At 68.5% G+C, this 111001-nt stretch carries 123 protein-coding genes (2 of these 123 cut by a window edge); 41 read left to right on the top strand and 82 right to left on the bottom strand.

Features of this window, described 5'->3' with window-relative positions; translation table 11 throughout:
- Positions 1-1177 carry the 5' portion of a purple acid phosphatase family protein gene (locus ACU6WY_RS02715; protein WP_483820933.1) on the bottom strand. The gene continues 896 nt to the left of window position 1, outside the view, so the window shows 1177 of its 2073 coding nt (coding positions 1-1177); it begins with the start codon at positions 1175-1177; its stop codon lies off the left edge, out of view.
- Between the two features lie 386 nt (positions 1178-1563).
- Here ACU6WY_RS02715 and ACU6WY_RS02710 point away from each other — a divergent pair, with 386 nt between their 5' ends.
- Positions 1564-2511 carry an IS481 family transposase gene (locus ACU6WY_RS02710; RefSeq protein ID WP_483820932.1) on the top strand — a complete coding sequence of 316 codons (948 nt, stop codon included), beginning with the start codon at positions 1564-1566 and terminating at the stop codon, positions 2509-2511.
- A 10-nt stretch (positions 2512-2521) separates the two neighbouring features.
- Here the strand turns inward: ACU6WY_RS02710 and ACU6WY_RS02705 are convergent, their stop codons facing one another.
- From ACU6WY_RS02705 to guaB, 4 genes are all read right to left on the bottom strand, one after another.
- Complete coding sequence (locus tag ACU6WY_RS02705; RefSeq protein WP_483820931.1) at positions 2522-3388, bottom strand: SURF1 family protein; 867 nt, start codon at positions 3386-3388, stop codon at positions 2522-2524.
- 13 nt (positions 3389-3401) lie between these two features.
- Positions 3402-4517, bottom strand: coding sequence for a GuaB3 family IMP dehydrogenase-related protein (locus ACU6WY_RS02700; RefSeq protein WP_483821943.1), 1116 nt, complete (start codon positions 4515-4517; stop codon positions 3402-3404).
- Between the two features lie 15 nt (positions 4518-4532).
- Positions 4533-5216, bottom strand: coding sequence for a TMEM175 family protein (locus ACU6WY_RS02695; RefSeq protein WP_483820930.1), 684 nt, complete (start codon positions 5214-5216; stop codon positions 4533-4535).
- Between the two features lie 65 nt (positions 5217-5281).
- Positions 5282-6784: an IMP dehydrogenase gene (gene guaB, locus ACU6WY_RS02690; RefSeq protein ID WP_483820929.1), complete on the bottom strand. Its 1503-nt coding sequence runs from the start codon at positions 6782-6784 to the stop codon at positions 5282-5284.
- Positions 6785-7035: 251 nt separating this feature from the next.
- Between guaB and ACU6WY_RS02685 the strand changes: the two genes are divergently transcribed.
- The 4 genes from ACU6WY_RS02685 to ACU6WY_RS02670 are packed head-to-tail and all read left to right on the top strand — an operon-like array spanning position 7036 to position 11075.
- Positions 7036-8376 (top strand): branched-chain amino acid ABC transporter permease, encoded by a 1341-nt coding sequence (locus tag ACU6WY_RS02685; RefSeq protein WP_483820928.1) that lies wholly within the window; start codon positions 7036-7038, stop codon positions 8374-8376.
- Positions 8377-8387: 11 nt separating this feature from the next.
- Positions 8388-9368, top strand: coding sequence for a branched-chain amino acid ABC transporter permease (locus ACU6WY_RS02680; RefSeq protein ID WP_483820927.1), 981 nt, complete (start codon positions 8388-8390; stop codon positions 9366-9368).
- On the top strand, positions 9361-10296 hold the full coding sequence (locus ACU6WY_RS02675) for an ABC transporter ATP-binding protein (RefSeq protein ID WP_483820926.1): 936 nt from the start codon (positions 9361-9363) through the stop codon (positions 10294-10296). Before ACU6WY_RS02680 ends, ACU6WY_RS02675 begins: the two co-directional genes overlap by 8 nt.
- Positions 10293-11075 carry an ABC transporter ATP-binding protein gene (locus ACU6WY_RS02670; RefSeq protein WP_483820925.1) on the top strand — a complete coding sequence of 261 codons (783 nt, stop codon included), beginning with the start codon at positions 10293-10295 and terminating at the stop codon, positions 11073-11075. Before ACU6WY_RS02675 ends, ACU6WY_RS02670 begins: the two co-directional genes overlap by 4 nt.
- 186 nt (positions 11076-11261) lie before the next feature.
- Here ACU6WY_RS02670 and ACU6WY_RS02665 read toward each other — a convergent pair whose 3' ends face one another.
- The 3 genes from ACU6WY_RS02665 to groES all read right to left on the bottom strand — a co-directional run bounded on the left by ACU6WY_RS02665 (position 11262) and on the right by groES (position 14032).
- The gene (locus ACU6WY_RS02665; protein ID WP_483820924.1) at positions 11262-12542 is read right to left on the bottom strand and encodes an ABC transporter substrate-binding protein; all 1281 of its coding nucleotides are present in this window, start codon (positions 12540-12542) and stop codon (positions 11262-11264) included.
- A gap of 138 nt (positions 12543-12680) precedes the next feature.
- Positions 12681-13622 (bottom strand): EamA family transporter RarD, encoded by a 942-nt coding sequence (gene rarD / locus ACU6WY_RS02660; protein WP_483820923.1) that lies wholly within the window; start codon positions 13620-13622, stop codon positions 12681-12683.
- A 113-nt stretch (positions 13623-13735) separates the two neighbouring features.
- Complete coding sequence (groES, locus tag ACU6WY_RS02655) at positions 13736-14032, bottom strand: co-chaperone GroES (RefSeq protein WP_076491199.1); 297 nt, start codon at positions 14030-14032, stop codon at positions 13736-13738.
- A gap of 131 nt (positions 14033-14163) precedes the next feature.
- Here groES and ACU6WY_RS02650 point away from each other — a divergent pair, with 131 nt between their 5' ends.
- Positions 14164-15354, top strand: coding sequence for a class I SAM-dependent methyltransferase (locus ACU6WY_RS02650; protein WP_483820922.1), 1191 nt, complete (start codon positions 14164-14166; stop codon positions 15352-15354).
- A 6-nt stretch (positions 15355-15360) separates the two neighbouring features.
- Here ACU6WY_RS02650 and ACU6WY_RS02645 read toward each other — a convergent pair whose 3' ends face one another.
- The 4 genes from ACU6WY_RS02645 to tsaB are packed head-to-tail and all read right to left on the bottom strand — an operon-like array spanning position 15361 to position 18069.
- Positions 15361-15828 (bottom strand): hypothetical protein, encoded by a 468-nt coding sequence (locus ACU6WY_RS02645; RefSeq protein WP_483820921.1) that lies wholly within the window; start codon positions 15826-15828, stop codon positions 15361-15363.
- The gene (tsaD, locus tag ACU6WY_RS02640) at positions 15825-16940 is read right to left on the bottom strand and encodes a tRNA (adenosine(37)-N6)-threonylcarbamoyltransferase complex transferase subunit TsaD (protein WP_483820920.1); all 1116 of its coding nucleotides are present in this window, start codon (positions 16938-16940) and stop codon (positions 15825-15827) included. Before tsaD ends, ACU6WY_RS02645 begins: the two co-directional genes overlap by 4 nt.
- Positions 16940-17443 carry a ribosomal protein S18-alanine N-acetyltransferase gene (gene rimI, locus ACU6WY_RS02635; protein WP_483820919.1) on the bottom strand — a complete coding sequence of 168 codons (504 nt, stop codon included), beginning with the start codon at positions 17441-17443 and terminating at the stop codon, positions 16940-16942. The genes tsaD and rimI overlap by 1 nt, the downstream gene beginning before the upstream one ends.
- Positions 17443-18069: a tRNA (adenosine(37)-N6)-threonylcarbamoyltransferase complex dimerization subunit type 1 TsaB gene (tsaB, locus tag ACU6WY_RS02630; RefSeq protein ID WP_483820918.1), complete on the bottom strand. Its 627-nt coding sequence runs from the start codon at positions 18067-18069 to the stop codon at positions 17443-17445. The genes rimI and tsaB overlap by 1 nt, the downstream gene beginning before the upstream one ends.
- Positions 18070-18268: 199 nt before the next feature.
- Between tsaB and ACU6WY_RS02625 the strand changes: the two genes are divergently transcribed.
- Entirely contained in the window at positions 18269-19186 is a 918-nt protein-coding gene (locus ACU6WY_RS02625) for an alpha/beta fold hydrolase (RefSeq protein WP_483820917.1), read from the top strand.
- 9 nt (positions 19187-19195) lie between these two features.
- On the opposite strand, the gene tsaE is transcribed toward ACU6WY_RS02625, so the two are convergent.
- The 5 genes from tsaE to coaA all read right to left on the bottom strand — a co-directional run bounded on the left by tsaE (position 19196) and on the right by coaA (position 24478).
- Positions 19196-19699 (bottom strand): tRNA (adenosine(37)-N6)-threonylcarbamoyltransferase complex ATPase subunit type 1 TsaE, encoded by a 504-nt coding sequence (gene tsaE / locus ACU6WY_RS02620; RefSeq protein WP_483820916.1) that lies wholly within the window; start codon positions 19697-19699, stop codon positions 19196-19198.
- The gene (gene alr, locus ACU6WY_RS02615) at positions 19696-20817 is read right to left on the bottom strand and encodes an alanine racemase (protein ID WP_483820915.1); all 1122 of its coding nucleotides are present in this window, start codon (positions 20815-20817) and stop codon (positions 19696-19698) included. Before alr ends, tsaE begins: the two co-directional genes overlap by 4 nt.
- The gene (locus ACU6WY_RS02610) at positions 20814-21203 is read right to left on the bottom strand and encodes a holo-ACP synthase (protein ID WP_483820914.1); all 390 of its coding nucleotides are present in this window, start codon (positions 21201-21203) and stop codon (positions 20814-20816) included. The genes alr and ACU6WY_RS02610 overlap by 4 nt, the downstream gene beginning before the upstream one ends.
- Positions 21204-21618: 415 nt before the next feature.
- Positions 21619-23469, bottom strand: coding sequence for a glutamine--fructose-6-phosphate transaminase (isomerizing) (glmS, locus tag ACU6WY_RS02605; protein ID WP_483820913.1), 1851 nt, complete (start codon positions 23467-23469; stop codon positions 21619-21621).
- Between the two features lie 55 nt (positions 23470-23524).
- The gene (gene coaA / locus ACU6WY_RS02600; RefSeq protein ID WP_483820912.1) at positions 23525-24478 is read right to left on the bottom strand and encodes a type I pantothenate kinase; all 954 of its coding nucleotides are present in this window, start codon (positions 24476-24478) and stop codon (positions 23525-23527) included.
- A 39-nt stretch (positions 24479-24517) separates the two neighbouring features.
- On the opposite strand from coaA, the gene ACU6WY_RS02595 reads away from it, so the two are divergent.
- Positions 24518-25447 carry a Ppx/GppA phosphatase family protein gene (locus ACU6WY_RS02595; RefSeq protein WP_483820911.1) on the top strand — a complete coding sequence of 310 codons (930 nt, stop codon included), beginning with the start codon at positions 24518-24520 and terminating at the stop codon, positions 25445-25447.
- Positions 25448-25541: 94 nt separating this feature from the next.
- Here ACU6WY_RS02595 and glmM read toward each other — a convergent pair whose 3' ends face one another.
- Genes glmM through rplM form a run of 3 tightly spaced genes read right to left on the bottom strand, consistent with a single transcriptional unit; the run spans position 25542 to position 27853 of the window.
- Positions 25542-26897, bottom strand: coding sequence for a phosphoglucosamine mutase (gene glmM, locus ACU6WY_RS02590; RefSeq protein ID WP_483820910.1), 1356 nt, complete (start codon positions 26895-26897; stop codon positions 25542-25544).
- Positions 26898-26911: 14 nt separating this feature from the next.
- Positions 26912-27382 carry a 30S ribosomal protein S9 gene (gene rpsI / locus ACU6WY_RS02585; protein WP_483820909.1) on the bottom strand — a complete coding sequence of 157 codons (471 nt, stop codon included), beginning with the start codon at positions 27380-27382 and terminating at the stop codon, positions 26912-26914.
- A 24-nt stretch (positions 27383-27406) separates the two neighbouring features.
- The gene (rplM, locus tag ACU6WY_RS02580) at positions 27407-27853 is read right to left on the bottom strand and encodes a 50S ribosomal protein L13 (protein ID WP_412923613.1); all 447 of its coding nucleotides are present in this window, start codon (positions 27851-27853) and stop codon (positions 27407-27409) included.
- 272 nt (positions 27854-28125) lie between these two features.
- Here rplM and ACU6WY_RS02575 point away from each other — a divergent pair, with 272 nt between their 5' ends.
- The 5 genes from ACU6WY_RS02575 to ACU6WY_RS02555 are packed head-to-tail and all read left to right on the top strand — an operon-like array spanning position 28126 to position 32148.
- Entirely contained in the window at positions 28126-28635 is a 510-nt protein-coding gene (locus ACU6WY_RS02575) for a PepSY domain-containing protein (RefSeq protein ID WP_483820908.1), read from the top strand.
- An 11-nt stretch (positions 28636-28646) separates the two neighbouring features.
- The gene (locus ACU6WY_RS02570) at positions 28647-29954 is read left to right on the top strand and encodes a hemolysin family protein (protein WP_483820907.1); all 1308 of its coding nucleotides are present in this window, start codon (positions 28647-28649) and stop codon (positions 29952-29954) included.
- Between the two features lie 38 nt (positions 29955-29992).
- Positions 29993-30319, top strand: a complete 327-nt coding sequence (locus tag ACU6WY_RS02565; protein ID WP_483820906.1) for an OsmC family protein — start codon at positions 29993-29995, stop codon at positions 30317-30319.
- Between the two features lie 54 nt (positions 30320-30373).
- A complete protein-coding gene (locus ACU6WY_RS02560; RefSeq protein ID WP_483820905.1) occupies positions 30374-31021 on the top strand; it encodes a response regulator in 648 nt (215 codons plus the stop codon).
- Positions 31018-32148: a sensor histidine kinase gene (locus tag ACU6WY_RS02555; protein WP_483820904.1), complete on the top strand. Its 1131-nt coding sequence runs from the start codon at positions 31018-31020 to the stop codon at positions 32146-32148. Before ACU6WY_RS02560 ends, ACU6WY_RS02555 begins: the two co-directional genes overlap by 4 nt.
- Positions 32149-32157: 9 nt before the next feature.
- On the opposite strand, the gene ACU6WY_RS02550 is transcribed toward ACU6WY_RS02555, so the two are convergent.
- A complete protein-coding gene (locus tag ACU6WY_RS02550; RefSeq protein WP_483820903.1) occupies positions 32158-33141 on the bottom strand; it encodes a PIG-L family deacetylase in 984 nt (327 codons plus the stop codon).
- Between the two features lie 339 nt (positions 33142-33480).
- On the opposite strand from ACU6WY_RS02550, the gene ACU6WY_RS02545 reads away from it, so the two are divergent.
- Positions 33481-34005, top strand: a complete 525-nt coding sequence (locus ACU6WY_RS02545; protein WP_483820902.1) for a YbhB/YbcL family Raf kinase inhibitor-like protein — start codon at positions 33481-33483, stop codon at positions 34003-34005.
- 16 nt (positions 34006-34021) lie between these two features.
- On the opposite strand, the gene ACU6WY_RS02540 is transcribed toward ACU6WY_RS02545, so the two are convergent.
- Positions 34022-35110, bottom strand: a complete 1089-nt coding sequence (locus ACU6WY_RS02540; RefSeq protein WP_483820901.1) for a PIG-L family deacetylase — start codon at positions 35108-35110, stop codon at positions 34022-34024.
- Between the two features lie 318 nt (positions 35111-35428).
- On the opposite strand from ACU6WY_RS02540, the gene ACU6WY_RS02535 reads away from it, so the two are divergent.
- The 9 genes from ACU6WY_RS02535 (at position 35429) to ACU6WY_RS02495 (ending at position 43373) form a co-directional block, all read left to right on the top strand.
- A complete protein-coding gene (locus tag ACU6WY_RS02535) occupies positions 35429-37003 on the top strand; it encodes a sugar transferase (protein ID WP_483820900.1) in 1575 nt (524 codons plus the stop codon).
- Positions 37004-37076: 73 nt separating this feature from the next.
- Complete coding sequence (locus ACU6WY_RS02530) at positions 37077-38402, top strand: UDP-glucose dehydrogenase family protein (protein ID WP_483820899.1); 1326 nt, start codon at positions 37077-37079, stop codon at positions 38400-38402.
- 186 nt (positions 38403-38588) lie between these two features.
- The gene (locus tag ACU6WY_RS02525) at positions 38589-39056 is read left to right on the top strand and encodes an Asp23/Gls24 family envelope stress response protein (RefSeq protein WP_483820898.1); all 468 of its coding nucleotides are present in this window, start codon (positions 38589-38591) and stop codon (positions 39054-39056) included.
- Positions 39053-39241: a DUF2273 domain-containing protein gene (locus ACU6WY_RS02520; protein WP_483820897.1), complete on the top strand. Its 189-nt coding sequence runs from the start codon at positions 39053-39055 to the stop codon at positions 39239-39241. The genes ACU6WY_RS02525 and ACU6WY_RS02520 overlap by 4 nt, the downstream gene beginning before the upstream one ends.
- Complete coding sequence (locus ACU6WY_RS02515; protein ID WP_483820896.1) at positions 39238-39627, top strand: hypothetical protein; 390 nt, start codon at positions 39238-39240, stop codon at positions 39625-39627. Before ACU6WY_RS02520 ends, ACU6WY_RS02515 begins: the two co-directional genes overlap by 4 nt.
- Positions 39624-40211 carry a DUF6286 domain-containing protein gene (locus ACU6WY_RS02510; RefSeq protein ID WP_483820895.1) on the top strand — a complete coding sequence of 196 codons (588 nt, stop codon included), beginning with the start codon at positions 39624-39626 and terminating at the stop codon, positions 40209-40211. The genes ACU6WY_RS02515 and ACU6WY_RS02510 overlap by 4 nt, the downstream gene beginning before the upstream one ends.
- On the top strand, positions 40208-40795 hold the full coding sequence (locus ACU6WY_RS02505; protein ID WP_483820894.1) for a hypothetical protein: 588 nt from the start codon (positions 40208-40210) through the stop codon (positions 40793-40795). Before ACU6WY_RS02510 ends, ACU6WY_RS02505 begins: the two co-directional genes overlap by 4 nt.
- Before the next feature lie 297 nt (positions 40796-41092).
- On the top strand, positions 41093-43099 hold the full coding sequence (locus ACU6WY_RS02500; protein ID WP_483820893.1) for an ABC1 kinase family protein: 2007 nt from the start codon (positions 41093-41095) through the stop codon (positions 43097-43099).
- A gap of 109 nt (positions 43100-43208) precedes the next feature.
- Entirely contained in the window at positions 43209-43373 is a 165-nt protein-coding gene (locus ACU6WY_RS02495) for a hypothetical protein (protein ID WP_483820892.1), read from the top strand.
- A gap of 42 nt (positions 43374-43415) precedes the next feature.
- Here ACU6WY_RS02495 and ACU6WY_RS02490 read toward each other — a convergent pair whose 3' ends face one another.
- The 3 genes from ACU6WY_RS02490 to ACU6WY_RS02480 form a co-directional block, all read right to left on the bottom strand.
- The gene (locus ACU6WY_RS02490) at positions 43416-44072 is read right to left on the bottom strand and encodes an arsenate reductase/protein-tyrosine-phosphatase family protein (protein WP_483820891.1); all 657 of its coding nucleotides are present in this window, start codon (positions 44070-44072) and stop codon (positions 43416-43418) included.
- Between the two features lie 158 nt (positions 44073-44230).
- Positions 44231-44380, bottom strand: a complete 150-nt coding sequence (locus tag ACU6WY_RS02485; protein ID WP_483820890.1) for a hypothetical protein — start codon at positions 44378-44380, stop codon at positions 44231-44233.
- Positions 44381-44648: 268 nt separating this feature from the next.
- Positions 44649-44924, bottom strand: a complete 276-nt coding sequence (locus ACU6WY_RS02480; protein ID WP_483820889.1) for a helix-turn-helix domain-containing protein — start codon at positions 44922-44924, stop codon at positions 44649-44651.
- Positions 44925-45252: 328 nt separating this feature from the next.
- Between ACU6WY_RS02480 and ACU6WY_RS02475 the strand changes: the two genes are divergently transcribed.
- Complete coding sequence (locus tag ACU6WY_RS02475; protein WP_483820888.1) at positions 45253-46722, top strand: sugar transferase; 1470 nt, start codon at positions 45253-45255, stop codon at positions 46720-46722.
- Positions 46723-46784: 62 nt separating this feature from the next.
- Here ACU6WY_RS02475 and ACU6WY_RS02470 read toward each other — a convergent pair whose 3' ends face one another.
- Positions 46785-48434 carry a tyrosine-protein kinase domain-containing protein gene (locus tag ACU6WY_RS02470; RefSeq protein WP_483820887.1) on the bottom strand — a complete coding sequence of 550 codons (1650 nt, stop codon included), beginning with the start codon at positions 48432-48434 and terminating at the stop codon, positions 46785-46787.
- Between the two features lie 348 nt (positions 48435-48782).
- Between ACU6WY_RS02470 and ACU6WY_RS02465 the strand changes: the two genes are divergently transcribed.
- Entirely contained in the window at positions 48783-51254 is a 2472-nt protein-coding gene (locus ACU6WY_RS02465) for a helix-turn-helix transcriptional regulator (RefSeq protein ID WP_483820886.1), read from the top strand.
- Positions 51255-51292: 38 nt separating this feature from the next.
- On the opposite strand, the gene ACU6WY_RS02460 is transcribed toward ACU6WY_RS02465, so the two are convergent.
- The gene (locus ACU6WY_RS02460; protein ID WP_483820885.1) at positions 51293-51484 is read right to left on the bottom strand and encodes a hypothetical protein; all 192 of its coding nucleotides are present in this window, start codon (positions 51482-51484) and stop codon (positions 51293-51295) included.
- Positions 51481-52206, bottom strand: coding sequence for a DUF998 domain-containing protein (locus ACU6WY_RS02455; RefSeq protein ID WP_483820884.1), 726 nt, complete (start codon positions 52204-52206; stop codon positions 51481-51483). Before ACU6WY_RS02455 ends, ACU6WY_RS02460 begins: the two co-directional genes overlap by 4 nt.
- Positions 52207-52600: 394 nt before the next feature.
- Between ACU6WY_RS02455 and ACU6WY_RS02450 the strand changes: the two genes are divergently transcribed.
- From ACU6WY_RS02450 to ACU6WY_RS02430, 5 genes are all read left to right on the top strand, one after another.
- A complete protein-coding gene (locus tag ACU6WY_RS02450; RefSeq protein ID WP_483820883.1) occupies positions 52601-53977 on the top strand; it encodes a cell division initiation protein in 1377 nt (458 codons plus the stop codon).
- Between the two features lie 37 nt (positions 53978-54014).
- Complete coding sequence (locus tag ACU6WY_RS02445; RefSeq protein ID WP_483820882.1) at positions 54015-54950, top strand: aldo/keto reductase; 936 nt, start codon at positions 54015-54017, stop codon at positions 54948-54950.
- A gap of 48 nt (positions 54951-54998) precedes the next feature.
- Positions 54999-55211 carry a hypothetical protein gene (locus ACU6WY_RS02440; RefSeq protein WP_483820881.1) on the top strand — a complete coding sequence of 71 codons (213 nt, stop codon included), beginning with the start codon at positions 54999-55001 and terminating at the stop codon, positions 55209-55211.
- Positions 55212-55382: 171 nt separating this feature from the next.
- Positions 55383-56177 carry a transglutaminase-like domain-containing protein gene (locus ACU6WY_RS02435; protein ID WP_483820880.1) on the top strand — a complete coding sequence of 265 codons (795 nt, stop codon included), beginning with the start codon at positions 55383-55385 and terminating at the stop codon, positions 56175-56177.
- Positions 56178-56228: 51 nt separating this feature from the next.
- A complete protein-coding gene (locus ACU6WY_RS02430) occupies positions 56229-58082 on the top strand; it encodes a DUF2207 family protein (protein WP_483820879.1) in 1854 nt (617 codons plus the stop codon).
- 15 nt (positions 58083-58097) lie between these two features.
- Here ACU6WY_RS02430 and ACU6WY_RS02425 read toward each other — a convergent pair whose 3' ends face one another.
- Positions 58098-58826, bottom strand: a complete 729-nt coding sequence (locus tag ACU6WY_RS02425; protein ID WP_483820878.1) for an esterase/lipase family protein — start codon at positions 58824-58826, stop codon at positions 58098-58100.
- An 81-nt stretch (positions 58827-58907) separates the two neighbouring features.
- Here ACU6WY_RS02425 and ACU6WY_RS02420 point away from each other — a divergent pair, with 81 nt between their 5' ends.
- Positions 58908-60368, top strand: a complete 1461-nt coding sequence (locus ACU6WY_RS02420; protein WP_483820877.1) for a glycosyltransferase — start codon at positions 58908-58910, stop codon at positions 60366-60368.
- A gap of 9 nt (positions 60369-60377) precedes the next feature.
- Here the strand turns inward: ACU6WY_RS02420 and ACU6WY_RS02415 are convergent, their stop codons facing one another.
- Positions 60378-60563 carry a hypothetical protein gene (locus ACU6WY_RS02415; protein ID WP_483820876.1) on the bottom strand — a complete coding sequence of 62 codons (186 nt, stop codon included), beginning with the start codon at positions 60561-60563 and terminating at the stop codon, positions 60378-60380.
- Positions 60564-60835: 272 nt separating this feature from the next.
- Between ACU6WY_RS02415 and ACU6WY_RS02410 the strand changes: the two genes are divergently transcribed.
- Positions 60836-61858 (top strand): TerC family protein, encoded by a 1023-nt coding sequence (locus ACU6WY_RS02410; protein ID WP_483820875.1) that lies wholly within the window; start codon positions 60836-60838, stop codon positions 61856-61858.
- A 105-nt stretch (positions 61859-61963) separates the two neighbouring features.
- Entirely contained in the window at positions 61964-62929 is a 966-nt protein-coding gene (locus tag ACU6WY_RS02405) for an LLM class F420-dependent oxidoreductase (protein ID WP_483820874.1), read from the top strand.
- Between the two features lie 25 nt (positions 62930-62954).
- Here the strand turns inward: ACU6WY_RS02405 and ACU6WY_RS02400 are convergent, their stop codons facing one another.
- From ACU6WY_RS02400 to ACU6WY_RS02370, 7 genes are all read right to left on the bottom strand, one after another.
- Positions 62955-63815, bottom strand: coding sequence for a helix-turn-helix domain-containing protein (locus tag ACU6WY_RS02400; RefSeq protein WP_483820873.1), 861 nt, complete (start codon positions 63813-63815; stop codon positions 62955-62957).
- A complete protein-coding gene (locus ACU6WY_RS02395; protein WP_483820872.1) occupies positions 63812-65959 on the bottom strand; it encodes a right-handed parallel beta-helix repeat-containing protein in 2148 nt (715 codons plus the stop codon). The genes ACU6WY_RS02400 and ACU6WY_RS02395 overlap by 4 nt, the downstream gene beginning before the upstream one ends.
- Positions 65952-67208 (bottom strand): glycosyltransferase, encoded by a 1257-nt coding sequence (locus tag ACU6WY_RS02390; protein ID WP_483820871.1) that lies wholly within the window; start codon positions 67206-67208, stop codon positions 65952-65954. Before ACU6WY_RS02390 ends, ACU6WY_RS02395 begins: the two co-directional genes overlap by 8 nt.
- A 74-nt stretch (positions 67209-67282) precedes the next feature.
- Complete coding sequence (locus ACU6WY_RS02385; protein WP_483820870.1) at positions 67283-68299, bottom strand: hypothetical protein; 1017 nt, start codon at positions 68297-68299, stop codon at positions 67283-67285.
- 80 nt (positions 68300-68379) lie between these two features.
- Positions 68380-68757, bottom strand: coding sequence for a PPOX class F420-dependent oxidoreductase (locus ACU6WY_RS02380; RefSeq protein ID WP_483820869.1), 378 nt, complete (start codon positions 68755-68757; stop codon positions 68380-68382).
- Positions 68751-69293, bottom strand: a complete 543-nt coding sequence (locus ACU6WY_RS02375; RefSeq protein ID WP_483820868.1) for a 2'-5' RNA ligase family protein — start codon at positions 69291-69293, stop codon at positions 68751-68753. The genes ACU6WY_RS02380 and ACU6WY_RS02375 overlap by 7 nt, the downstream gene beginning before the upstream one ends.
- A 7-nt stretch (positions 69294-69300) precedes the next feature.
- Positions 69301-69678: a DoxX family protein gene (locus tag ACU6WY_RS02370; protein WP_483820867.1), complete on the bottom strand. Its 378-nt coding sequence runs from the start codon at positions 69676-69678 to the stop codon at positions 69301-69303.
- 162 nt (positions 69679-69840) lie between these two features.
- Here ACU6WY_RS02370 and ACU6WY_RS02365 point away from each other — a divergent pair, with 162 nt between their 5' ends.
- Positions 69841-70134, top strand: coding sequence for a sigma-70 family RNA polymerase sigma factor (locus tag ACU6WY_RS02365; RefSeq protein ID WP_483820866.1), 294 nt, complete (start codon positions 69841-69843; stop codon positions 70132-70134).
- A gap of 56 nt (positions 70135-70190) precedes the next feature.
- On the opposite strand, the gene ACU6WY_RS02360 is transcribed toward ACU6WY_RS02365, so the two are convergent.
- The gene (locus tag ACU6WY_RS02360; RefSeq protein WP_483820865.1) at positions 70191-70535 is read right to left on the bottom strand and encodes a DUF7882 family protein; all 345 of its coding nucleotides are present in this window, start codon (positions 70533-70535) and stop codon (positions 70191-70193) included.
- Positions 70536-70738: 203 nt separating this feature from the next.
- Between ACU6WY_RS02360 and ACU6WY_RS02355 the strand changes: the two genes are divergently transcribed.
- Entirely contained in the window at positions 70739-71194 is a 456-nt protein-coding gene (locus ACU6WY_RS02355; RefSeq protein WP_483820864.1) for a MarR family transcriptional regulator, read from the top strand.
- Between the two features lie 7 nt (positions 71195-71201).
- Here the strand turns inward: ACU6WY_RS02355 and ACU6WY_RS02350 are convergent, their stop codons facing one another.
- Complete coding sequence (locus tag ACU6WY_RS02350; RefSeq protein WP_483820863.1) at positions 71202-71522, bottom strand: DUF7882 family protein; 321 nt, start codon at positions 71520-71522, stop codon at positions 71202-71204.
- A gap of 131 nt (positions 71523-71653) precedes the next feature.
- On the opposite strand from ACU6WY_RS02350, the gene ACU6WY_RS02345 reads away from it, so the two are divergent.
- Complete coding sequence (locus ACU6WY_RS02345; RefSeq protein WP_483820862.1) at positions 71654-72676, top strand: glycoside hydrolase family 6 protein; 1023 nt, start codon at positions 71654-71656, stop codon at positions 72674-72676.
- 132 nt (positions 72677-72808) lie between these two features.
- Positions 72809-73798 (top strand): response regulator transcription factor, encoded by a 990-nt coding sequence (locus ACU6WY_RS02340; protein ID WP_483820861.1) that lies wholly within the window; start codon positions 72809-72811, stop codon positions 73796-73798.
- Between the two features lie 76 nt (positions 73799-73874).
- Here ACU6WY_RS02340 and ACU6WY_RS02335 read toward each other — a convergent pair whose 3' ends face one another.
- Positions 73875-75353: a glycosyltransferase family 2 protein gene (locus ACU6WY_RS02335; RefSeq protein ID WP_483820860.1), complete on the bottom strand. Its 1479-nt coding sequence runs from the start codon at positions 75351-75353 to the stop codon at positions 73875-73877.
- Between the two features lie 145 nt (positions 75354-75498).
- On the opposite strand from ACU6WY_RS02335, the gene ACU6WY_RS02330 reads away from it, so the two are divergent.
- Positions 75499-76578, top strand: a complete 1080-nt coding sequence (locus tag ACU6WY_RS02330) for a hypothetical protein (protein WP_483820859.1) — start codon at positions 75499-75501, stop codon at positions 76576-76578.
- A gap of 13 nt (positions 76579-76591) precedes the next feature.
- Here the strand turns inward: ACU6WY_RS02330 and ACU6WY_RS02325 are convergent, their stop codons facing one another.
- Positions 76592-77395 carry a fructose 1,6-bisphosphatase gene (locus ACU6WY_RS02325; protein ID WP_483820858.1) on the bottom strand — a complete coding sequence of 268 codons (804 nt, stop codon included), beginning with the start codon at positions 77393-77395 and terminating at the stop codon, positions 76592-76594.
- A 178-nt stretch (positions 77396-77573) separates the two neighbouring features.
- Here ACU6WY_RS02325 and ACU6WY_RS02320 point away from each other — a divergent pair, with 178 nt between their 5' ends.
- Positions 77574-79241, top strand: coding sequence for a sensor histidine kinase (locus ACU6WY_RS02320; protein ID WP_483820857.1), 1668 nt, complete (start codon positions 77574-77576; stop codon positions 79239-79241).
- A gap of 87 nt (positions 79242-79328) precedes the next feature.
- Here the strand turns inward: ACU6WY_RS02320 and ACU6WY_RS02315 are convergent, their stop codons facing one another.
- The 35 genes from ACU6WY_RS02315 to rfbA form a co-directional block, all read right to left on the bottom strand.
- Positions 79329-79964, bottom strand: a complete 636-nt coding sequence (locus ACU6WY_RS02315; RefSeq protein WP_483820856.1) for a hypothetical protein — start codon at positions 79962-79964, stop codon at positions 79329-79331.
- A 201-nt stretch (positions 79965-80165) separates the two neighbouring features.
- Entirely contained in the window at positions 80166-80858 is a 693-nt protein-coding gene (locus ACU6WY_RS02310) for an endonuclease/exonuclease/phosphatase family protein (RefSeq protein WP_483820855.1), read from the bottom strand.
- A 55-nt stretch (positions 80859-80913) separates the two neighbouring features.
- Positions 80914-81771: a tRNA pseudouridine(38-40) synthase TruA gene (truA, locus tag ACU6WY_RS02305; RefSeq protein ID WP_483820854.1), complete on the bottom strand. Its 858-nt coding sequence runs from the start codon at positions 81769-81771 to the stop codon at positions 80914-80916.
- An 82-nt stretch (positions 81772-81853) separates the two neighbouring features.
- The gene (gene rplQ, locus ACU6WY_RS02300; RefSeq protein ID WP_483820853.1) at positions 81854-82420 is read right to left on the bottom strand and encodes a 50S ribosomal protein L17; all 567 of its coding nucleotides are present in this window, start codon (positions 82418-82420) and stop codon (positions 81854-81856) included.
- A gap of 42 nt (positions 82421-82462) precedes the next feature.
- Complete coding sequence (locus ACU6WY_RS02295; protein ID WP_022879045.1) at positions 82463-83452, bottom strand: DNA-directed RNA polymerase subunit alpha; 990 nt, start codon at positions 83450-83452, stop codon at positions 82463-82465.
- Positions 83453-83620: 168 nt separating this feature from the next.
- Positions 83621-84019, bottom strand: a complete 399-nt coding sequence (gene rpsK, locus ACU6WY_RS02290) for a 30S ribosomal protein S11 (protein ID WP_013583990.1) — start codon at positions 84017-84019, stop codon at positions 83621-83623.
- A gap of 34 nt (positions 84020-84053) precedes the next feature.
- Positions 84054-84428, bottom strand: a complete 375-nt coding sequence (gene rpsM, locus ACU6WY_RS02285; RefSeq protein ID WP_063256596.1) for a 30S ribosomal protein S13 — start codon at positions 84426-84428, stop codon at positions 84054-84056.
- Between the two features lie 138 nt (positions 84429-84566).
- Complete coding sequence (rpmJ, locus tag ACU6WY_RS02280; RefSeq protein WP_005050492.1) at positions 84567-84683, bottom strand: 50S ribosomal protein L36; 117 nt, start codon at positions 84681-84683, stop codon at positions 84567-84569.
- Positions 84684-84741: 58 nt separating this feature from the next.
- Positions 84742-84963 carry a translation initiation factor IF-1 gene (gene infA / locus ACU6WY_RS02275; RefSeq protein WP_039395876.1) on the bottom strand — a complete coding sequence of 74 codons (222 nt, stop codon included), beginning with the start codon at positions 84961-84963 and terminating at the stop codon, positions 84742-84744.
- Positions 84964-85104: 141 nt separating this feature from the next.
- Complete coding sequence (locus ACU6WY_RS02270) at positions 85105-85806, bottom strand: DsbA family protein (protein ID WP_483820852.1); 702 nt, start codon at positions 85804-85806, stop codon at positions 85105-85107.
- Entirely contained in the window at positions 85806-86645 is an 840-nt protein-coding gene (gene map / locus ACU6WY_RS02265) for a type I methionyl aminopeptidase (RefSeq protein ID WP_483820851.1), read from the bottom strand. The genes ACU6WY_RS02270 and map overlap by 1 nt, the downstream gene beginning before the upstream one ends.
- A gap of 1 nt (position 86646) precedes the next feature.
- Positions 86647-87237: an adenylate kinase gene (locus ACU6WY_RS02260; protein ID WP_483820850.1), complete on the bottom strand. Its 591-nt coding sequence runs from the start codon at positions 87235-87237 to the stop codon at positions 86647-86649.
- The gene (secY, locus tag ACU6WY_RS02255) at positions 87234-88556 is read right to left on the bottom strand and encodes a preprotein translocase subunit SecY (RefSeq protein ID WP_483820849.1); all 1323 of its coding nucleotides are present in this window, start codon (positions 88554-88556) and stop codon (positions 87234-87236) included. The genes ACU6WY_RS02260 and secY overlap by 4 nt, the downstream gene beginning before the upstream one ends.
- 109 nt (positions 88557-88665) lie before the next feature.
- Positions 88666-89202: a 50S ribosomal protein L15 gene (gene rplO / locus ACU6WY_RS02250; protein ID WP_483820848.1), complete on the bottom strand. Its 537-nt coding sequence runs from the start codon at positions 89200-89202 to the stop codon at positions 88666-88668.
- Positions 89202-89387, bottom strand: coding sequence for a 50S ribosomal protein L30 (gene rpmD / locus ACU6WY_RS02245; RefSeq protein ID WP_013583998.1), 186 nt, complete (start codon positions 89385-89387; stop codon positions 89202-89204). Before rpmD ends, rplO begins: the two co-directional genes overlap by 1 nt.
- Positions 89387-90067: a 30S ribosomal protein S5 gene (gene rpsE, locus ACU6WY_RS02240; protein WP_483820847.1), complete on the bottom strand. Its 681-nt coding sequence runs from the start codon at positions 90065-90067 to the stop codon at positions 89387-89389. Before rpsE ends, rpmD begins: the two co-directional genes overlap by 1 nt.
- A complete protein-coding gene (gene rplR / locus ACU6WY_RS02235; protein ID WP_138174667.1) occupies positions 90064-90423 on the bottom strand; it encodes a 50S ribosomal protein L18 in 360 nt (119 codons plus the stop codon). Before rplR ends, rpsE begins: the two co-directional genes overlap by 4 nt.
- A 2-nt stretch (positions 90424-90425) precedes the next feature.
- Positions 90426-90962: a 50S ribosomal protein L6 gene (gene rplF, locus ACU6WY_RS02230; protein ID WP_483820846.1), complete on the bottom strand. Its 537-nt coding sequence runs from the start codon at positions 90960-90962 to the stop codon at positions 90426-90428.
- A gap of 6 nt (positions 90963-90968) precedes the next feature.
- Complete coding sequence (gene rpsH / locus ACU6WY_RS02225; protein WP_128218198.1) at positions 90969-91367, bottom strand: 30S ribosomal protein S8; 399 nt, start codon at positions 91365-91367, stop codon at positions 90969-90971.
- A gap of 92 nt (positions 91368-91459) precedes the next feature.
- Positions 91460-92050 carry a 50S ribosomal protein L5 gene (gene rplE, locus ACU6WY_RS02220; RefSeq protein ID WP_483820845.1) on the bottom strand — a complete coding sequence of 197 codons (591 nt, stop codon included), beginning with the start codon at positions 92048-92050 and terminating at the stop codon, positions 91460-91462.
- A gap of 2 nt (positions 92051-92052) precedes the next feature.
- Positions 92053-92412 carry a 50S ribosomal protein L24 gene (gene rplX, locus ACU6WY_RS02215; RefSeq protein ID WP_094736303.1) on the bottom strand — a complete coding sequence of 120 codons (360 nt, stop codon included), beginning with the start codon at positions 92410-92412 and terminating at the stop codon, positions 92053-92055.
- A 2-nt stretch (positions 92413-92414) separates the two neighbouring features.
- The gene (rplN, locus tag ACU6WY_RS02210; protein WP_013584005.1) at positions 92415-92783 is read right to left on the bottom strand and encodes a 50S ribosomal protein L14; all 369 of its coding nucleotides are present in this window, start codon (positions 92781-92783) and stop codon (positions 92415-92417) included.
- A 34-nt stretch (positions 92784-92817) separates the two neighbouring features.
- Positions 92818-93150 carry a 30S ribosomal protein S17 gene (rpsQ, locus tag ACU6WY_RS02205; RefSeq protein WP_483820844.1) on the bottom strand — a complete coding sequence of 111 codons (333 nt, stop codon included), beginning with the start codon at positions 93148-93150 and terminating at the stop codon, positions 92818-92820.
- Complete coding sequence (gene rpmC, locus ACU6WY_RS02200) at positions 93150-93461, bottom strand: 50S ribosomal protein L29 (RefSeq protein WP_128218197.1); 312 nt, start codon at positions 93459-93461, stop codon at positions 93150-93152. The genes rpsQ and rpmC overlap by 1 nt, the downstream gene beginning before the upstream one ends.
- Positions 93461-93880: a 50S ribosomal protein L16 gene (gene rplP, locus ACU6WY_RS02195; protein WP_077049577.1), complete on the bottom strand. Its 420-nt coding sequence runs from the start codon at positions 93878-93880 to the stop codon at positions 93461-93463. Before rplP ends, rpmC begins: the two co-directional genes overlap by 1 nt.
- Positions 93880-94638: a 30S ribosomal protein S3 gene (gene rpsC, locus ACU6WY_RS02190; RefSeq protein WP_058230882.1), complete on the bottom strand. Its 759-nt coding sequence runs from the start codon at positions 94636-94638 to the stop codon at positions 93880-93882. The genes rplP and rpsC overlap by 1 nt, the downstream gene beginning before the upstream one ends.
- Positions 94638-95036, bottom strand: a complete 399-nt coding sequence (gene rplV, locus ACU6WY_RS02185; protein WP_058623970.1) for a 50S ribosomal protein L22 — start codon at positions 95034-95036, stop codon at positions 94638-94640. The genes rpsC and rplV overlap by 1 nt, the downstream gene beginning before the upstream one ends.
- Before the next feature lie 25 nt (positions 95037-95061).
- On the bottom strand, positions 95062-95343 hold the full coding sequence (gene rpsS, locus ACU6WY_RS02180; RefSeq protein WP_022878257.1) for a 30S ribosomal protein S19: 282 nt from the start codon (positions 95341-95343) through the stop codon (positions 95062-95064).
- Positions 95344-95355: 12 nt separating this feature from the next.
- Positions 95356-96195, bottom strand: coding sequence for a 50S ribosomal protein L2 (rplB, locus tag ACU6WY_RS02175; protein WP_412923545.1), 840 nt, complete (start codon positions 96193-96195; stop codon positions 95356-95358).
- Between the two features lie 24 nt (positions 96196-96219).
- The gene (rplW, locus tag ACU6WY_RS02170) at positions 96220-96519 is read right to left on the bottom strand and encodes a 50S ribosomal protein L23 (protein WP_134125041.1); all 300 of its coding nucleotides are present in this window, start codon (positions 96517-96519) and stop codon (positions 96220-96222) included.
- Positions 96516-97178 carry a 50S ribosomal protein L4 gene (gene rplD, locus ACU6WY_RS02165; protein WP_483820843.1) on the bottom strand — a complete coding sequence of 221 codons (663 nt, stop codon included), beginning with the start codon at positions 97176-97178 and terminating at the stop codon, positions 96516-96518. Before rplD ends, rplW begins: the two co-directional genes overlap by 4 nt.
- Positions 97179-97182: 4 nt before the next feature.
- Positions 97183-97842 (bottom strand): 50S ribosomal protein L3, encoded by a 660-nt coding sequence (gene rplC / locus ACU6WY_RS02160; RefSeq protein WP_483820842.1) that lies wholly within the window; start codon positions 97840-97842, stop codon positions 97183-97185.
- A gap of 8 nt (positions 97843-97850) precedes the next feature.
- On the bottom strand, positions 97851-98159 hold the full coding sequence (gene rpsJ, locus ACU6WY_RS02155; RefSeq protein ID WP_013584016.1) for a 30S ribosomal protein S10: 309 nt from the start codon (positions 98157-98159) through the stop codon (positions 97851-97853).
- Between the two features lie 439 nt (positions 98160-98598).
- Complete coding sequence (locus ACU6WY_RS02150; RefSeq protein ID WP_483820841.1) at positions 98599-98814, bottom strand: hypothetical protein; 216 nt, start codon at positions 98812-98814, stop codon at positions 98599-98601.
- 95 nt (positions 98815-98909) lie between these two features.
- Complete coding sequence (rfbA, locus tag ACU6WY_RS02145; protein WP_483820840.1) at positions 98910-99770, bottom strand: glucose-1-phosphate thymidylyltransferase RfbA; 861 nt, start codon at positions 99768-99770, stop codon at positions 98910-98912.
- 129 nt (positions 99771-99899) lie between these two features.
- On the opposite strand from rfbA, the gene rfbB reads away from it, so the two are divergent.
- Entirely contained in the window at positions 99900-100895 is a 996-nt protein-coding gene (gene rfbB, locus ACU6WY_RS02140) for a dTDP-glucose 4,6-dehydratase (protein ID WP_483820839.1), read from the top strand.
- A 5-nt stretch (positions 100896-100900) separates the two neighbouring features.
- Entirely contained in the window at positions 100901-102319 is a 1419-nt protein-coding gene (locus ACU6WY_RS02135; RefSeq protein WP_483820838.1) for a sugar nucleotide-binding protein, read from the top strand.
- Positions 102320-102430: 111 nt separating this feature from the next.
- Here ACU6WY_RS02135 and ACU6WY_RS02130 read toward each other — a convergent pair whose 3' ends face one another.
- The 6 genes from ACU6WY_RS02130 to ACU6WY_RS02105 all read right to left on the bottom strand — a co-directional run.
- Positions 102431-103798: an O-antigen ligase family protein gene (locus ACU6WY_RS02130; RefSeq protein WP_483820837.1), complete on the bottom strand. Its 1368-nt coding sequence runs from the start codon at positions 103796-103798 to the stop codon at positions 102431-102433.
- Positions 103799-103819: 21 nt separating this feature from the next.
- On the bottom strand, positions 103820-105010 hold the full coding sequence (locus ACU6WY_RS02125; protein ID WP_483820836.1) for a hypothetical protein: 1191 nt from the start codon (positions 105008-105010) through the stop codon (positions 103820-103822).
- 41 nt (positions 105011-105051) lie between these two features.
- Positions 105052-105957, bottom strand: coding sequence for a glycosyltransferase family 2 protein (locus ACU6WY_RS02120; RefSeq protein WP_483820835.1), 906 nt, complete (start codon positions 105955-105957; stop codon positions 105052-105054).
- Positions 105932-106654, bottom strand: a complete 723-nt coding sequence (locus ACU6WY_RS02115; protein ID WP_483820834.1) for a WecB/TagA/CpsF family glycosyltransferase — start codon at positions 106652-106654, stop codon at positions 105932-105934. The genes ACU6WY_RS02120 and ACU6WY_RS02115 overlap by 26 nt, the downstream gene beginning before the upstream one ends.
- A 62-nt stretch (positions 106655-106716) precedes the next feature.
- On the bottom strand, positions 106717-107826 hold the full coding sequence (locus ACU6WY_RS02110; RefSeq protein WP_483820833.1) for a glycosyltransferase family protein: 1110 nt from the start codon (positions 107824-107826) through the stop codon (positions 106717-106719).
- Between the two features lie 156 nt (positions 107827-107982).
- On the bottom strand, positions 107983-111001 hold the end of the coding sequence (locus ACU6WY_RS02105; protein WP_483820832.1) for a CBM96 family carbohydrate-binding protein. It continues 3953 nt past the right edge of the window; only the last 3019 of its 6972 coding nucleotides appear in the window; its start codon lies off the right edge, out of view; its stop codon occupies positions 107983-107985.

The raw sequence follows: 111001 nt of genomic DNA, 5'->3' as shown, positions 1-111001 counted from the left end.
CCTCGGCGGGGTCGGGCACGTACATCTTCGGACCGGCGACGCTCACGAGGTAGGCGGGGCCGGTGTGGCTCTTCGCCGGGTCCGCACCCTCGGGCAGGTTCTGCTCGTTGGCGCGAAGGTTGCCGCGACCGTAGGCGTGGTCGTGACCCTGCACGACGAGGTCGACGTCGTACTTCTCGAACAGCGGCAGCCAGGCCTCGCGCAGCACGGCGTTGTCGCGCCCGCTCGTGACCGAGAAGATCGGGTGGTGGAACGTCACGACGGTCCACTGGTTCGGGTTCTCCGCCAGGCGCGACTCGAGCCAGGCGGTCTGAGCCGCACGTGACTGGGCGCCCATGGCCTGGGTGGAGTCGAGGCTGATGAAGCGCACGCCCTGGTAGTCGACGGAGTAGACCGTCTCCTTCAGCGTCTCTGCCCCCGCGGGGCCGTTGAGCGGGTACTCGAACTGCGCGCCCCAGTGCGCGGCCAGGTCGGGTCCCGGGTAGTACTCGTGGTTACCCGTGGATGCCACGACGTTGAGGTACTGGTTGGAGAAGGCGGCGGCCTCGTGCCACTCGCCCCACTCCGCGTCGCTGGTCTCGGTGTCGATCAGGTCGCCGGCGTGCACCACGAGGCGCGCGTACGGGCGCGATTCGAATGCGGCACGGAAGGTGCGCGAGGTGTACGCCTTGTTGTCGTTCTGGGCGTCTCCCTGCACGAGGAAGCTGAAGTCGCCGGGCTGCTCGCTCGCGGTCGAGAACTCGAGCCATTCGCTCCAGGTCTCGCCGTCGCCCACGCGATAGACGTACGTGGTGTCGGGCTGCAGGTTCGTGATCGTGGCCGAGTGGTGCGCGATCTCGTAGCCGAGCGTGGTGTCCAGCCGGTGGGTGGAGGTGGCCTCGAGCGACTGTGCGCCGCTGACCACGCTGGGTCCGCTGAGCGCCCACTCGACGCGGGGCGTCGTGACGTCCTTCGAGGTACGCCAGGTGACCGACTGGCTCGTCGTCGGCGTCTCGGTGGGGGTCAGGATCACCCGGTCGGGAACCGCGGTCGGGGTGTGCACGAGCACGGGATCGATGGCGGGCGGCGCGAGGCCTCCGCCGGCGGCGACGGCGACGCCGCCTCCGAAGCTGGACAGACCGATCGCGAGGGCAACAGCCCCCGCGGTCATGGCCGTCGGACGAGCGAATTTGAGCACGCGGAAGCCCTTTCGACATGGCCGGTCTCGGGTGACCGGCGGCTGCAGGCGAGATGACCCGCTGTCAGCGGATCCCTAGCGATTGTGTCGGTGCCTCTTCACCCGATCGGATGAAGTGAGGGCTTCTCGCACGACGTTCGACCAACGTTTACCTCGGCCGAAAGATGTCATCTCCGGCTGGGTTCGATGCCCCGGCGGGATCGGGTCTCGTTGGGGCCCGCGTTACCTGTCGGACATCTCGCTCTGCACCCTCGACGTGGGCTAGGTGTACTCGGTCGGCACGTTGGTGACACTCGGATAGGGAGAAGGCCTCCACGATTGGTGGTGTCTAACGTCACCGAAGTGGAGGCCTTCTCTTGGTCCACCGTAATGCGCGGCTCACTGTCATGGGCCGTCTGATTCTCGTGCGCCGGGTCCTCGCCGGCCGACCTGTTTCACATGTCGCGAAGGAGATGGGCGTCTCGCGACAGTGTGCCCATCGCTGGCTTGTCCGGTACCGTGCGGCGGGCGAGGCGGGACTGTCGGATCGGTCCTCGCGTCCCGTCTCGTCGCCGACGGCGACTCCCGTGGCGACAGCGGCCGCCGTTGTCGAGCTGCGCTCGCGGGAGCGGCTCGGGCGCGACGATATCGCCCGCCGTTGCGGTGTCAGCCCGCGCACAGCCTCCCGGTTGATCGCGAGGGCGGGCCTTCCGGCGTTGCATGAGCTGGACCCGGTCACGGGGATCGCGTTGCGCGCATCGCGGCGCACCCAGATCCGTTACGAGCGCGCCACCCCGGGGGATCTGATCCACATCGATGTCAAGAAGCTCGGCCGCATCCCCGCCGGTGGCGGCTGGCGCTCCCAGGGTCCTGACTTCATCGATCACAACCACGGCAGGGACCGCCGGGTGAAGCTCGGGTTCGACTACGTCCACGTCGCCGTCGATGACCACTCCCGACTCGCGTTCGCGCAGATCCTCCCCGATGAGAAGGGCACCACCTGCGCGGCGTTCCTCGCCGCCGCGGCGGAGTTCTACGCCCGCCACGGCATCCGGATCCGCGAGGTCATGACCGACAACGCCAAGAACTACACGGTTTCGGCCGCGTTCCAGGGGCAATTGGCCGCACTCGGCGCGAAACACATCACGACCAGGCCGCACTGTCCCTGGCAGAACGGCAAGGCTGAACGCTTCAACCGCACCATGCAGGACTACTGGGCCTACCGCGCCCCCTACGTCTCTAACCAGCATCGCGCTGAAGCGCTCGCACCCTGGCTCGAGCACTACAACTACGATCGACCACACACCGCCTGCGGCGGCCGACCTCCGATCAGCCGACTGTCACCAACCTCATGACCGAGTACAGCTAGGCCGGTGTCGGCGGGGTCGAACCGGCCGCCTCCGCCGCGGCATCTTCGAGGTCTTCCACTTCTTTCTCCCACGCGTCGCGCGCGAGCCGGTACCAGAGGTACAGAGCGAAACCGGCGAAGATCGCCCACTCGGCGGCGTAGAAGATGTTGAGCCAATTGACGCGCGAGCGCTCATCGGGCGCCGGCGACACGATCGCGTCGAGCGGCCCGATAGCGGCCTGCGAGGCGAGATACGGCCGGTACACGGCGACGCCGTCGACATCGCTCCACCGCCCGAGCAGGGCTGCCGGCGACATGCGCGTCAGCGTCTGCGGATCGGCCCCCGACGGCGGACGCGCGGGGCCCTCGTCGGAGATGAGGCGCCCGGTCACCGAGACCAGCGCATCGGGATCGGCATCGACCTGCCGCTGCAGCTCCGCAGCCGCACGCTCGGCCGCGGAGAGATCGGGCGCCCATCCGAGCGCGACGGCGATCGAGGTCGGGGCAGTCGTACCGTCGAGGCGGAGCTGGCCGGTGACCCAGTACCCCTCGACGTCGTCGTTGAAGCGGGATGCCACGACGATGAAGTCGGACGCGACCCACCTCCCGGTGGCCTCGACGCGCTGGCCCACGAGCGGCTCCGGGAGGTAGCGTCCGGGCTCGGCGATATCGCCAAGCGGCTGCACGATCTCGGTCTGGCCGGGCTCCGGTGGAGCGGTGTCAACGGCGCGTCCGAGCTGCCACTGCCCGAGCCAGGCGAGAGCCCCCGCCACGACCAGCGAGAAGGCGAGCAAGGCCAGCCAGCGCGGGCGCAGCATCACCTCACGCAGGGTCGGGGGGAACACCTGGCGCGGTTCCTGCTCGATCGCGGCGGGAGAGGTCACGCGGTCTCCGGCATCAGTGCCCGTAGGGCGCGACGACGACCTCGACGCGCTGGAATTCCTTGAGGTCGGAGTACCCGGTCGTGGCCATCGACTTCCGCAGCGCGCCGATGAGGTTCGCGGTGCCGTCGGCCACCGGAGCGGGGCCATAGAGCACCTGCTCGAGGGGACCGATGCGGTCCACGGCCACGCGGTGTCCGCGCGGAAGCTTGGAGTGGTGAGCCTCGGGACCCCAGTGGAACCCGCGACCGGGTGCGTCGGTGGCGCGCGCGAGCGCGACTCCGAGCATGACCGCGTCGGCGCCCATCGCCAGCGCCTTGACGATGTCACCCGACGTACCCACACCGCCGTCGGCGATGACGTGGACGTAGCGCCCGCCCGACTCGTCGAGGTAGTCGCGGCGTGCGCCGGCGACGTCGGCCACCGCGGTGGCCATGGGAGCGTGCAGCCCCAGAGTGACGCGGGTCGTCGACGCCGCGCCGCCGCCGAAGCCCACGAGAACACCCGCGGCTCCCGTGCGCATGAGGTGGAGGGCCGCGGTGTAGGTGGCCGCTCCGCCCACGATGACCGGAACGTCGAGGTCGTAGATGAACTTCTTGAGGTTCAGCGGCTCAGCAACGCTGGAGACGTGCTCGGCCGACACCGTGGTGCCACGGATGACGAAGAGGTCGACGCCCGCGGCGACGACCGTCTCGTAGAGGTCGTGCGTGCGCTGCGGCGTGAGGGCACCGGCCACGGTGACACCCGCAGCCCGGATCTCGGCGAGACGATCGCGCACCAGCTCGGGCTTGATCGGCTCGGAGTACAACTGCTGCATGCGCCGCGTCGCCTCGGAATCCGGGAGGCCCGCGATCTCGGCGAGCAGGGGCTCGGGGTCGTCGTAGCGCGTCCACAGACCCTCGAGGTCGAGAACCCCCAAGCCGCCGAGGCGGCCGAGCTCAATCGCGGTGCGGGGGCTGACGACTGAGTCCATCGGAGCACCGAGCACCGGGATCTCGAACGGGAAGGCGTCGATGGTCCAGGCCGTCGACACGTCTTCCGGGTTGCGCGTGCGCCGCGAGGGAACGACGGCGATGTCGTCGAAGGTGTAGGCGCGGCGGGCACGCTTGGCGCGGCCGAGATCGATCTCCATGGTCACTCCCCCAGCCTACCCGCGCCCTCCGCCGCCCCCGGCGCCGTCCCCATCCTGCCCCGTCGCGCCGACCGCGTCCACGGGCGCATCGGTCCCGCGCAACAGGCGAGTGAGTGGACCGTCGAGGAGGAACAGCAGGAAGGCCGTGGATCCGACGAGCGGACTGAACAGCACGGCCACACCGCTGATCAGCACCGCGCTGAGCCCCGCCCGACCGAGGCGCCGAGCGTCGTCCCGCGTCAGATCGGGGATCGCCCCCGATCGCACCGCCCATGCCCACTGCATCCACCCCGCGACGATGGCGAGGAAGAAGTTCACGGGAAGCACCACCCGACCGATCAGGTAGTCGGAGTAGTCCGTGGCGAGCGACGACGTGAACGGCACCAGCACGATCAGAAGCAGACGCAGGTTGTTGATCCACATCCCCGTGTCGTCGATCCGGGCGATCCACTCGAACTGCCGGACGTGCGTCATCCACATCACGCACAGGATGAGGAAGCTGATGACGAAGGTGAACACGGGGTGGAGCAGGCCCGCCAACGCCGCCACGAGGTCGGCCTCCGACGCGATCGAGCCGAGCGACTGCGAGGTGAGGCCGAGCACGAGCAGCGTCGCAGCGATGGCGAAGACGCCGTCGGTGTACGCCTCGGCCCGCCGCGCCGACACGGTGGCTTCAGGATGCCTCGTGCGCCGGATCATGCGCACAGCGTAGCCCCGGCCACGACATCGAGGAGCCGGACGGTCTCCCGCCCGGCCCGCAGGCGCTATTTCTTGTAGTTCGGCGCCTCGACGACGATCTGCACGTCGTGCGGGTGCGACTCCTTCAGCCCCGCCGACGTGATCCGCACGAAGCGGCCCTTCGTCTTGAGTTCGTCGACGGTGCGCGCACCGACGTAGAACATCGACTGCCGCAGACCGCCGATGAGCTGGTATGCCACCGCCGAGACGGGGCCGCGATACGGTACCTGGCCTTCAATGCCCTCGGGGATGAGCTTGTCGTCGCTGGGGACGTCGGCCTGGAAGTAGCGGTCCTTCGAGTACGAGGTCTTCTTCCCGCGGGTCTGCAGCGCGCCGAGCGAGCCCATGCCGCGGTACTGCTTGAACTGCTTCCCCCCCTGGAAAACGATCTCGCCCGGCGACTCGTCGGTGCCGGCGAGGAGCGAACCGAGCATGACGGTGTCGGCCCCGGCGACGAGCGCCTTGGCGATGTCGCCCGAGTACTGCAGCCCGCCGTCGGCGATCACGGGAACGCCGGCGGGGATGGCCGCCTGCGCGGCCTCGTAGATCGCGGTGACCTGGGGGACGCCGACACCCGCCACGACGCGCGTGGTGCAGATCGACCCCGGTCCGACGCCGACCTTCACGGCATCCACGCCCGCATCGATGAGCGCCTGGGCGCCCTCGCGGGTCGCGACGTTGCCGCCGATCACATCGACGTGCGCGAACGACTCGTCGGCCTTGAGGCGGCGGACGATGTCGATGACTCCGGCGGACTGACCGTTGGCGGTATCGACGACGAGCACGTCGACGCCCGCGTCGCGCAGCGCCTCAGCGCGCTGCCAGGCGTCGCCGAAGAATCCGATGGCAGCGCCCACGCGCAGGCGCCCCTGCTCGTCTTTCGTGGCGAGCGGGTACTTCTCGCTCTTGTCGAAGTCCTTGATGGTGATGAGGCCGGCCAGCTTGCCCTCGTCATCGACCAGCGGCAGCTTCTCGACGCGGTGCTTCGCGAAGGTGGCGATGACGTCATTGGCATGGATGCCGACGGGCCCGGTGATGAGGCCCTCCTTCGTCATCACGTCCTTGACCTTCGTGGTCTGGCGCTCGAAGCCCGACACGAAGCGCATGTCGCGGTTGGTGATGATGCCCACCAGGACGCCGTCGGGATCGACCACTGGCAGGCCCGAGATGCGGTACTGCGCGCACATCGCGTCGACCTCGGCGACGGTGGCGTCGGGAGTCGTCGTGATCGGGTTGGAGACCATGCCCGACTCGCTGCGCTTGACCTGGTCGACGATGGCGGCCTGATCCTCGATGGAGAGGTTTCGGTGCACGATGCCGATGCCCCCCTGGCGCGCGATGGCGATCGCCATGCGCCCCTCGGTGACCGTATCCATCGCGGATGACAGCAGCGGCGTCGCCACGGTGATGCGCCGGGTGAGGCGCGATGAGGTGTCGGCCTCACTGGGAATGACGTCGGTGTGTCCCGGAAGGAGGAGCACATCGTCGTAGGTCAGTCCAACGAAACCGAAGGGGTCGTGCTGCTCCATGGATCCTCCTGCGCACGCGGCGCCTGCTCGAAAAGGACGACGTCGACCGGCGCGCACACGGCGCTCCTCTGTGAATTCTAAGCGCCGCGCGGCCCGGATTCATTCCCGGCGAGTCTGGCCGCAACACGCAACCACAACGACACGGTTAGCTAACGGCGACGGCTCGAAACACGATCGACACATTACGCTCGTAGCGTCGATCGTCGAAGCTGACGAGACGACATCGTCAGCGTTGCCGAACTGGAGACTCCGTGGGTCATTCCTCCCCCACCGCGACACGATCGCGCACCCTTCCCCGTCTAGCCTTCGTCGTTTCACTCCTGGCCAGCGCCGTCGCTGTCCTGAGCCTGCTCCTCGCGGCCCCCGCCAGCGCGCAGACGACACCGACCCCCGCCGCCACCACGGGCACGGGCGACATTTCAACGCAATACACGATCGGCGGCATCATCCAGGCGGAGGATGAGCCGCTCGCGGGCGTCGAAGTCACGGTCGAAGGCTCCGGCTTCTCGGAGGTCGGCACGACCGCGTCTGACGGGCGCTGGGCGGTTTCGGTGCCCGGGCCCGGCGAGTACACCGCGACCCTGAACGTCGAGTCGCTCCCCGACGGCGTCACCCCGCGCGACCCCGACAACATCACGCGCGACGTGACGATCGGCACGACCAACACGGTCAACGTGCTCTTCCCGACCGGCGAAGGCACCACCGCCACGGGATCCTTCTGGGACACCCTGTTCACGCGCTTCATCTACGGCCTGAACTTCGGCCTGCTGCTGGCGCTGGCCGCCATCGGCATCTCGCTCATCTTCGGCACGACCGGCGTCAACAACTTCGCGCACGGCGAGATGCTCACGTTCGGCGCGATCATCTTCTACGTCTTCACCGCGATGGGCTGGAACATCATCCTCGCGGTCCTGCTGACCCTCGCCCTGTCGGTCGCGCTCGGCTGGACACAGGATGCCGTGCTGTTCAAACCTCTCCGCAGACGCGGGGTGGGGTTGGTCCAAGTGCTGATTGTCACGATCGGACTCTCGATCGTGCTGCGCTACCTCTACCTCTTCTTCTTCGGCGGAGGCACGCAGAACATCAACACGGGCATCACCGAGAACGTCACGATCGGGCCCGTGACCATCACGCTGGCCTCGCTCATCAGCATGGGCGTGAGTGTCGTCATGCTCGGTGCCGTCGCGTACTTCCTGACCCGCACCCGCATCGGTAAGGCCACGCGCGCCGTGAGCGACAACGCCTCGCTGGCCGCGGCATCCGGAATCAACGTCGACCGTGTCATCCGCATCGTCTGGATGATGGCGGGAGGCCTCACCGGCCTCTCCGGCGTGCTCTACGGCCTCTACCGCGGTGTCACCTGGGACATGGGCTTCGCCATCCTGCTGCTGCTGTTCGCCGCCGTCACCCTCGGTGGTCTCGGCAGCGCGTTCGGCGCGCTCGTCGGCTCGCTCATCATTGGCATCATCACGGAACTGTCCACCATCGTCATCCCCCCGGACCTTCGGTACGCGGTGGCATTGATCGTGCTCATCGGCGTGCTGCTGTTCCGGCCGCAGGGTGTGCTCGGTCGTAAAGAGCGGATCGGCTGAGGAAGAACGACATGGACTGGCTTTCGATTCTCAACAACGCCGCGGGCGAGCTCATCAGCCCGACCACCGCGGCCTACGCCCTCGCCGCCATCGGCCTGAGCGTCCACTTCGGCTACGCAGGCCTGCTGAACTTCGGTCAGGCCGGCTTCATGGCGGTCGGCGCCTACGCCTTCGCTATCGCCACCCTGTCGCTGTCCGCCCCCGTGTGGCTGGCGATCCTCATCGCCATCGTCGCGTCGGTGCTGTTCGCGTTCATCCTCGGCATCCCGACCCTGCGTCTACGCGCCGACTACCTCGCGATCGTCACGATCGCCGCGGCGGAGATCATCCGCTACGTCGTCTCCACCGTCGGGTTGACCGACGTCACGGGCGGCTCACAGGGCCTCAACGGGTACAACCGCGACTTCCAGGAGCTGAACCCGCTCCCGGAGGGCACGTACGGCATCGGCCCGTGGACCTACTCGGAGAACGACTGGTGGGTGCGCCTGTTCGGCTGGGGCCTCGTGGCCCTCGCCACCCTGCTCGTCTGGATCCTCATGCGCAGCCCGTGGGGCCGCGTGGTCAAGGGCATCCGTGAAGACGAGGATGCCGTGCGCAGTCTCGGCAAGAACGTCTACTCGTACAAGATGCAGGCGCTCGTGCTCGGTGGTGTCATGGGCGGTCTGGCCGGCGTCGTGTTCATCCTCCCCCGCGCCGTCCAGCCCGGAAACTACGGCACGGCCCTGACGTTCTTCATCTGGACCGCGCTGCTGCTCGGTGGCGCGGCGACGTTGCTCGGACCGATCGTCGGCGCCGCCCTGTTCTGGGTGCTCCTGTCGCTCTCGAACGGCATCATCGTGGGTCTTCGAGACGTCGGCATCCTGGGCTTCATGAGCACCACCCAGGCCGGGCAGGTGCGCTTCATCCTCGTGGGACTCGGGCTCATGCTCCTCGTGATCTTCCGGCCACAGGGAATCTTCGGCAATAAGAAGGAGCTGTCGTTCAATGTCTGACACGACCGTCACCCACCCCCTGGTGAAGGGCGAGGTCGGCCCCGGCTGCGCGAAGGTCGATCCGATCGTCGTCGCCGACGGTGTCACGCGGCAGTTCGGCGGGCTCAAGGCCGTCGACGTCGAACACCTCGAAATCCCGCGCGGGCACATCACCGCGCTCATCGGCCCCAACGGCGCCGGCAAGACCACCCTGTTCAATCTGCTCACCGGCTTCGACAAGCCGAACACCGGGAGCTGGAGTTTCGAGGGGTCCAACCTCGCGGGCGTCCCGGCATTCAAGGTGTCGCGCAAGGGCATGGTGCGCACGTTCCAGCTCACGAAGTCGCTGGGCCGTCTCTCGGTGCTCGAGAACATGCTGCTGGGCGCCCGCGGGCAAAAGGGAGAGAACATCTTCCGCGCCATGATCCCCGCGATCTGGCGTTCGCAGGAGAAGTCGAACACGGAGCGAGCCGACGACCTGCTACGGCGGTTCAAGCTGGATGCCAAGCGGGAGGACTTCGCTGCCTCGCTCTCGGGCGGCCAGCGCAAGCTCCTCGAGATGGCGCGCGCACTGATGAGCAAGCCCACGCTCGTGATGCTCGATGAGCCGATGGCCGGGGTGAACCCGGCCCTCACCCAGAGCCTGCTGGGCCACATCCTCGACCTCAAACGCGAGGGCATGACGGTGCTGTTCGTCGAGCACGACATGCACATGGTCCGACACATCTCGGACTGGGTCGTCGTGATGGCCGAAGGACGCGTGGTGGCCGAGGGGCCGCCCGAGACCGTCATGAGCGACCAGGCCGTCATCGACGCCTACCTCGGTGCTCACCACGACACCGACCTCGGCGACATGACCACCTCGCAGATCGCGACGATCGAGGCGGAGGCGACGGCCGAGACCGATGCCGAGCTCGCCGCCGACGAAAAGGACGGAAAGCTCCGATGACCGCCACCGCCACCCGCACCGCGGTGCTGCGCACCGACGACCTCGTCGCCGGATATTTGCCCGGGGTGAACATCCTCAACGGCTGCTCGGTCGACGCCTACCAGGGCGATCTCATCGGCATCATCGGCCCGAACGGCGCCGGCAAGTCGACACTGCTCAAGGCGATCTTCGGTCAGGTGAAGATCCGCGGCGGGGCCGTGCTGCTCAACGGTGAGGACATCACCTCGCTCAAGGCCGACAAGCTCGTCGGCAAGGGCGTCGGCATGGTGCCGCAGAACAACAACGTGTTCCCGAGCCTGTCGATCGAAGAGAACCTGCAGATGGGCCTCTTCCAGCGCCCCAAGGTCTTCACCGAACGGTTCGAGTTCGTCGCGGGCCTGTTCCCCGAGCTTGCCAAACGACGCCGCCAGCGCGCGGGCTCCCTCTCGGGCGGTGAGCGTCAGATGGTCGCCATGGGCCGCGCGCTGATGATGGACCCGTCGGTACTGCTGCTCGACGAGCCGTCAGCGGGCCTCTCCCCCGTGCGTCAGGACGAGACGTTCCTGCGCGTGGCGGAGATCAACCGCGCGGGCGTGACGATCATCATGGTCGAGCAGAACGCCCGCCGCTGCCTGCAGATCTGCCACCGGGCCTATGTGCTCGACCAGGGCAAGGACGCGTACACCGGCACCGGCCGGGAGCTGCTCACGGACCCCCGCGTCATCGAGCTGTACCTCGGCACGCTGGCCGCTGATGAAGATGCCAAGCGCGACAGCGCCAAGCAGCCCCCGATCGACTGACGACAGCTCCTCACAGCGCCCCGTGGCCTCGGCCGCGGGGCGCTGTCGTATGTGCCCGGGATCAGGTGACCCCGTCGGGCGTCGCGCCGTGTATGCCGTCGGTGGCATGTTCCGGATGCCACGTTCTCGGCGCACGCGAACGGGCCCGGATCCTGAAGGATCCGGGCCCGTCGTTGCGGTGTCAGGTCACTCGGTGAGCGAGCCGAACTCCGTGTTGAGGAGGGTGTACTTGTTGTCGGCACCGTACTGGTAGATACCGATGTACGCCTCGGTCGGGTCACCGTTCTCGTCGAACGTGATCGGGCCGGAGACACCGTCGTAGTCGATGTCGGTGCCCTCGTTGATCAGCGCGAGGCAGTCGGCGAAGGTCGTGCACTTCTCGCCACCCTCGGTGACCGACTGCAGGTTGTCGCGGATCGCGGTGCCCGAGTCATCCTTGGCCTGCGCGGCGGCGAGGGCCGCCACGATGACCGCGTCGTACGACTCCGGCGCGTAGCTGAAGTCGGTCAGAGCGGGGTCGACCTCCAGGAGGCGGGCCTGGAACTCGGTGTCGGCGGGGTTACCGGGCAGGGTGCCCTTGGCGCCCTCGAGCGTGCCCGCGGCGAACTCGTACGAGTTGGACAGGTTGCCGTCGACGAAGTAGACCTTCGACCCCGGGAAGCCCTGGGTGTTGACCAGCTGCGGGATGATCGAGGAGGTCTCCTCGAACGCGATCACGGCGATCGCGTCGGGCTGAGCGGCCAGGAGCTCGTCGACCTGCGACGTGAACACCGTGTCACCCGGGTTGTACGGGACGGAGACCGAGACCTCGCCACCGGCGGCCTCGATGGCGGTGGTCGCGTTGTCCTTCAGGCCGATGCCGTACGGGTCGTTGATGTAGATGATGCCGACGTTGGCGGCACCATCACCGGTCATGAGGTTTCCGAGCACGCGACCCTGCAGGACGTCGGACGGAGCCGTGCGCCAGTAGTAGCCGTCGTCGTCGTAGGTGGTGAAGTCGGGCGAGGTGTTCGCGGGCGAGATCTGCACGACGCCCGCATCGACCAGCTGGTCGATGAACGTGAACGACACACCCGACGACGCGGCACCGATGACGACGTCGGCGCTGGCGTCGACGAGCTCGCTCGCCGACTGCGTGGCGATGTCGGTCGTGGTGTCACCCGAGTCACGCTCGGTGAGCTGGACGGAGAACGGGAACGCGTCGCCCGTGGCCTCGATGTCCTGGATCGCGAGCTTCACACCCGCGACCTCGGGCGGGCCGAGGAAGGCGAGGTTTCCGGTGGCGGGCAGGATGGTACCGACGTGGAAGGTTCCGTCGGCTTCCGACACGGCGCCTCCGCCGGACGAAGCGCTGGGCGCGGCGGCGTCGCCGCCTCCGGCGCAACCGGCGAGGACGAGCGCGCTGGCACCGACCAGGGCGATACCGCCCAGGGCCTTGCCAGCGCGCGTACGCGTGAAGACGCTCATAGTGCTCCTTGCTGTGGATGAACGTTGGGCGGCGCAACGGCGCCGCCTGGTGTCCTAAACCTAATCGTCTGCACGTTTTCGCCGTGTTGCCGTTCGTTAACGATGTGCGTCGCCGAGGTCACGGCGTCATAACGCCCTCTAGACGGGTTCGGTGACGTCGGGTATGGCGGGCCGCCGCCGCCGCGCCGCCACCACGGAGTCGATGCTGAGCAGCGCCAGCGCCAGCCATACCAGCCCGAATCCGATCCACCGCTCGACGGTCATCGGTTCGCCCAGAACCCACACGCCGATGGCGAACTGCAGGATCGGGGCGACGAACTGAATGAGCCCCAGGACGCTGAGGGGCGCACGGCGCGCCCCTGCGGCGAAGAGCAGCAGCGGAATCGCGGTGATAGCCCCCGCAGACGCGAGGAGCGCGGTGTGCACGGGCCCCTGCGTCCCCATGGTCAGGCCGGTGGTCGCGGCCACGATCACCAGCTGGGCGACCGCGATCGGCAGGAGCCAGAACGATTCGAGGGTGAGTCCGCTGACGGCATCCACCGACGGCCCGATCTGCTTCTTGACCAGCCCGTAGACGCCGAACGACAGCGCGAGGGTGAGCGCGATCCACGGGAATCTGCCGTAACCCACGACGATGACAGCGATGGCCACGACGGCCAGCCCGATCGCGATCCACGGCACCAGGCGGAGACGCTCGCGCAGCACGGTCACCGCCAGCAGGACCGTGACGATCGGGTTGATGAAGTACCCGAGGCTCGTCTCGATGACGTGACCCGTCAGGGTACCGATGAGGTAGGTCTGCCAGTTCACATAGATGAGCACGCCCGCCAGGGCCGTGAGACCCAGCAACCGGGGCCGGCGAATGATCGCCAGGAACGGACGCCACCCCCGCAGCACCGTCAGCAGAAGCAGGCAGAACACGAACGCCAGCACGATGCGCCACGCGACGATCTCCCAGGCCTCGGTCGGCCGCAGGAGCAGAAAGTACAGCGGCAGGAAACCCCACAGCAGGTAGGCGGCGAGAGCGAACAGGCCTCCGCGGAGAGCTCCCGCAGCGGGGGGCGAGGAGGGGAGGGTCACGTCCTCAGCCTAGGCGCGCGTGCCCGGGCGGATCCGCCCCGAGGGCCCGCGCCTGACAAAGACGAAACCCCGGATGCCGAGGCATCCGGGGTTTCGAGACAGTTGCAGTGCGATCAGCGCACGACCACCGCGAGAACATCGCGGGCCGAGAGCACGAGGTACTCGTCGGCGCCGAACTTGACCTCGGTGCCGCCGTACTTGCTGTAGAGCACGCGGTCGCCGACGGTGACGTCGAGGGGGACACGGTTGCCGTTGTCGTCGATGCGACCGGGGCCGACGGCGACGACCTCGCCCTCCTGCGGCTTCTCCTTGGCGGTGTCGGGGATGACGAGACCACTCGCCGTGGTCTGCTCAGCCTCGACCTGCTTGATGACGATGCGGTCCTCGAGCGGCTTGATGGAAACCGACACGGTCTACCTCTTCTTTCTCGTTACAGAAGACTTGTCAGCACTCACGCGGGGAGAGTGCTAATTCGAGTGTAGAGAAGCCCTGGCACTCACGCAACGCGAGTGCCAACACATTCCGCGCCTAGGCTGGCTCGGTGGACACCAGCGAGCTGACGGCCCTGCTCACGCCCGACGGACTCCGCCTCCTCGACGAGATCGGGCCCCTCTCCTCCACCGACGAGGCCGCGCGCGCCGTGTCACGACTCCGGGCGGCCGGTCACTCCCCCGACCTCGTCTCCGCGGTGGTGGGGCAGGCCCGGCTGCGCGACCGCGCCGCCGCGAAGTTCGGACCCTTTGCCGATCGCATGCTCTTCACCCGCGCCGGGCTCGAGCAGGCGACCCGGCTGTCCATCGCCGCCCGCCACGCGGGCCGCTTCCGGGCCGCGGGCATCGCGAGCACGGCCGACCTCGGCTGCGGGATCGGCGGCGACGCCCTCGGAATGGCGGGTCTCGGCATCCGGGTGCACGCCGTCGACGCCGACGAGGTCACGGCCGCGATCGCGGCCTACAACCTGGCCCCGTTCGGTGAGAGTGCAACCGTCGCACACGGCCGCGCCGAAGATGCCGACCTTCGCGACATCGACGCGGTGTGGCTCGACCCCGCCCGCCGTACTCCCGGGCACGGCCAGACCCGCCGCGTCTCGTCCGAGCAATGGTCGCCGTCGCTGGACTGGGTGTTCCGCCTGCTGCAGGGGATGCCCGGTGGCGTGAAGCTCGGCCCGGCTTTCGACCGCGAGCTGATCCCGGCCGACGTCGAAGCTCAGTGGATCAGCGCCGACGGATCGACGATCGAGCTCGTTCTGTGGGCGGGGAGACTCGCTCGGCCCGGAGTGCGGCGTGCCGCGCTGGTGGTTCGAGGAGACGACGCGTGGGAGCTCACCGCGCCCGCCGATACACCTGACGTGCAGCAGCGCGAGCTCGGCGCCTTCGTGCACGAGCCCGACGGAGCGGTGATCCGCGCACGGTTGATCGGCGAGGTCGCCCGATCACTGGAGGCCGGGATGCTGGCACCCGGGATCGCGTACCTCACCTCGGACGCGCCCGTGACGAGCCCGTTCGTGTCGTCGTTCCGGGTGCGGGAAGAGGTGCCGGCGGAGCCGAAGAAGCTCGCGCGGGTGCTGCGGGAGCGCGGCATCGGGACGCTCGAGATCAAGAAGCGCGGCGTCGACGTGGACCCCGCGACGCTGCGGACGCGTCTCTCGTTGCGCGGCGAGGAATCCGCCACGCTGATTCTCACGCGGGTCGGGAACCGCCGTCTGGCCCTGCTGGCCGACCGGGTGCGGTGACGCGGACTACGCCGCCGGCAACTGCGGCAGCGCCCACAGCAGCCACCCGGTGCTGAAGACGACCGATACCGCGGCCAGCACGAGCGCCCACACCGCCACCCGGCGACTGTCGTGCGCGCGACGCAACGACATGATCGCTGTGAGGATGCCCACGACCCCCAGCGGGAGCAGCACCCCCACGAACAGTGACGCCACCAGCGCCGTGATCGCCAGCGCCAGCGCCCACGGCGCGAGCGAGGGCGGGGCGGTCGGCTGGGGCGGGTTCCACGGCAGCACGTGCTCACCGAAAGCGGCTCTCTCGAGCTGCGCGGTCGGGAGGCGGTGGTCGTCGAGCGCCTCCCCCGCCGCGATCTGCTCGAGCGCGCTCGGCACCGCGGCACCGGTCGGGGACACTCCGGACGGCGCGGACCCCGCCGGGACTGCCTCCGCCGCGGCCTTCCGTGCCCGCCGACTCGGCGGGGTCGGCTCGCTCATGACACGATCCCGGCCGTCGACGGCGCCTCCGCGGCACCGGGGGCGGTGGCATCCGGATCTTCGGCGACCTGGATCTCGGTCACCGGCAGCGTCGAGTCGGCCCCGAACGCGAGGGTCGACGGGCGCCGGCCCGAGGCGATGAGCTCGGCGGCGAGCGCGGCGATCATCGCGCCGTTGTCGGTGCAGAGCCGCAGGGGCGGGATGCGCACGGCGACACCGGCAGCCGCGGCCCGTTCGAGGGCGACGTCGCGCAGGCGCTTGTTGGCGATCACCCCGCCCCCGAGGAGCAACCGGGGAACGCCGTACCGCTCGCACGCGTCGAGGGCCTTGGTGACGAGCACGTCGACCACGGCCTCGCGGAACGACGCGGCCACATCGGCCACCGGCACCGGCTCTCCCGCTGCCTCGTGCTGCTCGACCCAGCGCGCCACGGCGGTCTTGAGCCCCGAGAACGAGAAGTCGTAACGGTGGGATGCCATGTCGGACGCGCGTGAGAGCCCGCGGGGGAAGCGGATCGCGGTGGGATCCCCCGCGGCGGCGACGCGATCGATCTCGGGGCCGCCGGGATAGGGCAGCTTCAGCAGGCGAGCGACCTTGTCGAATGCCTCGCCCGCGGCGTCATCCATCGTCTCGCCGAGGAGCTCGACGTCGCTGGTGAGATCGCGCACGAGCAGCAGAGAGGTGTGCCCGCCGCTCACGAGCAGGGCGACGGTGGGGTACTCGAGCTCGCCCGCGTCGGCGTCGAGGATGTCGGCGGCGATGTGCCCGACGAGGTGGTTCACGGCGTAGAGCGGCTTGTCGAGGGCGACGGCGAGACCCTTCGCCGCCCCGACCCCCACCATCAGCGCTCCGGCGAGCCCGGGGCCGCTGGTGACGGCGACCGCGTCGAGGTCGGCGAGGGTCACCCCGGCGTCGGCGAGCGCGGCGTCGATCGAGGGCTGCAGCGCCTCGAGGTGCGCCCGGGCAGCAACCTCGGGCACGACCCCGCCGTAGCGGGCGTGTTCGTCCATGCTCGAGGCGATCGTGTTGCTCAGCAGCTGCCGACCGCGGACGATCCCGATCCCGGTCTCGTCGCAGCTGGTCTCAATACCCAGGACGAGCGGCGCGTCCATCAGCACCATCCTTTTCCGGTCGTCGCCGCGTCGTCGGGCGTGCGTCGCGCGGCCCACCCCCGCAGGTCGAGTTGCATCACGATCGCGTCGACGTCGTCGGGCTGGTAGTACCGCGGGCGGCGTCCGACCTCCGCGAATCCCTCGGAGGCGTACAGCGCCTGCGCGACGGGGTTGTCGGCGCGCACCTCGAGGAACACGTCGTGCACGCCGCGGCGCTCGGCCTCGGCGAGGAGGTCGATCAGGAGCGCCCGCCCGCGCCCCCGACCACGCGCGGTCTCGGCGATCGTGATCGTCTGGATGTCGGCATCCCGCGACCCGCGCACGGCGCGCAGTCCCGCATACCCGACGAGGCGCCCGGCCTCTTCGACCACGACGTACCAGCCGTGCGGCGACGCCAGCTCCTCGCGCATCATCGCGGGACTCCACGCGTCGGTGGGGAACGAGGCGTGCTCGAGGGCCATGATCGCGTCGAGGTCGGCGGCGGTGGCGGCGCGGGTGGGCATCAGCTCACCCGCTTCGGAGCGTGGGCGGCGACGACGTCGGGGCTGCGCAGGTAGAGCGGCTCGGTATCCGCGAGGGTGCGACCGGCATCGAGCGCGCGCGCCGCGGCGAGCGCGATCATCGCGGCAGAGACGCTCGTCGCGTCGTACCGGACGGCGCCGGCCTCGGCGAGCCGGGCATCGAGGTCGTCGCGGGGGCTGAGCGTGGCATCCGTGATCCGAACCGGCAGTCCGTCGTCGTCGAGGCCGTCGTAGACGCTGAAGGCGAACTCTTTGCGGCGGGCGTCGGTGACGACCGCGAAGCGGGGGGTCTCGGTGCCCGTGAGGGCGTCGGAGAGCAGGATGCCGAGAGCGACGCCGTCGTGGCTCGGCACCGGCACCGCCGGGATGCCGCGGCCCTGCGCGTAGGCGCGAGCGGTCGCGATGCCCACGCGCAGCCCCGTGAACGGCCCCGGCCCCATGCCGATCGCGACGTGCGAGGGCGCCGAGGTGGCGGCTCGACGCAGGAGCTCGCCGATCACCTCGGCGTGGCCGAGGGGGTTCGCGCTCTGCTCGTCGGCGAGGACCTCGCCGTCGCGCGCGATCGCCGCCACGGCGGTGCCGAGGGAGGTGTCGATGCCGAGGATCACCGTTCCAGGGTATCCGGGGCGTCCGACAGGGGTGTCGCCCGCTGCTCGGACGGCTGCCCCGTGCCCACGTCCGACCATCGCCCGGCGGGGCGCACAACTCCGGCAGAAGGCGCAGCACCGGGGATCAGCGGCCTCAGCTCCGCGGAAGTGCCGGAGGTGCGCAGGCATCCGGGAGAGGTATCGGCTCCGAATGAGGGGTATGGAACAAGGACTGCACCGACTGGTGGTGCCCACGGCCGTCGGACCGGTCGTCGTGCGCGCCGGTCGGCGCACCGAGGGGGCCGTCGCCACCGTGCTGCTGCACGGTGCCGCGGGGTCGTGGACGACGTGGACGCCCCTGCTGGCCGCGGCCGACCGGCTCGGCATCCCCGTCGACGACGTCATCGCGCTCGACCTGCCCGGCTGGGGAGAGTCCCCCGGCCCGGCACCGACCGCCGACCAGACCGCGGATGCCGTCGCCGCCGTCGCGCGCGCCCTCGGCTACCCCCGCTGGCGCATCGTCGGGCATTCGCTCGGCGCGGTCGTCGCACTCGACGTGGCCGCGCGCTTCCCCGCGCAGACCGTCGCCGTGGGTCTGGTGTCCCCGACCGGCGCCGGAGTGCGGGCGGTCGTCCGTCGCCCCGTGACCGGGGCACTACGGCTACCGGCCTTCGCCGGAATGGTGACCGCGATGGGAATCCTCCGCGCCCTGGGCCCGCTCTCCATGCCCCTCCTCCGGGGCCTGCGTCGGACGCGTGCCCTGCGCGTGCTGGCACGCCCGCTCTTCCGGCATCCCGATCGTGTCGACCCCGCCGTGTCCGACGCTCTCGCCGACGAGATCCGCCCGGCGGCCTTCCTCGCCGCGACCCGGGCCGCTCGCACGCACGATGATGCCGCCTGGCGGCGCATCACCGCACCGGTGCGCGCCGTGCGCGGACGCCATGACGTGTTTGCCGGACGGAAGGACGCCCGGGTGGCGCGACGCACCCTTCCCGACTACGCCGAGCGCGTGCTCGAGGACAGCGGGCATTTCGCCCACGTGGAGCAGGCCTACGAGACGCTGCGCGCGCTGCGCGAGGTGTGGACGGCCGAGCCGGGACGACGGGCCGCGCCCCACCGCGATCGCCAGCCGACCTAGACCGAGCTCTCAGGGCCGACGCGAGATCGTCACCGTCCGCGGCGCATCCGCGTCGAGGTCGAGGGTGTGGGGGGCGATCTCTCCGCACGCGTTGTCGACGCCGAGCCCCCCGGTCTGCCGTGCAATCTCGATCTCCCACCACTGGTCGGCGAGGTGGTCGGCGACGTCGCGCCCCCACTCGACGATGACCACCGAGTGCTCCACGTCGATGTCGAGATCGTCGAGCTCGACCGCGGCGCCGAGCCGGTAGGCATCCACGTGCACGAGGGGCGCACCGCCGACCAGCGACGGGTGCGTGCGCGCGATGACGAACGTCGGACTCTGCACCGGGCCCCGGATGCCGAGTCCCTCGCCGATCCCCCGGGTCAGGGTCGTCTTGCCCGCGCCGAGGGGCCCGGTGAGCACGACGACGTCGCCGGGCCCGAGGGCGCGACCGAGTGCGCGTCCGAGGTCTTCCATGTCGCCCGAAACGGCGATCTCACGCTCGCCGAGCAGCTCGTCGGGAACGCTCACGCGCCGACCTCCCGTCGCGGCACGCGCGGACCGATGCGCGTGACGATCTCATAGTCGATGGTGTCAGCGGCATCCGCCCAGTCCCGCGCCGACGGCACACCCAGCGTGGGATCGCCGAAGAGCACGACCTCGTCGCCCACCGCCACCGGGTGGTCGCCGACATCGACGACGAACTGGTCCATGGCGATGCGTCCGGCCACGGTGAAGCGGCGGCCGTTGATCGACACCGGACCCCGGCCCGAGGCGTGCCGTGGCACACCGTCGGCGTAGCCCAGCGGAACGAGGGCGAGCGTCGTGTCGCGCTCCGTGCGGTACGCGTAGCCGTACGAGACGCCGGTCCCCGCGGGCACGCGACGGACGGCGGCCACGGCGCCGCGCAGCGTCATCGCCGGACGCAGCCCCAGGTCGGCGGGCGTGCGGTCGTCGAACGGCGAGACCCCGTAGAGGCCGATGCCGATGCGCACGCTGTTCAACCGCGCCTCGGGGAGGGCGATCGCCGCGTGGGTCGCCGCGATATGCCGCAGGGGCGGGTTCAGCCCGGCGGCCGCGGCGAGCACCACGCCCTCCTCGAACCTCGCGAGCGCGGCGCGGTCGTCGGCCTCGCTCGTGTTCGAGAGGTGCGAGAACAGCCCCACGACCCGCACGCGCCCGATCCGCTCGAGCCGCGCGGCCTCCGAGAACACCACGCGCCAGTCGGCGGGGGCGAGGCCGTTGCGCGACAGGCCCGTCTCGATCTTCAGGTGCACCGCCGCGGGGCGGTCGCCCTGCGCCGCCTCTCCGGCACGCAGCAGCTGGTCGATGTCGGAGATCCCCAGCTCGATGTCGTCGCGCACGGCCTCGACGAACGAGGCGCCCGGCGCGTGCAGCCACGCGAAGATCGGGGCGCGGATGCCACGGCGCCGGAGCGCCCGCGCCTCCTCGATGTCGGAAACGCCGATGCGGGTCGCTCCCCCGCGCAGTGCCGCCACCGCCGCGCGGTACGCCCCGTGCCCGTACCCCTCGGCCTTGACGACCGCGATGACGTCGACGCCGGTGAGTCGGCGCAGGTGGCGCACGTTCTCGGCGATCGCGTCGACGTCGACGAGCGCTTCGCGCAGCACTCCGGATGCCATTCTCATGCGGGGTCCTCTCGGGTGGGTTCCGCGGCGACGGGGCCGGCTTCGGCGATGACGTAGGCCGTCGCCAGAGCCGCGTCGTGCGACATCGACAGGTGCAGCGCCGTGATTCCGCGCGCGGCCACCGTGGCCGCCGTCTCGCCGCTCAGCGTGAACGTCGGACGCCCCGACGGCTCCGGCGTCACCTCGATATCGGCCCAGTACACCCCGTCCGATCCGCCGAGCGCCTTGATCAGCGCTTCTTTCGCGGCGTAGCGCGCCGCCAGCGACCGGGGCTTGAGCAGACGCTCAGCGGGAGCGAAGAGCCGGGCGAGCAGGCGGGGCGTCCGCGCGAGCTGCTGCTCGAAGCGCGGCACGTCGACCAGGTCGACGCCGATTCCGACGATCATGCGCCCTCCCTCCCTGGCATCCTGTTCATTCTGCCGTGAGGACGGCGCCGGACGTCGCGCCACCCCACCCGCACAACTCCGGCGCATCCCGCCGATGTGGCCCGATCGACGCCCCCGTCGCGCCTGTGCCGGAGTTGTGCGGGCAGATGGGGCCGCGCCTTCAGCCGGCACAACTCCTGCGTGATCGCCAGGCGATCCCATGCCACGGTGTAGCGGGAGGAATCTGCAGGAGTTGTGCCGGCGAAACGACACAGAGCAGGCGGGATGCCGCCGGCCACCGCACCGCAGAACTCCTGCCGGATCAGCGCCCGGGCGGCAGGCGGCGGGGATCCCGGCCGCCCGCGCAGGAGTTGTGCGGGCGGGAACGGACGAGGGGCCGGATGCCACTGGCATCCGGCCCCGAAAAAGCCCGGCCTTACTCGACCGTCACCGACTTCGCGAGGTTGCGCGGCTGGTCGACGTCGAGGCCCTTCGCCTCGGCGAGGCCCATCGCGAAGATGTGCAGCGGCACGACCGCGAGGAGCGGCTCGAACAGCGGAGCGGCGAGGGGGATGCGCAGCACCTCGTCGGCGGCGGGGAGCACGGCCACGTCACCCTCTTCGGCGATCGCGATGACGCGGGCCCCGCGCGCGCGGATCTCCTCGATGTTCGACACGACCTTCTTGTGCATCTCGCTCGAGCCGCGCGGCGAGGGCACGACGACGAACACGGGCTGACCCGGCTCGATGAGGGCGATGGGTCCGTGCTTGAGCTCACCGGCGGCGAAGCCCTCGGCGTGGATGTAAGCGAGCTCTTTAAGCTTCAGTGCGCCCTCGAGGGCGATCGGGTAGCCGACGTTGCGACCGAGGAACAGCACCGAGCGTGTGTCTGCCATCCAGTGCGCGAGCTGCTCGATGCGGGCCTGCTCGGTCTCGAGCACGCGGGCGATCTTGCCCGGGATGGCCTCGAGCTCGGTCACGGCTTCGACAGCGACGACCGGGTCCACCGCTCCCCGCACACGACCGACGTGCAGCGCGAGCAGGTACAGCGCCGTGATCTGGGCGACGAAGGCCTTGGTCGAGGCCACGGCGACCTCGGGGCCGGCGTGCGTGTAGACGATGGCATCGGACTCACGCGGGATGGTGGCGCCCTGCGTGTTGCAGATCGACAGCGTCTTGGCGCCGCGCGAGCGGGCGTACTTCACGGCCATGAGGGTGTCCATCGTCTCGCCGGACTGGCTGATCGAGACGACGAGCGTGCGCGCGGAGAGCACCGGGTCGCGGTAGCGGAACTCGTGAGCGAGCTCGACGTCGACGGGCACGCGGGTCCACGTCTCGAGCGCGTACTTGCCCACCATGCCCGCGTAGGCCGCGGTGCCGCAGGCGATCACGAGGATGCGGTCGATATCGGCGAGGAAATCGTCCATGCCCTCGAGCTCGGGGATCTCGACACGGCCCTCGTGAATGCGACCGCGAACGGTGTTGGCGACCGCCTCGGGCTCCTCCGAGACCTCCTTCGCCATGAACGACGACCAGCCGCCCTTTTCGGCTGCGGATGCGTCCCACGTGACCTCGAACGCCTCGACCTCGACCGGGGCACCCGAGAAGTCGGTGACCTCGACGCCCTCGGGCGTGATCGCGACGATCTCGTCCTGGCCGATCGCGAGGGCGTTGCGGGTGTGCTCGACGAAGGCGGCGACGTCGGATCCGAGGAAGTTCTCGCCCTCACCGAGACCGATGACCAGCGGCGAGTTGCGGCGCGCACCGACGACGAGACCCGGGTGGTCCTGGTGCATCGCGAGCAGCGTGTAGGCGCCCTCGAGGCGCGACACCACGGCGCGGAAAGCCGCGACCAGGTCGCCCGTCCGGGCGTACTCGCGGCCGATCATGGCGGCGGCGACCTCGGTGTCGGTCTCGCTGCGGAACGTCACGCCCTCGCCCACCAGCTCGCTCTTGAGTTCGGCGAAGTTCTCGATGATGCCGTTGTGGATGACGGCGAGCTTGTCGTCGTCGGCCAGGTGCGGGTGCGCGTTGGCGTCGGTCGGACCGCCATGCGTCGCCCAGCGCGTGTGGCCGATGCCCGTGGTGCCGTCGGGCAGCGGAGCGGATACGAGGTCGTCGCGCAGCACCGCGAGCTTGCCGGCGCGCTTGCGCATGCCCAGGCCCCCGTCGCCGTCGATCACGGCGATGCCCGCGGAGTCGTAGCCCCGGTACTCCAACCGCGACAGCCCCGCCAGCAGGATGTCCTGGCTCTGCCGAGGACCCACATATCCGATGATTCCGCACATAGCGTCCGAGTCTACGGGCCGGGGCTGAGGGAATCCCGACGCCGGCGCGCGCGCATCAGAGCTTGCGCAGCAGCACCGACTCGACGGTGTGGTCCGCGCCCTTCTGGAGCACGAGCTTGGCCCGATGGCGGGTCGGGAGAACGTTCTCTTCGAGGTTGGGCAGGTTGATGTCGCGCCAGAACCCCAGGGCGCGCGACACCGCCTCCTCGTCGGTGATGTCGGCGAACACCCGGAAGAACGAGGACGGGTTGCTGAAGGCATTGTCGCGCAGCGCCAGGAAGCGGTCCACGTACCAACGCTCGATGTGGGCAGCATCGGCGTCGACGTAGATCGAGAAGTCGAACAGGTCGCTCACGGCCACGTCGTTCGGTGTGGGCGGGGGCTGCAGCACATTGAGCCCCTCGACGATGACGACGTCGGGCCGGTGAACGGTGACGTGGGCATCGGGCATGATGTCGTACTGCACGTGCGAGTAGAAGGGGGCGCGTACCTCTTCGGCGCCCGACTTCACCTCGCTGAGAAACTCCACGAGCGCACGACGGTCGTACGACTCGGGGAATCCCTTGCGGTGCATGATCCCGCGGCGCTCGAGCTCGGCGTTGGGGTAGAGGAAGCCGTCGGTGGTCACCAGTTCCACCCGCGGGGTGTCGGGCCACCGGCTCATGAGCTCGCGCAGCAGACGCGCGATCGTCGACTTGCCCACCGCAACAGAACCCGCGACCCCGATGACGAAGGGGGTCGTGACATCCGGCTCACCCAGGAACGTACTGGTATCGGCACCGAGGCGACGGGTCGCTCGGGCGTAGAGGCTGAGCAGACGACTGAGGGGAAGGTAGACCTCGGACACCTCGCGCTGGTCGAGCCGATCGCCGATGCCGCGCAACTGCACGACCTCGGTCTCGGTCAGCGGCTGCTCGATGCCGCCGGCCATCCGCGCCCAGTCGGCGCGGTCGATCTGGCGGTACGGGCTCAGCGACGGTGCGGGAGCGGCGGTCTCGGCGGCGGACACCCGCCCATCGTACCCGCGGGGTCCCCCTACACTCGGAGCGTGCGTCTCGGGGTACTCGACATCGGTTCCAACACCGTCCATCTGCTCGTCGCCAACGCGCGTGCGGGCGGTCGCCCCACCGCGACGACGTCGCACCGCTCGGTGCTGCGCCTCATGCGCTACCTCGAACCCGACGGCTCGATCTCGGCCGAGGGAGTGGCCGGGCTCCTGGATGCCGTGACCCAGGCCCGCGAGACCGCGCGGGCCGAGGGCGTCGACGAACTCCTCGCCACGGCCACCTCGGCCGTGCGCGAGGCCACCAACGGCGAGGACGTCATCTCGCGGATCGAGGAGGTGCTCGGTCAGCCCCTCCAGGTGCTGGGCGGCGAGACCGAGGCGCGCTACACCTTCCTCGCCGTGCGCCGCTGGTTCGGCTGGTCGGCCGGACAGATCCTGCTGTTCGACATCGGCGGCGGATCCCTCGAGATCGCCGGCGGCGCCGATGAACTGCCCGACCTGGCCGAGTCGGTGCCGCTCGGGGCGGGGCGCTCGACCGTGCAGTTCCTCCCTCACGACCCGCCCAGCGTCGACGAGATCGATGCGCTGCGCCAGCACGCGGCATCCGTCCTGGCCCCCGTCGCCGAGCGGTTCCGCGCCCTCCCGCGCCCGGATCACGTCATCGGGTCGTCGAAGGCGATCCGCTCGCTCGCGAAGCTCGCCGGTTACCCGGTGCCGGGATGGTCGGGTATCGACCGCATGGTGCTGCCGCGGAGGGAGCTGAAGGACTGGATCCCGCGGCTCGCCCGCATCCCCGCCGACGCGCGCGAAGCGCTACCCGGTATCACCGCCGACCGGACGTTCCAGATCGTCGCGGCCGCGGTCGTCGTGCACCAGGCCATGAAAGCGATGGACGTCGACGAACTCGAGGTGTCGCCCTGGGCGCTGCGCGAGGGCGTCCTCCTGCGGTACATCGAGTCGCTGGCGTACTGAATCACCGAGTGTCCAAGACACGCCGCTCGCCCCGGGGCGTCAACGGCGTGTCTTGGACACTCGTGTGATGTGAAGTGCGGGAAGCGAGCCGGGGTCAGAGCGCGAGGCGCTCACGGACGACATCGGCGAGCCGGTCGGCGTGGGCGCGGGCGGCGTCCTCGGACGCGGCCTCGACCATGACGCGCACGAGCGGCTCGGTTCCCGACGCGCGCAACAGCACGCGCCCGGAGTCGCCGAGTTCGGCCTCCGCGGAGCGAACGGCTTCCTGCACGACGTCGTCGGACACGCGATCACGATCGACACCACGGACGTTGATCAGCACCTGCGGATAAACCGTCATGATGGCGGCGAGCTCGGCCATCGTCTTCTTCTGCCGTGCCATCTCGGCCACGATGTGCAGACCTGTCAGTAGGCCATCGCCGGTCGTGGCGAACTCGCTCATGATGACGTGCCCGGACTGCTCACCGCCGAGGGAGTATCCGCCCTCGTTCATCGCCTCGAGCACGTACCGGTCGCCGACGCCGGTCTGCTTCACGTGGATGCCGTGCGCGGCCATCGCGCGGTGCAGACCCAGGTTGCTCATCACCGTCGCCACGAGCGTGTCGTGGGCGAGCGCGCCGCGCTGCTTCATGGCCACCGCGAGGATCGCCATGATCTGGTCGCCGTCGACGACGTTGCCCTGTGCGTCCACGGCCAGACACCGGTCGGCGTCGCCGTCGTGGGCGATGCCGACATCGGCTCCCAGGCGCACCACGGCCTCGGCGAGGACATCGAGGTGCGTCGACCCCACGCCGTCATTGATGTTCAGCCCGTCGGGCTCGGCGCCGATCACGGTCACCGTCGCACCGGCGTCACGGAACGTCTCGGGCGAGACCCCGGCGGCGGCGCCGTGCGCGCAGTCGAGAACCACGTGGATGCCGTCGAGCCGGTGCGGCAACGAACCGAGCAGGTGCACCACGTAGCGGTCTTCGGCATCGGCGAAGCGACGGATGCGTCCGACGCCGGCGCCGGTGGGCTGCAGTCGCTCCCCCTCAAGGGCGCGCTCGATGCGCTCCTCGACGATGTCGGGAAGCTTCGTGCCGCCGCGCGCGAAAATTTTGATCCCGTTGTCGGGAGCGGGGTTATGCGACGCCGAGACCATGACGCCGAAATCGGCGTCGGTGTCAGCGATGAGGAACGCCGTGGCGGGGGTGGGGATGACGCCCGCGTCGAACACGTCGACGCCGGAGGACGCCAGGCCCGCGGCGACCGCAGCCGAGAGGAATTCTCCCGAGACCCGCGGGTCGCGCGCGACGACGGCGGTGAGGCGCCGGCCGTGGGCCTTGCGATCCTCCGCCGAACGGCCCTGGCCCAGGACGACCGCGGTCGCCTGGGCCAGGTGCAGCGCAAGTTCGGCGGTGAGGAGGCCGTTGGCCAGCCCCCGCACCCCGTCCGTGCCGAAAAGAGGCATCCGGAACGTCGAACTCAGCGCTTGGAGTACTGAGGCGCCTTACGGGCCTTCTTGAGACCGGCCTTCTTGCGCTCCTTGACACGAGCGTCGCGCGAGAGGAAGCCCGCCTTCTTCAGGCCCGGGCGGTTGTTCTCGACGTCGATCTCGTTGAGCGCGCGGGCGATGCCCAGGCGCAGCGCGCCGGCCTGACCCGAGGGGCCGCCACCGGAGATGCGCGCGATCACGTCGTACGAGCCGGCGAGCTCGAGCACCGTGAACGGGTCGTTGATCAGCTGCTGGTGCAGCTTGTTGGGGAAGTAGTCCTCGATCGTGCGGCCGTTGACCGTGATCGTGCCGGAGCCGGGAACCAGGCGCACGCGGGCGATGGCCTGCTTGCGACGGCCCACGGCTGCGCCGGGGACCGAGAGAACGGGGCGCTCGGCCGCGACGACCGACTGCTCGGCCGGCGTCTCGGTGCTGTAGTTGCTGGAGTCGATGTTCGACACTGTTTCGTCCTTATCCGGCGGCGCTTACTGGGCGACCTGGTCGAAGGTGTACGCGGTGGGCTGCTGGGCACCGTGGGGGTGCTCGGCGCCGCGGTAGACCTTGAGCTTCTTGAGCTGCGCCGCGCCGAGGCTGTTCTTGGGCAGCATGCCGCGGATGGCCTTCTCGACCGCGCGGACGGGGTTCTTCTCGAGGAGCTCCTCGTAGCTGACCGACTTCAGGCCGCCCGGGTAGCCCGAGTGGCGGTAGGCCATCTTCTTCTGGAGCTTCTGACCCGTGAGCGCGACCTTTTCGGCGTTGATCACGATGACGAAGTCGCCGGAGTCGATGTGGTTGGCGAAGGTCGGCTTGTGCTTGCCGCGGAGGAGAACCGCCGCGTGCGAGGCCAGGCGACCGAGGACGACGTCGGTGGCGTCGATAACGACCCACTCGCGCGTGACCTCTGCGGCCTTGGGGGTGAAAGTGCGCGTCACAATAGTGCTGCTTTCTTGATCGAACGGAGGAGTTCGTGAATCCCGCTCCGGTGGTCGGTTCTCCGGTCGAGGACCGGGAACAGGGCCGGTGGAGGGCTCACGTTCGTGGTACCTGCTCGCAGTGAGGCGGGCACCAAAGGGTTAGCCTACGGCATCATGAGGCAACGGCCAAACGTGGACGGTCCGCCCTTCCCCGAGCACGCCCCCTTCCATACCGGGACCTCACACGCAACGACCCCGAGTGGGCCACCCTCGCTCGCTAGCGTGGCGCCATGGCATCCCTCCGCGTCCCCGTCCTCGGGCTCCTCGCCGCCGGCCTTACCGTCACCCTGAGTGCGTGCGCCCCCAGCCCGTCCGCCCCGGGCGACGACGACTCCGCGAACCGCGGATACGAGCAGGCCATCGCCGTGGTGCTCCTCGCCGAGTCCGACGCCGGCGGCCGTGCGTTCGGGCTGGAGTTCGACGATGACACCGCCCGTGTGGAAGTGGCCGTCGGCGACCGAGAGATCGAGGTCGATGTCGACACCGCGGGCCCGACGGTGCGCGGTCAGCGCGACGAGGATGATCTCGACGCCGACGACCGTCAGGCGCTGGAGTCGGCCTCGACGTCGCTCGCGGACGCTCTGCGCATCGCCGCGGCGGCCCACCGGGACGGCGGGGGCATCGAGGAGGCGGGTCTCGATCGTCGCGACGACGGCGCGGTGTGGACGATCGAGTTCACCGATGACACCGAGGTCGACGTCGCGGTCGACGACGGTGCGATCTCCGACACCACGCGCTGAGGGGGCGGACCATGAACGATCTCGCCCTGAACATCGTGCTCGTCATCCTGTTCGTCCTGATCGGCGGAGTGTTCGCCGGCACCGAGATGGCGCTGGTGACCCTGCGCGAGAGCCAGGTGAATGCCCTCGCCCAGCGGGGAAAGCGGGGGCGTCGTGTCGCCGACCTCGCCCGCAACCCGAACACGTTCCTCTCTGCGGTCCAGATCGGCGTGACCGTCGCCGGCTTCGCCTCCGCCGCGTACGGCGCCTCCTCGATCGCACCCTCCGTGACTCCCCTCTTCGTCGGGCTCGGACTCGCCGAACCCGCCGCGGCGACCGTGGCCACGATCGCCCTGACGCTCGTGATCGCCTATCTCTCGCTCGTCCTGGGCGAGCTGGTGCCCAAGCGCCTCGCGATTCAGCGCAATGCCGCGTTCTCGTACGCCGTCGCCCCCGTTTTGGGCGGGTTCGCCACGCTCATGCGGCCGGTGATCTGGTTACTGTCCATCTCCACCAACCTGCTGGTTCGCGTGCTCGGAGGAGACCCGAACAAGACCGCCGACGAGCTGACCGATGAAGAACTGCGCGACATCGTGTCCAGCCACGAGGGACTGCCCGCCGACGAGCGCCGCATCCTCGACGACGTCCTCTCACTGCGCGATCGCCACGTGAGCGAGGTCATGCGGCCGCGCCCCGAAGTGGTGACCCTGGATGCCGCGGGCTCGATCTCCGAGGCACGCACGCGGGTGCACGACCTGCCGTACTCCCGTTATCCGGTCGCCGAGCAGTCCATCGACGACGTGATCGGCTTCGTCCATGTGCGCGACCTCTACGACGAGGTCGACCGTCCGCTCACGGAGATCGTGCGCGAGATCCGCTACATCCCCGCGACCGCCCGCGTCCTGCCGACGCTCACGGCGATGCGCCGCGACGGCAGCCACATCGCCGTGGTCGTCGACGAATACGGCGGCACCGACGGGATCGTCACCCTGGAGGACCTCGTCGAGGAAGTCGTGGGCGAGATCTTCGACGAGTACGACACCGACGCCGAGCAGCCCCTCGCCGAGGGCGAGCACGGCGTCGTGGACGGCCGGTTGAACCTCCAGGACTTCGAGGAAGCCACCGGGGTGGCGCTTCCCCGCGGCGCGTCGGACACCGTTGCCGGCTTCGTCGTGGAGCGGCTGGGCCGGCTGGCCCGCGTGGGCGACGTGGTCGAGGTCGCCGGCGCCACGCTCCAGGTGAGCGCGATCGACCGCCGCCGGATCGAAGAGCTGCTGGTCACTCGACACCCGACCGACGAACCGGCACCCGAGACCGACTCCTCCGAACCCCGCGAGTGACCCCCCACCCGCGGCATCCCTCCGAAAGGACTCACCCCATGGACATCCTCTACACCGCCGAGGCACTCTCGACCGGCGAAGGCCGCAACGGACACGTCGTCGCGGGCAATCACCTCGACCTCGACGTCGCCGTTCCCACCGAGATGGGCGGATCCGGCAACGGCGTCAACCCCGAGCAGCTGTTCGCCGCCGGCTACGCCGCCTGCTTCCACAGTGCGCTGCACGCCGTGCTGCTCGAGGTGGTGCTCCCCGGCATCGACCAGGATCAGGCGCAGCAGCTCGCCGACGAAGCGCACCAGGTGTGCCCGTACTCGCTCGCCACGCGCGGCAACATCGAGGTCACCGTCACGGTCGCCGACGACTGAACCGTCCGCGGCCTTTCGGGGCAGGATCGTCGGTGACGTCGTAGGGTGGCTCCCGTGATCCGTGTGCTCGTCGTCGACGATGAGGCCCTCGTGCGCTCCGGATTCGAACTCATCCTCGGCGCGGCGGACGACATCGAGGTGGTCGCCGCCGTCGACGGGTATGCCGCCGTCGAGGCCATCCGCCGCGAACGGCCCGACGTCGTTCTGCTCGACATCCGGATGCCAGGGCGCAGCGGACTCGACGTGCTCGCCGATCTCCGCGACGATCCCGAGCGCCCGGTCATCGGCATCCTGACCACTTTCGACACCGACGAGTACATCGCTCGTGCCCTGCAGGACGGCGCGTCGGGGTTTCTCGTGAAAGACACTCCCCCCGAGCACCTGGCCGCGATGGTCCGGTCCCTCGCCGCGGGGGGCGTGGTGCTCTCGCCGCAGGTCTCGCGGACCCTGGTCGAGGGATACGCCGGTGCGCCCGATCGCGACGCGGTGGAGCGAGTGTCTCTGCTCACCGACCGGGAGCGCGACGTACTGGCGCACTTGCCGTCGGGAGAATCGAACGCCGAGATCGGGCGCCGCCTGCACCTGAGCGGCGCGACGGTGAAAGACCACGTCAGCGCCATCCTCGCCAAGCTGTCGGTGTCGTCGCGCCTGGAGGCGGCCCTCATCGCCGAGCGCGCCCGTCGAGGCGGCGACCGGCGGTGAACACCGCCGCCCGCGACCGGGTGAACGCGATCCTCGGCAGTCGGGGGTTCGCGGTTCTCACCGACGTCGCCCTGGCGGCCGCGGCCGTGGTCGACGTGATCGTGCTGCTGCCGGGATGGACGCGGCCCGAGATCGCGTGGGCAGCCATCGCCGTCGCGGGTCTCCTCGTGCGACGCCGGCTCCCGTGGGTGGCGTTCATCCTGGTGCTGCCCGGTCTCGTGATCGATGCGATGACGATCGCGGCCCCCATCGCGCTGTACTCCGTCGCCGTCCGCGAACGACGGGCCGCTCCCCTGGCGGCCGCGGGTGCGATCACCTTCGCGTGCTTCCTTCTCCCCGACTGGCAGCTGCCGGCGCTCGACTACCTCGCCCCCTCGCTCCTGTATGCCCTCCTCTACGCGGCGACCCCCCTCGCGCTCGGCGCCCTCGTTCGCACACGCCGAGAACTCAGTGACCGGGTGGCCGATCTCTCGGCGGCCCGCGAGTCCGAACGGCGCCGCGACGAGGAAGACGTGTTGCGGCGTGAGCGCGCGCGCCTCTCGCGAGAAATGCACGACGTCGTGTCGCACCAGGCCAGCCTCATCGCGGTCCAGGCCGGTGCGCTCCAGGTTGCGTCCCCTGACCCCGAGACACGACGGATCGCCGGTGTCATCCGGTCTCTCGCCGTCCGGACCCTCGATGAGCTCCGCCAGATGATCGGCGTACTGCGGGCGGAGGGAGCCCCGACCGCGGGAGACAAGCCGCAGCCCACCCTCGATGATCTCCCCGTGCTCGTCGCGGACAGCGGGATCGAGACGGAGTTCGCCACCGACCTTCCTCGCGAGCTCGCCCCCGCCCTCCAGCGCGCGATCTACCGGATCGTCCAAGAAGGGCTGACCAACGCCCGCAAGCACGCCCCCGGCGCGCGGGTGAGCGTGGAGGTCCGTGCGACGACGTCGATGATCGACGTGGTCGTGCGCAACGACGCCTCGACCGCAGCGGCGCTCCCCCTCCCCTCGGGGGGAGCCGGGCTCCGGGGGCTCCGCGAGCGCACCGAACTCCTCGGTGGCCGCCTCGAGGCGGCCACCGAGAGCGATGGAGGATTCCGGCTCGCCGCGTCTCTCCCCCGCCGCGAGTCGGAGCGCTGATCGCGAGCCTCAGGACAGGAGCAACTCGGATTCCGTCTTCGGGTACGTCCGGCGCAGCCACGCGCCGAATCCCGGCTGAGCCAGGCACGCCGACATCTCCGTACACCGGACCACGGGGTCGTCGGCCGCGTAGGTGCGGTACACCTCGACCTTGGCATCCAGTTCTTCGCCCCCGACGTTGACGGGCTGGTCCTGCGAGGGATAGCCGAGGAAGTACGACATCGCCACCGGGGGCAGACCGACAGCCGGGGCGCTCGCGCGCACGAGCGATCCGACGCACGAGTGATCGGGGTGGTCGCCGCGGGCGAACGCGCTCTCGTGCGGAACGTTGGTGCTCACCCGACGCGGTTCGGCGGCCGAGAGGAGCTCGGCGAGAGTGCTCGTCAGCCGCTCCAGGTCGTAGGCGGGGGAGCCGTCGATCGGCGAGAGCGAGGTCACGTCACCGTTGATGAGCTGGGTGAGCCCCGCGCCCCCGGTCTCGGCGAATCCCTTGCCGTCCAGTCCTCCGTCGGGAAGACGCAACACCGTGATCGACAGGCGCGGTTCATCTTTCGGGACGAATCGCGTGACGCGGGCGCCGCTGAGGAGCGTGATCTCCCGCTCGTCCCACGGCCCCGTTCCGCCGCGCATGAGGTCGTAGGCGGCGCGGATGCCGGCTTCGCGCTCCTGGGCGTACTGCAGCCCCTTGCCCGCGTCACCGGCCGTCACGAAGACGGCCCGGACGGTGCTCCCGCCCTGGATCGAATCCGCCAGACCGGGGTTGGCGAAGATGATGTCGTCGTCGGCATGAGCCCAGATCGTCGCCACCGTGTCGATCCCGGGAGCCTCGACCGCGGGAGACAGAGCGCGGGGAGCCGCGGGGGAACCAATGGCGCGGAGCGGCATCCACGCGCCCACCGGTCCGCCGCTGCGGCGAAGCTGGCGGTAGAGCAGGGCGCCTCCGCCCACCCCCACCGCGACGAGTCCCCCGATGATCAGACCGCGGCGCGTCACGACCACGCGTCGGGCCCGGTCTCGGGCGTCCTCCCGCTCCCCTTCCACCCCGGAAAGGTCGTAATGCTGCACAACGGCTCCGTCCGTTTCCCCCCGACCGCGCGCAGCGACGGGTTCGGGTCGTCGGCGCTCGGTGTGACTCCTACTCCTCGACGGTATCGCGTCGGCCGCCGCCAGCCGCGTCACCGACGCAGCACCCGCCGATCGGCGGGTCGAGAGGGGCCGATCAGGGGGGCTGGCTCCACCCGAGGTGAAGCTCCCCGCTGCGCCCGTGGCATCGGGCGGACCCTGAGCGCAAGCCCGCCGGCCCGGTCACGGCCGGGCTCGTAGAGTGCGGTCATGGTTGATCTCACGCGACCCCAGACCCCCGACCCGTATCCCCTCCTCCCCTCCGTCGCCGCGTTCGACGTTGTCAGTAAGGATGTGACCGACGGTGCCCCTCTGGGCGACGAACAGGTGGCCGCCCGGGGCAACACCTCGCCTCACCTCGCCTGGTCGAACGTCCCGGAAGGAACACGGTCGTTCACGATCACGTGCTTCGATCCGGACGCCCCGACCCCCAGTGGGTTCTGGCACTGGGTCCTGGTCGATCTCCCCGCCGACCTCCGCGAGATCCCGACCGGCTTCGCCTCGGGCGCGCTACCGGACGGCGCGTTCCATGTGCGCAACGACGGCGGCGAGGCCGGGTTCCTGGGCGCGGCACCGCCCGAGGGAGACCAGCCGCACCGCTACTTCTTCGTCGTGCATGCCATCGGCGCCGAGAGCCTCGGCGTCGACGCCGGGGCCACCCCCGCCGCGGTCTCCTTCGCCCTCGCCTTCACCACCCTCGGCCGCGCAATCATCCACGGCACGTTCGCGCACTGACCCGCGACGGCAGCTGTCAGGAAAGGCGGAGGTCGGACTCCGGCAGGAGGTACGACCTCCGCAGCCACTCGCCGAACTTTCGTGTGCCCAGGCAGGCCTCGCGACTGTCGCAGCGGATCACCTCGTCCTGCTGCGTATAGATGCGGTACGTCTCGACCTTGGCATCCAACGCTGCACCGTCGAGCGTGCGCGGCAGGTCTGCGGACGGATAGCCGATGGCGTAGCGGAGGCCGGGCGCGGCCGCCGGGACGTGACCGATCGACTCGCGCACGAGGGTTCCCACGACCGAATGATCCGGATGGTCGCCGGGCGCGTACGCACTTCCGCGGGGAACGTGGGTGAGGGTGCGCGCGGGCTGCACGGCGCCGGCCAGCTCCGTCAGGGACGCGGAGAGCTGTGCCCGGTCGACCGCGGGGCCACCGTCGATGGGCGCGAGGGCCGAGATCGCGCCGTCGAGCAGCTTGCTGAGGGTCGCGTGGCCGGTCGCGGCGAACCCGCCATCGGTGATGTTGCCGTCGGGGAGGCGCGCGAACAACACCGAGATACGCGGGTCATTCTGCGGGGTGAGGCGCTCCACCCGCGGACCCGCGTCGAGCGTGACGACGGTGGAGTCCCAGAGGCCGTCGGAGCCGCGCATGTGGTTGTATGCGCGGAGGATTCCCAGCTCTCGGGAATGCGTGTAGGTCAGGCCCTTGCCGGCATCGCCGGCCGTGACGAACAGCGTTCGCACGCACTCCCCGGCGGCGATCGCCTCGGAGATCGTGGGGTTGGCGAAGATGATGTCGTCGTCGGGGTGCGCCCAGACAGACAGAAGGGTCTGCCCGTCGCACCCCTGGGCCGCCGGCGAGAGAGGCGTGGGACTCGGGGTCGGGACCGAGGTCACGGCCGGAGTCGAGGTCGGGGCCGGGGCGGGCGTCCGGAAGGGCGCGACGGACGGCGACACAGCCGCGACGGGCGAGGACGCAGACTCCGTCCGCCACACCCCGAGCGCAACGGCTGCCCCCACCGCGACCGCGACGACCAGGACGACGGCGACAACCGCCGCCCAGGCCCCCGCGCGACGACGACGACGGGCGCGCGTGGCCCGCAGCGAGGCGCGAGGCATGAGGCATCCTTCCGGCGGCGAGTCGGCGGCATCCGGATGCCACGTGGTTCGGTCACCGAGCTTAGATGCCCGCGCGTCTTACACCAAGGAATCCTCGAGCGGGCGGGGGTTGACACCATCGGATCGACACCCGCTCAACGCCATCTCACGTCCCCCTTTCGGCGGACACGCCGCCTTCCGCTCACCCGATCGGGTGAAATCTCTTGGGGAAGACGAAACACGCAGTTCACGTAGAGGTGATTCACGGGGTGAGTTCAGCCTGTTATCGTCGGCGGAAGAACCGCGATCCGGGCAACTGGGGGAAGGGGCCTACGCACTGTGACGTCTGACCTCAAGGTCGACGCGACATCGACGTCGCAGAGCACCGTCTCCGACACACCCGCCTGGACGGCAGTGGCGAGTTCGGCCCGGAAGCCGGAACCCCATCCATTCGCCGCCACCTCCTCGCCGCCGGGTGATCGCTGGCGCCAGCGGTATCGCCGCAACCTCATCGTCACCGACCTCGCCTCGCTCATCGGCGTCGTGTACGGCACCCAGCTGGCGTGGTTCGGGATGGGAAACGCCGCCGTCGCGGCCAGCCGGGACAGCCGCATCACGGACCTCTCCTACTGGACGTTCTCGACGATCCTCATCGTCGCCTGGATGTGGGCGCTCTCGTTCGTCGACTCCCGCAGCGACCGGGTCATCGGAACCGGGTCGCAGGAATACGTCCGCGTCGCGGACGCGAGCTTCCGTCTGTTCGGGACGATCGCGATCATCGCGTTCCTCACGCAGATCGACGTCGCTCGTGGCTACCTCCTGATCAGCCTCCCCGCCGGCATCCTTGTTCTCCTCGCCACTCGCTGGCTGTGGCGGCGATGGCTCATCGTGCAGCGCTCGCGGGGCAAGTACTCGGCGAACGTCTTGCTGGTCGGCTCCCTCGCCTCCGTCACGCAGATCGCCCGGGAGTTCGCCCGCACGCCGAGCGCTGGATACCGGGTCGTCGGCGCCTGCGTTCCGAGCGGGAAGGTCGCCGACACGGTGCCCGGCACCGACATCCCGGTCATGGGCCATGTCGGGGACATCTCTCGCGCGCTGCAGGTCACCGGCGCCGACACGGTGGCGGTCACCAGCGCCGATGAGCTCCCCGCCGACAAGGTCAAGCAGATCTCGTGGAACCTGGAGGCGGGGCGCCAGCACCTCGTGCTCGCTCCGAGCATCACCGACATCGCGGGGCCGCGTCTGCACACCCGGCCGGTTGCCGGGCTCCCCCTCATCCACGTGGAAACGCCCCGGTTCTCCCGCGGCCAGGTCTTCCTCAAGCGCACCGTCGATCTCGTCGCGAGCATCGCGGGCGTCATCGTCCTCAGCCCGCTGCTCTTCTTCCTGGCGATGGCCGTGCGACTGTCGAGCGAGGGACCGGTGTTCTTCCGCCAGAAGCGCGTGGGTTTCCGTGGCCACGAGTTCACGATGATCAAGTTCCGCTCGATGGTCACCAACGCCGAGGAGCTCCTCGAACAGCTCGCCTCTCAGGAGCGGGATGCCGGCAACGAGGTGCTGTTCAAGATGAAGAACGACCCGCGGGTCACCCCGATCGGGCGCATCATGCGCAAGTTCAGTCTCGACGAGCTCCCGCAGCTGTTCAACGTCATCGGCGGCTCGATGTCTCTCGTCGGCCCCCGGCCCCCGTTGCCGTCAGAGGTAGCCCTCTACGCTGATCACGTGCACCGCCGTTTCCTCGCCAAGCCCGGCATCACGGGCCTGTGGCAGGTCAGCGGCCGGTCCTCGCTGTCGTGGGAGGACTCGGTGCGCCTCGATCTGTCGTACGTGGAGAACTGGACCCTCCTCGGAGACTTCGTGATTCTGGGCAAGACCGCGCGGGCCGCTCTGGCTCCGGGCGAGACGGCCGCGTAAACTCCCCGCGCTTGTTCGCGGGTCGGCGGCGTGATACTCGCGCATCGCTTCGATATATGGCTGGAGGAGACCTATGCGTCTTTCTGTGATTGGTTGCGGGTACCTGGGGGCGGTCCACGCGGCAGCGATGGCCTCGATCGGCCACGAGGTGGTCGGCATCGACGTCGACGAGCGCAAGGTGGCTTCCCTCTCGAAGGGTGAAGCCCCCTTCTTCGAGCCCGGCCTCCAGGAAATCTTGGCCGAGGGGATCGCCTCGGGGCGCCTGTCGTTCACCACCGACATGTCGGCCGCGCAGGGCGCGAAGGTCCACTTCATCGGCGTGGGGACCCCGCAGCAGCCGGGTGGGCACGCCGCCGACCTCACCTACGTGCACGCGGCCGTCGACGGCCTGCTGCCGTACCTCTCCGAGGGAGACATCGTGGCGGGCAAGTCGACGGTGCCCGTCGGCACCGCCGAGTCGCTCGCACCTCGCGTCGGCGAGCGCGGCGCGACCCTGGTGTGGAACCCCGAGTTCCTCCGCGAGGGCTGGGCTGTCCAGGACACGATCGACCCCGACCGCCTCGTCGCGGGTGTGCCGAGCGCCGACGGCGCCCCCACTACCGAGGGCGAGCGCACCGCGCAGGTACTCCGCGAGGTCTACCACCCCTCGATCGCCAAGGGCACGCCGTTCATCATCACCGACTACGCCACCGCCGAACTGGTGAAGGTGTCGGCCAACGCGTTCCTGGCCACCAAGATCAGCTTCATCAACGCCATGGCCGAGATCGCCGAGGTGACAGGCGCCAACGTCACCACGCTCGCCGATGCGATCGGCCACGACGCCCGCATCGGCCGCCGGTTCCTCGGCGCCGGCATCGGCTTCGGCGGCGGCTGCCTACCGAAGGACATCCGCGCCTTCTCGGCCCGCGCCGAAGAGCTCGGGCGCGGCGAGTCGGTGGCGTTCCTGCGCGAGATCGACGCGATCAACCTGCGTCGTCGCGACCGCGCCGTCGACCTGACCGTGGAAGCACTCGGTGGCACCGCGTTCGAGAAGAAGATCACCGTCCTCGGTGCGGCCTTCAAGCCGCACAGCGACGACATCCGCGATTCCCCCGCCCTCGACGTCGCCGTGCGTCTGCACGGCCTGGGCGCGGCGGTCACCATCACCGATCCCGCCGCGATCGAGAACGCCCAACGCATCCACCCGCAGCTGACCTACGTCCACGATCGCGATGAGGCGCTGCAGGGCGCTGATGCCGTGATCGTCGTGACCGAGTGGGACGAGTACCGCTACCAGCTCGACCCGGCGCACGCAGCGTCCCTCACCCGCGGGACGATCGTCGTGGACGGACGCAACTGCCTCGACGCCGCCGCGTGGCGCGCGGCCGGGTGGACCTACTACGGCATGGGTCGCCCGTGACCTGCTGAACCGCTCCCTCGGGGCCCGTGACCTGTGCGTCACGGGCCCCGAGGCGTTTCGGGCGGGGCGTCTCGGAAAAATCCGATCCCGCCGTGACGAAACGGCGCCGCGGTACGTCTCTCCAGTAAGCGAACACCGCTGCCCCGGGACCATCTCTCGGGCAGAACGTACTGGAAGGACACTCCGATGGCTATCGAAGAGAAGCCCGCGGCTCCCCCCGCCCCCCACGGGTCGCGCGTGGACCGCGCGTTCACGGGCTCCGGGAACCCGACCGAGACGGCGGGCAAGAACACCATCGCCGACTCGGTCGTCGCCAAGGTCGCCGGCATCGCCGCGCGAGAGGTCAGCGGCGTCCACGCCCTCGGTGGCGGCGGAGCGCGCGCATTCGGCGCGATCCGGGATGCGATCAACGCCACCGACCTGACACAGGGCGTCCGCGTCGAGGTGGGCGAGACCCAGGCCGCGGCCGACCTCACCATCGTGGTCGAGTACCCCGCGCCGATCCAGGAGGTAGCGGATCAGGTGCGCGCTCGCGTCGCCGACGCCATCCACCGTCTCGTCGGCCTCGAGGTCGTCGAGGTCAACGTCGACGTCAACGACATCCACCTCCCGGGTGACGAAGACGACGACTCGACCCCCTCCCGCGTCTCATGACCCCGACCATCTCCGGCGCCCTCGTCGGTCTCATCCTGGCCGTCGCCGCGCTGATCTTCGGATTCTGGGGCTTCCTCCTGGTCGCCCTGTTCATGGCGATCGGCGCGGTTGTCGGTCGCATCGTTTCGGGCCAGATCGACATCCGCAGCATCGCCAACGCGTTCACGGGTCGGAGCACGTCGTGACCACCGCGCTTCCCGGGGTGGCCGACGTCGCTGCGGGGAGCGGGGGCGCCGGGCGCATCGGCGGGCGCGTCGAGGTCGCCGACCGGGTCTTCCGGAAGGCCGCCGAGCAGGCAGCCGCCGAGGCGATCGGGATCGATCGCGCGGACGTGGCCATCGATATTGCCGCCGCACGCGCGACCGTGGTGGTCCGCGTCCAGGCGCCGTTCCCCGTTCCCCGCCTCGACGACACCGAGGCCGTGCGGGCCGCCACTCCCGTTCTCGAAGCCGCGCGCGGCATCCAGGAAGAACTGAGCGAGCGTCTCACGCGCCTGTTCGGACGCGAGGTGTCGCGGGTGGACCTGACCATCACCGGGGCGACCACCCCGCAGAGAAGGAGAGTGCGATGACCGACGCCGTCCTGCGCACCGTCGTGCGTCGCGAGACGCACTCCCCCCGCACCGTCGCGATGCTCGTCGTCGTCGTACTCCTGGTGCTCGCCGCCGTCTACGCGGCCGTCGAGATCGCGCTCGCGATCGCCGGTCAGCGTCCCCTCCTCGCCGCTCCCGCCCCCGCGTTCGATGCGCTCGCGACGCTGCCCGCCGCCGTGGCCCCCGCGGCGCTCATCGCCTCGGGGTCCGTGCTCGCTCTGCTCGGACTGGCGCTGCTCGTTCTCGCTGTCGCGCCCGGGCGCCTTTCTCGGCACGAAATGACCTGGGGCGACCGCGCCGTCGTGGTCGACAACGGCGTGGTGGCCTCGTCGATCGCCCACCACGTCAGTCAGGAATCAGGCATCGCCCGCGAGAACGTCGTCGTCGGCGTTGCCCATCGCACCGTCGACGTCACGGTGCGCCCTGTTCTCGGCATCCCGGTCGACCTTGATCACCTGCGCCAGCTCGTCGACGACGAGGTGGCCTCCTATCACCTCACCCCGTCGCTCCGCACCCGCGTGCGCATCGACCGCCCGGCCGACGAGACGAAGGACTCACGATGAGGAACACCAACCGCGCACTCAACCGCACCCTGCTGTTCATCGTGGCCGTCCTGCTGATCGGACTCGGCGGGCTCATGATCGTCCTCGTCGTCGTCCCGGGTGCCACCGACGTGTGGTCCCGAACCGCCGAGGGACTCCGCGGATGGGCCGACGGGATCGGCCAACCCTCGCTGGGCATCGGAGCCATCGCCGCCCTGGCGGTCGTCGCGATCCTGCTGGTCCTGATCGCCGTCGGCGCCGTCCGCGGCCGCCACCGCGTCCCGCTGAAGTCCACCGGCGCCGAGAGCGCGACCGGGCGGATCACCGTGACCGACGGCTTCGCGTCGGCGGCTCTGAAGAACTCCCTCGACGAGCGCGACGAGATCCTCGCCTCCCGCATCTCGTCCAACGAGGTACGCAAGGAAACGGTGCTGCACGTCAGCGTCACGCCGCGTCAGAACACCTCGCCGCGAGAGATCGCCGAGCACGTCGACACCCTGGTGGCGAACCTCGCGACGCTGACCGGCCAGCAGTTTCGCACGTACATCTCGGTGCATTCGAGTCTGCGCGCCAAGTTCGCACACGACCAGAAGCGGTTGCAGTAGAGGGGGGATGCCACGCGCATCCTCGAACGTGTGGACACCGCCATGCCTCCCGCATGCGCATGTAAGAATGCCCTCAGCAGAAGGGCCCGCCATGATCGTCCACACCCCGCCCGCCCCCGACGGGCCGCGCGATGATCGCGCAGCGGCAGGAGATGGCACTCTCGACGGGTTCCCGCCGAGGTGTGCTTCCTGCCTGCAGACCCTCGAGCCCACGCACCTGCGCGCCACGGGCGCCTGGATCTGCCCTGGCTGCGGCCTGATCCGTATCGCGTGACCCACGGCTACTACGCTGACCCCGTGGCCGTCACCCTGCTCATCGCCCCTGTGGCCGTCATCTGCGCGGTCCTCGTCGGATTCGTGGCGCGCCAGGTCCTCGGCGCTGCCGTGGGCTGGCCACGCAGCATCGTCGTGGGCCTCCTCGTCTTCTTCCTTGGTGTTCCCTTCGCCGGATGGGTCCTTTCCCAGACCGGCATGCCCGACGGATCCTCGCCGACCACCGCCGACGGCCTCTGGCTCTGGATCGGTCTGATCGCCCTGTCGATCAGCTGGGTCTTCGCGCTCGGCGTCGCCGCCCTGGTCGCCAGCGAGGCGATCTTCCCCACACGCCCGCTCCCCAATCCCATCGATGTCATCCGCGCCGCGCTTCGCCAGCGGAAGCGCACGCGGCGCTATCTGCAGATCCTGGCCATCGCCTCGCGACACGGGGTGGGGTGGCTCTTCCACGGCGGCCACTCTCGCGTCGAACAGGAACTGAGCACCTCCGAGGAGCGGGCGCGAGCGATCGTTGCCACCATCAACGACGCGGGGGTCAGCTTCGTCAAGCTCGGCCAGGTGCTCTCCACCCGTCGCGACCTGATCCCGGAGCCCTACCTCAGCGCGCTGGCCTCCCTGCAGACCAAAGCGACGACCCTGCCCTGGGAGACCGTGCGCGACGTCATCGAGAGCGACCTCGCGTCCCCGATCGAGGCGGTGTTCGCTGACATCGACCAGCGCGCCCTCGCCGCTGCTTCCGTCGCACAGGTGCACCGCGCCGTCCTGCGCGACGGCACGCCCGTGGTCGTGAAAGTGCAGCGCCCGGCCGCGCGGGCCCAGGTCGAAGCCGACGCCGACATCATCGGCCGGCTCGCGCATCGCGCTGAGGCCCGCACTCGCGTCGGCCGCGACCTGCGCATCGAATCGGTCGCGCGGGGGTTCACGACGACCCTCCTCGAGGAACTCGACTACCGCGTCGAGGCACACAACACCGACATGATCCGCTCCACGCTCGCGCGGATCGACGCCGCCGAACCGGCACGCCGCGGCATCGTGACCGCGCCGGCGGTCTTCCCCGAAGCCTCCGGCACGCGCGTCCTGACGATGGAGCTCGTCGACGGCGCCGCGCTCAGCGACTCCGCCACACGCCTCGCCGCGCTGAGCCCCGACGAGCGCGTCCGCTTGGCCGAGGTCCTCATGACGACGGTCATCGAGCAGATCCTGGTGTACGGCGTCTTCCACGCCGACCTCCACCCCGGCAACGTGCTGCTCCGCGACGACGGCACACTCGGGCTGATCGACTTCGGCGCCGTCGGCATCATCGAACGCAGCCGCCGCCAGCACATGACGGCCTTCCTCCTCGCCGCACTGAGCGAGAATGACGTCGCCGCGACCGATGCCCTCCTCCTCATCGTCGACGCGCCCGACGACGTCGACCTGGATGCCTTCCGTCACGACGTGGGCATCGTCCTCACCGCCGAACACCTCGGCAGCGGCGGCCAGGGGTCGATCTTCACCCGGATCGTGGACGTGATCCGCCAGCACCACATCGCCCTCCCCGGCGAACTGGCCTCGGCGCTGCGGAGCTTCGCCACCCTCGAGGGATGCTTGCGCGTCATCGTGGACGACTTCGACATGGTCGGGCGGGCCCTGCCGCTCATGCCGACGTTGCTACGCCGCACGGTCTCGCTGACGCGAACCGCCACCGACGTCCAAGCCGCAGCGGTCATCTCACTTGCCCGGCTGCAGCGTCTCCCGCAGCGCCTGGAGGGGCTGCTCACGGGAATCGAGCGCGGCTCGATCGGCATCACCCTGCGATCCGACGACGGCACCGACACCAGCGGCATCCTGAGCCGGATCACGAGCGAGATCGCCACGACCCTGGTGTCCATCGCCGCGGTCGTCATCGCCGTCGTGCTCGTCGTCGCCGGCGGAGGTCCCGTCCTGGGCGGCTCTGTCACCCTGTTCTCGATCCTCGGAGCCGTGGTCGGCCTGTTCGGTTTCCTGGGGCTCTTGAGGGTCGTGCGGAAGACGTTCACGCGCCGCCGTTGACATACCCGATTTCTCCGCGGCGCGGTAGTGCCGCATAGGTCCGCGCCTGAGCACTACAGTGATCGACAATCACCCGTCGTGCACCACCGGGCTCCAAAGGAGAAGTCCCATGGTCATCATCGTTGCTGCCGTCGCCGTCGGCCTCGTCACCTGGATCATTACCGCACTCGCCGCAGGAATCGGGCTGGGTCGCATCATCGCCCGCGCGGAGAGCGAGGAAGGACGTTCCCCCGACGCATCAGCGCCGGACTTGAGCCCCGTCCTCACTCTCTGAGCCCCGGCGCCCGCGCGGGAGGGCCCCGACCCCACTCGCGCGTCAGGAGGCTCGGGAGCCGGGGTCGACCATTCCCGACCTCCACTCGCGCCGGGTGCGCGGGAGAGTGGATGCCACGGCGGGGGCAGCTACGACCGCGGGCAGCGCCGCCGCACGGGCGATGATCCGAGCCACGGCGTCGCGCGCCTGACGCTCGAACTCGTCCCAGACGGCCGCGCCCTGCCCGATCGGGTCGACGATGTCGTCCTCCCCGTCTCGGTCTCCTCGTAACCGCGTCCGTGTTCGCGCGGCGGCGTGGACGAGCGAGGGCCAGTCGCCGGCGGCGCGGATGGTGGGCTCCGCCGCCCCGGCCAGCCGAGCGAACTCGCGCACCGTAAAGGTCGAGTCGAGAAGATCGGGTCGCATGTCGAGAACGAGGCGGCGATGCGCTCGCGCGGCACACAGGACTGTGGTGGCGGAGTGGAGGACGGACTCGTCGAGGCGTCGCGTGCGATGCCCAGCCACGTCGAGCCCGTAGGCGCGCGCCCTCTCGATCACCTCCGGTTCGGCGGGGAGACCGGGACGCGCCGCGGTTCCGGCGCTCTCGATACGAAACCCCTCGACACCCTCTTCCGCCAGCTGGCGCTGCAGCAGGTGCGCCACGAAGGGCGAACGGATCGCGTTTGCCGTGCACACCACGAGGACTTGGGCCGATCTCACCGACTCTCCCACGACACCCTCCCCTTCCGCACGAGGCGTTTGCCTCGCGCAGACAGTCAATCCGAGGGAACCGATCAGGACGGACCGCCGCGGCCAGCGAGGGCCGTCACACGCCGGGGTGAGGTGCGCGCACGATTGAGTGGTTCGTCGGGAGCGGGTCAGGCGAGTGCGGCTCGGATCTGTGCATCTTCCGAGAGCAGTCTCCGTAGTTCGCGCGCGCCCTCAAGACTCAGGGCGACCCCCGCGCCCTCTCCGGTCTCGATCACGAGCCACGTGTCGTCGTCGGCGAGACGGCGAAGCAGACCCACTTCGACGTCTGTCTCGTCCCCTCGCTCCGCGCTGCCGGGTCGCCGGACGCGGGCGAGGAAACCGGCACCCACGCTGCGATGCGCCTCGTCATCGGGATGGGCGGTCGCTCCGTGTGCGGTCGAGCACCAGGCGAAAGCGCATCGACTGTGAACGGGGCCAGGGACTTCTTCGCTCATGCCAGACACCTCTCTCTCCGGGTCTCCCTGACGGGAGACCCGATCGTCGGCGGGCACGGTCGAAGTGAAGCACGAACCTCCGACACCCCCGTCAACGCCCGGGTGCGATGCCCTCCGGAGGCACAGGAATCAGATGGTCGAGCGGGACACCGAGCACTTCGGCAAGGGACACGATGGTCCGCAGTCGCGGGTTGGCCGGCGTCCCCGGGTTCGATTCGCCTCGCTCCAACTTGCGATAGGTGAACGTCGCGAGTCCCGCGGCGTGGGCCACGTGCTCCTGCGAGAGGCCTTTCCCTGCCCGGGCTCGCAGCAGTCGGACGCCGAATTCGCGGGCGAACTCGTTCCAGGGATCGGGCACGTCGCTCATGAATCCAGCTTGGTCGCGCTCCAACGCTCACATGAACATGTATACATGTGCGGATCGAATGCCGCCAGGACAACAGGAGCACGCTCCCTGGGGTGACCGACCCCGAAGGCCGGGTGAGATCTCAGGCGATCGATCTCCCGTGCAGCGACGAAACGGCCACGCCGTTGCCCCACCGTTCGCCGGGACCTCCTCTTCACCCCGCGAAAGGGGGCGACGACCTCCACCGAGTCACGCGAGAACAGATGGCACAGTGCCCAGGCCCTCCGCTTTTCTCTCGACGGCGGAAGGGCCTCGTCCTCGACCTCCGGACCCGACCAGAGGAGCACCCATGGATCTCGCCGTGTCAGCACAGGCCTCACCTGCAGCTATCGCGCCCGTCGCCCCCGCTTCTCGGCGACGACCCTGGCAGAGACGGTATGCCCGACTCCTCGCGGTGGTGGATGCGGTCGTCGTGGTCGTGGCGGTGTTCGGCACCCAGCTGGTCTGGCTCGGCCCGCAACCGACCGACGTCAGCGCCGTACCGATCGATTACACAACCGTCTCGGCCCTGCTGTGCGCGGCCTGGATGATCGCTCTCACCCTGTGGGGCACCCGACTCCCCCGCGTCGTGGGGCACGGTATCGGCGAGCACCGCCTGATCATCGCCGCGTCTTTCCAGCTGTTCGGACTCATCGCCATCGGGGCCTACCTCGGCGGAGTCGACCTGTCGCGGGGGTACTTCCTCCTCAGCCTGCCCGGCGGCACGGTCGCACTGCTGCTTGCGCGAACCCTCTGCCGGTGGTGGCTGAACGTGCGGCGGCGGGAGGGCGCCATGTCCGCCCGTGTCATCTTGGTCGGCGCTCCCGAAGAGAACGCACGCGTCGCCGCGGAGATCGCCCGCCAGCCCGGCGTCGGCCTCGCCGTCGTGGGCGTGCACGCGCTCGGCGCGGATGACCTCGAAGGCGCCTGGACCGACGAGCATGCCCGGTCGCTTCGTCTCCGTCTCGAAGAGCTCGATGCCGACAGCGTCCTGGTCACCGGCGGCGCGCGTCTCGACGCTCACGACATCCGGCGCATCGGATGGGGACTAGAGCCCGGGCACGAGCACCTCATCGTCGCAGTGAACCTCACCGACGTGGCCGGCCCCCGCATCCATACCCGGCCGGTGGCCGGGCTCCCCCTGGTCCACGTCGAGACACCGCAATACTCCACGCGCCAGCGCGTCCTGAAGCGCATCTTCGACATCGTGGGGTCGATCGTGCTTCTCGCCGCTCTTTCGCCCGTTCTGATCGTCCTCGCAGTCCTGGTTCGCCTGTCGGGGCCCGGACCGATCTTCTACCGCCAAGAGAGGGTGGGTCAGGGCGGTGGTGTGTTCGGAATGGTGAAGTTCCGGTCAATGGTCGACGGCGCCGACGCCCGGCTCCACGAGCTGCTCGCCGAACAGGGCCGGGACGGAACTCCCCTCTTCAAAGTCGACAACGACCCCCGGATCACCCCGATCGGACGCCTGCTCCGCAAGTACTCCCTCGACGAGCTGCCGCAGCTGTTCAACGTGCTGCTCGGCCAGATGAGCCTTGTCGGCCCTCGACCGCAGCGCGACGCGGAAGTGGCGTTCTACGACGATGACGCCCGGCGGCGGCTCATCGTGCGCCCCGGAATGAGCGGTCTGTGGCAGGTCAGCGGCCGCTCCGCGCTGTCCTGGGAAGACGCCATCCGCCTTGACCTTTTCTACGTCGAGAACTGGTCACTCATGGGCGACATCGTCATCCTCGCGCGCACGTTCAAGGCCGTCGTCGCGCCGGGCGTCACCGCCCACTGACTCCTCCGCACGAAGGCGCCGCCCCGGTCTGGGGACGGCGCCTTCGTCGTGAGTCCGCTGCCTTAGCCCCGCCGACGGCGGCGCGATCCGGCCGCCGCTCCCCCCTCGTTCGCCACCGGCGCGACCGGTGCCCGGCCTTCATCCGTGGGTTCACCCGAAGGGTGCTGCGAAGTCGTCCGCTGGGACAGCGTTCGGAGCCCACTCACGTTGGAGGGCGGCAGATCGGCGGACCGCCGACGCGGGCCGGGCTCCGAGGTTTCCCCCGCCCCGGTCCGACTCTCCGAGCCTTTCCGCCGAAGGCGGCGCCACCAGGACGCGACGCTCCGGGACTGCGGCATCCCATATCCGTAGTAGCCGCCGTACTGCGAGCCGTAATAGTTCGAATCGGCGCCCCGTAGCGGCACGCGATTGAGCACGATACCGAGGAGCCGGCCGCGCGTCTTCTCGAGGTTCTCCGTGGCGCGCACGAGCATGTCGTCGGTCGTACGTCCCGACGTGACGACGAGGACGGCGCCGTCCGCCCAACTCGCGATGACGGCCGCGTCCGCGACAGCGAGCGTGGGCGGAGAATCGATGATCACGACGAGGTCATCCGCGAGCTTGCGGGCGAACTGCTGCATGCGCTGGGACCCGACCATCTCACTCGGATTCGGTGGCGTCCTTCCCGCGGCGACGACGAACAGCCGCCCGTGTTCGTCGATCTGATGCGCCACCTGCTCGATCTGCGCACGCCCGGCCAGCACGTCGGAGAGTCCCACATCGTCCGAGAATCCGAACATTCCCCCCAGGACGGGGCGACGAAGGTCGGCGTCCACCAAGACCACCGACTGCCCGGTGGCGGCGATGCTCACGGCGAGGTTCGCCGCGGTCGTGGACTTGCCGTCGCCGGGGAGCGGGCTGGTGACGACCATCACGCGCGCGGGGTGATCGACGTCGACGTATTGCAGGTTCGTGCGCAGTTCGCGCATCGCCTCCTTGTGCGCGAACGATCCGCGACCATCCCGGATGTCATCGAACGAGAACACCGCCCGCCCCGAGGCCAGCTCCTTGTCGACCGGGAGTACCCCGATCACGGACGAGTCCACCGCGTCGGACACATCGCGCACCGAGCGTACGCGGCGGTCAAAGGCGCGTCGGACGAGCGCGAAGACGATGCCGGCCACGCCACCCGCGATCGCCCCGATCAGGACGTTCAGCCTCACGTTGGGCGAGGACGGCGACGTCGGGAGGCGAGCCGAGTCTCCCGCGACCAGACGGACGGCACCCTCGCCCCCTCCGGTGGATTCCAGGTCTTCTACCTGCGCGGTCATCCCGCGCAGCCATGCCTGCGCCAGATCGCGGGCCGACTCGGGCGTCGGACCGGTCGCTTCGACGCGGACGTTGACCGTATCGGTCGGGTTCGACACCCGAATGCGCTGGACGAGCGACTCGGGACTGTCGCTGAGACCGAGGTCATCGCGCGATGTCTCCGCGACCGTACGCCAGTAGCCCATGTCGATGAACGATTTCACCTTTGACAGGGCCAATTGGTCACCCGCGAGAGCGGCACCCGTGGACCCGTCGGAGGCCACGCTGGCCACGTACCCGGTGGCATCCGCGGTATACACCCGCGGCTGAAGAGCACTCCATCCCAGCCCGGCGAGCCCTCCCGCGATGGTCAGCGCGACGATGGTCTTCCAGTACGCACGCAGGATGCGCACGACGCGTTGCATGTCCACTCGTATTCCGCCTTTCGCCCCGGCCCATGCGACGGGAACGCCGAGCCCGGGGAAGCATAGACACACCATGCGAGCGCCACCGCGTCGGTCCGAGGCACGCGCGGGTGGGCGAAACCGGACATGCCGCCACCTGGATTCACGATGGTGATTCGAACTTCCGAGTGTGATGCCGACGGGGTGATAAGGGGATGACGACAGGGATGAAACAGGTCGCTTCATGCCGGTTACCGGTGAACATCACCCCAAAGATCAGGGGGTGCGCATGGCAGTCGTGCGCCGCGCCGATTCCTTCGCCCGGCCCAACGGACGGCGGAGACACCGGCCAAGGAGGAAGAGAACTCGATGCTGATTGATCTGGATACCCCGCCCACCGCAGCGCGTGCCGCGCGCCGCTCGAGCCGATTCTGGACTCCGCGGACCGCGACCGTCGCCAAGCTCCGTGAGGCTCTGAGCAGCGACGTGGTGCTCCTGCGCGGGCCGGCCGGAGTCGGCAAGAGCGCCCTGCTCCGTCAGTTCGCCACGGCCCTCGCCGACGATCCTGACATCGGTGTCCAGTTGCTCGACGCCAGCCACGGCGCCCCGGAGATGCTGGACCGCATGGCCCAGGCCTTCCACGAAGGACCGTCGCAGCACGTCCTCCTCATCGACAGCCTCGTCGAGAAGTCGGGCGTCGATTCGGCCGCGATCCTGGACCTCCTCCGGGCCGATCCCGATCTGCGGGTGGTCGTCGCAACGCGCCACGTGACCCGGCTCGAGAGCCCGCTGGTCGCCCTCGAGTTCGACGTGCACGTCCTCACTCCCCACGACCTGCTGATGTCGCGCGATGAGTTGGCCCTCGTGCTCGAACTCAACGGGATCGAGACCACCGACATCGCCGTGGACGTGCTGATGAAGCGCACGCACGGCTGGGCCGCGCTCGGGCAGCTCGCCAGTTCCCGCCTCCGGCTGGAGGGGCTGTCGCTCCGCACCCGCGACGAGGCGGAGGCCATCGCCGAGTACGCGGGCAGAGCCCTGACGGCGGACATGGAGCAACACCTCAGCGCCCCGATCACCGACGAGGTGCGTCTGCTCGCGGTCGCGCCGTACATCAACGTCGACCTCGCAGACGCCATCGGTATCGATCCGACCAGCGGGACGACCAGCGAGCTGCTCGCCGAGCTGCAGGACGCCGGGTTCGTCTGGCCCAGCACCACGCGGCTGGTCCTGGCGGAACCGGTGCGCGCGCAATGGCTGCGCGAGATCACCGCCGGGGCGCCGGAGATGGTGGAGCGTGCGCGCCTGCGGCTGCTCGACCACCTGGTTACCGCCGGTGAGCCCCTGCGGGCCGCCCAGCTTGCCGCGGATGCCGCGCAATGGCCGACGCTGGCATCCATTCTTCGTTCGGCGGGGCCCGAGATCTGGGCGCGCGATCCGCTCGCGTTCGCCGGGCTGGTCGGCATGATGCGCGTCCACGCGGGCTTCGAACCGGTCTCGGTCGACGCGCTCCTGGCGGTCGACCCCGAGACGGCCGCGTCAGCTGAGACCCCCGCGCTCGTCGTCGGTGCGCTCGGGCGTCTTCCCGAGGCCAAGGCGGCGGCGCAGCACAATTTGGACGCTCTGATCGTGCGGGTTCATCTGCTGCGTGCGGCCGGTCGCTTCGCGCTGGCCACCGAGTCGGCGGCGCTGCTCGTGGACGCGCTGAGGCGCCGCCCCGACCTGTCGAACGAGATGCTGGCCGAGGGCTGGTACCAGGTGGGCATGACACACCTGTCGATGGGCAAACTACGGGATGCCACGCTCGCGATCGGACAGGTCGTGCGTCTGGCTCCGCCGGCCCGGCGTCTGCGGGCGCGCGGCGTCCTCGCCATCATCGCGCTGCTCGAGGGCGATGTGCGTGCCGCGGGCACGCTGTGCGACGCGGATCGGGAGGACAGCTGGATCAACTCGCCGTGGGGCGAGGGGACCAGGTTGGCCGACGCATGGGTGTTCCTCGAACGCGGGGACGCGGCTGCCGCGCGTGCCCTGTTCGAGCAGATTCCCGCGACCGCGGGCGCACGCGAGTTGTGGCCGTTCGCCGCGGCCGCGCAGGCGATCGCCTTCCTGCTCTCGGGTGCGGCACCCGATGCCCTCGGCATGCTGCGGTCGTGGATGACGCGAACGCGCAGCACTCCCCCGTCGCACTTCCAATCGATCCAGCTCCTGACCGCGCGAGCGAAGATCCTCATCGCACTGCGACAGGCGCGGAAAGCGTTGGCGCTGTTCGAGGGGCCCTTCGGGCTGTCCGCGGCGACTGCGCCCGCGATCGCCCTTTCGCAGCTCTACGCCGGCCGCGCCCACGAGGCCTACGTGATGAGCGTGAAGTGGGGTATCCACCAGGAAGCGTCGCCGCGGGCCGCGCTGGAGAGCCTCGTCGTCAGCATCGTCGCGGATGTCCGCCTGAACGGGGTCACCGCACACCGGTCCACGGCCCAACGCGCCGAGGCTCTCAGCGCACGACACGATCTCTGGAGCCCATGGAGCGCGGTCGCCCCGGAGGACCGGCCGCTCGTGCTGCGGATGCTCTCGGGAAGCGCTCGCGACCGCGTGTCGGACCGCGCCTCGTTCTTCGCCTCGTCTGTGAGCGTCCCCCACCTCACCAAGCGCGAGCAGGTGGTGCTCGCGCACCTCACTCCGACCTCGACGATCGCCGACATCGCGCGTGCCCTCGTCGTCTCGCCGAACACGGTGAAGACGCAATTGCAGAGCCTCTACCGCAAGCTCGAGGTCTCCGATCGGGCAAGCGCCATTCGCGCCGCCCACGCCTGGGGTCTCATCGAGAACGAACCCGACGCCTGAGACCGCCACCCTGCGCGGCGGCGCGAAGCGGAACCGCGTCAGCGGGGGCCGGTACGACGTCGCCGCGTGAACCCGAACACCACTCGTGCGGCCACGATGAGGAGAAGCACGACGATCACGCCCGGGAGCGTCAGCGGCACACCCGCACCGTGAAGGACTGTGAGGATGACGACGAAGCCCACGAGCGGCGCGATCGCACCGAGGATGCGCCACAGTCGCCGTCTCGTCATTCCCCCACGGTAGCCCGATCCCGCGGCGCTCCGCCGCCGGTCCCGCCCGCGTCGACTGTCGTCGCGCGGTGGTCTGCGGCAACCTGGAGACCGAAGACGCCGAACCACACGATCGCCAGGGTCGCGGCGATGAATTCCAGGTTCCCGCCGAGCACCGTGTCGCCGCGGAAGAGGGCGAGCATCGCCCCGGCGAGCGAGGAGATCCCCACGGCGACGAGCGTGACGATGCTCGCGGCTCGCATCCACGGCCGACGCCGGAGAGTGGAGACCTGCGCCATGGCGACGATCGCGAAGACAAAGCCGAGCACGGCAGCGCTGATGTGGATCAGGTCTTGCGGGAGTGCCCCCGGGGTGAGCGGCACGGGGCACCCCGGCGAGCACGTCACCACGGAGGCGAGGGCGAAGCAGAGACCGCACGCCACGAGTGTCGCCGCGATCGGCCATCCCGCGACGTACGCCCCGGGGCGGCGGAGCACTGCGCGATCAACGAGGATCGCCGCGATTCCCAGGAGGAGCAGGGCGGAGTTGAACACGGGTGCAGTGGGCATACCGGTCGCGCCGAGTTGGCTGACGTAGTGCACCGTCGGGTCCCACAGGCGGCTCAGCCAGATCAGGGCGGCGCTGACGAATGCCGCGATCCCTCCCCCCGTCGCGAGCACGACGGCCCGGCGGTCGAGGAGTCCTGTCGCCGAACGGGCGGGCCGATCGATCGTCTCGGTCATGGGCGTCTCCGGGCGTCGAGGTGCCCGGCTACCGTATCGCGGCATACCGATGCTCGGCAGTTGCAGACTCCCGGACAGCGCCTCGGTCGGGACCAACGGCCGTCATCAACGGCGCTGCCGGGCGATTTGCCGGGTGAGGAATAGCCCCTTCCGCGAAATCGAGCCGGGTGCGGTGGCATCGTCGTCGTCGAGTGGTCGTGAGTGGTTCTCCCCCAAGTTCCCTACTCGTCAACCCGGTCACTCTTCATGGATGCGTGGTCTCGTCGCCACGGCACCCGGCACGAGACCGCGCATCCTCTACGAACCTCCTTCGAACTCTTATCTCCTCCGCGTCGGTGCGGTTGGATCGGAGGTGCGCTCGACCAGAGGCGCAACCCCGTCAAAAGGAGAACCCGTGAGCGACGACCAGACCGAGCGCGATACGTCGACATCCGCATCCCGCGCACGGGCCGGGGAGCACCCCGCCGAGTCCCCGCTCGACGAACTCTTGAGCGGCGCCTCCGACGGCGGTGGCGACTCGGCCCCGGTTTTCCCGGTCGGTTTCCGCGGGTACGACCGCGACGCGGTCGACGCGGCGATGCGGCAGTTGGCGGAGCACGCGCGCCGAGCCACCGACGACGCCCACCAGGCCAAGCTCCGCGCCGAGGCGATGTTCGCGCAGCAGCGTGCCGAGCACGACGCCGAACTCGAGGAGGCCGCACGTCGGCATTCCGAAGAGGCGGGCCACCTGCAGGAGCAGCTGCGCGCGGCCTCGGCGCGCGCAGCCGAGGCCGAGGCGCAGGCGCACGCACTCTCGAGCGACTTCGTCGCCGACTCCGACGACGAAGAGGCCGACCCCCAGAAGAGCCGGCAGCACTTCGACGCGATCCTGCGCGTGGCCGAGGAGCAGGCCACCGTGCTCGTTCAGAATGCCATCGCACAGGCCGAGCGGCTCCTCGCCGGGGCGCAAGAGGAGGCCGCCGCGATCCGCGACGACGCCGTCGCCGAGCAGAACCGCCTGCGGGCCGAAGCCCAGCACGACGCCGATCAGGTGCGCCTGCGCACCGAGACCGAGCTCACGGCCCACGTCGCCCGTCTCGACCGCGAGCGCGCGCACGCGACCGAGAAGGTGTCGCAGGCCGAGCGGGAGGCCGTGGCCATCCGCACCGAAGCGGAGAAGGGGGCCGCTGCCCTGCGCTCGCTGGTGTCGCGCGAGACCGGCGATCTGCGGGCGAAGGCAGAGCGCGACGTCCGCGAGATGACCGCACGCGTCCTGGAGTTCGAGGAGTCCTTGACCCGGCGCCAGAACGAGGCGCAGCAAGAGTTCCTCGTGCTGCACAACCAAGCCGTCGCGCACGCGGAGCGCATCACCGCCGATGCGACCGAACAGGTCGAAGCCGCGCTCGAGCACGCTCGCCGTATCTCGGCACGCGCCGACGACTACGAACGGCTCGCGCGGGCTCAGGCTCAGCAGGTCGAGGCCGAAGCGCAGGTGCGCGCGCGGGAACTCCTCGACGGCGCCCGCGAGAAGGCGCAACGCATCGCCGACACCATCACCGCGCACGCGGCATCCGTCCTCCGCGACGCCGAGGATCGCACGCGCGATCTGCGATGGCAGCAGCAGCAGGTCGGCAGCTTCATGGCCGAGATGAACGAGCTCCTGCGCGCGGTCCCCCGAGGGGGCGACGCCGACCGGGGCGAACCCTCGACGACGCTGGCGGACGACGACGGTGATGCTGCCGAGGTCGACGCCGTCTCGGATGCCGACGGCGAAACGCCATCGCGCGACTGACGCGACGACGAGGCGGGGTGCGGGATAACGTGGGGTGATGCGATCCGTCCCCCTGGGCCGTTCCGGCCCGTCCGTGCCCGCCGTCGTCGCCGGCATGATGCGAATCGACGGCAAGAGTGACGACGAGGTCCGCGCGCTCTACGGGGCTGCACGGTCCGCCGGGGTCGACTTCTTCGATCACGCCGATATCTACGCGCAGGAGTTGCATTCGGCGGAGCGGCGCTTCGCAGAGGCCCTCCAGCTCAGCCCGTCCGAGCGTTCCGAGATTCGCCTCCAGACCAAGGCGGGCATCGTCCGCCACGGGCCGTACTTCGACTTCTCTTACGAGCACCTCGTGTCATCGGTCGAGGAATCGCTCCGAGCACTCGAGACCGACTACGTCGACGTCCTCCTGCTGCACCGGCCCGACGCCCTCGTCGAGCCCGAGGAAGTGGCCCGCGCGTTCGACGAACTCGAATCCTCGGGCAAGGTGCGCGCGTTCGGCGTCTCCAACCACACTCCGCGACAGATCGATCTGCTGCGCACGGCCGTGCGGCAACCGATCGTGGCGAACCAAGTGCAGCTCTCGATCGCACACGCGCCGATCGTGGCCCAGGGGCTGGCGATGAACATGGAGAGTGCGCCGCAGGCGGCGGTCCTCGATGGCGGGGGCCTGGTCGACTACTGCCGCGTGGAGGGGATCACGCTGCAGGCGTGGTCACCCCTCCAGGGCTCACGGGGGAAGGGCGTCTTCCTGGGCAACCCGGCGTACGCCGAACTGAACGCGGTGATCGACGAGCTTACCGCGCGTTACGGGGTGACCCCTCTCGCCATCGCCGTCGCGTGGATCACGCGCCACCCTGCCGGGATGCAGGTGGTGCTGGGAACGACCACCCCCGAGCGGGTGACGGATGCCGCCGCGGGTGCCGACGTCGTCCTGACCCGCGCCGAGTGGTACGCGCTCGTGCGCGCCGCCGGGTATGTCGTTCCCTGAATCGGCGCCGGCCGTGCACGACAGGACGATGCGGTGAGGCGGATAACGATGCCGTGGGGGGTGATCCTGGCGACGGCGGCCGCAGTGGTCTTCGCCGCGCCGACGGTCGTTCTCCCGGCGGACAGTCCCGTTCTCCCGAAGCTGATCTTCATCGTCGCCGGCTTGATGCTCTTCGGGGCAGCCGTCGTTCAGACCCGCGCCGAGCGACCCGACGAGAGTCCCCGAGGGAGCGACGACGCGGCGGACGAGCTCCGGCCCTGACCGCCCCGGGCGATACGACCATGAGCCCCCCGATCGGCGAAAGCTCCTGGTTCGCTGCACGCTTCACACCGCAGACGAAATGCGTGGCACGCTCGGGACCATGCAGGAACGAATGGTGCGCGCGACCCGCGATGAGCGAGACCGAGTCCACGGCGTGATCGAGGGTGCCGCGTGAGAGCCTCCGTCGGGGCGCGGCTGACCCTGCGGACACAGACCGCGACGGAGATCCTTCTGTCGGTCGCCGTCGCCGACGGATGGGCGCGGAACGAACGTCTCGAGATCCACGCCGACGAGCGCGGCATCCCCTTCGACGTCGTGGCGGATACGCACGGCACGCGCCTGCACCGTGTGACCCTGCCCGCGGGGCACATCCACATCTCCTACGCCGCCGACACGCAAGCTCCGGAGCGTCCCCCTTTCTCCGATGCGGCCGACCGCTTCCGCTACGGGCGCCCCAGCCGGTACGCCCCCTCCGACGAACTGGCCGCCACGGCCGGGGCCGTCTTCGGCTCCCCCACCCCCGCCGAGGCGATCGCCCGCGTACCGGCCTGGGTCGCAGAGAACCTGAGCTACGTGTCGGGGAGCAGCGGCCCCACGGACTCGGCACTCCATACGCTCCTCTCCCGCCGGGGGGTATGCCGTGATTACGCGCACCTGACGACGGGGCTCCTGCGGGCGCTGGGTGTGCCCGCCCGGTTGGTGTCGGTCTACGCCCCCGGGCTCAGCCCGATGGACTTCCACGCCGTTGTCGAAGCCTTCGCCGACGGCCAGTGGCAGGTGGTGGATGCCACCCGCCTGGCGCCACGTGCCCACTTCGTCCGCATCGCCACGGGGCGCGATGCCGCCGACACGGCGTTCCTGACGACGCTCTCCGGCGGTGTCGTCCTCGAGGAGATCGAGGTCACGGCCGTCGCGGAGGGGGACCTCCGTCTGGATGATCCGTCCGCGGCCGTTCTTCTGTCCTGACTCCCCCGCGCGGGGGAGTCCGCCACGGACCGACCTCGCTAGCGTCGAAGCATGGATGACTTCGCCGACGGGGGCCGCAGGCTGCGCACGCTGTTCGGGAGCGCCGTCGCGCTCACGATTCTCCTCCTCGTCTTCGCTCCGCCCCTCACCGCCCGGGCCGACGTCGACGACTTCCGCTTCGAGTCGTTCGACGCTCAGATGCTCCTCACTCGCGCCGCGGATGGCCACGCCGAGCTGACGGTCATCGAGACGCTCGTCGCACGCTTCTCCGATGAGGATCAGAACCGCGGCATCGTCCGTGCGCTGCCGAACGACTACGACGGCGTCCCTCTCCAGACGCAGGTCGTGTCGGTCACCGACGGCGACGGCGACGCGGTGCCGTTCGAGGTCGAGAGCGACCGCGATGAGGTGCGCGTCCTCACCGGCGACGACCGTTTCGTCCGCGGCATCCAGACCTACGTCCTCACCTACACCCAGCGCGACACCATCCGCGCGTTCGCCGATACCGAGGCCGACGAGTTCTACCGCGACATAAACGGCACGCAGTGGGAGCAGCCTTTCGGTCGCGTCGGTGTCGAACTCACGGTCGACCCGACGATCACGACGGCCGCCCTCGAGGGAGCGGCCGCCTGCTACGTGGGCGAAGAGGGGTCGGACGACCGGTGCGAGATCACCCGCACCGCTGATTCCGACGGCGGGACGACGTTCTCGGCGTCCTCGGCCGACCTCGATCCGGGCGAGAACGTCACGATCGCGGTCGGTTTCGCGCCGGGCACGTTCGTCCCGGGCACCGTGGTGCGCACCCCGACCGAGCAGTTCTCCGTGGATGCCGCGCCCGTGCTGTCGGGGGTCTCGATCGGGGCCGTGGGGCTGGGCGTCGCCGGAATCGGTGCCGTGCTCGTCGCGCGTCGCCGCACCCGCGACGCGGCCGGCCGCGGCGTGATCGTGGCCGAGTACGGCCCCCCGTCCGACGTCGACATCGTCGAGGGGGCAGAGCTGGTCAACCGCACGGGCGCCGCCCTCCCCGCGGCGGTGCTGGACACGGCCATCGCCGGCCATCTGCGGCTGATCGAGGATCCCGATTCCTCCGACGGGTTCGCTCTCGAGTTCATCGACCGTGCGGGGGCGACGCCGCTGCGCGCGGGAGTGCTCGCCGCGGTGTTCGGCGACGACCCCGCCCCCGGCGACCGGGTCGTTCTCGGCCCCGACCGACCGGACGTCGCCACGGACCTTCAGCGCCTGCCCGCCGTAGCGAAGGCGACGCTCCGCCGCCGCGGGTGGCTCGAAAAGCCATCCCCCGGCCCGTCCGTTCTCGCCGGCGGGATCGCGGTGGCCGCCTTCGCCCTGTCGGTGGTCGCCCTGATCGTGGCGTCGATCGGTCAGCCGCCCCCGTGGTGGCAGATCGCGGCGATCCCGGTCACGGGGATGCTCGGCGTCCTGGTCTTCGTGCTCATCCGCTACCGCGATCGGGTGACGGATGCCGGAGCCCCGGCGCGGGACCATCTGCGGGGCCTGCGCGACTACCTGACGCTCGCCGAAGCCGACCGGCTGCGCGTGCTCCAGAGCCCGGAAGGCGCGGAGCGCCGCCGTGTGGACACGACCGATGCGGTTCTCATGCTTCACCTGTACGAGCGACTGCTGCCGTGGGCGATCGTGTGGGGCGTGGAACGTGACTGGGCCGACGTTCTCGACACCCGCCTGCGGGAAAGCGGGGGCGATCTCGACTGGTACCGCGGACCGGGGGGCTTTTCGACGGTGTCTCTCGCCTCGTCTCTCGCGACGATCCGTGCGGGCAGCACGCCCGCGCCGGCCCCCGCGAGCGGGTCGGGGAGCTTCTCGGGCGGTTCGTTCGGCGGTGGCTTCTCTGGCGGCGGCATGGGGGGCGGCGGGGGCGGCGGCCGCTGATCCGTTCCCGGCCGCTCACCGCGCCGCGCGGACCACCTCCGCGATCACGCGCGGGTCGGCGAGCACACGGAAGTGGCCCCCGGTGTCGAGGCGCACGTTCCTCGCTCCGGCCAGTTCGCTCCCCTCGGGGATGTGCGGATCGAAATCGGCGTAGACAGACACGATCCGGACGTTGACCTCGGCGGCGGCGGCGAGCGCCCGCATCGTGGCATCCCCCGAACGGAAGGCCCGCAACGACGGGGTGGGCATGAGGCGGCTGTACCGGGAACCGCCGAAGGGGGTGGAGACAGCGACCATCGAGCGCACCCGGTCGGCGGCGGGGTCGAACGCCATGAGGTGCTTGCCGATGAGCCCGCCTTTGCTGTGCGCGACGATGACGAGATCGCTCAGTTCGCGCTCCCGCAGGAACTGCCCCACACGCTCGGCCGATTCCGCGACGGGTCGACGGTTATCGCCCAGGCCGGTGACGACATGGACGGGATGACCGCGACGGTGCAGCTCGCGGGCGAGCGGTTCGAGGAAGCGCCACGTCTCGTAGATACCCGGCAGCACGACAATGGGTGTCTCCGTCCCCGTGCGCAAGGTATCGGGGTCGCCGCGGCCGAATGCGGCGCGCGCCTGGGCGGCCACGGCGTACGCGTAATCCCGCGCCCACCACACCAGACGAGGGAGGGCGCGGCGAACGGCGGAGGCGAGACGGCGTGGGACTCCCCCGCTCGCGGTCTTCCCGGCATCCACGGACATGCGCCCATCCTGGAGCACGACGGCGCGCGCGGGACCGGGGGTTGCGCCGACTCCGCGCGACCCGCGACGTAGAGTCGCGTCATGCCGATCTTCCCCTCCCGCCGAGCCGCGTTCCCGTCGGCGCGTCAGTTCGTGCTGACGTGGGGAATCCCGCGGGAGTACGGCGGCCTGACGGCTGCCCTGCTCCAGCGGTCGCGTTCGTTCGCCCGGCTCGGCGCGGCCCCGGTCGACGTGTTGACGTGCGACGACCGCGCGGATCCGGTCGCGATCGACGAGGAGCTCACGCGCCGGGGCGCGCTCGCCGAGGGCGTCCGCGTGGTCAATCTGTGGGAGTGGTTGCGCGAGAACGATCTGCGCGGCCGTCCGGTCGGCGCATCCGCGGCCTTCTCTCCCCTGCCGGAGACCGCGACGCCGGAGCTGTCCGGAGGGGCGGTCGTGCGGCGTATCCGCGCCGACGCCCGCGGAGCGGTGCAGCAGATCGATCATCTCCGCCCGGACGGCACTCTCGCGGCGAGCGACCGTCGGGATGTGCCGACGGGAGACGGCGGCGTGCGGCGCGTGATCGTCACGTGCGACGCGCAGGGCTCCCCCCGCGCGATGTGGCGCGGGGTCCGGTCCCTCTACGAGGCGTGGCTCGACCGGCTCACGGCGGGAGAACCGTCGTTTTTGCTCGTGGATAGCAAGGCGATGGCGCGGTTCGCCGCCGGGTACCGGCGCCCGCGCGTCGTGGTGCTGCACGTCGTCCACGGCTCGCACTTGACCGACGACGGAACCGCACTGCGCCCCTCGCGCAGGGAGGTGTTCGCTCGCCTCGGAGCTTTCGACGCGGTCGTGTTCTGCACCGCACGTCAAGCTCGCGACGTCCGGCGCCGGGTGGGTCCTCTGCCGCGCCTCACGGTCGTCCCCCACCCGGTGGCATCCGTGCCGGTCGACGCCGCGCGCCCCCGGGCCGGCGCGGTCGTCCTCGCGCGCCTCGAGGGCATCAAGCGGGTGGAGCACGCGATCGAGGCCGTCCGACGAGCGCGCACGCGCGTTCCCGACCTGACGCTCGACGTGTACGGGGACGGTCCCGAGCGAGCCGCACTCGAGAAGCTCGCGGGGGTGGAGGCGGGAATCCGCTTCCACGGCTTCGATCCAGATGCCCGCGCGGCACTGTCCTCCGCGTCGACGCTGCTTCTCACCAGCAGGTCCGAGGCGTTCTCGCTCGTCGTGGCCGAAGCCATGGCCGCCGGGTGTCTCCCCCTCGCCTATGACGTTCCGTACGGGCCGCGCGAACTCATCCGGGATGGGCGCACGGGGTGGCTCGTCCCACCCGGCGACGTCGACGCGCTCGCCGAGGCACTCGTCCGATCGGCCACCCTCGACGAGGGCGCGACCACACGGATGCGTCGCCACGCTGTCGCCCGCTCGCGCGCGCTGAGCGAGGAGGCCGTCCTGCGGCAGTGGGCGGCGGTCCTGTCGGCGGCGACGCGTCGCCACGCGGTGCGGCGCCGGACGTGGCGTTTCCGCGAACTGGTCCGGCGCCGCCTTCGGATCGGCTGAGCGCCGTCCTCAGCAGTCCTCGCCGTAGCCCCGAATGCTGCGCAGGTCGTCGTCGAGGTCTTCGGCGGCGGCATCGTCGGCCACCGCGGCATCCGCGGCCTGTTGCTCCTGGGCCCCGGACTTCTTCTCCTCCGGCGCGGCGTCGGTCGCGCCGTCCATCATGGGCGCGTCCTGGGTGGGTTCGCGGTCGGTCATGGCGTTCCTCCTCGATCAGGGTGTCTGGGCATCCTCTTCGTCCGCCCGTCCCGCAGACGGGGGGTTGCACCCCGCGCGGACGCATGCTCCGCTTCCCCCGCGCCGGCCGCACACCGATCCGGATGCCGTAGACTCGCCGGAGCAAGGGGAGTACTCCCACGCGACGTTCCCGTCAATACGGTCCACACCATCGTGAACCCGGGGCGTTGGCTCGCATCGCGAGTGGAAGAGACCTTGGTGTTTCGACGTACACCAAACCCCTGGAGGCCCGCGTGGGTGTCACCCCGCTCATCTGGATCATCACGATCGCGATCACGATCGCGTTCTTCGTTTTCGAGTTCTTCGCACACGTGCGCAAACCGCACGAACCGTCGATCGGCGAGTCCGCCCGGTGGTCGGCGTTCTACATCGGTCTGGCGCTGCTGTTCGGCGTCGGCATCGGAGTCGTCTCCGGCTGGACCTACGGCGGCGAGTACTTCGCCGGCTACCTCACCGAGAAGGCCCTGTCGATCGACAACCTCTTCGTGTTCCTGCTGATCATGACGGGCTTCGCGGTACCGAAGAAGTACCAGCAGAAGGTCCTGATGGTCGGCATCGTCATCGCGCTGATCATGCGCGGCGCATTCATCGCGGTCGGCGCAGCCCTGATCGACAACTTCTCGTGGATCTTCTACATCTTCGGCGCGCTGCTGCTGTTCCTCGCCTACCGCCAGGCGTTCTCCCACGGCGAGAGCGACCCGGCCAACGGCAAGTTCATGCGCTTCGTTCGCCGCATCCTGCCCGTCAGTGACGAGTACAACGCCGACAAGCTGACGGTGAAGAAGAACGGCAAGCGCTTCGTCACCCCGATGCTGCTGGTGATCGTCGCGATCGGCTTCATCGACCTCGTGTTCGCGGTCGACTCGATCCCGGCGATCTACGGTCTGACCAACGAGGCGTACATCGTCTTCACCGCCAACGCCTTCGCGCTGATGGGTCTGCGTCAGCTGTACTTCCTCATCGGCGGGCTGCTCGAGCGTCTGGTGTACCTCTCGCAGGGTCTCGCCGTCATCCTGGCGTTCATCGGTGTGAAGCTCGTCTTCCACGCCCTGCACGTGAACGAGCTCCCCTTCATCAACGGCGGTGAGCCGCTGCTGTGGGTGCCCGAGATCCCGATCTGGTTCTCGCTGCTGTTCATCGCGGCGACCGTCGCGGTGGCCACCGTGGCGAGCCTCGCCAAGACGCGCCGAGACGCCGAGAAGAAGCGGCGCGACACGTTCGATGGCGAGAAGGTCATCCACGCCCCCGAGGATTGAGTCATCGGCAACGGGCCCGCGGCGAGCGCCGCGGGCCCGTTGCCGTATCCGATGACCGCGCGCAACCCCGCGCGCAACGTCGTCACGCGCCTCTACCGTGACCGCATGACTCGTTTCGGATACACCCTCATGACCGAGCAGAGCGGCCCCCGCCAACTCGTGGACTACGCCGTCGGCGCCGAACGCGCCGGCTTCGATTTCCTGGTCTCCAGCGACCACTACTCCCCCTGGCTCACGTCCCAGGGACACGCGCCCTACGCCTGGACGGTGCTCGGGGCGGTTGCTCAGGCCACCCGGACCGTCGAACTGATGACCTACGTCACGTGCCCGACCGTGCGATACCACCCGGCCGTCGTTGCGCAGAAGGCGGCGACGCTGCAGCTGCTGTCCGAGGGGCGTTTCACCCTCGGGCTCGGATCGGGTGAGAACCTCAACGAGCACGTCGTGGGTGAGGGCTGGCCGGCGGTTCACGCCCGCCTGGACATGCTCGCGGAGGCGATCGAGATCATCCGCGCCCTGCACACCGGCGACCTCGTCACCTACAACGGCGAGTACTTCCGGGTGGACTCGGCGCGCATCTGGGACCTTCCCGAGGAGGGCGTGCCGATCGGCGTGGCGGTATCGGGCGCACTCTCGATCGCGCACTTCGCCCCGCTCGGCGATCACCTCATCACCACCGAGCCCGACGCCGACCTCATCCGCGGGTGGGACGAGCATCACGAGGGTGAGTCCCGGAAGATCGGCCAGATCCCGATCAGCTGGGATCCGGACCGGGATGCCGCGATCGAGCGCGCGCACGACCAGTTCCGGTGGTTCGCGGGAGGATGGTCTGTCAACGCCGATCTCCCGACGCCCGCGGGCTTCTCCGGCGCGACGCAGTTCGTGCGCCCCGACGACGTCGCCGCGTCCATCGCCTGCGGCCCCGACCTCGACGAGCTCGCCGAGAGCGTTCGCCCGTTCCTCGACGCCGGTTTCACCGACCTCGCGATCGTGCAGGTGGGCGACGCTCAGCAGCAGCGCTTCGTCGACGAGATCGCCGCACCGCTGCTGGAGAAGCTCCGCGCGCTCTGATCCTGCGGGGGGCGCGGGCGGGGGCTCAGACCGGGGAGCCTCCCTCGCGCACCCATTGCTCGAGGCGCCAGACCGGCACCCGAAACACCCGCGCCACGTCGGCCACGGCGTGATGGCCTTCGACCACGGATGCCACGGCGAACTCCCGCAGCGAACGGAAGCTCCGCCCGGCCAGCGGTCCGGTGCGCAGATCGGCGAAGGTCCGGGGAACGGATCCGCCGGGGGCGCCGGGAGCCACGAAGACGTACGCGGAGGCCTCACGCATCCCCCGCTGGGCCGCGCGTTGGTGAACGTGGGGCGCCACCGAGGGCACGGCCAGCGCCTCGGTCTGCGGCGGGGCGGTGGGCGAGACCGCGACGTGCTCGGGGGCGGGCGCCGTCGAGGGCACGGTGGGTGCTGTCACCCAGGGCGCCGGCGGAAGGTCCGCCGATCCTGGGCGGGATGCCGGAGACTCGGCGTCCCGATGGGGATAGGCCCGCGGAGCCGGGGCGGGTGGCGGGGGTGCGGCGGCGGGTGGAGGGGACGGGGCGGCCTCGGGCGAAACCCATGGCGCGGGCGGAAGGTCACCGCCCCAGATCACCGGACTCGGCACGACGTGCGGGCTGGAGCTCGGCGCGTCGATCGCATCGGAGGGGGCCGCCGGCGCCGTGGCGTCCCCGAACAGATCGGCCACGCCCACCTCGAACACGTCGGAGAGCGCCACGAGCGCTTCCATGGGAATCGAGGTGCGTCCCGCCTCGACGGAACGGATCAGCTCTTCAGCGAGTTCGGCCTCGAATGACAAGCTCGTAACGGACATGCCGCGCGCGAGGCGCATCGCCCGCACCCGATCGCCGAGGGTACGCAGCACCGTGTCCAGGCGATCGTCGTGCTGCTCTTCGCTCATCGTCGACCTCCTCCGACGTTCCGGTTCTGTTCCGCTTCGTTGACCCACTGCTGCAGCCGCCAGTGCTGAATGCGGAACAGACGCGCAATGGTCGGCACCGAGTACCCGCCCTCCACGACCGCGGCGACCGCGAACTGCTGCAACGAGGCAAACGTCCGCCCCTCCAGCGCCCCCGTACGCAGGTCGGCGAACGAGCGGGGCCGCCCGGCCGGGGACCGGGGAGCAGCGGGAGGCGCGGAGGGACGGGAAGGGGGAGCCGGCAGGGTGGCCGTCGTCGCGCCTCGGGCGGGAGCCGAGCGCACGTCGCGGCCCGCCGCCACCGGCGCGATCCGCCGGTCGGCGGGGCGACCCGCCTCCCGCACGGGGGCGCCCGCGTCGGCCCGCGCGGGGACGACATCCGCCTCCTCACCGCGATAGGCGGCCACCTGCTCCTCGCCGTGCCGGAGCAGCGCCTCGTGGAGGAGCGCGCGAAGCTTGAGGTGCTCCCGGCGGCGGCGCCACAGCAACGGCAGACCGATGGCGGGGATGAGCAGCACCAAGGCCCACATCCACATCATCGGGTGTTCGTTCATCCACCCGACCCACGCCCACTGGAACGTCCAGTCGGTCTGGTCATTGTCGGCTTGCATCGTGCGCGACCCCGACCACGTCGCGACGACGTCCTGCCCGACACCGTGGACGGTGTTGCCCGTGATGTCCGCGCGTGCGTCGTCGGACAGCTCGACGGCGAAGCCGGAGTCGACGCGCAGATCGTTGTCGCGCACGATCACGGACGCGCCGACCACCTCGAGCGCGATGCGGCGCCCGGCCAGGCGCGAGTCCGACACCGTGGCATCCGTGATCTTCCCCGACACATCCAGGGCGCGCAGGTCTGTCGACGTGAGGTCGACATCGGCGACGGTGAGCCCGGTCGACGGCCCCTCCACGAGCACGGCGGTGCGCGCCTCGGCCACCTCCGTCCCGCGGATCTCGGTCGTATCGGTGGAGATGACGCGAACACCGCCGTCGCGGTTGTCTCGCACGTGCGAACCCGTGAGCGTGAATCCCTGTGAGGGAGTGAGTCCGTAACCGCCCGAGGTCGGGCCGTCGGCGAGCGCGGCACCGTCGACCCGGATGCCCCAGCCCACCGACCCCTCGACGGTGGAATCGATGACCTTCAGCTCGGTCGACTGGCGGGAGACGGAGACGCCCTCCGCCCCCGACCCGGTGACGGTGGTGCGCTCGATCACCGTCGCATCGGTGCCGTTGGTGAGCTCCACCCCGGTGAGGGTCGAATCCGTGATGGTCGAGTCCTGCAGCAGGACCCCCGTGGCGTCGGAGAGGAACAGTCCGTAGTGCAGACCGGTCATCGTCGAGGTGACGATCCCGGCGGACGCGCGCTCATCGCCCGTGCCGGTCACGGCGAGACCGCCGGTCCGGCCGCTCCAGTAGCCGAGATCACGGAAATCGGTACGCCCGGAAGCGAGGATGCCATCGCGCACGCGGATGTACGCGCGGCCGTCGCTCTCCTCGGTATCTGGAGCGCCGGCCGTGTCGTCCCACGACGTGACGACGTACGGGTCGTCGTCGGCGCCAATGAATCCGAGAATGCCGCCCCACGCGACGATGCTCACCGCCCCCTGCGGTGAACTCGACATCCTCAGCGTCGCTCCCGCGCCGAAGAAATCGAGCTCGGCACCGGGACGCACGACGACGTTGCGCACGAGAGTGACGGTTGTGGCGTCGTCCTGGCGCGCGGCCCCCGAGGCCAGCAGGTCGCTCAGGCCGTACCCGGTCTGCTGGCCGCCCCGCGGAGCCAGCACGACGGTGTTCCACTGCTCCAGCAGCGCGGGATCATCGGGCGCGAGGGCGGCGACGGCGGCGAGCCGGGCATCCTCGGCGGCGACCAGTTCGGCGGGCGTCTTCGGCTTCTCGGGCGCGTCCGTGGCATCCGGGGTCGGGGCGGGGGCGACCACCGCCGTGCCGGAGGCCCCGGACTGCAGCCAGGGAAAGAACGTCCCGGTGTGCACGAAATTGCCGGCCAGCACCACGCCCGCCACGAGGACCGCGACGGCGACCACCATGATCACGCGGGAGATGCCGCGGATCGCGGGGTGCGTGTCGCCGCGTTCGGCGGCGGTCAGGGCACCCGTTTCCTCATCCACGGGAGACCTCTGGGGCCGTGGCGTCATCGATCGCGGCTCCGAGGCTCGCCTCGGACTGCCCCTCGCCGCCCTGGCGGTCGGCCGTGCGCGTGAGCCACCCCTGCTTGTTCATCGTGAACAGCGCGTACAGCTTGATCGGCAACGCCACGAAGATGATGACCACGGTCACCAGCGGCAGCAGAACGATGTCCTCCGGGCGACGCCACAGGTGAGCCATGCCCCGGATGCCGCGACCGACGAAGAGCCACACGATGGCCAGGCCCAGCGCGAGCCACGGATACTCCGCGCGCACGGAGAGGGCGATGTACGCGAGAGCCACGAACATGGTGAAGGGCGTCAGCAGGATCTGCATCATCGTGATCTGTGAGATCAGCGGCACCTTGAACACCCACCCGTGGCGGATCGCGGTGAGGTAGCAGCGGAAGGAGTTGCGGCTCCACCGCACCCGCTGCTTGACGAACGCGCGGAACGTGCCCGGGAACATCGACAGGGCGCGAGCGCTGTCCTGGTGCGTCACGCGGAACCCCTGAGACAGCACGAGCCAGGTCATGCGGCCGTCGTCGCCGGCGACGCACTCCTTGCCGAAGAAGATCTCGTGCTCGAGGTCGTCCACCCGCGGGGCGATCACCGACGTACGGTAGGCCGCCGTGCGCCCGGAGGCGCAGATCATGCCGCCGAAGCGCCCCATCGCGGGCGCGTAATCGGTGTAGCGCAGATCGATGATCCAGTCGGCGACGCGCCGCCAGATGCTCGACTTGGGCAGATAGACGTTCTGTCGCGTGCTCACCGCTCCCACGGCCGGGTCGATGAACGGCATCTGGACGGCGTCGAGCATGCCCTCCTCCCACGCGGTGTCGGAGTCGACGAACACGATGAGCTCGGTGTCGACCATCCGGATGCCGACCCCGAGCGCCGAGCGCTTGCCCCGGTGCACGAACATCACGACCTCCACCGTGGGCAGCTCGAGCGCTTCGATCCGGCGCTGGGCTTCGACGTCGGCGACGTCGAGCACGATGATGATGCGCGACGGCCCCTGGCGTACCCAGGTGTGCAGGCACCGGATGAGGACGTCGGGGTCTTCGTGGAAGGACGGCACCACGACCGTCGTCGTCGTGCGGTAATCATTGCGCACGGGACGTGCGGTGGCGGCGAGGATCTTGCGGACGATCCAGAAGCCCCACGAGACGATCCCGAGGTACCCGAAGGGAAGCAGCCACATGAGCTGCTCGCCGATTGACGCCTGACCCATCCGTTCCCCTCGTTCGTGCGGCGCGCACGCCGAATTCCGCCCCGGGGAGGCTCCTGAAGATTACCGTGTCCGTGTTACGTGCAGGAAACGTTCGACAGGGTGACGCCGTCCCGCACCGTGTTGTTGCACGAGACAGTGTTCCCCGCCTCACGGGCATCGCCGACGACGGCGACGCCGACACCACCCGGCCCCGCCTCCAACGTGTTGCCCGCGACGGTGTTCTCCGCCCCCCACGGCGCCGAAATGACGTGGATCGACACGGCGTCGACGGGGCCCGCGATGGTGTTGCTCTCGAAACGCCAGGACGAGCCCTTCACGTCGACGGCGCTGTCGACCGCGGGCGAAGGACCGGTCGACAGCCGCGATCCGCGCACGATGCCCCCCGTGGTCCCCTCTTTCACGTCGAGCGCCTCGGCGGTGGTGTCGCTCACGACCAGCGCCTCGAACACGTTGCGGTCGCTGCGATCGGGTGCGCACGCGCTATACCGGCACCAGTTCGACTCGGCGGATCCGACGTAGACGCCCTCGCCGAACTCGGGGTCCGTGAGACCGGTGCGCGCCACCGCGACCCCGCGCAGCGTGTTGTCGCTGCTTCCCGCGCGCAGGTGCACGCCCTCTTGCCCCACGTCGGAGACGCGAAGCCCAGACAGAACGGTGCCTGACACGGCATCCAGGACGACCCCCTTCTGCCCGCCGCGCACGGTGAGGTCGCGCACGTCCCAGTGGGAGGCCCCGTCGAGATGCAGGGTGTAGCCGCCCGAGGGATCGCCGCCGTCGAGTTCGGTTCCCGGCGCGCCGCACAGAACGATGGGCGCCCCCGCGGTGCCGGCGACACTCGCGCGGAAGTGCCCCGCGTAGACCACGGGGGCCAGCTGCAGCACGACGCCGGGGCGAGCGTCGTCGAGGGCGCTCTGCAGGGCATCCGCCCCCTCCCCCACCCGGATCGCATCCGGGGCGCAGGCTGCGAGCTGCTCCCCGGGTGCCGCGGGCGTCGTCGCGACGGCGGAGGGCGGGTCGGCCGCCGGCGTGCATGCCGCCAGCGTCGCCGCACCCATGGTCAGCACGGCCATGACGGCCAGGATCCGGTTCATCGCGTCGAGTATCACACGGGGGATCCCCGCCGCGCGCGGAAGACGGGGCCCGGCCGCGTGCGATCGTGAGGGCGCGCAGCTCAGCTTCGCAGGTGCGCGGAACCGAGAATTCGCTCGACCGTCATCTCCAGCACGACGCGCTCCGGGTTCACGCGCGGCTGGCGGTACCGCGCGGCGTAGAGCTCGACCGCGAGCGCCACGGCCTCCGGGTCGTCAGCGACCCGCGCAGGCCCTTCGAAACTGATCCACCGAGCTCCGTCCACCGAGCACACCGAGGCGCGCCCGCTGCGTTCGGCGTTGACGAACTTCTGCGTCCCGCGCGACCCGATGATCCGCACGAGGCCATCGGCGTAGGTGAACCCGACCGGGACGGCGTGGACACGGCCCGACCGCCCGACGGTCGACAGGGTGGCGAGGTGGTACTCGCGGAGGAAAGTAAACGCGTCGTCGGTCAGCACGGTTCCAGCGTGCCACGTCCGGCGACGTGCGAGACCGTCCGGGTGCCGGCATCCCATCGACGGATGCCGATCACGCGCACGTCGATCCGATCACCGCCCTGTTCCGCCAGGGCGGCGAGCGCCTCCCCGACCCGGTCGGTCGGCAATCGACGCGCGAGCGTCACGTGCGGACTCCAGTCACCCGGGACTGTGTGCGGCGCGTCGTCGCCACCCCCGGCGAGAGCGTGCACGGCCGCGTGCAGGCCGAGAAGGCCCGGCGTCGGTAGCACCGACCGAGCCAACACTCGTGTGCGCAGACCCCCGAACAGCAGGGGCGCGCCGAGCCCCACCCCGAGCGGGAGATGAGGCTCGAGGGCACCGCCATCGAGGTCGGTGAGCCGCGTGCGCACCAGCAGCGTCACGTGCGGGCGGTTCGTCGCTCCGGTGTGGCGGGACTGGTTCGGAAGTCCGGCGCGCTCGAGAATCTCCCATTCCCGCCGTATCGCGGCGTCGCCGACGGCGTCGAACACGAACTCCAGGCTGACGACCGCGCTCATCGCCGGGTCAGCGCGTGGACCACCACGCGGCGGCGACGAGCACCGGCTGGAAGAACAGCCGGGCGAAGCGCCGGCGGTCGGTGTCGAGCCCGAAGGCCGAGCGGGCCTTGCGCCACTGGTCGACGTTGCCCGGGAAGATCGCGATGTAGAACGCCGCGAGCGCGGCGCCGACGCGGCGACGTTCCCGGGGCAAAAGCAGCAGTGCGAGGCCGAAGCCGATCTCGACCACACCGGATGCCACGACCACCGCATCCCGGTCCAGCGGGCCGTGCTCCACGACAGCGTCCGGGACCTGCGCCTGGAAATCTCGGCGCGCGAAGGTCAAGTGAGCCAGACCGGCAAAGGTCATCGCGAGGGCGAGCGTCCACCGTACGAGCGATCTCATGCCCTCACGGTAGACGCCTTCCCGCGACGCGACGCCGGGGTTGACGCCGAGGGCACGGGAGGGGGCACCTGCTCCGCTACGCGAGCGATCCCGGGAACGCAACCCCCGGGCGCGGTCCGCTCGCGGCGATTGACTGGGGACACGTCGACCGAGGAGGTGCCCGTGACACTCACCCGCAGACAGCGGGCGGCCGCCGGCGGTGTGGACCTGGATTCGCTCCTCGTGCGCGCAGCCGCGGGCGACGGCGACGCCTTCGTTTCCTTCTACGACGCGACGGCGCCCCGGGTGTTCGCCGTCTTGCGAACCCTCACTCGCGATCCGGTTCGCGCCGAGGACCTCCTCGAGGGGATTTACGTCGAAGCCTGGGAACGGATGCGGGGACGCAGTGCGCCGCCCTGCCCCGGCATGGCGTGGATGTCGCTGATCGCGCACCGACACGCCGCCGCCCAGCGGTAACACCGTCCCCCTGCCGCGAGAACGGAGCGTCCGGGGAACCGGGAAAGGTCGAGTCCTCAGGTCCGAGGACGCGCGGCGTGCGCCGTGACGGACACCGTGTCTCCCGCGGCCTCGAGATCGATCGTCAGACCGCTCGACGAGTTCGCCGCATTCGCGTACGTCTGGAGGAGTACGGGGTCGAGCGCCTCCGGTTCGGCCGTACCGAAAACGAAACGCAACGGGATCGAGGGCTCGATCCAGAGAGTGCTGCGTCCCCCCTCGTCTTCCTCCGGGTGGCGCCACGACATGGTGAAACTCTCACCGCGACGAAGCTTGGCGGCGACGACGACCTTCACGTGGGTGAGAACGCGATCCGGAATCCGGATCGGGCGCTCGGAAGAGCCGTAGAACAAAAGGCCCATGAGCATCTCCTTCCGGAGTTTTTGGCAATCCAAATTTTACTAGATCGCCTAACTATCCCCAAGTGAACTGCGGCTGAATCCGGGTCGCTTACCGAATTTCTTCGCGTCCCGCGGGGCCGGCGAGCGGGTTCGCAACCGGAAGAACATCTCGTTCCGCTAACTAGACTGACGCTCCGGGGCGGCCGGATCCGACAGGGAGAGCCATGACGATCGTGACAGAAGACGACCCCGCGACGGTCGCCGCCCGCGCCGTCGAAAGACTGCGCCTGGCCGAGGCCCGACTGGCGCGCAGACGCCAAACGAACTGCGGGCCGAGCGAGAACGCCCGCGCCGCCATGCGTCTGATCCTGGAGCGCGCCGATGAAGGGGCTACGGTCACTCCGACCGAGATCGCGCAGGCCCTGGCGGTGTCCACCGCGTCGGTCACCGGAATGCTCGACCGTTTACACGCGGGCGGACTGATCGGCTTCGTCGCGAATCCCGGCGACCGCCGCAGCAAGTTCGTGGTGCCCTTCGACCGCAGCATGGATGCGGACACCATCGACCCCGTCACGTCACAGATCCGCGAGTTCGCGCTCGCTCTGCCCACCGGGGCGGCCGATCAACTCGCGGTGTTCCTGGACCGCGTTCGCGAGGTCGTCGACGCCGAATGCCGGTGACGACCGGTCACACCGCGGCGGGGCTCCCGGTATCTGGATCGGGCTCGGCGATCACGGTGAGACCGTTCGGAGAACTGGCTTCGTTCATGAGTTCGTCCACCCAGCGACGATTCATCTGGGGCGGTCGACTGCCGTAGAAGTGAAACACGAGCGGAATCGACGGGTGGATCCACAGAGTTCGGACTCCCGTCCCGTCGCCCGTGGGGAAATGGAACATGAAGGGCTCTCCGCGACGCAGCTTGTTCATGAAGACGAGACGCAGGTGGGCAAGGGTGCGATCCTCGATATCCAATGAGTGCCCGAGAGCGTTGTAAATCAGTTTCCCCACAAAAGCAGTGTACCGACGTTCATTCGGTTAACTACCACGCTCGTAGCCCCCGCCGAGAGGGGCGATTCGTCCCGCACCCCGGGAGTCCCCCCTTCGCCTCAGACCTCCGGGGCTCGACTAGAGTCCTGAGGGTGGGGAGAGCGCAGCGCCCGAACCGGCGCCGCCGGATTCCGCGGATCATTCTGATCGGCGGGGTGATTGTCGTCGTCATCGCGTTCATCACGGGGATCGCCGTGGTCGGCTCCCTGGTCACGACACTGTTCCAGACGCTGTCGGCACGGCCACCGGCTGTAGATACCCGCATCGTCGTGCCCGACGAGTCCAAGGCCGCCAAAGCCGCCGCGCAGACCCCGGCGGGGTCCCCCGCGGGCGACGCTGCCGCCTGGCTCGCGGCGCAACCGACGACGTACTGGCTCACCCCCGAGATCGATCCCGTCGACGAAGTGTGGGATCGGGTGGCGCACCTGTCGGCCGAGGCGCGGGAGCAGGATGCCACCGTCGCCCTCGCCGTCTATGGGCTCCCCGATCGCGACTGCGGAAACCACTCTGCCGGAGGCCTCGACCCCGACTCCTACCGAGAATGGACCGCGCGAATCGGCGACGCGCTGCGCAATGCGTCGGACGTACGGAAAATCGTGGTCCTCGAGCCCGACAGCATCGCCCTGTCTTCCTCGTGCGGCTCGTTCGACGATCGAGTCCAGCACCTGCGGACGGCGGTCGAGAACATCCGCGGTGCGAACACGTGGATCTACCTCGACGCGGGGCACTCGGCCTGGCATTCGGCCGCCGAGATGGCCGATCTTCTTCGCGCGACGGGCCTCCTGAGCGAGGTGCGTGGGGTGGCACTGAACGTCTCCAACTACCAAGACACCGCGCGAGAGTTCGACTACGCGCACGAGCTGTCCGACCGGCTGGGCGGCACCCACGCGATCATCGACACCTCACGAAACGGTGCCGGGCCGGCGGGGTCGGAATGGTGTAATCCGCCCGGTCGCCTGGTCGGCGCGCCGAGCGGCGCGTTCGGCGACGGCGTGGTCGACACGACGCTGTGGATCAAGCCTCCCGGGGAAAGCGACGGCGACTGCAACGACGGTCCCGCCGCCGGTACGTGGTGGCCCGAAGCCGCGGTGGAACTCACGCGCGAAAGCCGGTGATCGCGTGACTCTCGTCCGAGACAGGCCGGTGGCCGGTGAAGTATGTAAGGATGTGCCTCGGTCGCTCCGCGGCCGACGCGGCTCGGGGGAGATCGCGGTCAGGACCATGTGCGGAGCCGGAAGAGTGGTGCAATGAGCGACAGCACAGAGATGCTGAAGACAGCCGTGATCGTCGAGGACGATCCGGATATTCGTCATCTGCTCGTGGACGTCCTGGAGTCCGCCGGATTCTCGACGGTCTCGGTGGGCAACGGCATCGACGGCGTGCGCGCGGTCATCGCCTACCAACCCCTCATCACCACGCTTGACGTGAACATGCCCGGTATCGACGGTTTCGAGGCAGCCCGCCGCATCCGGCAGCAGAGCGATACCTACATCGTCATGCTCACGGGCCTCGAGGAAGAAGCCGACGTCGTGCTGGGTCTCGGCGCCGGCGCTGACGAGTACGTCGTGAAGCCCTTCCGCCCCCGCGAGTTGCGCGCCCGCATCGAGGCGCTCCTCCGGCGGCCCCGCTCCGGTGCGCCGGCGGTGACCGCTCCCCGCCAAGACAGCGTCGGGCCGTCGTTCCCGGCGGCACGGCAGAGCAGCGACGTCGGTCGAGCGGCAGACCCCGCCCCCGGTACGCCCAGCTCTGTGCCGGGCGCACCGCTGGTGGTGCCCTCCTCGCAGGGCCCGGAGCCCTGGGCGACGGCACCCGGCGCGGCACCCGGCGGCGATCTGATGCCTCACACGGGCAGCGAGGTGGCGACGCGCGCGCACGGCGAGCTCACCCCGACCGGCGCTCCGTGGATCGTGCACCGAGATCTGCAGCTCGACCCCGACAGCCGGATCGTGCTCGTCGACGGGCACGAACTCGACCTCACGCGGACGGAATTCGACCTCCTCGCCACGCTCATGGAATCCAAGCGGCGCGTGCGGAGCAAGGCCGATCTCACCCTCGTGCTCCGCGGGGAGTCGTACGTCACCAGCTACTTCGTCGGTGAGGCCGACAAACGCGCCATCGAGGCCCACATGACCAACCTCCGTCGGAAGCTGGGCGATAATCCCGCCAACCCCCGGTACATCGAGACGGTCCGCGGCGTCGGTTACCGCCTGACCTCGGAGCTGCTGGCGGCCCCCTGAGCACCCCGGACATCACGGATGCCCCGACCCTCCCCAGGGCCGGGGCATCCGTTTTTCTGATGCGTTCGGGTCGCGATCAGACCTTGTATCCGTGGTGACGACGGACGAGCTTGGTGAACATGAGGAGGGTCTGGAGGACGGTGACCACACCGACGATGGGCCACCCGATCCACAGGATCGAGGACTGCACCACCGGGCCGACGAGCACCCAGACGACGGCCAGGGCGATCGCCACGGCGATCAGCACCACCATCGGGGCCCAGTGACCGAGACCGCCACCCCGCTCCGCCTTGGCCTGCATCGCCCAGTTGTCGACCTTCTTCCGCGAGAGGAAGCGGGTCCACGAGCGAACGAAGTGGCTGATGCGGATCCACATGAAGATCTCGGCGGGGAAGAACAGCACCGCGAACAGCACGTCGGTGCGGTCGCATGAGGCCATGGTCTTGGCGATACGAAGGTTCAAGAGCATCGCCACGACCGGCGGAATGAGCCACAGGGGCGAGAACACGAAGGCGCTGATCGAGAGGGACCCCGCAAGGAGCGTGAGGAACGCCACGCGCACGAAGAGGTTGGTCAACATGCCGAAGTTCTCGAACCACCGCAGGCGCAGGTTCGGGTGGAAGGGCTGCCCCTTCGTGTCGCCGCGCTGTCCGGGCCACATGAGCTCGATGGCGCCGTAGGTCCACTTGACCTGCTGCGCGTCGTAGCCGGAGAGGGTGGTCATTCCGCCGACGTTGGCGCGGGCGTAGGGGCTGATCTTCGTCAGGTATCCGGCGCTCTTGATCTGCAGCGACAGCAGCGAGTCCTCGACCTCGGAGTCCTTCACCCACGGCGTGATCTGGTGGTTCTGCTTCATCGCCTCACGCAGGGCGTTGGTGGAGAAGATCGAGAACTGCCCGCCGAGCACCGCCATGTTGCGCCCGCGCAACAGGTTCTGCAGGTTGAACGCGGCGAACTGGGTGCGCTGACCGGCGGTGAGGAACCTCGCGACGAGTCCTTTGATCGGCTGGTCGTCGATCGTGTAGATCGCCGAGATGCCGCCGATCCTCGAGTCGGCGACCGCCTCGGTCTCGAGGAACTCCACCGCCCTGGCATCCGCGATGGTGTCACCGTCGACGCCCAGCAGGTAGTCGTAGCCCTCGACGAGCGAGTAGCCGTAGTTGAGCGCACCCACCTTCTTGTCGGGGTTCTTGCCGATGTCGTGCACGAACACCTCGGTGAACTGCTCGCCGAGCTCGGTCGAGATCTCGTGCGGTCCGCTGTAGTCCGAGGCGATCTTGACGGTGTTGTCGGAGGTGTTGTTGACGACCACGTGAATGACATCCGGCACGCGGCTCTGCCCCAGCAGCGCCTCGATCACCTCAGCGATCGACTCCTCCTCGTTGTAAGCAGGAATGATGCAGCCGATGGTGGAGCGGTGCACGGTGGTGTGCTCGAGCACCGACGCGAAGTCGTCGGCGAACCCGTGCTCCTCGGGAGCCGGACCGGGCGCGGCAGCATGCGCCGGGTGCACCAGCGTCCGAGTGTGGGGGGCGAAGGTTCGCGCGTCGGTCATGGCAGTTTCTTCCTCTGGGAGGGGCGGCGGGTCGGCCAGGTCCCACTCTGGTATCGTCACCGCAAGGCCACCGCCGCACATGACCACCGTCCCCGCAAGATTTCCTCAAGATCAGCTCGGACCCGGCAGAGGGAGCGCTTCCTCGATGGTCGTGCTCGATCTCCTCACCGCCCTATCGGCGGCTGTCGTCGCCGGTACGGCGCTGTTCCTGGCCCACGGACGGCGGGACGACGACCGCGGCGGCCCGCGGGCCGAACTGGTCCGCTACCTCGGCGTCGCGTCGATCTCGGCCCTCGCATGCGCGGCGGCGAACATCATCGAGATCGCCGGTGGGGGAACGTTCGCGGCCGCGGCCGGCAACGCGGCGAACATCCTCGCCGTCGGGCTGGCGTGGGTAGGCGCCCGACGCCTGAATTCGCGCGCCACGATGGGGGCCGTGAGCGCGGGGGCAGCCGCCATCCTGATGCTGGCGGCCACCTTCGTCCTTCCCCTCGACGACGCGACGCTGCTGAAGACCGCCGGCATGGCCGTGTTCGCCGCACTGGCCGCCGTGGAGCTCCAGCGGCGCCCGCTCCGCGACCTCGCCGGCTCCCGGGTGCTGACCATCACGCTCGCCATCTACGGTGCGTACAACGCCTATCGACTCGTCGTCGCAGCGACGGCGGGGATGTCGTCTCCCCTCTGGAACGACACGGCCTCCCCGCAGTTGACGGCGCTCCTCAGCGCCCTGACCATCGCGGCCATGGGGTATGGCGCGGTGCGACTGGGCCGTGAGCTGGACGACGCCCCCACCCCGGGCACTCGCGCCCATGATCTCGGAGCGCTCCGGGACTCCGCTGCGAAGCTGCTCCGCTCGAACGCGCGCATCGACGTCATGATTGTTCGCCTCCCGGAGATGGAGCTGATCCGTGCCGCCCATAGCCGAGGCCGCGCCGAAGAGATCCTCACCGTCCTCGTGGATGCGGCACAGCACGCGCTGCCGGGCGCAGCGGCAGGCGTCCCGACCCGGGACTCGGTGTTCGTCCTCCTCGCGAAGACCGGGGGGCGCACCGAGGTGGAAGAGCGCGTGCGCGGTGCGTTCGCCGCACAGATGCCGCTGATCGACTACAGCGACACCCCCGATCTTTCGTTCGAGCACCACCCGGTCACCGATGTGCGCGAGGTCTCCCGACTCATGGCGCCCCGGCGATCGGGCTTGCGGCGGGGCGCGCTGCCGCGGGTGTGATCGAGCGCGCTGCTCAGCCCTGGCCGCTCTCTCCCCAGCCCGGAGCGCGACCGGTGCCGGTGCCCGAGTCGGTCGGCTGACTCGACGTCGCAGCGGCGTCGTCGTCGAAGATGGCGATCGGCAGATACTGGTAGACGGTCTGCTGAGAGAACGACGTGTCGGAGTTCGCCGCCCCCTCCACGGCGACGTTCAGAGCGAACTCCAGGGTGATGCCGAAGGTGTCGGTGGGAAGCTGGCGGATCGACGTCGACGGCACCAGGAGCCCGCCTTGGAAGCTGTTCAGCAGCAGGCCCCGATCGGATCGCAGCGTGTCGGAGGGAACGAGCGTTCGCGGATCGGCACTGAACTGGAACGGATTCGACACCTGTCCGCCCGACTGCGCGGTCTGAGAGGTGATCGACACCGACGAAACGAATACCCGACGCTTCTGCGCGAGAACGGCCTTCTCGTCGACCCGGTGGTCGTAGACGTTGATCGCGAAGCCGAACTGCTTCTCGCTCGACGGGTTCCACTCCATCGTGCGCTTCGGGTTCACTGCCCACACGTCCAGGCGCAACTCGAGTCCGTCGGCGACCTCGGACGACAGCGACACCGACCCGTCGTAGGTGAATTGCGAGTCGAACGGCATGTCGCTGGCGGAAGCCTGCGGAGCCGGGGTCGAGACGACCGGCTGAGTGCCCCCCGAGGTCTGGGCCTGGATGGCGTTGAAGGCGTCGACGACCTGACTGCATCCGGTCAAGAGCGTGGGGCTGGCGAGCCCGACGACGGCGGCGAGCGCGAGGGCGCGCACAGGGCGGCGGCGAGGGGGCGTGCTCACGAGGGTCTCCTGAGGGCTGAGTGCGCGAAGGGCGCAGAGGTCGATAAACGACCATCACACTGCGGGATGCAGGCCTCAGGGGGAGTCTGACCGGACGACGCGCTCGGATGGACGCGAAGGGCGAGCAGAGACAGGATGGCGCGCAGAAGACTACACCATCCTCTATACACTCGATCACATGGCAGCCGTGATGAGCGATGCGCCGGCGACGTCGCCCGGCGGCTTCGACGCGGACGAGCCCAGCGGCCACAGCGGTCGGACCCGATCCATCTGGCTCCTGCAGCTGGTCCTCGGGGCGAGCGTCGTCATCACGGTGCTGCTCGTGCAGGCGCTGGAACCCTCCCTGTTCGCCGTCTGGACGTTCTCGACCGGTGTCGGGATCGTCATCGCCCTGACGGCGGTGTCCATCATGGTTCCTTGGCATCGACTGCCCCGCAATGCCGTGGCGTTGATTCCCTTCGCGGACATCGCGGGGATCGGTCTGCTCACCTTCGACACCGAATTGCGATTCGGGTACTTCTGGGTGTTTCCCGTCACCTGGATCGCGACGCATTTCGCGTTGAGCATGACGGTTGCCGCTCTCACCGTGGTCGGCGTGGTGATCGTCGCGGATGCCACGATCAACGACTCGGCTCCGTCGAGCGCGCTGCGCCTGATCGTCGTGATGTTGGCGTTGAGCTTCATCGCGATCACCGCGTATCTCTCGGCACGACAGACGCGCGCCTTCAAACAACTCCTCCGGCGCCAAGCGAGCAGGCTCCAGGGCACGCTCCAGCGCGTCACCGGGCAAGAACGTCGGGTGTCGCAGATGCTCAACGGCCTGGATACCGGGATCGCACGCCTCTCCGCTGACGGAGAGGTGCTCGCACTGAACGACACGTATGTGGCTCTGTACGGCATCGAGCGCGACGAGCCGTCCCGGCCGGGTGGCGCCGTCGAGTACGCCGCCATGCGCGGAGAGCCTTTGCCGGAGTCCGCCCGCCCGTTCACCCGGGCAGCCCGGGGAGAGCAGTTCGATGACGAGCGAGTCTGGCTGTTCGACGGGCAGGGACACTGGCGCGCACTGTCCGCATCGACCCGTCGCCTGGTGCCGTCCGACGAGCCCGAGAGCACCCTTCTCATCGTCCACGACATCACGGCGCTCATCGACGCCGAACGTGCTCGCGAGCGGATGGCCGCCACGGTGTCGCACGAGCTGCGCAATCCGCTCACGGCGATCATCGGCCACGCCGATCTGGCCCTGGATGCGCCCGACCTCGCGCCGAAGGTGCGCGAGCAGCTGGAGGTCATCGCCGGCGCCGGTGAGCGCATGCAGACGCTGATTTCCGAGATCCTGGCGAACTCGCGAGGGGTGTTCCGCGAAGAGAAGGCGGTGGCGCCCGTCGATGTCCACCGCATCCTCACCGCATCCCTGGAATCGTTCCGCCCCGCGGCCGTCGCCCGCCGGGTCACGGTGACGGACGATGTCCCCGCCTCGACCGAGGCAATCGGTGACGCGTTCCGCCTGCGGCAGGCCTTCGACAACATTCTGAGCAACGCCATCAAGTACACGCCCGGGGGCGGGAGCGTGCACATCTCGGCGACCGCACACGACGGCATCGTCGAACTCCGCTTCGCCGACACGGGAATCGGCATCCACCCCGACGACCTCCCGCGGATCTTCGACCCCTATTTCCGCTCCCGGGCCGCGCGCGAGAGCCCCACCCCCGGGACGGGGCTCGGCATGGGCATCGTGCGCAGCATCGTCGAGGAGCAGGGGGGCTCGCTCGACCTGGAGAGCGAAGTGGGAACGGGCACGACGGTGACGGTCCGGCTCCCCTCGCCCGCCCGAACCGCCGAGCGATGACACCCGACGACCTCCGGTCGCCGCGGATCGAACCGCGCACCACTGCGGCGCTTCTCGACGAGGGCCGCGGGCGCGAACGGCTCGGGATCAGCCGTCGGTAGAGGCGGCGCCGCGCGCGATCGCCACCGTGATCGAGTCGCTCGCGGTCTGCTTCGCGTACTCGCTCGACGTCGGCGTGGTCTGCACGAGGAACTCGTACGTGAACTGCAGGGTCACGAAGGTGGCATCCGCCGGCACCTCCCCCACGTTGAACGTCTGGGAGTAGCTGTAGGGCGAGAGCACGAGATAACCGGGCGCGTTGGCCTGGTCGGTCTGAGCCGCCAGCGGGGCGAAGGACTGCGTCTCATTACCCGGGACAGCCGTCATCGTCGCCCGTTGCAGGTAGACCTTCTGCCCGTCGTCGGGGGTCACCGTGGTCACCATCGAGATGCTCACCGGCTTGAGCGCCGTGGGCGTCCAGCGGTCCATCGAGAGAGTCGACCAGTAATTCACGGTCGCCGAGACGGCTCCGGCGGTCACCGAGCGCTCGGTCGAGCCGCTGGAGAGGTCATTCGGCACGGGCTGCGGCGCCGGAACGACCGACGATGACGGGGCGGCCGACGGCGAGCTCTGCCCGCCGCCCTGCGCCCACGGGGGCGCCCCGCATCCGACCAGACCGAACAGCACCGCGCCCGCGCCGAACATGCCCACTGCTGCGCGGTTGCGTCGCACCCGGTCCCCCATCGATCCTCCTGTGTATCCCGTCGAGTCTAGGCCGCTGGCACCGCTTCGGCCGCGGCCCACGAAGGACCACGCGACCGCGGGCCGTGTGAACGACGCCCCGGATGCCACGCCCCCTCCCGTCTGCGGCACGGGCGGCCTCGGAGGGCCGTCGTGTCCCGCGCAACGCCGCCGGACGGTCACGCCCCGACGGTGACCGTGAGCTCAGGCCACGGGAGCGGAGCGCGTGCCCGTGACCTCCGCGGAGATCAGGATCGGCAGGTGGTCGCTCAGCCCCTGGGGCAGCGTGCGAATGGTCGCGATGTCGAAGCCGATCGACGTCGCGAAGTCGTAGTGTCCGCGGAAGAAGCGGTACCGCGTGTACGTGCGGGCGTCGCTCAGGGTGAGCTCGTACCCCTGATCGCGGACGGCCTGGCCCAGGTTCTCCTTGAAGACCGGGTAGTTGTAATCGCCGACCATCAGTGCCGGGAGGCCCGGACCGAGGTCCTGCAACTCCGCGAGGGCCGTGCGGATCTGGTGCCGGCGGAGCGAGTTCAGCGCGGTGAGAGGCGCGGCGTGGAAGGAGGCGACGATGATCTCGTGGCCGTCATCGATGTCGCGCAGACGCACACCGAGCATGCGCTCCTCCGCGGGCTTGAGCACGTAGTCGTGAAGGGACTTCTTCAAGGCGATCGAGCGCACGTCGACCGCTCGGTAGGTGTTCTCGCGGTAGTACACCGCCAGCCCGAGACGGTTCCGCTGTGTGGCCTCTGCGAGCCGCAGACCGGCGATCTCGGCCGGGAGGTCTCGGGTGTCGCACTCCTGGAGGCACAGGACGTCGACGGCGTGGGCGTCGACGAGCGAGACGAGCTCCCCCACGGCACGGTGCTTGCGCAGGTTGTACGAGATGACCTTCATGGCCCTGCCAGCCTACGGCCGACCGCCCACGCCCCCGGCCCGGGTTGCCAAACGCTCAGGAACCGATGTCGTCCGCGTCGCGACGGTTGCGCGTCTGCTCCGCACGGGCGGCCAGCAGGTCGTCGGCCGGGTAGCCGACCTCGGCCAGCACGAGCCCGCGGGCTGCCAGCACCTTGGTGTCCGGAGTCCGCGCGCGGGCGTCGCGGATCGCCACGACCTCATCGACACTGATCCGTCCCTCGCCGACGGCGACGCACGCGCCCACCAGCGCGCGGACCATGCTGTGGCAGAACGCGTCCGCTCGGACGTTCGCGACGAGCGCGTTGTCGCCATCTCGGCGCCAGTCGAACTCGAGCAGCGTCCGGATGGTCGTGGCCTCGTCACGCGCCTTGCAGTAGGAGGCGAAGTCGTGAAGGCCGATGAGGCTGCGGGCAGCGGCATCCATCGCCTCTACGTCGAGGTGCGCCCTGATCGTGGTCGTCCGCGCCCGCTCGAGGGGGTCGTAGCCGGTCACCGCGTCGGCGAGGCGGTACGCATAGCGGCGCCACACGGCCGAGAAGCGAGCATCGAAGCCCTCGGGTGCCGCGGAACTGCGGAGGATGGTGACATCGGAGTAGGCACCGAGGACGCCCCGTACGCGCCCGGCCAGCGCTGCCACCGCGTCGAACTCGTCGCCGTCACGGCGACGGCGGGGCAGACGCGCGGCCTGCGCCTCGTCCAGGTCGAGGTGCGCCACCTGTCCCGACGCGTGCACTCCGGCGTCCGTCCTCCCCGCCACGACGAGACGGGGCTCGCCGCCGACGATGCGCACGAGCGCGTCTTCCAAGACCCCCTGGATCGTGCGGAGACCCGGCTGGCGAGCCCACCCGCGGAAGTGGGTTCCGTCATAGGCGATGTCGAGACGGATACGCACCACACCAGCCTACGTCCCGTCTCGGGAAACGACCGAGGCCCCCTCCCGAGTGGGAGAGGGCCTCGATACGAAAGGAAGAGCGTTACGCCTTGGCGTCGCCCTCGACGGCGTCGTCGGCCGCAGCCTCAGCGGCCGCGCCCTCTTCGGGGGACTCGGCACCGGCGTCGGCCGCCTCGTCGACGGCCGGGGTCTCCTCGGCGGTGGTCTCCTCGGCGGGAGCCTCCTCCTCAGCGACCGGCGCAGCGGCGGCGGGAGCCGCGGCGGCCTTGGATGCCGACGGCTTCTTGGTGACGGGCTCGAGGACGAGCTCGATCACGGCCATGGGGGCGTTGTCGCCCTTACGGTTGCCGACCTTGGTGATGCGCGTGTAGCCGCCCTCACGGTCGGCCACCAGCGGCGCGATCTCCGTGAAGAGGGTGTGCACGACCTCCTTGTCACCGATCACCGAGAGCACGCGACGACGAGCGTGGAGGTCTCCACGCTTGGCGAACGTGATCAGGCGCTCGGCGAGCGGACGCAGGCGCTTGGCCTTGGTCTCGGTCGTCTTGATGGACTTGTGCGTGTACAGAGCTGCCGCGAGGTTCGCGAGAAGCAGACGCTCGTGGGCCGGTCCGCCACCGAGGCGGGGACCCTTCGTGGGCTTGGGCATGTCGTGTTACTCCAGTAGGAAGGTTCGGTCGGGTCCGACAGGTCAGACGGTCTCGTCGTCGTAGCCGCCGAAGAACTGGGCGCCGTCGAAACCGGGCACCGAATCCTTGAGCGACAGGCCGAGGGAGGTGAGCTTGTCGCGCACCTCATCGACCGACTTCTGACCGAAGTTGCGGATGTTCATCAGCTGCGTCTCGGAGAGGGCGACCAGCTCCGAAACGGTGTTGATGCCCTCGCGCTTGAGGCAGTTGTACGAGCGCACCGACAGATCGAGGTCTTCGATCGGCATGGACAGCTCGTTCGAGAGCACGGTCTCCACCGGCGCGGGGCCGATCTCGATGCCCTCGGCCTCGACGTTCAGCTCGCGGGCGAGACCGAACAGCTCGGTGAGGGTACGACCGGCCGACGCAACGGCGTCGCGGGGCGCGATCGAGGGCTTCGACTCGACGTCGAGGACGAGCTTGTCGAAGTCGGTGCGCTCACCGGCACGGGTCGCGTCGACGCGGTAGCTGACCTTCAGCACGGGCGAGTAGATCGAGTCGATCGGGATCTGACCGGCCTCAGCGTACTCGTTGCGGTTCTGGGTCGCCGAAACGTAGCCGCGGCCGCGCTCGATGGTGAGCTCCAGCTCGAACTTGGCGGTGTCGTTCAGGGTCGCGATGACCAGCTCGGGGTTGTGCACCTCGACGCCGGCGGGAGCGGAGATGTCCGCCGCCGTGACCTCGCCGGCACCCGTCTTGCGCAGGTACGCCGTGATCGGCTCGTCACGCTCGCTCGAGACCACGAGCTGCTTGATGTTCAGGATGATCTCGGTGACGTCTTCCTTCACGCCCGGGATGGTGCTGAACTCGTGCAGGACGCCGTCGATGCGGATGCTCGTGACGGCCGCGCCGGGGATGGACGACAGGAGGCTGCGACGCAGCGCGTTGCCGATCGTGTAACCGAAGCCGGGCTCGAGCGGCTCGATGACGAAACGGCTGCGGAACTCCCCGATCTTCTCCTCGGTCAGAGTGGGACGCTGTGCGATGAGCACTATGTGTTCCTTTCGATCACGTGCCCGCTATATGACACGTGTAATGGGGTGAGGTGTTGAGTTGTACTCGCGGGATGCCGCGCGCCCAAAGGGCGTGGCATCCCGATGCATAGGGTGCGTGAGCGCGACGTTCCCGGGGAGTGAGATGCACTCCCCGGGAACGATGCGTCAGACGCGGCGGCGCTTCGGCGGACGGCAGCCGTTGTGCGCCTGGGGCGTCACGTCTTGGATCGAGCCGACCTCGAGGCCGGCGGCCGTGAGCGAGCGGATCGCGGTCTCACGACCGGACCCCGGACCCTTCACGAAGACGTCGACCTTCTTCACGCCGTGCTCCTGTGCCTGGCGAGCAGCCGACTCGGCGGCCATACCTGCGGCGTACGGCGTCGACTTGCGCGAGCCCTTGAAACCGACACCGCCGGACGAAGCCCAGCTGATGACGGCCCCGGAGGGGTCGGTGATCGAAACGATGGTGTTGTTGAACGTCGACTTGATGTGGGCCTGACCCACGGCGATGTTCTTCTTCTCCTTGCGGCGCGGCTTGCGCGCGGCGGACTTGGCCTGTGCCATGTGCGGTTCTCCTGAATCCTGCGCCGGCGGAGGCCTAGCGCGCCTTCTTCTTGCCGGCGACGGTGCGCTTGGGGCCCTTGCGGGTACGCGCGTTCGTCTTCGTGCGCTGACCGCGCACCGGGAGGCCGCGGCGGTGGCGCAGGCCCTCGTAGGAACCGATCTCGACCTTGCGGCGGATGTCGGCGGCCACCTCGCGACGGAGGTCACCCTCCACCTTGTAGGTGCCCTCGATGTGGTCGCGGAGGGCGACCAGCTGGTCGTCGGTGAGGTCCTTGACGCGGACGTCCGGGCTGATGCCGGTCGCGGTGAGGATCTCGGTGGAGCGGGTGCGGCCCACGCCGTAGATGTAAGTAAGTGCGATCACCACGCGCTTGTCGCGCGGGATGTCGACGCCGGCGAGACGTGCCATGCGGCTCTCCTCAGAGTGTCGTGGAGGTGTGGAGCAGGATCGGTGCTCGGGCCTCCGCCCCGAGGTGTCCCCCGCAGTGCGGGTTCTGATCCTGCCGTTGTGTATTCAGTTGAACGTCGGTCGTCGAGTCGCGAGGACTCAGCCCTGGCGCTGCTTGTGACGCGGGTTGCTCTTGCAGATCACCATGACGCGCCCGTGGCGACGGATCACCTTGCAGTGGTCGCAGATGGGCTTGACGGAGGGATTGACCTTCATGATTTCCTGTTTCGCTGTCTTCGATCCGCGCGAGCGGTTCGTTACTTCTCGGCCGGACTCAGCGGTAGCGGTAGACGATACGACCACGCGTGAGGTCGTAGGGGCTCAGCTCGACAACGACACGGTCCTCGGGGATGATGCGGATGTAGTTCTGCCGCATCTTGCCCGAGATGGTGGCAAGCACCTTGTGACCGTTGCTCAGCTCGACACGGAACATCGCATTGGGCAGTGCCTCGGACACCGTGCCCTCGATCTCGATGACACCGTCTTTCTTCGCCATAAACTCGCTCACGCTCGTTGCAGACCGGCCGGTCTGCGGTGGATGGGGATGTGGTGCTTGCGACACGCCAATGAAGGCGCAACGCACCAAAGATCAAGCATACGTGGTAGAGCCGGATGCGGCAACTCGCCGCCCCGGAGCTCAGCCGTTCAGCCGCTCGACGATGTCCTTCTGCGGGTCGCCGGTCAGATCCTGCTGGTTGACCAGAACCTGCCCGTTGATCGCGATGGTCGGCGTCGAGATGCCCGAGCCGGTCTGCGACGGGGTCTTCTTCGTCATCGCGGTGACGAACTTCATGTAGGTGCCGTCTTCGATGCACGACGTCACGGCATCCGACGCCCCCGCGTCCTGAGCGATCGTCGCGAGGGTCGCATCATCGAGACCCGACGTGCCCTCCCGGGGCTGCTGCGCGTACATCGCGCTCACGAACGTCGGGACGTTCGCAACGTCGTCCACGGCAACGCAGTAGGCGGCGCTGGCCGCGCGAGTCGAATACTGCGTGCCCTGCGACTGCGAGTCGAGGATCGAGATCGGGTGGATGTTAAGGGTGATGGTTCCGTCATCGACCAGCTGCTGCAGCGTGGGCGCGTACGCCTGCTCGAAGGAATTGCAGGCGGGGCACATGAAATCGATGTAGGTGTCGACCGTCTTGCTACCGGTGCCCACGGAGACCGCGCCCGTGTCGGCGTTCACCGCTGAGGACTCGGGGATGGTCCCGGGGGAGGTCGCCTGGCTGTTGGCGAACCACACGGCACCGCCAACGACGAGCACGATTACCACGGCCGCGGCCGTGACGCCGATCGCGAACCAGTTCGTGGACTTGCGGACCGCGGCCATCATCATCAGTCGATCTCCTTCGGCACCACACCGAAGGGCGCCAGCTTTTCGGCACCACCATCGGGAGCGGTGAGTACCCAGACACCCCCATCGTGCACGGCGACGCTATGTTCCCAGTGTGAGCCGGCCGTGCCGTCGACCGTCGAGACCGTCCACCCGTCGTCTTCGACGAGCGTCTGCTGATCTCCGATGACGACCATCGGTTCGATTGCCACGGCCAGCCCCGGACGCACCTCGGGTCCGCGATCATCGACGCGGTAGTTGAACACACTCGGAGACTCGTGCATCTTGCGGCCGATGCCGTGTCCGACGTAGTCACGGAGGATGCCGTAGCCCCCCTCCGGTGCGTGCGTCTGGATGTAGTCCTCGATCGCCGCACCCACCTCGGCCAGGTGCGACGCACGGCTGAGCGCCGCGATCCCCGCCCACAGCGACCCTTCGGTCACCTCGGAGAGCCGTCGGCGCGGCGCCACGAGCGCCTCGGGGGCATCGCCCGGCACGACCACGGTGAACGCGGAGTCTCCGTTCCACCCGCGAAGCTCGGCACCCGCATCGATCGACAGAAGATCTCCCGCGCGCAGCGGCCGATCGTTCGGGATGCCGTGCACCACCTGTTCGTTCACGGACGCGCAGATCGTGTGCCGGTAGCCGCGCACCATCTGGAAGTTCGACTTCGCTCCGCGACCCGTGATCACGGCGGACGCGGCCGCGTCAAGCTCGAGCGTGGTGATTCCCGGGGCGATCAGTTCGCGTACGGCACCCAGGGCCGCGGCCGTGATCAGGCCGGGCTCCACCATCGCACGCAGTTGTGCGGGCTTCTTGTAGATCGAGGAACGCAACACCACGTCAGCGAGCCGGACGCAGGCCGCGGGCCTCGAGGGCAGCGAAGATGCGCGCCGTGACGTCGTCGAGGCTGCCGACGCCATCGATCTCGTCGACGATCCCCCGCGTGCCGTACACACCCAGGATCGGCGCGGTCTCCCGCTCATAGATCGCGAGGCGGGTCGCGATCGCTTCCTCGGTGTCGTCCGCACGGCCCTGCTCGGTGGCGCGGGCGGTGAGCCGCGACAACGACTCCTCACGCGGGACCACCAGGGCGATCACGGCGTCGAGCTTCTCCTCGCGCCCGTCGAGGAATTCATCGAGGTGCATGACCTGGGCCAGGTTGCGGGGGTACCCGTCAAGAAGGAACCCCTCCGCGGCATCCGCCTGCGAAAGGCGGTCACGGACGACGGCGCTGGTCAGCTCATCGGATACGAGGTCTCCCCCGTCGATGATCTCCTTCACCTGGCGGCCGAGATCGGTGCCCTGAGCCACGTTGGCGCGGAAGACGTCTCCGGTGGAGACGACGGGGATGCCCAGCGCTTCGCCGACGCGGACGCCCTGAGTCCCTTTGCCCGAACCCTGGGGTCCGACGATCAGAAGGCGCGCGGTCATCGCAGAAGCCCCTCGTAGTGACGCTGCTGGAGTTGCGCGTCGATCTGCTTCACCGTCTCGAGACCGACACCGACGATGATGAGGATCGAGGCGCCGCCGAACGGGAAGTTCTGGTTGGCACCGACCGTCGCCAGCGCCACGAGGGGCAGCAGGGCGATGAGGCCGAGGTAGATGGAGCCGGGCAGCGTGATGCGCGTGAGCACGTAGTCGAGGTACTCGGCCGTCGGACGACCCGCGCGGATGCCGGGGATGAAGCCGCCGTACTTCTTCATGTTGTCGGCGACATCGACGGGGTTGAACGTGATGGCCACGTAGAAGTACGTGAACCCGACGATCAGGAGGAAGTACACGAGCATGTAGATCGGGTGATCGCCGCGCGTGAGGTACTGCGAGATCCAGGTGACCCACGCGGCGGGTTCCTGCCCGACCTGCGGCTGGTTGAACTGCGCGATCAGCGCGGGGATGTACAGCAGCGACGATGCGAAGATCACCGGCACGACACCGGCCATGTTGACCTTGATCGGGATGTAGGTGTTCGTGCCGCCGTAGGTGCGGCGGCCGACCATCCGCTTGGCGTACTGCACGGGGATGCGTCGCTGGGACTGCTCCACGAAGACCACGAGAGCGACCACGACGATTCCCACCGCCAGCACGAGAAGGAAGATCTCGACGCCGCGGGAGTTCAGGATCGACAGCATCGCACCGGGGAAGGTCGCGGCGATCGAGGTGAAGATGAGGATCGACATGCCGTTGCCGACACCGCGCTCAGTGACGAGCTCGGCGAACCACATGACGAGGCCGGTGCCGGCGGTCATCGTGATGATCATCAGCAACTGTGCCCACCAGATGTCGTTGGTGAGGAGCTGCTGGCACTCCGGAGCTCCGCCGGTGCCGAAGAGCTGGCCCGAGCGCGCCACGGTCACGAGCGTGGTCGACTGCAGGAGCGCCAGCGCGATCGTGAGGTAGCGCGTGTACTGCGTGAGCTTGGCCTGACCGGCCTGACCCTCTTTGTACAGCGTCTCGAAGTGCGGGATCACCACGCGCAGCAACTGCACGATGATCGTCGCCGTGATGTACGGCATCACACCGAGGGCGAAGATCGAGAGCTGGAGGAGCGCCCCGCCCGAGAAGAGGTTGACCAGCGACAGCAGTCCCTCGGTACTCCCCGACTGCGCCAGACAGCGCTGGACGTTGGGGAAGTCGACGAACGGTGTCGGCACATGAGCGCCTAGCCGGTAGATGGCGATGATGCCCAGTGTGAAGGCGATCTTCCGCCTCAGGTCAGGCGTCCGAAAAACCCGCGCGATGGCGCTGAACAAGGGGATTCCTCCAGAACGATCTCGGCGCGCGACAAGGCGCACACGGAATCAGACTAACGCAGAAGGGACCGGCGGCCATACGGCCGCCGGCCCCTCCGCGGGTGTGACGTCAGTTGATGGTGCCGCCGGCGGCGACGATCTTCTGCTCCGCAGAGCCAGAGACCTTGTCGACCGAGACGTTGAGCGCGACCGAGATGTCGCCGGTGCCGAGCACCTTGACCTTCTCGTTCTTGCGCACGGCGCCCTTGGCCACCAGGTCGACGACGGTCACGTCGCCGCCCTGCGGGTAGAGCTCGCCCAGCTTGTCGAGGTTGACGACCTGGTACTCCACCCGGAACGGGTTCTTGAAGCCGCGCAGCTTGGGGGTGCGCATGTGCAGCGGCATCTGCCCACCCTCGAAGCCGACCCGCACCTGGTACCGGGCCTTGGTTCCCTTGGTACCGCGACCGGCGGTCTTACCCTTGGAGCCCTCACCACGACCCACACGGGTCTTGGCGGTGTGAGCGCCGGGCACCGGACGCAGGTGGTGCACCTTCAGCACGCCGGGGCGCGCCGCGGGCGCGGCATCCTTCTTCGCGGCCGTCTTGCGGGCCGGAGCCTTCTTCGGGGCGTCGACCGTAGCGGTCTCGTCCTTCTTGTCAGCCATTAGTCGATCTCCTCAACCTTGACGAGGTGGGCGACGGTCTTGACGTAGCCGCGCGTCTGCGCGTCGTCCGGACGGACGACCGAGTCGCCGATCCGCTTGAGACCGAGCGAGCGCAGCGTGTCACGCTGGTTCTGCTTCTCGCTCACCTTGGACTTGATCTGCGTGACCTTCAGACGCTCGGCCATCAGGCACCTACCTTCTGAGCGGCGGCCTCGGCGCGCACGAGGCGAGCCGGGGCGACCTGGTCGAACTCCAAACCGCGGCGGGCGGCCACGGCACGGGGCTCCTCGAGCGACTTCAAAGCCTCGACGGTCGCGTGCACGATGTTGATCGTGTTCGACGAGCCGAGCGACTTCGAGAGGACGTCGTGGATGCCAGCGCACTCGAGGACGGCGCGGACGGGACCACCGGCGATAACACCGGTACCGGCGGCGGCGGGGCGCAGGAGCACCACACCGGCGGCAGCCTCACCCTGGACGGGGTGCGGAATGGTCGAGCCGGAACGGGGAACGCGGAAGAAGTTGCGCTTGGCCTCTTCGACACCCTTCGAGATGGCGAGGGGAACTTCGCGGGCCTTGCCGTATCCGACACCCACGACGCCGTTGCCATCGCCCACGACGACGAGCGCCGTGAAGCTGAAGCGACGACCACCCTTGACCACCTTCGACACGCGGTTGATCGTCACGACGCGCTCGAGGAACTGGCTCTCGTTGCGGTCGCGCGAACCACGGTCGCGCTGGTTGGTGTTGCGCTCGCGACCACCGCGACGCGGCTCGCGCTCACGCTCGGCGGGCGCCTGCGTCGCAGCCGCACCGTCTGCCGGTGCCGTCTGGTCGGTCACTTCGGTCTCCTTGTTGTCACTCACAGGTTCAGGCCTCCTTCACGGGCGCCTTCGGCGATCGCGGCGACACGACCGGCGTAACGGTTGCCGCCACGGTCGAACACGACGTCCGAGAAACCGGCGGCCTTGGCACGCTCGGCGACGAGCTCGCCGACCTTACGCGCCTTGGCGGTCTTGTCACCGTCGAACGAACGCAGGTCGACCTCGAGGGTCGAGGCCGAGGCCACGGTGTGGCCCTTGCTGTCGTCGACCAGCTGGACGAACACGTGGCGCGCGGAACGCGTCACGACGAGACGGGGACGAACTTCGGTGCCCACGACCTTCTTGCGAAGGCGAGCGTGACGACGCGCGCGGGCAGCGGACTTTGTCTTGAGAGCCATGGCTACTTACCACTCTTTCCGGCCTTGCGGCGCACGACCTCGCCCGCGTACCGCACACCCTTGCCCTTGTACGGCTCAGGCTTGCGGATCTTGCGGATGTTGGCGGCGGCCTCGCCGACGGCCTGCTTGTCGATGCCGCTCACGGTCAGCTTGTTGTTGCCTTCGACCGTGAGGGTGATGCCCGCCGGCGGGTCGATGAGCACGGGGTGCGAGAAGCCGAGGGCGAACTCGACCGCGCTGCCCTTCTGCGCCACGCGGTAACCCGTACCGACGACCTCGAGGCCCTTGGTGTAGCCCTGGGTGACACCGATGATGTTGTTGTTGATGAGCGTGCGGGTCAGGCCGTGAAGCGACCGCGACTCGCGCTCATCGTCGGGGCGGGTGACGAGAACCTGGTTCTCCTCGACCGACACCTCGAGGGGGGAAGCCACGGTGAGCGTCAGCTCGCCCTTGGGTCCCTTGACGAAGACCTCCCGGCCGTTCACCGTGACGGTGACACCGGCGGGGATGTCGATGGGAAGACGTCCAATACGCGACATGTCAGATCACCACACGTAGGCGAGGACTTCCCCGCCGACGCCCTTCTGCTCGGCCTGACGGTCGGTGAGGAGACCGGAGGAGGTGGACAGGATGGCAACGCCCAGGCCGCCGAGGACCGTGGGGACCTCGGTGGACTTCGCGTACACGCGGAGGCCGGGCTTCGACACGCGCTTGATGCCGGCGATGGACCGCTCGCGGTTCGGGCCGTACTTCAGCGTCATGGTGAGGGTCTGGCCGACACGAGCGTCGGAGACGCTCCATTCGGCGATGTAACCCTCCTGCTTGAGGATCTCAGCGATGTGCGTCTTGAGCTTCGAGCTCGGGAGCGACACGGAGTCGTGGTGCGCCGAGTTCGCGTTGCGCAGACGGGTCAGCATATCTGCGACCGGGTCTGTCATCGTCATGTGTTGCTTCTTTCGATCATGAGGTTTCGACTGCCGTTACACGACAGGCGACCTTCGATGAGAGGCCCCCGGGAACCCGGGGGCCCGGGGGCTCAGGACTGAGCGTCCGCCGACTGGAACGGGAAGCCGAGCTGACGCAGCAGCGAGCGGCCCTCGTCGTCCGTCTTCGCGGTGGTGACGATCGTGATGTCGAAACCACGCACACGGTCGATGCGGTCCTGGTCGATCTCGTGGAACACGGACTGCTCCTGGAGACCGAAGGTGTAGTTGCCGTTGCCGTCGAACTGCTTGCCCGAGAGACCGCGGAAGTCGCGGATACGGGGCAGAGCGAGGTTGACGAGACGGTCGATGAACTCCCACGCGCGGTCGCCACGCAGAGTGACGTGGGCGCCGATGGCCTGGCCCTCGCGCAGCTTGAACTGCGCGATGGACTTGCGGGCCTTCGTGACGATGGGCTTCTGACCAGTGATCTTGGTGAGGTCCTCGACCGCGCCATCGATCACCTTGCTGTCGCGAGCAGCCTCGCCGACACCGGTGTTCACGACGACCTTGACCAGTCCGGGGATCTGCATGACGTTCGAGTAACCGAACTCTTCCTGCAGGGCCTTCTTGATCTCGGTGTTGTACTTCTGCTTCAGGCGGGGCTGGATCTTGCCAGCCTCCGCGGCAGTCACGGTGCTCATATTCAGAGGTCCTTGCCTGACTTCTTCGCGAAGCGCACGCGGACGGTGCGCTTGACGCCGTCCTTCACCTGCTCCTCGACACGGTGACCGACACGCGTCGGCTTCTTGGTCGAGGGGTCGACGAGCGCGACGTTGGAAATGTGGATCGGGGCCTCGAACGTCTCGATGCCGCCGGTCTTGGTTCCGCGCTGGGACTGGCCCACGCGGTTGTGCTTCGTGACGTAGTTCACGCCCTCGACGATGACGCGGTTCTGCTCGGTGAGGACCTCGAGGACCTTACCCTGCTTACCGCGGTCTCCGCCGCGCTCGGGCTTGGCGCCCGAGATGACCTGAACCAGGTCGCCCTTCTTGATCTTCGCCATGATCAAATGACCTCCGGGGCGAGCGAGACGATCTTCATGAACTTCTTGTCGCGAAGCTCACGACCGACCGGTCCGAAGATGCGGGTGCCTCGGGGCTCCCCGTCGTTCTTCAGGATCACGGCGGCGTTCTCGTCGAACTTGATGTACGAGCCGTCGGGACGACGGGTCTGCTTGACCACACGGACGACGACGGCCTTGACCACGTCGCCCTTCTTGACGTTTCCACCGGGGATCGCGTCCTTGACCGTGGCGACGATGACGTCGCCCAGGCCCGCGTACCGGCGGTTCGAGCCGCCGAGCACGCGAATGGTCAGCAGCTCCTTGGCGCCGGTGTTGTCGGCGACCTTCAGCCGGGATTCGTTCTGAATCACTTTTTACTCCTTGGGTTCCAAGTAGCCGCGAGGCTTACTTGGCCTTCTCGAGGATCTCGACCAGACGCCAGCGCTTGGTGGCGCTCAGCGGACGGGTCTCGTTGATGACGACCAGGTCGCCGATGCCGGCCGAGTTCGTCTCGTCGTGGGCCTTGACCTTCGACGTGCGGCGGATGACCTTGCCGTAAAGCGGGTGCTTCACGCGGTCCTCGACCTCGACGACGATCGTCTTGTCCATCTTGTCGCTGACGACGTAGCCACGACGCGCCTTGCGGTAACCGCGGGCGTTCTCGTCGCGCACGTCGTTAGCGGCGTGCTCGTGGCCGACGACCTGCGCCGCGGCCTCTGCCTTCTTCGCGGTAGCCATTACTCCGCCTCTTCCTTCGCGGCGTCGTCAGCGGCATCCGCCTTCTTCGCCTTGGTCTTCTTCGCCTTCGTCGCCTCGACGGGCGCCGGGGTGGCGCGGATGCCGAGTTCGCGCTCGCGGATCACGGTGTACAGACGCGCGATGTCGCGCTTGACTGCACGGATGCGACCGTGGCTCTCGAGCTGGCCGGTGGCCGACTGGAAGCGCAGGTTGAACAGCTCTTCCTTGGCCTTGCGCAGCTCCTCGACGAGGCGCTGGTCTTCGAACGTGTCGAGCTCGCTCGGGGCGAGCTGCTTGGTGCCGATCGCCATTACGCGTCGCCCTCCTCGCGCTTGATGATGCGTGCCTTCAGCGGCAGTTTGTGGATGGCACGGGTCAGTGCTTCACGAGCGAGTTCCTCGTTGACACCGGCGACCTCGAAGAGGACGCGACCCGGCTTGACGTTCGCAACCCACCACTCGGGCGAACCCTTACCGGAACCCATGCGGGTTTCGGCCGGCTTCTTGGTGAGCGGACGGTCGGGGTAGATGTTGATCCACACCTTTCCACCACGCTTGATGTGACGGGTCATCGCGATACGAGCGGACTCGATCTGACGGTTGGTCACGTAAGCGGGGGTCAGAGCCTGGATGCCGAACTCACCGAACGACACCTGCGTGCCACCGGTGGCCTGGCCCGAACGGCCGGGGTGGTGCTGCTTGCGGTACTTGACCTTGCGGGGGATGAGCATTACGCCGACGCTCCTTCTGCCACGGGGGCCTCGTTGCGAGGGCCACGACGACGGTCGCCGCCACGGTCGTCACGACCGCGCGACTTCGGGGCGTTGGCCTGCTCGCGGGCGAGCTCCTTGTTGGTGAGGTCGCCCTTGTAGATCCAGACCTTCACGCCGATACGGCCGAAGGTCGTCTTGGCCTCGTAGAAGCCGTAGTCGATGTTCGCGCGGAGGGTGTGCAGGGGCACACGGCCTTCACGGTAGAACTCGGAGCGGCTCATCTCGGCGCCGCCGAGGCGGCCCGACACCTGGATGCGGACACCCTTGGCGCCGGCACGCTGCGCGCCCTGCAGACCCTTACGCATCGCGCGGCGGAAAGCCACGCGGGCGGAGAGCTGCTCGGCAACGCCCTGGGCGACCAGCTGCGCGTCGGCCTCGGGGTTCTTGACCTCGAGGATGTTCAGCTGGATCTGCTTGCCGGTGAGCTTCTCGAGGTCGGCGCGGATGCGCTCGGCCTCGGCGCCACGGCGACCGATCACGATGCCCGGGCGGGCGGTGTGGATGTCGACGCGGACGCGGTCACGCGTGCGCTCGATCTCGATGTTGCTGACGCCCGCGCGGTCAAGCGAGGTGGTCAGCAGGCGACGGATCTTGATGTCCTCGGCCAGGTAGTCGGCGTAGCGCTGTCCGGGCTTCGTCGAGTCGGAGAACCACCGCGACACGTGGTCGGTGGTGATGCCGAGGCGGAAGCCGTACGGGTTGACCTTCTGTCCCATTACTTGCTCGCCTTCTTGTTGGCGCGAGCCGGGGCCGCTGCAGCGTCTTCCGGCGTCGCGAGCACGACCGTGATGTGGCTCGTGCGCTTCTTGATCTGGAAGGCGCGACCCTGAGCGCGGGGCTGGAAACGCTTGAGCGTCGTGCCCTCGTCGACGTACGCGTTCTTCACGTACAGGTCAGCGTCATCCAGGTACTCGTTCGTCTTGTCGGCGGTAACGCGAGCGTTCGCGATGGCCGAGGCGACGAGCTTGTAGATCGGCTCGCTCGCACCCTGGGGCGCGAACTTCAGGATCGCGAGGGCCTCTTCGGCCTGCTTGCCCTTGATGAGCGCGACGACACGACGAGCCTTCTGAGGGGTCACGCGGATGTGTCGCACGCGTGCGATGGACTCCACCATTTCTCTCTCCTCTTGCGCCCCCGCGTCAGCGGCGGCGGCCCTTCTTGTCGTCCTTCACGTGGCCGCGGAAGGTGCGGGTGGGCGAGAACTCGCCCAGCTTGTGGCCAACCATGGTCTCGGTCACGAACACGGGGATGTGCTTGCGACCGTCGTGCACGGCGATGGTGTGTCCCAGCATGGCGGGGATGATCATCGATCGGCGCGACCAGGTCTTGATGACGTTCTTGGTGCCGGCTTCGTTCTGCGAGACGACCTTGCGAAGCAGGTGCTCGTCGACGAAGGGGCCCTTCTTAAGGCTGCGAGGCATCTTCCTCTACTCCTACTTACGCTTCTTGCCGGCGGTGCGACGGCGGACGATCAGCTTGTCGCTTTCCTTGTTCGCGTGGCGGGTGCGGCCTTCGGCCTTGCCCCACGGCGAAACGGGGTGACGACCACCGGACGTCTTGCCCTCACCACCACCGTGCGGGTGGTCGACCGGGTTCATGGCGACACCACGCACGGTCGGGCGGACGCCCTTCCAGCGCTTGCGGCCAGCCTTGCCCCAGTTGATGTTGGACTGCTCGGCGTTGCCGACCTCGCCGATCGTGGCGCGGCAGCGCACGTCGACGTTGCGGATCTCGCCCGAGGGCAGACGCAGCTGCGCGTAGGGACCGTCCTTCGCGACCAGACGCACCGAGGCGCCGGCCGAACGGGCCATCTTCGCACCGCCACCGGGACGCAGCTCGATCGCGTGGATCACGGTACCGGTGGGGATGTTGCGCAGCGGCAGGTTGTTGCCAGGCTTGATGTCGGCGCCGGCACCGGACTCGACGATGTCGCCCTGCGACAGCTTGTTCGGCGCCAGGATGTAGCGCTTCTCACCGTCCATGTAGTGCAGGAGCGCGATGCGCGCGGTGCGGTTGGGGTCGTACTCGATGTGAGCGACCTTGGCGTCGATGCCGTCCTTGTCGTTACGACGGAAGTCGATCAGACGGTACTGGCGCTTGTGACCGCCACCGATGTGACGCGTCGTGATGCGGCCCTGGTTGTTGCGGCCACCGGTCTTCGACAGCGGGCGCAGCAGCGACTTCTCAGGCGTCGACCGGGTGATCTCGGCGAAGTCGGCCACCGACGAGCCGCGGCGACCGGGGGTCGTGGGCTTGTACTTGCGAATAGCCATTGTTCTTGTCCTCTATCCCGACCGTCAGCCGACTGCCGTGAAGATGTCGATGGTGCCCGACTTGAGGCTGACAATCGCGCGCTTGGTGTCCTTGCGCTTGCCGATGCCGAAGCGGGTGCGTCGGGCCTTGCCCACGCGGTTGATCGTGTTGACCGAAGCCACCTTGACGCCGAAAATCTTCTCGATCGCGAGCTTGATCTCGGTCTTCGAAGCGCGGGGGTCCACGAGGAACGTGTACTTGCCCTCGTCGATGAGCGAGTAGCTCTTCTCGGAGACGACCGGCTTCAGGATGATGTCGCGCGGGTCCTTGTTGACGGTGGTCATGCCGAGACCTCCTCGGTGGCGCCGGACTTCGACGCGACGAACGCGTCGTAGGCGGCCTTGGTGAAGACGATGTCGTCGGAGACGAGCACGTCGTAGGCGTTCAGCTGGCCGTAGGTCAGCACGTGGACGTACGCGAGGTTGCGCACGCTCTTGACGGTCAGCTCGTCGTCACGGTCGATCACGACGAGGACGTTCTTGACCGCGCCGAAAGCGTCCAGGACCGCGGCCGCAGCCTTGGTCGACGGGGCACCCTCGATGCCGAAGGTCTCGACGACGTGCAGACGCGCGCCGCGAGCACGATCGCTCAGCGCACCCAGAAGGGCGGCGGCGATCATCTTCTTGGGGGTGCGCTGGCCGTAGTCACGGGGCTTCGGGCCGTGAACGATGCCACCACCGGTCATGTGCGGCGCGCGGATCGAACCCTGACGGGCGTTACCCGTGCCCTTCTGCTTGAAGGGCTTGCGACCGGCACCGGAGACCTCGCCACGACGCTTGGTCGAGTGCGTGCCCTGTCGGGCGGCGGCGCGCTGGGCGACGACGACCTGGTGGATCAGCGGAATGTTCGTCTTGACGTCGAAGATCGCGGCGGGCAGCTCCACGGAGCCGGCCTTCTTGCCGTCGGACTTGCGAACGTCGAGCGCGAGAGTCGAGTCAGCCATGAGATCAGGCACCCTTCACTGCGTTGCGGACGTAAACGATGCGGCCGCGTGCACCGGGGACGGCGCCCTTGACGAGCAGCAGACCCTTCTCGGCGTCGACGGCGTGCACCGTGAGGTTGAGGACGGTCACGCGCTCGCCACCCATACGGCCGGCCATGCGCATGCCCTTGAAGACGCGGCTCGGGGTCGACGAGGCGCCGATCGAACCGGGCTTGCGGTGGTTACGGTGCGAACCGTGCGAAGCGGAGACACCCTTGAAGTTGTGGCGCTTCATGACACCGGCGGTGCCCTTGCCCTTGCTGGTGCCGACGACGTCGACCAGCTTGCCGGCCTCGAAGAGGCCGTCGACGGTGAGCTCCTGACCGAGCGCGTAGTCCGCGGCATCCGCGGTACGAACCTCGGTGAGGTGGCGACGCGGGGTGACGCCCGCGGCCTCGAAGTGGGCCGTGAGGGGCTTGTTCACCTTGCGGGGGTCGATCTGGCCGTAGCCGATCTGAACGGCGTTGTAGCCGTCCTTCTCGACCGAGCGGAGCTGGGTCACGACGTTGGGCGCGACCTCGATGACGGTGACGGGAACGAGCTTGCCGTTCTCGTCCCACACCTGGGTCATGCCGAGCTTGGTGCCGAGGAGGCCCTTGGAGATCTTGGAGTTGATGTCAGCCATGTCGAACCTCAGAGCTTGATCTCGATGTTGACATCGGCCGGGAGGTCGAGACGCATCAGCGAGTCGACGGCCTTGGGCGTCGGGTCGATGATGTCGATGAGGCGCTTGTGGGTGCGCATCTCGAAGTGCTCGCGGCTGTCCTTGTACTTGTGGGGCGACCGGATGACGCACACGACGTTCTTCTCGGTCGGCAGGGGAACCGGGCCCACGACGGTGGCGCCGGCACGGGTCACGGTGTCGACGATCTTGCGCGCGGACGAGTCCAGTCCGGCGTGGTCGTACGACTTCAGGCGAATGCGGATCTTCTGTCCCGCCATTGTCTGCTCACTCTCTTTCTCGCGTCATACCCGACCAAGGGCATCGGACGCACGGTGGCGCTCTCGCGCCCTGGCACTTCCCCTCGCTTGCGCGAGAGATGCTGCACCGCTGTTCAGCTGTCAAACCGGACGCCATGGCCTCCGGCCCACCCCCCGTGCGCACGCGCACGATTCCCAAGTAAGGAAGAGGGGTTCGGTGTGTGTTCTGCTGCCCGCGGCCCAGGACCCTGCGCTCTCGCGCCGCCTGTGCACTGCCCTGACAGTGATCCTGGCGCGCGTCGGGCGCACGCCGGAATGTGGAACCTGGATAGTCTACGGGCCACCCGGGCGTGTCGCAAACCCGGGCGTGTCGCGCCGGGCATATCCTCAGCCTCCGCGAATCAACGCGTCGGCGCCGCCCGCGATTCCCTCGCGAGCGGCGCCGATGACACGGTCGTTGTCAGGCGTTGCCGATGTGCTTGTCGACGTTCGCACGGGTGTCATCGATCGCGCCGTGGTGCTCCTCCGGGACGATCTTCTTGATCGCGTCGGCCGCACCGTCGAGGAGCTTGTCGCTGACGTCCTCGGCCTTGCCGCTCTTGAGCGCTTCGTCGATCTTGTCGCGGTTTTCGTCGAGGAGCTTCTTGCCCCTGTTGATGATGTCGTCGACTCCCATGTCGACCTCCTCTCCCCGTGCGTGTAACTGACGGGACCCTAATCCTGCCGAACACCTGCGCCTCAGGGAACCCTCGTGGGGGCTGGCCCAATGATTCAGCCGAGCAAGCGAAGAAGGTACTGCCCGTAGCCGCTCTTCACCAGAGGTTCGGCGCGGTGGCGGAGTTCCTCGTCGCTCAAGAATCCCATCCGCCAGGCGACCTCTTCGGGGCAGCCGATGGACAGGCCCTGTCGCTTCTCGACGGTGCGAATGAACTCTGTCGCCTCGGCGAGGGAGTCGAAGGTGCCGGTGTCGAGCCAGGCGGTGCCGCGCGGGAGGAGTTCGACGCGGAGTCGTCCTTGTTCGAGGTAGATGCGGTTGACGTCGGTGATCTCGAGCTCGCCGCGAGGGGAGGGTTTCAGGTCGCGGGCGATCTCGATGACGTCGTTGTCGTAGAAGTACAGCCCGGGGACGGCGTAGTCGCTCTTGGGGTGGGTGGGCTTCTCTTCGAGGGAGACGACGCGTCCGTCTTCGTCGAATTCGACGACGCCGTAGGCGGTGGGGTCGGCGACGCGGTAGCCGAAGACGACGCCGCCGTCGAGTTCGGTGTACTGGCGCAGGCGGGTTCCCATGCCCTGGCCGTAGAAGATGTTGTCGCCGAGGACGAGCGCGACGGAGTCGGTGCCGATGTGGTCTTCGCCGAGGAGGAAGGCCTGGGCGAGTCCATCCGGGGAGGGCTGGACCTTGTAGGTGAGGGAGATCCCGAAACGGGATCCGTCGCCGAGCAGCCGCTGGAACTGCTCGGAGTCCTGCGGGGTGGTGATGATCAGGATGTCGCGGATCCCCGCCAGGATCAGGGTCGAGAGGGGGTAGTAGATCATCGGCTTGTCGTACACCGGGACGAGCTGCTTCGAGACGCCGAGCGTGATGGGGTGCAGTCGTGACCCCGTGCCGCCCGCCAGAATTATTCCGCGCATGAGGTCATACTGACCGATGTGCGCCTACCGCCCAAATACGAAACGTGAAATGCGCTCGTCCTGCCAAATCTTCGCCAGGACGAAACTTCACGTTCGAGCACTCGTAATATCAACCCATAGTCTGGCGGCATGCGTCTGCTTGTGACCGGCGGTGCCGGGTTTATCGGTTCGAATTTCGTGCATCACGTCGTGGAGCACACCGATCACACGGTGACAGTGCTGGACAAGCTGAGCTACGCCGGAAACCGCGCTTCCCTGTCGGGGCTGCCCGAGGACCGTGTGCGGCTGGTCGTGGGCGACATCGCCGACGCAACCATCGTCGACCCACTCGTGGCCGACGCGGATGCGGTCGTGCACTATGCCGCGGAGTCCCACAACGACAACTCTCTGCACGACCCGCGGCCGTTCCTGGACACGAACATCATCGGCACGTACACGCTGCTGGAGGCCGCCCGACGTCACGACGTCCGGTTCCACCACATCTCCACCGACGAGGTCTACGGCGACCTCGAGCTCGACGACCCGGCCCGGTTCACCGAGTCCACCCCGTACAACCCGTCGTCCCCGTACTCCTCGACCAAGGCCGGGTCCGACCTGCTCGTGCGGGCGTGGGTGCGCTCGTTCGGCGTGCGCGCCACGATCAGCAACTGCTCCAACAACTACGGGCCGTACCAGCACGTGGAGAAGTTCATCCCCCGTCAGATCACGAATGTCCTCCGCGGGATTCGCCCGAAGCTGTACGGCACGGGTGAGAACGTGCGCGACTGGATCCACGCCGACGACCATTCCTCGGCCGTGTTGACGATCCTCGACAAGGGCGAGCTCGGACAGACCTACCTCATCGGTGCCGACGGCGAGAAAGACAACAAGACCGTCGTCGAGCTGATCCTGCAGCTCACCGGACAGCCCACCGACGCGTACGACCTCGTCACCGACCGCCCCGGCCACGACCTGCGTTACGCCATCGACTCCACCAAGCTGCGCACCGAACTCGGCTGGACCCCCACCTACGGCGACTTCGAATCCGGTCTCGCCGCGACCATCGACTGGTATCGCGACAACGAGGCCTGGTGGGCACCCACCAAAGACGGCGTCGAAGCGTTCTACGCCAGCAAGGGACAGTGACCGCGATGACGACCGAGTTCAGCAAGACCCTCACCGTCACGACGACCCCGATCCCCGGGCTGATCGTCCTCGATCTCCCCGTGCACGGCGATACGCGCGGCTGGTTCAAAGAGAACTGGCAACGCGCGAAGATGACCGCCGCAGGCATCGACCTGTCCGACTTCGGGCCCGTGCAGAACAACATCTCCTTCAACGACGCCGTCGGCACCACCCGCGGCATCCACGCCGAACCGTGGGACAAATACGTCTCCGTCGCCACCGGCCGTATTTTCGGCGCCTGGGTCGACCTCCGCGAAGGAGACACCTTCGGCGCCGTCTACACCACCGAGCTCGACCCGTCCAAAGCGATCTTCGTCCCCCGCGGCGTCGGCAACTCGTATCAAACCCTCGAACCCGACACCGCGTACACCTACCTCGTCAACGACCACTGGTCCCCCGACGCCACGTACACCTTCCTCAACCTCGCCGACGAGACCGCCGCGATCGACTGGCCCATCCCCCTGGACACCGTCGAGATCAGCGAGAAGGACAAGAACCATCCCCGCCTCGCCGACGTCGTCCCGATGCCGCCGAAGAAGATCCTCGTCACCGGCGCCAACGGACAGCTCGGCCGAGCCCTCCGCGCCGAATACGGGGACCACCCCTGGATCGAATACGCCACCCGCGCCGACCTCGACCTCACCTCCCCCGACCTTCCCACGGCCCGACACTGGCGCGACTACAGCACCATCATCAACGCCGCCGCCTACACCAAAGTCGACACCGCCGAAACACCCCAAGGCCGCACCGAAGCCTGGGCCGCCAACGTCACCGCCGTCGCCGCCCTCGCCCGCATCGCCACCGACAACGGGATCACCCTCGTCCACATCTCCAGCGACTACGTCTTCGACGGCACCAAACAAGGCCCCTACACCACCGACGACCCCGTCTCCCCCCTCGGCGTCTACGGGCAGACCAAAGCCGCCGCGGACGCCATCGTCTCCACCGTCCCCCGCCACTACATCCTCCGCACCAGCTGGGTCATCGGCGACGGCAACAACTTCGTCCGCACCATGGCCTCCCTCGCCCAACGCGACATCAACCCCCGCGTCGTCAACGACCAAACCGGCCGACTCACCTTCACCAGCGACATCGCCGCCACCGTTCGCGTACTGCTCGCGTCGAAGGCACCCGCCGGCACCTACAACGTCACCTCCAACGGAGAACCCCAAACCTGGTACGACATCGCCCGCGACGTCTACCACCTCACCGGACACGACCCCGACCGCATCACCGGCGTCACCACCAATGAGTACTTCGCGAGCGCCACGGCGCCCGTAGCCCCGCGCCCCCGCAACAGCCTGCTCGACCTCAAAGCTCTCAACGATCTCGGCCTTACGCCGCCAGAACACCGCGACGGGCTTCGGCGGTACCTGACCGACTGACCAGGAGCGCCCCACCGGTCACACCGTGGAGGTGCAGCTCGTGCTCACGAGCGGGAGCGCGACGCACCGAGTCCAGAGCGTCAGAATGCGCGCGATGAAGAGATTCTTGCGTCAAACGACGACGGAAACCCCGGCATCTGGACGTACCGCAGCATTTACATCGTTCCTCGGAGGAAGGGTCGCGTCTCTTGGGAGTGCAACCGCAAAGGCGAGGAGCACGAACGCCGTGGGCCACGTGGTCACGTCGAACGAAAAGAACATGACGGCGATCGCCAAGAGCAACGCTCGACCAGAGCGCCCAGCTCGCAGCCACCCGGCCACAACGGCGAAGAGGAACAGGGCAAGACCAATGAGTCCCGTGGTCACGAACAGTGTGAGCCACTGGTTGTCGATCACGTTGAAGCCGTCCTGCTGCAGGTAACCGTCTGCAAAGGTGGCAACCTCCGAATTCAGCCCGCTTCCCAAAACGACCGTGGTAGCCCCACGCCCGAGCAAACCCGTCGCTAGCGTCCATCCGTCGACGCGGTGCGCTAGAGAATCCGATGTCAGCAGGTCGAAGATGACTGCCCGCACACCAAAGTCTCCGATCAGGACTGCCGCGATCACGACACCGATCAGGACTAGGTTGCGCGTCTTTGCTCCAAATCCCCTACTTGAGAGGAGGAAGTAGATCAGCGCTATGAGGCCGGCTAAGGCTGCACTGCGCGTACCAGATAGGAAGAGACCGACCAGGGCAGCGCTGATTCCGGTGACGCGTAGAAATCGGTGCCCCCTCAGTACTGGCGCCAGACACACGAAGAGGGTGAAGAGGAGGAAGAGAGCAAAAGGGATCGGATGACCGAATGTTCCCTGCGTGCGTAGCACACTGTCCGAAAGGAACGGATTATACCTCAACACCGGCACACCCGCCGTCGTCAAATTCCGAAACCCCCAAATCGGCTCCGTAAGGACGAACAGTTCGGCAAAGGCGATAAACACCTGAACAACTGCTCCGACGACCACCCATCTGGCCATCGCTACAAAGTCGCCTGACGTGAACTTCCTGGTCACTAGCGCGATGGCCACCACCGCTCCGACCGCGAGAAAGATCGTTTCAACGCTCGAGGACAGGGTCGCGACACTGATAAAGGCCGAATAGCCGATGTAGGCGAGAAGAGCAACGACAGCAGCCCCCTGCTTAATCTGGCGGCGTTCGGCGAGCATAGCGGCAACCGCGGTGACGAGAATTGCGACCACGACGGCAACTGCCCTGAGGGTAGACGGGGCAGAGTTGCTACCGATGAATGCCAGCACAACGAGGCTCATGCCGACCCCTGAGCCGCGGACCTCATCACGCGGGCGCGTGAAGATGTACAACGCGGCGAGGATGCCGACTGGGATGAGGGCCGCGGTCGGGAAGACCACCGCGATCACCGTCAGCATGGCAGGAACGACCGCCCAAAGGGCGTTCCTCAACGCTTCACGCCTCGAAAGGTTCATCGAATCGAATGTACCCCGCCCTCAAGATCGCCGGAACACGCCGGCGCGCACGAGCGCAGTCACCTGTACGACGAGGACACACGATTCTGCCAAGATCTCACCTGCGAACGCGCCGGCTGCACCCCCCACCGCCGCGAGCAAAAGGATTGCAGGAACACCGACACAGGCCCCGGTTACCGCACTGACGGCGATCGATGGAATCCGGCGGTAAGCCACCAGCCCAAGCCCTCCCGTCGCGCGGGACGTACAGGTGATGAAGATGACCAGCCCCGCGAGCGCTGCAACGGAGAAATCAACATCGGCGGTTCCCGAGAACAGGATGCGCGAGGCTGTGGGCGCGATGAGGGTGAAACCCAGACCAGCGATCAGCCCGAGACCGGCATTGAATCCGAGTGCGAGGTGCACTCGTCGTCGCCGCTCAGTGTGAGCAGTCGCGGGGGGCGCGCCGACCCACGACTGCAGACTATTCGGCACACTCGCGAGTACGGCGAGACCGAGCCGCATCATGCGCTCAACTGCGGAGAACAACACGAGAGACGCTGGCGCCACGATACCGACGAGGGTGATGGGAAGAGCGATGTAAAGAGCGCTTGCTGCTCGTCCGCCTAGTGCCGCCCGTTGAGACTGGAGAACGCGAGCAAGTCTCCGAAGGCCGTAGTGGCGGATGAATCTCCAGCGGGCCCGCGACGTATACAGGCCGATCATCGGCGGGACCAGTCCGCCAACCAGGAGCCCGACGGCGTAGGCCTCGAGCCCAAAGCCGAGGGAAACGATGAGGACTGCCGGGATGATCGCCGCAACAAGTCGCGGCGCCGCATCGAACAACAGGATCCGCATCGGACGTCCCTCGCCGATGAAGAACCACACCGGTGAAAGACCGGTGATCAGATAGCCGACGGCAACAATCTGGGCGTTGCCGATCTGGGTTGGGGCGAGAAGGGGGACAACAATCACCACGGGGACGATCAGCGGAATCAGCACCACTGTCTTGGTGACCAGCGATAGCGCGTATAGCTGCGATCGCGCCCGGCCGCTTGCCCTGGCCACCCGCTGAGGTCCGTTCAGCCCCCACCCCAGCTCAACGATGACCGCGGCGGCACTGCCGACCGACTGTGCGACGGCTACCGCAGCCCAAGCCTCGCCGCCGAACGACCCCGTGATCACCGGGAGGACGATCAGCGGCGCAACAGCGCTGAGGATGGGGACCAGCAAAAAACCGCTGAGCCGAGCTGGGCTCAGACCGCCCGAGGATCTCAACGCGCTTGGCGGTCTTCGGCGGACGCGGGTCCGGGGGTCAAGGCGTCTTTTACTCCGCTCAGCCCTGCGACTACTGCGGCCACGTGCGGCCGACTTCGCATCAGGTGCGAGAGAGAATACCGAACTCCCGCCCTGCTTCGGCTCGCCAAAGCACTGCGCAACACGTGACTCGCGATGAAGTCGCCCCGGCCGCGCGCAGACATCGCATCCGAGTGGCGCTCGAACCACACACGACTCGCTTCCCAGGCGCGGAGATTCGAGATCGAGCCAGAAGAGCCCTGCTGGATATGCACCAGAGGCCGCGGAGTGAACCCAATCTTTGCACCAGATCGAACGAGGCGGAGCGCGTAGTCCCAGTCCTGGTGCTTAGGCATTGTGGCATCCCACTCCACATCAGCGGCGCGAGAGCGGTCCACGACGAGACAGCTGGATTGGACGAGACTGCGTCCAAACGTCAGATCCGGGCGCGCAACAATATAGTCAGCGAAAGCCATCCCTGCTGGAGACGAGCGGGGAAGTAGACGCGTGCCTCCCCCCGTCTCATGAAAGACAGCGCCGCACAGCCCGACGCCTGCCCCCTGCGCTTCCATGGCCGCAAGTTGAGTGGAGAGCTTGTCCGCCTCCCACCAGTCATCGTCGTCCAGGTAGGCGACCCAGCGGCCACTGGAGGCCCGTAGGCCGACGTTGCGTGCGTTCGCACCACCCGTCCGCCCGGATGTCACGATCAGCTCGTCGTCGAGCAGGAACTCCCGTACGCCGGCCATTGCAGCAGGATCATCCAGAATGACGTGGAGCCGGACCCTCACTCCGGTCTGCGCACGCACACTTTCGATTGCGGCGCGCAACGAGGGGCGCCCCATGGTCGGGATGACCACATCAACGTGTTCCATCGGCTGCGACATCACCCCATGCACCCCGCTTCAGTGATCGGTTCGCGGTGACGATCGCGACAAGCTTCATGGGCTCGATGAGATAGCGGCGCCAAAGCCGACGCGGGTCGTTCCCCAGCCGCCACAGCCACTCGAGGCCGAACCGCCCGAACCATCGCGGGGCAAGACGTTGCGCGCCCGCAAGATAGTCAATTGCTCCGCCGACCGTAGCGACGTACGAGGCGGGTAACGCGTCGAAATTCTCTTGAATGAACCGTTCCTGACGTGGCATGCCCATCCCCACGAGCAAGAGCTGCGGGCGAAACGCGCGAATTTCATCGAGCACTTCGGCGGAATCGGCCCCCATGTCAAAATATCCGCTACGACCGCCAGCGACGATATTCGCAGGGCCGGACTGAAGGGTCGCACACGCGCGATGGACGGTTTCGGGCGTACCACCAAGCACGAACACACGGAATTCCTCAGGAATAGGAGTGCGGACCAAGGTGTCCAGCCAATCCGTTGACCCAATCCGGTACGTGTGGTCATACTCCCCGTTACCGCTCAACTGAAGGAGCTTAAGTACCGGCCAGCCATCGATGACAACGACGCTGGCGCGGGAGTAGAAGTCACGGAACCAGCGGAGACTGTGGAACAGATAAAGGCTGTGCAGGTTGTGATTGAGCACCAAAGTCGCTTGATCAACAGGTACTTCCAAGTACAGGTTCACGACCTCAGCGGCACGCAGGGGAGTGACCCTCGCGGCAACTGTCCCTAGTTGCACATCACGCATCATTGCCGGACCTCGCCGTTCGCGCCCGCGCCGACCATTCGCGCGATCGCGCTCCCGGTGGCCGTCGGCGAGAAGAAGTCGTCGTATGACCCAGCGATCGCCAGGGAGAGCGCGTGAACGTCGGCGGACTGGAGTGAGTGGTAGACCTTGACGGCGTCCTCCCACGATTCGATAGCCAATACGGCCGAGCCAGCGAACTCGATGATCGGAGGTGTAGGCGTCGCTGCAACCGGACACCCGTTCACGGCGGCGTCAACGAGCTTCGCGGGAAGCTGATGAAGCGACGCTTCGTCTTCTCTGTCCATGGGCAGGACGAGGAAATCGATCTGGTCGTAGAGATCGGCTAGCGGCGTGTTCGGCGGGAAGGTGCGCCACTGAGCCGCACAGTCGCCGGGGGGCTCCCACTCTTGACGGAACGACACCACCGTAGACCCCCTATTCTGGCGCATCAGCTCGACGATCTCCGCCGCCCCTTTGTGTGGGCGCACGGTCCCTAGGAAGCCGAGGACGAGGCCCCCCGAGCGCGCACGGCGTTCTGGTTTATCGGTCGGGCGGAGAAGGCGTGAATGGGGGACGATGGTCCAAGGTTTGGCGGAGGCATCAAGTCGTTCCCTATACGCCTGGGCCAGGATCGAATTCGAGAAGGTAAGAGCATCGGCGAAGCGTGCAAGTCTCGCTTGAGCACGCCTCAACCGTCCGGGATGCTTGCGGCGGAGGGGATGCATCTTGATCGCGTTCTTCAGCGACTGTGAACGGAAGCTCTTCATGATCGCGATGTCGTTGTCGTCGAAATCCGCGACGACAGTGAGCCCGGGGGTCCCCTGAAGCGCCTCAGCTAGACGACCGACCGGGTCCGCACCCTTCGATATCCACAGGAGAGTCGCTGTGTCTTGGGCGCTGCGGCGGATGCGCTCGGCGATGCCAGGGATATCGGCCCGCGAGAAGGGTGCCACGTCGAAGTCGAACTGAACCGAACCCGACCACGCCGTCCCATCGTCGTACGCGAGTACGACGACCTCCTCGAACACTGCGTCGGCTGAGATGGCCATGCTCAGCAGACGCCCCAGCGAGTTGGATCTAATCGAATCACCGACGACGAACGCACGCACTTCCGATTTCGCACCCTGCATGTGAGCCTTCCGAGTATCTTCCCGTGTCGCCTGGCTGACTGTCAGCAGACATCGACGGGCTGGGATCCTGCCTCACCAGCAGAGAGCTGACAAAGCCGAACGTGTGGCATCAGCGCCTTCGGAGAGCGTAGCGCCTCACGGCGTGCTCTCAGGTTTCAGAATGAGGTCTATATACGGACGGTTGCCTGACTCTCTCGACTGGATGTTCGTCACCAGCTGAGGCGCACTGTCCTGCGTCACCCCCAACGACAGAGAACGCTGACCCGAATCGACCTGCGAACGCACATGCTGCGTCAAATCCGCCGCCCGATACCCCGCCGTCCGATCCACATTCATCGACGCCACCGTCGACCCGAACCCCGGCTTGTTATTGAACGTCACCGAGTTCTCCGCCCACGAACCCGCCACAGACTTCACATCCAACCGCACCACCGAATCCGACGACTCCGTCACCGACGCACTCATCGACAACACCGCCGACTCAACCTGACCCTTCACCCCCGACAGATCAAACGAGAAATACCCCAACCGCGCATACGCCGGATCCGCAGACCCCTTCACCAACACATTCGTCAACGACCCAAAATTCGACCCCGCAGACCCACCACCCTGCACATACGAATCCCCCGACGCGAACACCCGCAACCGCGTCGGATCCGACACCGACACCGACACCGAGTTATCGACGACAACGCCGTTGAACGTCGCCGAAACCGTGATCCGCGTCGCCCCCACCTTCAGAGCCGAAACCACACCATTGGCATCCACCGAAGCAACCGACGCATCACCGGAACGGAACACGAAAGCAACCTCATCGCGGGGCAGCTCCGCGTCCGTAGTCGAATACGCCGTCACCGCCAACGTCGCATTCTCACCCAAATTCAACTCCGGCACGGCCGCAACATCAATGTTCCGCAAAACCCCTGGCGGCACGGCCGGCACCTCACGCGTGATGTCGTAGTTGTAAAACTCGACATCCCGGATCGACGTCGTCGGATCTCCCAAATCCCCATGACCGACAACCCGCACATATTTCCCCGACGGCGCCGCGGCCAACACCACCGTCTGCCACCCCGAATCCCCCGCGAACGCGCCGTCATACTGCGTCGCCCACGACACCCCATCAACGGAGGTCTGCACCTCGAACTTCGTGTTCTTCCGACTGTTGGCCACCCAATCGATCCGCACAGACTTCACCGGCTTCGCCGCCGACAACGTCCACGTGATCGACTGATCCCCCGAAGTGGCCCACACCGTATCCGGATTCCCATCGAACGTCGCTGCCGGAGACCCCGACGTCGTCCGCGTCGCCACCGCACTCGACACTCCCAACGCCGGCGGTTTCAGAATGAGGTCTATATACGGACGGTTGCCTGACTCTCTCGACTGGATGTTCGTCACCAGCTGAGGCGCACTGTCCTGCGTCACCCCCAACGACAGAGAACGCTGACCCGAATCGACCTGCGAACGCACATGCTGCGTCAAATCCGCCGCCCGATACCCCGCCGTCCGATCCACATTCATCGACGCCACCGTCGACCCGAACCCCGGCTTGTTATTGAACGTCACCGAGTTCTCCGCCCACGAACCCGCCACAGACTTCACATCCAACCGCACCACCGAATCCGACGACTCCGTCACCGACGCACTCATCGACAACACCGCCGACTCAACCTGACCCTTCACCCCCGACAGATCAAACGAGAAATACCCCAACCGCGCATACGCCGGATCCGCAGACCCCTTCACCAACACATTCGTCAACGACCCAAAATTCGACCCCGCAGACCCACCACCCTGCACATACGAATCCCCCGACGCGAACACCCGCAACCGCGTCGGATCCGACACCGACACCGACACCGAGTTATCGACGACAACGCCGTTGAACGTCGCCGAAACCGTGATCCGCGTCGCCCCCACCTTCAGAGCCGAAACCACACCATTGGCATCCACCGAAGCAACCGACGCATCACCGGAACGGAACACGAAAGCAACCTCATCGCGGGGCAGCTCCGCGTCCGTAGTCGAATACGCCGTCACCGCCAACGTCGCATTCTCACCCAAATTCAACTCCGGCACGGCCGCAACATCAATGTTCCGCAAAACCCCTGGCGGCACGGCCGGCACCTCACGCGTGATGTCGTAGTTGTAAAACTCGACATCCCGGATCGACGTCGTCGGATCTCCCAAATCCCCATGACCGACAACCCGCACATATTTCCCCGACGGCGCCGCGGCCAACACCACCGTCTGCCACCCCGAATCCCCCGCGAACGCGCCGTCATACTGCGTCGCCCACGACACCCCATCAACGGAGGTCTGCACCTCGAACTTCGTGTTCTTCCGACTGTTGGCCACCCAATCGATCCGCACAGACTTCACCGGCTTCGCCGCCGACAACGTCCACGTGATCGACTGATCCCCCGAAGTGGCCCACACCGTATCCGGATTCCCATCGAACGTCGCTGCCGGAGACCCCGACGTCGTCCGCGTCGCCACCGCACTCGACACTCCCAACGCCGGCGGTTTCAGAATGAGGTCTATATACGGACGGTTGCCTGACTCTCTCGACTGGATGTTCGTCACCAGCTGAGGCGCACTGTCCTGCGTCACCCCCAACGACAGAGAACGCTGACCCGAATCGACCTGCGAACGCACATGCTGCGTCAAATCCGCCGCCCGATACCCCGCCGTCCGATCCACATTCATCGACGCCACCGTCGACCCGAACCCCGGCTTGTTATTGAACGTCACCGAGTTCTCCGCCCACGAACCCGCCACAGACTTCACATCCAACCGCACCACCGAATCCGACGACTCCGTCACCGACGCACTCATCGACAACACCGCCGACTCAACCTGACCCTTCACCCCCGACAGATCAAACGAGAAATACCCCAACCGCGCATACGCCGGATCCGCAGACCCCTTCACCAACACATTCGTCAACGACCCAAAATTCGACCCCGCAGACCCACCACCCTGCACATACGAATCCCCCGACGCGAACACCCGCAACCGCGTCGGATCCGACACCGACACCGACACCGAGTTATCGACGACAACGCCGTTGAACGTCGCCGAAACCGTGATCCGCGTCGCCCCCACCTTCAGAGCCGAAACCACACCATTGGCATCCACCGAAGCAACC

It is taken from the genome of Microbacterium sp. ZW3a (genome assembly GCF_057167165.1).
The sequence above is the reverse complement of the archived record's forward strand: the minus strand, read 5'-3'. Positions and strand labels throughout refer to the sequence as shown.

Bases quoted from the DNA above. Each gene is read 5' to 3' on its own strand.
- ACU6WY_RS02150 (WP_483820841.1), bottom strand. From the start codon at position 98,814: ATGGGAGTCGACGACATCATCAACAGGGGCAAGAAGCTCCTCGACGAA.
- ACU6WY_RS02695 (WP_483820930.1), bottom strand. From the start codon at position 5,216: ATGATCCGGCGCACGAGGCATCCTGAAGCCACCGTGTCGGCGCGGCGG.
- ACU6WY_RS02665 (WP_483820924.1), bottom strand. From the start codon at position 12,542: ATGAGCGTCTTCACGCGTACGCGCGCTGGCAAGGCCCTGGGCGGTATC.
- ACU6WY_RS02540 (WP_483820901.1), bottom strand. From the start codon at position 35,110: ATGCCTCGCGCCTCGCTGCGGGCCACGCGCGCCCGTCGTCGTCGTCGC.
- glmS (WP_483820913.1), bottom strand. From the start codon at position 23,469: ATGTGCGGAATCATCGGATATGTGGGTCCTCGGCAGAGCCAGGACATC.
- ACU6WY_RS02360 (WP_483820865.1), bottom strand. From the start codon at position 70,535: ATGGGCCTTTTGTTCTACGGCTCTTCCGAGCGCCCGATCCGGATTCCG.
- rpsQ (WP_483820844.1), bottom strand. From the start codon at position 93,150: ATGGCTACCGCGAAGAAGGCAGAGGCCGCGGCGCAGGTCGTCGGCCAC.
- alr (WP_483820915.1), bottom strand. From the start codon at position 20,817: ATGAGAATGGCATCCGGAGTGCTGCGCGAAGCGCTCGTCGACGTCGAC.
- ACU6WY_RS02530 (WP_483820899.1), top strand. From the start codon at position 37,077: ATGCGTCTTTCTGTGATTGGTTGCGGGTACCTGGGGGCGGTCCACGCG.
- ACU6WY_RS02320 (WP_483820857.1), top strand. From the start codon at position 77,574: ATGGCAGCCGTGATGAGCGATGCGCCGGCGACGTCGCCCGGCGGCTTC.
- ACU6WY_RS02330 (WP_483820859.1), top strand. From the start codon at position 75,499: ATGGTCGTGCTCGATCTCCTCACCGCCCTATCGGCGGCTGTCGTCGCC.
- rpsJ (WP_013584016.1), bottom strand. From the start codon at position 98,159: ATGGCGGGACAGAAGATCCGCATTCGCCTGAAGTCGTACGACCACGCC.
- rpmJ (WP_005050492.1), bottom strand. From the start codon at position 84,683: ATGAAGGTCAATCCCTCCGTCAAGCCCATCTGCGACCACTGCAAGGTG.
- rplV (WP_058623970.1), bottom strand. From the start codon at position 95,036: ATGGTGGAGTCCATCGCACGCGTGCGACACATCCGCGTGACCCCTCAG.
- ACU6WY_RS02400 (WP_483820873.1), bottom strand. From the start codon at position 63,815: ATGAGCGAAGAGCAGCACGACGATCGCCTGGACACGGTGCTGCGTACC.
- rplX (WP_094736303.1), bottom strand. From the start codon at position 92,412: ATGGCGAAGATCAAGAAGGGCGACCTGGTTCAGGTCATCTCGGGCGCC.
- rplO (WP_483820848.1), bottom strand. From the start codon at position 89,202: ATGGCTGACAAGAAGGACGAGACCGCTACGGTCGACGCCCCGAAGAAG.
- ACU6WY_RS02455 (WP_483820884.1), bottom strand. From the start codon at position 52,206: ATGACCGAGACGATCGATCGGCCCGCCCGTTCGGCGACAGGACTCCTC.
- glmM (WP_483820910.1), bottom strand. From the start codon at position 26,897: ATGCCTCTTTTCGGCACGGACGGGGTGCGGGGGCTGGCCAACGGCCTC.
- ACU6WY_RS02260 (WP_483820850.1), bottom strand. From the start codon at position 87,237: ATGACCGCGCGCCTTCTGATCGTCGGACCCCAGGGTTCGGGCAAAGGG.
- ACU6WY_RS02460 (WP_483820885.1), bottom strand. From the start codon at position 51,484: ATGACGAGACGGCGACTGTGGCGCATCCTCGGTGCGATCGCGCCGCTC.
- ACU6WY_RS02340 (WP_483820861.1), top strand. From the start codon at position 72,809: ATGAGCGACAGCACAGAGATGCTGAAGACAGCCGTGATCGTCGAGGAC.
- ACU6WY_RS02625 (WP_483820917.1), top strand. From the start codon at position 18,269: ATGGAACAAGGACTGCACCGACTGGTGGTGCCCACGGCCGTCGGACCG.
- tsaD (WP_483820920.1), bottom strand. From the start codon at position 16,940: ATGGACGCGCCGCTCGTCCTGGGTATTGAGACCAGCTGCGACGAGACC.
- ACU6WY_RS02425 (WP_483820878.1), bottom strand. From the start codon at position 58,826: ATGTCCGTGGATGCCGGGAAGACCGCGAGCGGGGGAGTCCCACGCCGT.
- ACU6WY_RS02525 (WP_483820898.1), top strand. From the start codon at position 38,589: ATGGCTATCGAAGAGAAGCCCGCGGCTCCCCCCGCCCCCCACGGGTCG.
- rplQ (WP_483820853.1), bottom strand. From the start codon at position 82,420: ATGCCCAAGCCCACGAAGGGTCCCCGCCTCGGTGGCGGACCGGCCCAC.
- ACU6WY_RS02545 (WP_483820902.1), top strand. From the start codon at position 33,481: ATGGTTGATCTCACGCGACCCCAGACCCCCGACCCGTATCCCCTCCTC.
- rplD (WP_483820843.1), bottom strand. From the start codon at position 97,178: ATGGCTGACTCGACTCTCGCGCTCGACGTTCGCAAGTCCGACGGCAAG.
- rplB (WP_412923545.1), bottom strand. From the start codon at position 96,195: ATGGCTATTCGCAAGTACAAGCCCACGACCCCCGGTCGCCGCGGCTCG.
- ACU6WY_RS02355 (WP_483820864.1), top strand. From the start codon at position 70,739: ATGACGATCGTGACAGAAGACGACCCCGCGACGGTCGCCGCCCGCGCC.
- rfbB (WP_483820839.1), top strand. From the start codon at position 99,900: ATGCGTCTGCTTGTGACCGGCGGTGCCGGGTTTATCGGTTCGAATTTC.
- ACU6WY_RS02440 (WP_483820881.1), top strand. From the start codon at position 54,999: ATGCCGTGGGGGGTGATCCTGGCGACGGCGGCCGCAGTGGTCTTCGCC.
- ACU6WY_RS02465 (WP_483820886.1), top strand. From the start codon at position 48,783: ATGCTGATTGATCTGGATACCCCGCCCACCGCAGCGCGTGCCGCGCGC.
- ACU6WY_RS02565 (WP_483820906.1), top strand. From the start codon at position 29,993: ATGGACATCCTCTACACCGCCGAGGCACTCTCGACCGGCGAAGGCCGC.
- rplE (WP_483820845.1), bottom strand. From the start codon at position 92,050: ATGAGCACCGTGACTGCCGCGGAGGCTGGCAAGATCCAGCCCCGCCTG.
- ACU6WY_RS02680 (WP_483820927.1), top strand. From the start codon at position 8,388: ATGGACTGGCTTTCGATTCTCAACAACGCCGCGGGCGAGCTCATCAGC.
- ACU6WY_RS02710 (WP_483820932.1), top strand. From the start codon at position 1,564: ATGGGCCGTCTGATTCTCGTGCGCCGGGTCCTCGCCGGCCGACCTGTT.
- rplR (WP_138174667.1), bottom strand. From the start codon at position 90,423: ATGGCTCTCAAGACAAAGTCCGCTGCCCGCGCGCGTCGTCACGCTCGC.
- rplF (WP_483820846.1), bottom strand. From the start codon at position 90,962: ATGTCGCGTATTGGACGTCTTCCCATCGACATCCCCGCCGGTGTCACC.
- ACU6WY_RS02645 (WP_483820921.1), bottom strand. From the start codon at position 15,828: ATGAGCGAGCCGACCCCGCCGAGTCGGCGGGCACGGAAGGCCGCGGCG.
- ACU6WY_RS02475 (WP_483820888.1), top strand. From the start codon at position 45,253: ATGGATCTCGCCGTGTCAGCACAGGCCTCACCTGCAGCTATCGCGCCC.
- ACU6WY_RS02505 (WP_483820894.1), top strand. From the start codon at position 40,208: ATGAGGAACACCAACCGCGCACTCAACCGCACCCTGCTGTTCATCGTG.
- rpsC (WP_058230882.1), bottom strand. From the start codon at position 94,638: ATGGGACAGAAGGTCAACCCGTACGGCTTCCGCCTCGGCATCACCACC.
- ACU6WY_RS02385 (WP_483820870.1), bottom strand. From the start codon at position 68,299: ATGAACCGGATCCTGGCCGTCATGGCCGTGCTGACCATGGGTGCGGCG.
- rpmD (WP_013583998.1), bottom strand. From the start codon at position 89,387: ATGGCCGAGCGTCTGAAGGTCACGCAGATCAAGTCCAAGGTGAGCGAG.
- ACU6WY_RS02700 (WP_483821943.1), bottom strand. From the start codon at position 4,517: ATGGAGATCGATCTCGGCCGCGCCAAGCGTGCCCGCCGCGCCTACACC.
- rplC (WP_483820842.1), bottom strand. From the start codon at position 97,842: ATGGCTGACATCAACTCCAAGATCTCCAAGGGCCTCCTCGGCACCAAG.
- ACU6WY_RS02675 (WP_483820926.1), top strand. From the start codon at position 9,361: ATGTCTGACACGACCGTCACCCACCCCCTGGTGAAGGGCGAGGTCGGC.
- rpsS (WP_022878257.1), bottom strand. From the start codon at position 95,343: ATGCCTCGCAGCCTTAAGAAGGGCCCCTTCGTCGACGAGCACCTGCTT.
- rplP (WP_077049577.1), bottom strand. From the start codon at position 93,880: ATGCTCATCCCCCGCAAGGTCAAGTACCGCAAGCAGCACCACCCCGGC.
- ACU6WY_RS02130 (WP_483820837.1), bottom strand. From the start codon at position 103,798: ATGAACCTTTCGAGGCGTGAAGCGTTGAGGAACGCCCTTTGGGCGGTC.
- ACU6WY_RS02610 (WP_483820914.1), bottom strand. From the start codon at position 21,203: ATGATCGTCGGAATCGGCGTCGACCTGGTCGACGTGCCGCGCTTCGAG.
- ACU6WY_RS02405 (WP_483820874.1), top strand. From the start codon at position 61,964: ATGACTCGTTTCGGATACACCCTCATGACCGAGCAGAGCGGCCCCCGC.
- ACU6WY_RS02135 (WP_483820838.1), top strand. From the start codon at position 100,901: ATGACGACCGAGTTCAGCAAGACCCTCACCGTCACGACGACCCCGATC.
- ACU6WY_RS02420 (WP_483820877.1), top strand. From the start codon at position 58,908: ATGCCGATCTTCCCCTCCCGCCGAGCCGCGTTCCCGTCGGCGCGTCAG.
- ACU6WY_RS02270 (WP_483820852.1), bottom strand. From the start codon at position 85,806: ATGATGATGGCCGCGGTCCGCAAGTCCACGAACTGGTTCGCGATCGGC.
- rpmC (WP_128218197.1), bottom strand. From the start codon at position 93,461: ATGGCGATCGGCACCAAGCAGCTCGCCCCGAGCGAGCTCGACACGTTC.
- ACU6WY_RS02390 (WP_483820871.1), bottom strand. From the start codon at position 67,208: ATGGGTCAGGCGTCAATCGGCGAGCAGCTCATGTGGCTGCTTCCCTTC.
- ACU6WY_RS02575 (WP_483820908.1), top strand. From the start codon at position 28,126: ATGGCATCCCTCCGCGTCCCCGTCCTCGGGCTCCTCGCCGCCGGCCTT.
- ACU6WY_RS02520 (WP_483820897.1), top strand. From the start codon at position 39,053: ATGACCCCGACCATCTCCGGCGCCCTCGTCGGTCTCATCCTGGCCGTC.
- ACU6WY_RS02445 (WP_483820882.1), top strand. From the start codon at position 54,015: ATGCGATCCGTCCCCCTGGGCCGTTCCGGCCCGTCCGTGCCCGCCGTC.
- ACU6WY_RS02430 (WP_483820879.1), top strand. From the start codon at position 56,229: ATGGATGACTTCGCCGACGGGGGCCGCAGGCTGCGCACGCTGTTCGGG.
- ACU6WY_RS02335 (WP_483820860.1), bottom strand. From the start codon at position 75,353: ATGACCGACGCGCGAACCTTCGCCCCCCACACTCGGACGCTGGTGCAC.
- ACU6WY_RS02670 (WP_483820925.1), top strand. From the start codon at position 10,293: ATGACCGCCACCGCCACCCGCACCGCGGTGCTGCGCACCGACGACCTC.
- rpsK (WP_013583990.1), bottom strand. From the start codon at position 84,019: ATGGCACAGGCCAAGTCCGCCGCGCGCAAGCCGCGCCGCAAGGAGAAG.
- rpsM (WP_063256596.1), bottom strand. From the start codon at position 84,428: ATGGCACGTCTCGCCGGCGTCGACATCCCGCGCGACAAGCGCGTGGTG.
- rfbA (WP_483820840.1), bottom strand. From the start codon at position 99,770: ATGCGCGGAATAATTCTGGCGGGCGGCACGGGGTCACGACTGCACCCC.
- rpsH (WP_128218198.1), bottom strand. From the start codon at position 91,367: ATGACGATGACAGACCCGGTCGCAGATATGCTGACCCGTCTGCGCAAC.
- ACU6WY_RS02370 (WP_483820867.1), bottom strand. From the start codon at position 69,678: ATGAGATCGCTCGTACGGTGGACGCTCGCCCTCGCGATGACCTTTGCC.
- ACU6WY_RS02415 (WP_483820876.1), bottom strand. From the start codon at position 60,563: ATGACCGACCGCGAACCCACCCAGGACGCGCCCATGATGGACGGCGCG.
- infA (WP_039395876.1), bottom strand. From the start codon at position 84,963: ATGGCGAAGAAAGACGGTGTCATCGAGATCGAGGGCACGGTGTCCGAG.
- guaB (WP_483820929.1), bottom strand. From the start codon at position 6,784: ATGGAGCAGCACGACCCCTTCGGTTTCGTTGGACTGACCTACGACGAT.
- ACU6WY_RS02570 (WP_483820907.1), top strand. From the start codon at position 28,647: ATGAACGATCTCGCCCTGAACATCGTGCTCGTCATCCTGTTCGTCCTG.
- ACU6WY_RS02120 (WP_483820835.1), bottom strand. From the start codon at position 105,957: ATGTCGCAGCCGATGGAACACGTTGATGTGGTCATCCCGACCATGGGG.
- ACU6WY_RS02375 (WP_483820868.1), bottom strand. From the start codon at position 69,293: ATGAGCGCGGTCGTCAGCCTGGAGTTCGTGTTCGACGCCGTCGGCGAC.
- ACU6WY_RS02315 (WP_483820856.1), bottom strand. From the start codon at position 79,964: ATGGGGGACCGGGTGCGACGCAACCGCGCAGCAGTGGGCATGTTCGGC.
- ACU6WY_RS02470 (WP_483820887.1), bottom strand. From the start codon at position 48,434: ATGCAACGCGTCGTGCGCATCCTGCGTGCGTACTGGAAGACCATCGTC.
- ACU6WY_RS02510 (WP_483820895.1), top strand. From the start codon at position 39,624: ATGACCGACGCCGTCCTGCGCACCGTCGTGCGTCGCGAGACGCACTCC.
- ACU6WY_RS02480 (WP_483820889.1), bottom strand. From the start codon at position 44,924: ATGAGCGACGTGCCCGATCCCTGGAACGAGTTCGCCCGCGAATTCGGC.
- rplW (WP_134125041.1), bottom strand. From the start codon at position 96,519: ATGACCACCGTCAACAAGGACCCGCGCGACATCATCCTGAAGCCGGTC.
- rimI (WP_483820919.1), bottom strand. From the start codon at position 17,443: ATGCCCACCCGCGCCGCCACCGCCGCCGACCTCGACGCGATCATGGCC.
- ACU6WY_RS02495 (WP_483820892.1), top strand. From the start codon at position 43,209: ATGGTCATCATCGTTGCTGCCGTCGCCGTCGGCCTCGTCACCTGGATC.
- ACU6WY_RS02310 (WP_483820855.1), bottom strand. From the start codon at position 80,858: ATGAAGGTCATCTCGTACAACCTGCGCAAGCACCGTGCCGTGGGGGAG.